105 protein-coding genes, 6 tRNA genes and 1 riboswitch (1 of these 112 running past the window's edge) are annotated in these 111,330 nt (G+C 65.4%); of the genes, 33 read left to right on the top strand and 78 right to left on the bottom strand.

The genetic code is table 11. The features are described 5' to 3' along the window. Positions 1-193, bottom strand: partial view of a hypothetical protein gene (locus tag Herbaro_RS08940; protein ID WP_275013467.1) — the 5' portion only. Its footprint begins 29 nt before the window's first position; the window shows 193 of its 222 coding nt (coding positions 1-193); its start codon is at positions 191-193; its stop codon lies beyond the left edge, outside the window. A gap of 169 nt (positions 194-362) precedes the next feature. Next, the gene (locus tag Herbaro_RS08935; RefSeq protein WP_275013466.1) at positions 363-1,412 is read right to left on the bottom strand and encodes an NAD(P)H-dependent flavin oxidoreductase; all 1,050 of its coding nucleotides are present in this window, start codon (positions 1,410-1,412) and stop codon (positions 363-365) included. Between the two features lie 269 nt (positions 1,413-1,681). On the opposite strand from Herbaro_RS08935, the gene Herbaro_RS08930 reads away from it, so the two are divergent. Further along, positions 1,682-2,245, top strand: a complete 564-nt coding sequence (locus Herbaro_RS08930) for a DUF2242 domain-containing protein (RefSeq protein WP_275013464.1) — start codon at positions 1,682-1,684, stop codon at positions 2,243-2,245. A 77-nt stretch (positions 2,246-2,322) separates the two neighbouring features. Here Herbaro_RS08930 and Herbaro_RS08925 read toward each other — a convergent pair whose 3' ends face one another. From Herbaro_RS08925 to plsX, 38 genes are all read right to left on the bottom strand, one after another. Next, positions 2,323-2,628 carry a hypothetical protein gene (locus tag Herbaro_RS08925; protein WP_275013463.1) on the bottom strand — a complete coding sequence of 102 codons (306 nt, stop codon included), beginning with the start codon at positions 2,626-2,628 and terminating at the stop codon, positions 2,323-2,325. Positions 2,629-2,817: 189 nt separating this feature from the next. Continuing rightward, positions 2,818-3,333, bottom strand: a complete 516-nt coding sequence (locus tag Herbaro_RS08920; RefSeq protein WP_275013462.1) for a 6,7-dimethyl-8-ribityllumazine synthase — start codon at positions 3,331-3,333, stop codon at positions 2,818-2,820. Between the two features lie 101 nt (positions 3,334-3,434). After that, positions 3,435-3,606, bottom strand: a riboswitch (FMN riboswitch). Between the two features lie 101 nt (positions 3,607-3,707). Further along, positions 3,708-5,360 carry a YbaL family putative K(+) efflux transporter gene (gene ybaL / locus Herbaro_RS08915; RefSeq protein WP_275013461.1) on the bottom strand — a complete coding sequence of 551 codons (1,653 nt, stop codon included), beginning with the start codon at positions 5,358-5,360 and terminating at the stop codon, positions 3,708-3,710. A 142-nt stretch (positions 5,361-5,502) separates the two neighbouring features. Continuing rightward, positions 5,503-6,381, bottom strand: a complete 879-nt coding sequence (htpX, locus tag Herbaro_RS08910; protein ID WP_275013460.1) for a protease HtpX — start codon at positions 6,379-6,381, stop codon at positions 5,503-5,505. A gap of 140 nt (positions 6,382-6,521) precedes the next feature. Then, complete coding sequence (locus Herbaro_RS08905; protein WP_275013459.1) at positions 6,522-7,169, bottom strand: hypothetical protein; 648 nt, start codon at positions 7,167-7,169, stop codon at positions 6,522-6,524. A 21-nt stretch (positions 7,170-7,190) separates the two neighbouring features. Beyond that, positions 7,191-8,153 carry a GGDEF domain-containing protein gene (locus Herbaro_RS08900; protein ID WP_275013458.1) on the bottom strand — a complete coding sequence of 321 codons (963 nt, stop codon included), beginning with the start codon at positions 8,151-8,153 and terminating at the stop codon, positions 7,191-7,193. Continuing rightward, positions 8,150-8,773 (bottom strand): chemotaxis protein CheC, encoded by a 624-nt coding sequence (locus tag Herbaro_RS08895; protein ID WP_275013457.1) that lies wholly within the window; start codon positions 8,771-8,773, stop codon positions 8,150-8,152. Before Herbaro_RS08895 ends, Herbaro_RS08900 begins: the two co-directional genes overlap by 4 nt. Continuing rightward, positions 8,770-9,153, bottom strand: a complete 384-nt coding sequence (locus Herbaro_RS08890) for a response regulator transcription factor (protein WP_275013456.1) — start codon at positions 9,151-9,153, stop codon at positions 8,770-8,772. The genes Herbaro_RS08895 and Herbaro_RS08890 overlap by 4 nt, the downstream gene beginning before the upstream one ends. A 285-nt stretch (positions 9,154-9,438) precedes the next feature. Next, complete coding sequence (locus Herbaro_RS08885; RefSeq protein WP_275013455.1) at positions 9,439-10,062, bottom strand: histidine phosphatase family protein; 624 nt, start codon at positions 10,060-10,062, stop codon at positions 9,439-9,441. A 3-nt stretch (positions 10,063-10,065) separates the two neighbouring features. Then, positions 10,066-10,911 carry an adenosylcobinamide-GDP ribazoletransferase gene (locus Herbaro_RS08880; protein WP_275013454.1) on the bottom strand — a complete coding sequence of 282 codons (846 nt, stop codon included), beginning with the start codon at positions 10,909-10,911 and terminating at the stop codon, positions 10,066-10,068. Further along, positions 10,904-11,938 (bottom strand): nicotinate-nucleotide--dimethylbenzimidazole phosphoribosyltransferase, encoded by a 1,035-nt coding sequence (gene cobT, locus Herbaro_RS08875; protein ID WP_275013453.1) that lies wholly within the window; start codon positions 11,936-11,938, stop codon positions 10,904-10,906. Before cobT ends, Herbaro_RS08880 begins: the two co-directional genes overlap by 8 nt. Positions 11,939-12,110: 172 nt before the next feature. After that, the gene (locus tag Herbaro_RS08870; protein ID WP_275013452.1) at positions 12,111-13,076 is read right to left on the bottom strand and encodes a chemotaxis protein; all 966 of its coding nucleotides are present in this window, start codon (positions 13,074-13,076) and stop codon (positions 12,111-12,113) included. A 300-nt stretch (positions 13,077-13,376) separates the two neighbouring features. Beyond that, positions 13,377-13,452, bottom strand: a tRNA-Gly gene (locus Herbaro_RS08865). Between the two features lie 53 nt (positions 13,453-13,505). Further along, positions 13,506-13,581: transfer RNA gene (locus Herbaro_RS08860), tRNA-Gly, on the bottom strand. Between the two features lie 10 nt (positions 13,582-13,591). Beyond that, a tRNA-Cys gene (locus Herbaro_RS08855) sits at positions 13,592-13,665 on the bottom strand. A gap of 163 nt (positions 13,666-13,828) precedes the next feature. Further along, positions 13,829-13,904 (bottom strand) — tRNA-Gly (locus Herbaro_RS08850). Between the two features lie 63 nt (positions 13,905-13,967). Continuing rightward, entirely contained in the window at positions 13,968-14,549 is a 582-nt protein-coding gene (pgsA, locus tag Herbaro_RS08845) for a CDP-diacylglycerol--glycerol-3-phosphate 3-phosphatidyltransferase (RefSeq protein ID WP_275013451.1), read from the bottom strand. A gap of 99 nt (positions 14,550-14,648) precedes the next feature. Then, positions 14,649-16,526, bottom strand: a complete 1,878-nt coding sequence (gene uvrC, locus Herbaro_RS08840; protein WP_275013450.1) for an excinuclease ABC subunit UvrC — start codon at positions 16,524-16,526, stop codon at positions 14,649-14,651. 25 nt (positions 16,527-16,551) lie between these two features. Next, the gene (gene nagZ / locus Herbaro_RS08835; RefSeq protein WP_275013449.1) at positions 16,552-17,580 is read right to left on the bottom strand and encodes a beta-N-acetylhexosaminidase; all 1,029 of its coding nucleotides are present in this window, start codon (positions 17,578-17,580) and stop codon (positions 16,552-16,554) included. Further along, the gene (gene acpS / locus Herbaro_RS08830; RefSeq protein ID WP_275013448.1) at positions 17,577-17,969 is read right to left on the bottom strand and encodes a holo-ACP synthase; all 393 of its coding nucleotides are present in this window, start codon (positions 17,967-17,969) and stop codon (positions 17,577-17,579) included. Before acpS ends, nagZ begins: the two co-directional genes overlap by 4 nt. A gap of 10 nt (positions 17,970-17,979) precedes the next feature. Then, positions 17,980-18,750, bottom strand: a complete 771-nt coding sequence (gene pdxJ / locus Herbaro_RS08825) for a pyridoxine 5'-phosphate synthase (RefSeq protein WP_275013447.1) — start codon at positions 18,748-18,750, stop codon at positions 17,980-17,982. Between the two features lie 82 nt (positions 18,751-18,832). Continuing rightward, complete coding sequence (gene recO, locus Herbaro_RS08820) at positions 18,833-19,681, bottom strand: DNA repair protein RecO (protein ID WP_275013446.1); 849 nt, start codon at positions 19,679-19,681, stop codon at positions 18,833-18,835. 86 nt (positions 19,682-19,767) lie between these two features. Continuing rightward, complete coding sequence (gene era / locus Herbaro_RS08815; protein WP_275013445.1) at positions 19,768-20,697, bottom strand: GTPase Era; 930 nt, start codon at positions 20,695-20,697, stop codon at positions 19,768-19,770. Then, on the bottom strand, positions 20,694-21,812 hold the full coding sequence (gene rnc / locus Herbaro_RS08810) for a ribonuclease III (RefSeq protein WP_275013444.1): 1,119 nt from the start codon (positions 21,810-21,812) through the stop codon (positions 20,694-20,696). Before rnc ends, era begins: the two co-directional genes overlap by 4 nt. 196 nt (positions 21,813-22,008) lie before the next feature. After that, positions 22,009-22,923, bottom strand: a complete 915-nt coding sequence (gene lepB / locus Herbaro_RS08805; protein WP_275013443.1) for a signal peptidase I — start codon at positions 22,921-22,923, stop codon at positions 22,009-22,011. A gap of 1 nt (position 22,924) precedes the next feature. Then, on the bottom strand, positions 22,925-24,718 hold the full coding sequence (gene lepA, locus Herbaro_RS08800) for a translation elongation factor 4 (RefSeq protein WP_275013442.1): 1,794 nt from the start codon (positions 24,716-24,718) through the stop codon (positions 22,925-22,927). Positions 24,719-24,940: 222 nt separating this feature from the next. Further along, a complete protein-coding gene (locus tag Herbaro_RS08795; protein WP_275013441.1) occupies positions 24,941-25,237 on the bottom strand; it encodes a glutaredoxin family protein in 297 nt (98 codons plus the stop codon). Positions 25,238-25,330: 93 nt separating this feature from the next. Beyond that, positions 25,331-26,812 (bottom strand): DegQ family serine endoprotease, encoded by a 1,482-nt coding sequence (locus Herbaro_RS08790; protein ID WP_275013440.1) that lies wholly within the window; start codon positions 26,810-26,812, stop codon positions 25,331-25,333. A gap of 20 nt (positions 26,813-26,832) precedes the next feature. Beyond that, complete coding sequence (locus tag Herbaro_RS08785; protein ID WP_275013439.1) at positions 26,833-27,861, bottom strand: MucB/RseB family sigma factor regulatory protein; 1,029 nt, start codon at positions 27,859-27,861, stop codon at positions 26,833-26,835. 1 nt (position 27,862) lies between these two features. Then, a complete protein-coding gene (locus Herbaro_RS08780; protein WP_275013438.1) occupies positions 27,863-28,549 on the bottom strand; it encodes a sigma-E factor negative regulatory protein in 687 nt (228 codons plus the stop codon). Between the two features lie 78 nt (positions 28,550-28,627). Further along, on the bottom strand, positions 28,628-29,230 hold the full coding sequence (rpoE, locus tag Herbaro_RS08775) for an RNA polymerase sigma factor RpoE (protein ID WP_275013437.1): 603 nt from the start codon (positions 29,228-29,230) through the stop codon (positions 28,628-28,630). A gap of 94 nt (positions 29,231-29,324) precedes the next feature. Next, positions 29,325-29,825 carry a protein YgfX gene (locus tag Herbaro_RS08770; protein WP_275013436.1) on the bottom strand — a complete coding sequence of 167 codons (501 nt, stop codon included), beginning with the start codon at positions 29,823-29,825 and terminating at the stop codon, positions 29,325-29,327. A 55-nt stretch (positions 29,826-29,880) separates the two neighbouring features. Then, positions 29,881-31,122: a beta-ketoacyl-ACP synthase II gene (gene fabF / locus Herbaro_RS08765; protein WP_275013435.1), complete on the bottom strand. Its 1,242-nt coding sequence runs from the start codon at positions 31,120-31,122 to the stop codon at positions 29,881-29,883. A gap of 33 nt (positions 31,123-31,155) precedes the next feature. After that, positions 31,156-31,395, bottom strand: a complete 240-nt coding sequence (acpP, locus tag Herbaro_RS08760) for an acyl carrier protein (protein ID WP_006463505.1) — start codon at positions 31,393-31,395, stop codon at positions 31,156-31,158. Between the two features lie 163 nt (positions 31,396-31,558). Further along, complete coding sequence (gene fabG, locus Herbaro_RS08755; RefSeq protein WP_275013434.1) at positions 31,559-32,311, bottom strand: 3-oxoacyl-ACP reductase FabG; 753 nt, start codon at positions 32,309-32,311, stop codon at positions 31,559-31,561. Next, complete coding sequence (gene fabD / locus Herbaro_RS08750; RefSeq protein WP_275013433.1) at positions 32,308-33,240, bottom strand: ACP S-malonyltransferase; 933 nt, start codon at positions 33,238-33,240, stop codon at positions 32,308-32,310. Before fabD ends, fabG begins: the two co-directional genes overlap by 4 nt. 86 nt (positions 33,241-33,326) lie before the next feature. After that, positions 33,327-34,313 carry a beta-ketoacyl-ACP synthase III gene (locus Herbaro_RS08745; protein ID WP_275013432.1) on the bottom strand — a complete coding sequence of 329 codons (987 nt, stop codon included), beginning with the start codon at positions 34,311-34,313 and terminating at the stop codon, positions 33,327-33,329. A gap of 28 nt (positions 34,314-34,341) precedes the next feature. Next, entirely contained in the window at positions 34,342-35,436 is a 1,095-nt protein-coding gene (gene plsX / locus Herbaro_RS08740) for a phosphate acyltransferase PlsX (RefSeq protein ID WP_275013431.1), read from the bottom strand. Between plsX and Herbaro_RS08735 the strand changes: the two genes are divergently transcribed. Next, on the top strand, positions 35,429-35,656 hold the full coding sequence (locus tag Herbaro_RS08735) for a hypothetical protein (protein ID WP_275013430.1): 228 nt from the start codon (positions 35,429-35,431) through the stop codon (positions 35,654-35,656). The two genes, plsX and Herbaro_RS08735, sit on opposite strands and share 8 nt — an antisense overlap. A 2-nt stretch (positions 35,657-35,658) precedes the next feature. On the opposite strand, the gene rpmF is transcribed toward Herbaro_RS08735, so the two are convergent. Together rpmF and Herbaro_RS08725 are read right to left on the bottom strand one after the other, a co-directional pair. Beyond that, a complete protein-coding gene (rpmF, locus tag Herbaro_RS08730) occupies positions 35,659-35,841 on the bottom strand; it encodes a 50S ribosomal protein L32 (RefSeq protein WP_006463510.1) in 183 nt (60 codons plus the stop codon). A gap of 102 nt (positions 35,842-35,943) precedes the next feature. Continuing rightward, a complete protein-coding gene (locus Herbaro_RS08725) occupies positions 35,944-36,441 on the bottom strand; it encodes a YceD family protein (RefSeq protein ID WP_275013429.1) in 498 nt (165 codons plus the stop codon). Between the two features lie 182 nt (positions 36,442-36,623). Here Herbaro_RS08725 and Herbaro_RS08720 point away from each other — a divergent pair, with 182 nt between their 5' ends. After that, complete coding sequence (locus Herbaro_RS08720; protein ID WP_275013428.1) at positions 36,624-37,256, top strand: Maf family nucleotide pyrophosphatase; 633 nt, start codon at positions 36,624-36,626, stop codon at positions 37,254-37,256. Positions 37,257-37,269: 13 nt separating this feature from the next. On the opposite strand, the gene Herbaro_RS08715 is transcribed toward Herbaro_RS08720, so the two are convergent. The 3 genes from Herbaro_RS08715 to Herbaro_RS08705 form a co-directional block, all read right to left on the bottom strand. Beyond that, entirely contained in the window at positions 37,270-37,476 is a 207-nt protein-coding gene (locus Herbaro_RS08715) for a DUF1289 domain-containing protein (RefSeq protein WP_275013427.1), read from the bottom strand. A gap of 261 nt (positions 37,477-37,737) precedes the next feature. Next, positions 37,738-37,902: a hypothetical protein gene (locus Herbaro_RS08710; protein WP_275013426.1), complete on the bottom strand. Its 165-nt coding sequence runs from the start codon at positions 37,900-37,902 to the stop codon at positions 37,738-37,740. Positions 37,903-37,978: 76 nt separating this feature from the next. Further along, a complete protein-coding gene (locus tag Herbaro_RS08705) occupies positions 37,979-39,175 on the bottom strand; it encodes an HPP family protein (RefSeq protein WP_275013425.1) in 1,197 nt (398 codons plus the stop codon). A 157-nt stretch (positions 39,176-39,332) separates the two neighbouring features. On the opposite strand from Herbaro_RS08705, the gene Herbaro_RS08700 reads away from it, so the two are divergent. Next, positions 39,333-39,758 (top strand): MarR family winged helix-turn-helix transcriptional regulator, encoded by a 426-nt coding sequence (locus Herbaro_RS08700; protein ID WP_275013424.1) that lies wholly within the window; start codon positions 39,333-39,335, stop codon positions 39,756-39,758. Positions 39,759-39,853: 95 nt separating this feature from the next. Then, entirely contained in the window at positions 39,854-40,882 is a 1,029-nt protein-coding gene (locus Herbaro_RS08695; RefSeq protein WP_275013423.1) for a LacI family DNA-binding transcriptional regulator, read from the top strand. An 85-nt stretch (positions 40,883-40,967) separates the two neighbouring features. Here Herbaro_RS08695 and Herbaro_RS08690 read toward each other — a convergent pair whose 3' ends face one another. After that, positions 40,968-42,695, bottom strand: a complete 1,728-nt coding sequence (locus Herbaro_RS08690) for a diguanylate cyclase (RefSeq protein WP_275013422.1) — start codon at positions 42,693-42,695, stop codon at positions 40,968-40,970. Between the two features lie 344 nt (positions 42,696-43,039). Beyond that, a tRNA-Ser gene (locus tag Herbaro_RS08685) sits at positions 43,040-43,129 on the bottom strand. A 307-nt stretch (positions 43,130-43,436) separates the two neighbouring features. On the opposite strand from Herbaro_RS08685, the gene Herbaro_RS08680 reads away from it, so the two are divergent. Further along, on the top strand, positions 43,437-45,317 hold the full coding sequence (locus Herbaro_RS08680) for a GGDEF domain-containing protein (protein WP_275013421.1): 1,881 nt from the start codon (positions 43,437-43,439) through the stop codon (positions 45,315-45,317). 99 nt (positions 45,318-45,416) lie between these two features. Here Herbaro_RS08680 and serS read toward each other — a convergent pair whose 3' ends face one another. Further along, positions 45,417-46,715 carry a serine--tRNA ligase gene (serS, locus tag Herbaro_RS08675; protein ID WP_275013420.1) on the bottom strand — a complete coding sequence of 433 codons (1,299 nt, stop codon included), beginning with the start codon at positions 46,713-46,715 and terminating at the stop codon, positions 45,417-45,419. 144 nt (positions 46,716-46,859) lie between these two features. Here serS and Herbaro_RS08670 point away from each other — a divergent pair, with 144 nt between their 5' ends. Then, positions 46,860-47,483 (top strand): anaphase-promoting protein, encoded by a 624-nt coding sequence (locus Herbaro_RS08670; protein ID WP_275013419.1) that lies wholly within the window; start codon positions 46,860-46,862, stop codon positions 47,481-47,483. Positions 47,484-47,537: 54 nt separating this feature from the next. On the opposite strand, the gene Herbaro_RS08665 is transcribed toward Herbaro_RS08670, so the two are convergent. Then, complete coding sequence (locus Herbaro_RS08665) at positions 47,538-48,830, bottom strand: replication-associated recombination protein A (RefSeq protein WP_275013418.1); 1,293 nt, start codon at positions 48,828-48,830, stop codon at positions 47,538-47,540. Positions 48,831-49,033: 203 nt separating this feature from the next. On the opposite strand from Herbaro_RS08665, the gene fdxA reads away from it, so the two are divergent. Further along, positions 49,034-49,372, top strand: a complete 339-nt coding sequence (fdxA, locus tag Herbaro_RS08660; RefSeq protein WP_275013417.1) for a ferredoxin FdxA — start codon at positions 49,034-49,036, stop codon at positions 49,370-49,372. A 63-nt stretch (positions 49,373-49,435) separates the two neighbouring features. Here fdxA and lolA read toward each other — a convergent pair whose 3' ends face one another. Together lolA and Herbaro_RS08650 are read right to left on the bottom strand one after the other, a co-directional pair. Further along, entirely contained in the window at positions 49,436-50,164 is a 729-nt protein-coding gene (gene lolA, locus Herbaro_RS08655) for an outer membrane lipoprotein chaperone LolA (RefSeq protein WP_275013416.1), read from the bottom strand. A gap of 79 nt (positions 50,165-50,243) precedes the next feature. Continuing rightward, positions 50,244-52,586: a DNA translocase FtsK gene (locus Herbaro_RS08650; protein ID WP_275013415.1), complete on the bottom strand. Its 2,343-nt coding sequence runs from the start codon at positions 52,584-52,586 to the stop codon at positions 50,244-50,246. Positions 52,587-52,905: 319 nt separating this feature from the next. Here Herbaro_RS08650 and trxB point away from each other — a divergent pair, with 319 nt between their 5' ends. The 3 genes from trxB (at position 52,906) to Herbaro_RS08635 (ending at position 55,028) form a co-directional block, all read left to right on the top strand. Continuing rightward, positions 52,906-53,859, top strand: a complete 954-nt coding sequence (trxB, locus tag Herbaro_RS08645; RefSeq protein ID WP_275013414.1) for a thioredoxin-disulfide reductase — start codon at positions 52,906-52,908, stop codon at positions 53,857-53,859. Between the two features lie 118 nt (positions 53,860-53,977). Next, complete coding sequence (locus tag Herbaro_RS08640; RefSeq protein WP_275013413.1) at positions 53,978-54,292, top strand: I78 family peptidase inhibitor; 315 nt, start codon at positions 53,978-53,980, stop codon at positions 54,290-54,292. A gap of 76 nt (positions 54,293-54,368) precedes the next feature. Continuing rightward, positions 54,369-55,028 (top strand): Smr/MutS family protein, encoded by a 660-nt coding sequence (locus tag Herbaro_RS08635; RefSeq protein ID WP_275013412.1) that lies wholly within the window; start codon positions 54,369-54,371, stop codon positions 55,026-55,028. Here the strand turns inward: Herbaro_RS08635 and Herbaro_RS08630 are convergent. After that, positions 55,020-55,832 carry an AraC family transcriptional regulator gene (locus Herbaro_RS08630; RefSeq protein ID WP_275013411.1) on the bottom strand — a complete coding sequence of 271 codons (813 nt, stop codon included), beginning with the start codon at positions 55,830-55,832 and terminating at the stop codon, positions 55,020-55,022. The two genes, Herbaro_RS08635 and Herbaro_RS08630, sit on opposite strands and share 9 nt — an antisense overlap. A gap of 121 nt (positions 55,833-55,953) precedes the next feature. Here Herbaro_RS08630 and Herbaro_RS08625 point away from each other — a divergent pair, with 121 nt between their 5' ends. Further along, positions 55,954-56,790, top strand: coding sequence for a TSUP family transporter (locus Herbaro_RS08625; RefSeq protein ID WP_275013409.1), 837 nt, complete (start codon positions 55,954-55,956; stop codon positions 56,788-56,790). A gap of 24 nt (positions 56,791-56,814) precedes the next feature. Here Herbaro_RS08625 and Herbaro_RS08620 read toward each other — a convergent pair whose 3' ends face one another. Continuing rightward, on the bottom strand, positions 56,815-58,089 hold the full coding sequence (locus Herbaro_RS08620; protein WP_275013408.1) for a PA0069 family radical SAM protein: 1,275 nt from the start codon (positions 58,087-58,089) through the stop codon (positions 56,815-56,817). Between the two features lie 224 nt (positions 58,090-58,313). Here Herbaro_RS08620 and Herbaro_RS08615 point away from each other — a divergent pair, with 224 nt between their 5' ends. Beyond that, a complete protein-coding gene (locus Herbaro_RS08615; protein WP_275013407.1) occupies positions 58,314-60,260 on the top strand; it encodes a sigma-54-dependent Fis family transcriptional regulator in 1,947 nt (648 codons plus the stop codon). A 14-nt stretch (positions 60,261-60,274) separates the two neighbouring features. On the opposite strand, the gene Herbaro_RS08610 is transcribed toward Herbaro_RS08615, so the two are convergent. The 4 genes from Herbaro_RS08610 to Herbaro_RS08595 all read right to left on the bottom strand — a co-directional run bounded on the left by Herbaro_RS08610 (position 60,275) and on the right by Herbaro_RS08595 (position 65,107). After that, positions 60,275-60,649 carry a DUF779 domain-containing protein gene (locus Herbaro_RS08610; RefSeq protein ID WP_275013406.1) on the bottom strand — a complete coding sequence of 125 codons (375 nt, stop codon included), beginning with the start codon at positions 60,647-60,649 and terminating at the stop codon, positions 60,275-60,277. A gap of 80 nt (positions 60,650-60,729) precedes the next feature. Next, positions 60,730-62,250, bottom strand: coding sequence for an aldehyde dehydrogenase (adh, locus tag Herbaro_RS08605; RefSeq protein ID WP_275013404.1), 1,521 nt, complete (start codon positions 62,248-62,250; stop codon positions 60,730-60,732). A gap of 322 nt (positions 62,251-62,572) precedes the next feature. Further along, positions 62,573-62,911, bottom strand: a complete 339-nt coding sequence (locus Herbaro_RS08600; protein WP_275013403.1) for a P-II family nitrogen regulator — start codon at positions 62,909-62,911, stop codon at positions 62,573-62,575. Positions 62,912-63,052: 141 nt separating this feature from the next. Next, complete coding sequence (locus tag Herbaro_RS08595; RefSeq protein WP_275013402.1) at positions 63,053-65,107, bottom strand: NAD(+) synthase; 2,055 nt, start codon at positions 65,105-65,107, stop codon at positions 63,053-63,055. Positions 65,108-65,270: 163 nt separating this feature from the next. On the opposite strand from Herbaro_RS08595, the gene Herbaro_RS08590 reads away from it, so the two are divergent. After that, positions 65,271-66,413, top strand: a complete 1,143-nt coding sequence (locus Herbaro_RS08590) for a GNAT family N-acetyltransferase (protein WP_275013401.1) — start codon at positions 65,271-65,273, stop codon at positions 66,411-66,413. 88 nt (positions 66,414-66,501) lie between these two features. Here Herbaro_RS08590 and Herbaro_RS08585 read toward each other — a convergent pair whose 3' ends face one another. Beyond that, positions 66,502-67,536 carry an extracellular solute-binding protein gene (locus tag Herbaro_RS08585; protein ID WP_275013400.1) on the bottom strand — a complete coding sequence of 345 codons (1,035 nt, stop codon included), beginning with the start codon at positions 67,534-67,536 and terminating at the stop codon, positions 66,502-66,504. Here Herbaro_RS08585 and Herbaro_RS08580 point away from each other — a divergent pair. Then, positions 67,535-67,714: a hypothetical protein gene (locus tag Herbaro_RS08580; RefSeq protein WP_275013399.1), complete on the top strand. Its 180-nt coding sequence runs from the start codon at positions 67,535-67,537 to the stop codon at positions 67,712-67,714. The genes Herbaro_RS08585 and Herbaro_RS08580 overlap by 2 nt on opposite strands. A gap of 133 nt (positions 67,715-67,847) precedes the next feature. Here Herbaro_RS08580 and Herbaro_RS08575 read toward each other — a convergent pair whose 3' ends face one another. Then, the gene (locus tag Herbaro_RS08575) at positions 67,848-69,305 is read right to left on the bottom strand and encodes a Ppx/GppA phosphatase family protein (protein WP_275013398.1); all 1,458 of its coding nucleotides are present in this window, start codon (positions 69,303-69,305) and stop codon (positions 67,848-67,850) included. Between the two features lie 267 nt (positions 69,306-69,572). Between Herbaro_RS08575 and Herbaro_RS08570 the strand changes: the two genes are divergently transcribed. After that, entirely contained in the window at positions 69,573-70,343 is a 771-nt protein-coding gene (locus tag Herbaro_RS08570; RefSeq protein WP_275013397.1) for an SAM-dependent methyltransferase, read from the top strand. A 328-nt stretch (positions 70,344-70,671) separates the two neighbouring features. On the opposite strand, the gene Herbaro_RS08565 is transcribed toward Herbaro_RS08570, so the two are convergent. From Herbaro_RS08565 to rluC, 4 genes are all read right to left on the bottom strand, one after another. Next, the gene (locus tag Herbaro_RS08565) at positions 70,672-71,712 is read right to left on the bottom strand and encodes a S49 family peptidase (protein ID WP_275013396.1); all 1,041 of its coding nucleotides are present in this window, start codon (positions 71,710-71,712) and stop codon (positions 70,672-70,674) included. 58 nt (positions 71,713-71,770) lie between these two features. After that, positions 71,771-72,145: a Rieske (2Fe-2S) protein gene (locus Herbaro_RS08560; RefSeq protein WP_275013395.1), complete on the bottom strand. Its 375-nt coding sequence runs from the start codon at positions 72,143-72,145 to the stop codon at positions 71,771-71,773. A gap of 47 nt (positions 72,146-72,192) precedes the next feature. Beyond that, the gene (locus tag Herbaro_RS08555) at positions 72,193-72,852 is read right to left on the bottom strand and encodes an HAD-IIIA family hydrolase (RefSeq protein WP_275013394.1); all 660 of its coding nucleotides are present in this window, start codon (positions 72,850-72,852) and stop codon (positions 72,193-72,195) included. 108 nt (positions 72,853-72,960) lie between these two features. Then, positions 72,961-74,028, bottom strand: coding sequence for a 23S rRNA pseudouridine(955/2504/2580) synthase RluC (gene rluC, locus Herbaro_RS08550; protein WP_275013393.1), 1,068 nt, complete (start codon positions 74,026-74,028; stop codon positions 72,961-72,963). Positions 74,029-74,855: 827 nt separating this feature from the next. Between rluC and Herbaro_RS08545 the strand changes: the two genes are divergently transcribed. The 4 genes from Herbaro_RS08545 to moeA all read left to right on the top strand — a co-directional run bounded on the left by Herbaro_RS08545 (position 74,856) and on the right by moeA (position 81,326). Next, entirely contained in the window at positions 74,856-77,894 is a 3,039-nt protein-coding gene (locus Herbaro_RS08545; protein ID WP_275013392.1) for an Rne/Rng family ribonuclease, read from the top strand. A 351-nt stretch (positions 77,895-78,245) separates the two neighbouring features. Next, entirely contained in the window at positions 78,246-79,364 is a 1,119-nt protein-coding gene (gene moaA / locus Herbaro_RS08540; RefSeq protein ID WP_275013391.1) for a GTP 3',8-cyclase MoaA, read from the top strand. Between the two features lie 46 nt (positions 79,365-79,410). After that, complete coding sequence (mobA, locus tag Herbaro_RS08535) at positions 79,411-80,025, top strand: molybdenum cofactor guanylyltransferase MobA (RefSeq protein WP_275013390.1); 615 nt, start codon at positions 79,411-79,413, stop codon at positions 80,023-80,025. Beyond that, complete coding sequence (gene moeA / locus Herbaro_RS08530) at positions 80,022-81,326, top strand: molybdopterin molybdotransferase MoeA (protein ID WP_275013389.1); 1,305 nt, start codon at positions 80,022-80,024, stop codon at positions 81,324-81,326. The genes mobA and moeA overlap by 4 nt, the downstream gene beginning before the upstream one ends. Before the next feature lie 187 nt (positions 81,327-81,513). Here moeA and rmuC read toward each other — a convergent pair whose 3' ends face one another. The 5 genes from rmuC to Herbaro_RS08505 form a co-directional block, all read right to left on the bottom strand. Continuing rightward, positions 81,514-82,989, bottom strand: a complete 1,476-nt coding sequence (gene rmuC, locus Herbaro_RS08525; protein ID WP_275013388.1) for a DNA recombination protein RmuC — start codon at positions 82,987-82,989, stop codon at positions 81,514-81,516. Between the two features lie 111 nt (positions 82,990-83,100). Continuing rightward, positions 83,101-83,502 (bottom strand): group II truncated hemoglobin, encoded by a 402-nt coding sequence (locus Herbaro_RS08520; RefSeq protein WP_275013387.1) that lies wholly within the window; start codon positions 83,500-83,502, stop codon positions 83,101-83,103. An 82-nt stretch (positions 83,503-83,584) separates the two neighbouring features. After that, entirely contained in the window at positions 83,585-86,080 is a 2,496-nt protein-coding gene (locus Herbaro_RS08515) for an ABC transporter permease (RefSeq protein ID WP_275013386.1), read from the bottom strand. A 99-nt stretch (positions 86,081-86,179) separates the two neighbouring features. Continuing rightward, positions 86,180-87,232, bottom strand: coding sequence for an NAD(P)-dependent alcohol dehydrogenase (locus Herbaro_RS08510; protein WP_275013385.1), 1,053 nt, complete (start codon positions 87,230-87,232; stop codon positions 86,180-86,182). Positions 87,233-87,472: 240 nt separating this feature from the next. Next, positions 87,473-87,823: a hypothetical protein gene (locus Herbaro_RS08505; protein ID WP_275013384.1), complete on the bottom strand. Its 351-nt coding sequence runs from the start codon at positions 87,821-87,823 to the stop codon at positions 87,473-87,475. Between the two features lie 183 nt (positions 87,824-88,006). On the opposite strand from Herbaro_RS08505, the gene Herbaro_RS08500 reads away from it, so the two are divergent. Both Herbaro_RS08500 and Herbaro_RS08495 read left to right on the top strand, forming a co-directional pair. Continuing rightward, positions 88,007-88,399 carry a lysozyme inhibitor LprI family protein gene (locus tag Herbaro_RS08500; RefSeq protein ID WP_275013383.1) on the top strand — a complete coding sequence of 131 codons (393 nt, stop codon included), beginning with the start codon at positions 88,007-88,009 and terminating at the stop codon, positions 88,397-88,399. A 115-nt stretch (positions 88,400-88,514) separates the two neighbouring features. Continuing rightward, positions 88,515-88,808: a PsiF family protein gene (locus Herbaro_RS08495; RefSeq protein WP_275013382.1), complete on the top strand. Its 294-nt coding sequence runs from the start codon at positions 88,515-88,517 to the stop codon at positions 88,806-88,808. Positions 88,809-88,879: 71 nt separating this feature from the next. Here the strand turns inward: Herbaro_RS08495 and Herbaro_RS08490 are convergent, their stop codons facing one another. Next, entirely contained in the window at positions 88,880-89,539 is a 660-nt protein-coding gene (locus Herbaro_RS08490) for a LysE family transporter (RefSeq protein ID WP_275013381.1), read from the bottom strand. A 149-nt stretch (positions 89,540-89,688) separates the two neighbouring features. Here Herbaro_RS08490 and Herbaro_RS08485 point away from each other — a divergent pair, with 149 nt between their 5' ends. The 3 genes from Herbaro_RS08485 (at position 89,689) to Herbaro_RS08475 (ending at position 90,592) form a co-directional block, all read left to right on the top strand. After that, on the top strand, positions 89,689-89,823 hold the full coding sequence (locus Herbaro_RS08485) for a DUF3096 domain-containing protein (protein WP_275013380.1): 135 nt from the start codon (positions 89,689-89,691) through the stop codon (positions 89,821-89,823). A 164-nt stretch (positions 89,824-89,987) separates the two neighbouring features. After that, positions 89,988-90,251, top strand: a complete 264-nt coding sequence (locus tag Herbaro_RS08480; RefSeq protein WP_275013379.1) for a hypothetical protein — start codon at positions 89,988-89,990, stop codon at positions 90,249-90,251. A gap of 59 nt (positions 90,252-90,310) precedes the next feature. Then, a complete protein-coding gene (locus Herbaro_RS08475; RefSeq protein ID WP_275013378.1) occupies positions 90,311-90,592 on the top strand; it encodes a hypothetical protein in 282 nt (93 codons plus the stop codon). 101 nt (positions 90,593-90,693) lie between these two features. Here the strand turns inward: Herbaro_RS08475 and tilS are convergent, their stop codons facing one another. The 4 genes from tilS to cysS all read right to left on the bottom strand — a co-directional run bounded on the left by tilS (position 90,694) and on the right by cysS (position 95,441). Next, complete coding sequence (tilS, locus tag Herbaro_RS08470) at positions 90,694-92,121, bottom strand: tRNA lysidine(34) synthetase TilS (protein WP_275013377.1); 1,428 nt, start codon at positions 92,119-92,121, stop codon at positions 90,694-90,696. A gap of 126 nt (positions 92,122-92,247) precedes the next feature. Next, positions 92,248-93,228 carry an acetyl-CoA carboxylase carboxyltransferase subunit alpha gene (locus tag Herbaro_RS08465; RefSeq protein ID WP_209603426.1) on the bottom strand — a complete coding sequence of 327 codons (981 nt, stop codon included), beginning with the start codon at positions 93,226-93,228 and terminating at the stop codon, positions 92,248-92,250. Between the two features lie 160 nt (positions 93,229-93,388). Then, positions 93,389-94,048 (bottom strand): DNA-3-methyladenine glycosylase family protein, encoded by a 660-nt coding sequence (locus Herbaro_RS08460; protein WP_275013376.1) that lies wholly within the window; start codon positions 94,046-94,048, stop codon positions 93,389-93,391. A gap of 1 nt (position 94,049) precedes the next feature. Beyond that, on the bottom strand, positions 94,050-95,441 hold the full coding sequence (gene cysS, locus Herbaro_RS08455; protein ID WP_275013375.1) for a cysteine--tRNA ligase: 1,392 nt from the start codon (positions 95,439-95,441) through the stop codon (positions 94,050-94,052). A gap of 271 nt (positions 95,442-95,712) precedes the next feature. Here cysS and Herbaro_RS08450 point away from each other — a divergent pair, with 271 nt between their 5' ends. The 5 genes from Herbaro_RS08450 (at position 95,713) to Herbaro_RS08430 (ending at position 100,328) form a co-directional block, all read left to right on the top strand. Then, the gene (locus Herbaro_RS08450; protein ID WP_446719314.1) at positions 95,713-97,119 is read left to right on the top strand and encodes a YybH family protein; all 1,407 of its coding nucleotides are present in this window, start codon (positions 95,713-95,715) and stop codon (positions 97,117-97,119) included. Positions 97,120-97,155: 36 nt separating this feature from the next. Further along, the gene (locus Herbaro_RS08445) at positions 97,156-98,373 is read left to right on the top strand and encodes a L,D-transpeptidase family protein (protein ID WP_275013992.1); all 1,218 of its coding nucleotides are present in this window, start codon (positions 97,156-97,158) and stop codon (positions 98,371-98,373) included. Continuing rightward, positions 98,370-98,945 (top strand): peptidylprolyl isomerase, encoded by a 576-nt coding sequence (locus Herbaro_RS08440; RefSeq protein WP_275013373.1) that lies wholly within the window; start codon positions 98,370-98,372, stop codon positions 98,943-98,945. The genes Herbaro_RS08445 and Herbaro_RS08440 overlap by 4 nt, the downstream gene beginning before the upstream one ends. An 89-nt stretch (positions 98,946-99,034) precedes the next feature. Then, positions 99,035-99,523, top strand: coding sequence for a peptidylprolyl isomerase (locus Herbaro_RS08435; RefSeq protein ID WP_275013372.1), 489 nt, complete (start codon positions 99,035-99,037; stop codon positions 99,521-99,523). A 19-nt stretch (positions 99,524-99,542) separates the two neighbouring features. Further along, complete coding sequence (locus Herbaro_RS08430) at positions 99,543-100,328, top strand: UDP-2,3-diacylglucosamine diphosphatase (protein WP_275013371.1); 786 nt, start codon at positions 99,543-99,545, stop codon at positions 100,326-100,328. Between the two features lie 603 nt (positions 100,329-100,931). Here the strand turns inward: Herbaro_RS08430 and cysE are convergent. The 3 genes from cysE to rnr all read right to left on the bottom strand — a co-directional run bounded on the left by cysE (position 100,932) and on the right by rnr (position 105,068). Continuing rightward, the gene (gene cysE / locus Herbaro_RS08425; protein WP_275013370.1) at positions 100,932-101,684 is read right to left on the bottom strand and encodes a serine O-acetyltransferase; all 753 of its coding nucleotides are present in this window, start codon (positions 101,682-101,684) and stop codon (positions 100,932-100,934) included. Positions 101,685-101,773: 89 nt separating this feature from the next. Further along, positions 101,774-102,511 (bottom strand): 23S rRNA (guanosine(2251)-2'-O)-methyltransferase RlmB, encoded by a 738-nt coding sequence (gene rlmB, locus Herbaro_RS08420; RefSeq protein ID WP_275013369.1) that lies wholly within the window; start codon positions 102,509-102,511, stop codon positions 101,774-101,776. A gap of 64 nt (positions 102,512-102,575) precedes the next feature. Next, positions 102,576-105,068, bottom strand: a complete 2,493-nt coding sequence (gene rnr / locus Herbaro_RS08415) for a ribonuclease R (protein ID WP_275013368.1) — start codon at positions 105,066-105,068, stop codon at positions 102,576-102,578. A gap of 235 nt (positions 105,069-105,303) precedes the next feature. Here rnr and Herbaro_RS08410 point away from each other — a divergent pair. After that, a tRNA-Leu gene (locus tag Herbaro_RS08410) sits at positions 105,304-105,388 on the top strand. 409 nt (positions 105,389-105,797) lie between these two features. Here the strand turns inward: Herbaro_RS08410 and Herbaro_RS08405 are convergent. Continuing rightward, positions 105,798-107,339 (bottom strand): methyl-accepting chemotaxis protein, encoded by a 1,542-nt coding sequence (locus Herbaro_RS08405; RefSeq protein WP_275013367.1) that lies wholly within the window; start codon positions 107,337-107,339, stop codon positions 105,798-105,800. Between the two features lie 236 nt (positions 107,340-107,575). Between Herbaro_RS08405 and Herbaro_RS08400 the strand changes: the two genes are divergently transcribed. Both Herbaro_RS08400 and Herbaro_RS08395 read left to right on the top strand, forming a co-directional pair. Beyond that, positions 107,576-108,049 carry a nuclear transport factor 2 family protein gene (locus Herbaro_RS08400; protein WP_275013366.1) on the top strand — a complete coding sequence of 158 codons (474 nt, stop codon included), beginning with the start codon at positions 107,576-107,578 and terminating at the stop codon, positions 108,047-108,049. 25 nt (positions 108,050-108,074) lie between these two features. Next, a complete protein-coding gene (locus Herbaro_RS08395; protein ID WP_275013365.1) occupies positions 108,075-109,589 on the top strand; it encodes a cryptochrome/photolyase family protein in 1,515 nt (504 codons plus the stop codon). 71 nt (positions 109,590-109,660) lie between these two features. On the opposite strand, the gene Herbaro_RS08390 is transcribed toward Herbaro_RS08395, so the two are convergent. Continuing rightward, positions 109,661-111,259, bottom strand: coding sequence for an MDR family MFS transporter (locus tag Herbaro_RS08390; protein ID WP_275013364.1), 1,599 nt, complete (start codon positions 111,257-111,259; stop codon positions 109,661-109,663). Between the last annotated feature and the right edge of the window lie 71 nt (positions 111,260-111,330).

The following is a 111,330-nucleotide window of genomic DNA, read 5'->3' as shown; positions in this document are numbered from 1 at the left end:
CGGCTACGCTGCGCAGATTGGTGATGGTGGCGTTGAGCTCGGCCAGCTCGGCCGCAGTGGGCGGCTGATCCATGCCGTTCTTGACCAGCGAGGCCTTGATGATGGTCGCAGCCATTTGCCAGGCCGCCTTATTGTGCGCATCCACCAGCTCCTTCTGGATGCGCTCCAATTCCACTTTCTGAGTTTTATCCATTGCTATCTTTAACTGGCAGTTGTCCGAATCCACGCGCTCCAGTGCGGACTCACGATAGGTCTGATGTGAGGACGATACCACCAATTCATTAAGTAATGCTTACACGAGGGCAATTTGACGCCAAATTTACGCATGCCATCGGCGCGGCGGATTCTCACCCAACGGTAACTCAGGCCCGATTGAAGCCGGCCGCCAGCTCGCGGGTCAATTCGGCCGCCGGGATTTCCTTGCAACCGTCCGGATTCTGGCCGGCCCACATCGAGGTGAAATCGTCGCGCCCGGCCGCCTCGGCCTTGGCCCGCAGCGGCGCGATGCCGGACGTCGCCAGCGGGAACGCCGGCGCCTTTGCACTGATCGGTCCCAGCTCGCGCATGGCGCGATTGACGATGCCGCGCGCGGGACGCCCGGTGAACAGGTTGGTCAGCGCGGTGTGGCGCGCGCGCTCGCTCTTGAGGGCGGCGCGATGCAAGGGCGTGGTGATCGCCTCCGGGCACAGCATGTAGGCCGTGCCGACCTGCACCCCGGCCGCGCCCAAGGCCATCGCGGCGGCCACGCCGTTGGCATCGACGATGCCGCCGGTGGCGATCACGGGCACATTGACAGCGCGCACGATCTGGGGCACCAGGCTGAACGTGCCGATCTGGGTAGTGAGATCGTCGGAGAGGAAAATGCCGCGGTGGCCGCCGGCCTCGGCGCCCTGCGCGATGACGGCGTCGACGCCGCGTTCGGCCAGCCAGACGGCTTCGGCCACGGTCGTGGCCGAAGCGATGATGCGCGAGCCCCAGCCGCGCACGCGCTGCATCAGCTCCGGCGCCGGCAGGCCGAAGTGGAAGCTGACCACCTTGGGCCGGAACTCGTCCAGCAGATCGGCCACCTCCGCGCTGAACGGCTGGCGGCCGGGACCGGCGCCGATCGAGGCGGCGTCGATGCCGAACTCTGCATAGTACGGCGCCAGCGCGGCGCGCCAGGCCTGCTCGGCCGCGGCATCGGGCTCGGGGTTGGTGTGGGCGAAGAAGTTGACGTTGTAGGGTTTATCGGTCGCGGCGCGCAGCTTGGCCAGCTCCTCCTTGAGCGCGGCCGGCGCCAGCATCGCGCAAGGCAGCGAGCCGAGCGCGCCGGCGTTGGAGACCGCAGCAGCCAGGCCATGCAGCTGGACGCCGGCCAGCGGCGCCTGGATCAATGGGATGTCGATGCCGAAAAGTGTCTGCAATGCGCTCATGTGCCTCATCCTGATTCGATATGGCAGCCGCTCAGGCGCGCCTGCCGCGTGAAAGATGCGGCTAGGATAGCAGGCCTTTGGCGCCTCGGCAGGCCGGCCGCACGCGGTACGCGAGGATGGCCGCCACGATGCCGGCACATGTCGCGACAATGGCCAGCGTTACCGCCGATTACGCCCCCGTTACCGATATTTACGCAACGTCCGGCCCAGCTGCGCGTCGAATCCCTTACAATTCAGCCCACCCGTTTTTGTCGCCGGAGATCCGTCGCATGTTCCGCCCGCGTTTTGCCTACCCGCTCTGCTCCATCGCCATGACGACGCTCGTCCTCGCGGCCTGCACCACCGGCAAGACGGCCTTCTACCACCAGGAAGAGTTCAACGACACCAGCGCCTTCTCGCGCAGCTTCCCCGGCAGCGAAAAGGCGGTCTGCGAGGCGGCCCGCCGGGCGCTGCTGGGCCAGGGCTACATCATCAACAAGACTACCGACAATTCGCTCGACGGCAACAAGAGCTTCCAGCCGGCCAGCGACAAGCACATGGAAATCGCCTTTCACGTCGTCTGCGCCTCCAATGGCAACGGCAAGAGCGCGACCATGTTCGTGAGCGCCACCCAGGACGGCTTCGCGCTGAAGAAGAGCAACGCCTCGGCCAGCCTGGGCGTGGGCGTGCTGGGTTCGGTCTCCATGCCGTTCGGCAGCAGCGACGATTCCATGGTGCGCGTGTCCAGCGAAACCATACGCTCGCCGGACTTCTACGACCGCTTCTTCGGCGCGGCCGAGCGCTACCTGCTGGTCGACATCGACGATGACGAGAAGGCTGCGGAAAAGAAATAGCGCCCCGCAGCGGAGGCGACTGCACAATAAAATGGCGGCCATGATGGCCGCCATTTTTCATTGCCTGCTACCGGGCATCAGCGATGCCGCCAGTGATGAGGCGGCGGCGGGCGATGCCAGTGGCGGTGGCCGCGGTAGTAGTCGCGCTCCACATACACCGGGGCCGGGTTGACATAGTAGACAGGCGCCGGGCGCACATACACAGGCGGCGGCGCATAGACCGGCGCAGGCTGGACGTACACCGGCTGCGGAGCCATGTAGGCGCCCGGCACGCCGATGTTCACGCCGACGGAAACATGGCCCGCCATCGCCGGTACGGCAGACAGGGCGGCCGCAGCTGCGATGGCAAACATGCCGGCAATCATGGGAATCGATTTTTTCACGATAGCTCCTCGTTGTTCTGGAATACGTATCGTGAATATATGTCGGCACTCAAAGTGCAACTAGAGAAAATGCGTAATGTTTGTAAGCAAATGCTTCACAAACATCAAGGAAATTTACCGGTATCAACCTGACGGCTGAGTCGGGGGGCGGCCTTGCGCCGCCCTCCCTCTACCTCGACATCCGGAAGATCAGGCCGCGTTCAGGGCCGGCTGCGCGGTTTCGCCCGCCCGTACTTGCCCCAGCTTGGCCACGGTCGTCGCGCAGGCATGCGCCGCCTCCCGGCCCTTGACCAGGAAATGCTCATGGAAGAAGGCCTGGTGCTCGCCATGCGAATGGAAGTGATGCGGCGTCAGCACGGCGGAGAATACCGGCACTTCGGTCTCCAGCTGGACCTGCATCAGCGCCGAGATCACCGACTGCGCGACGAAATCATGGCGGTAGATGCCGCCATCGACCACCAGGCCGCTGGCGACGATGCCGGCGTACTTGCCGGACTTGGCCAGCACCTTGGCATGCAGCGGGATTTCAAAGGCGCCGGGCAGCTCGAAGAAATCGATGCTGTCGACCGGCCAGCCCAGCTTGGCGATCTCGTCAGTGAAGGCGATACGGCACTGATCGACGATCTCCTTGTGCCAGCTGGCCTGGATGAAGGCGATACGCTTGCCGTGCGTGGAATGGACTGCGGAAAGATGCGTTTGAGACATGGGTTCAGGACTCCTGTTCGATGATTTAAACAGGGCGCGGGGATGCACGGCCGCACGCGCGCTACGCACGCAAGGACGGCGCAGCAACACGGTGTCGGACATCCCGTTCTCTTTCATCCGGACTATGACCGTCGGCCCCGGGATCTCACCAGGTCTGCTGACCCCGACCACCGCAACAACCGGCTGCCGGGCGCTCGCGGGCTACCTGCGCGCGCCGGGTGGCGCTGCGGGATTACCGCCGGTGGGGAGTTGCACCCCGCCCCGAGAACTTGTTGCCGCGCAGCGGAGAGGATCCCCGGCGCAACGGCAAGCGGGACTTTAACATGGCCGGAAAAATGCTGCAGGGCGCAAGATCAAACCGCCCCGCCGCACGCTCAAGCGCCCTGCCCGATCACTCCCAGCATGCCGCGCGCGATCTCGCGCTCGCCCATGATCACCTGGTGTGCGCCGTGCTTTTCGAGATGCTCGATCTCGGCATCCGAATGCGCGCGCGCCACGACCTGCAGGCCCGGGTTGGCTGCCCGGGCGTGCTCGATCAGTTGGCCGGCTTCGAAGACCTCCGGAATCGCCACCAGCAGCCAGCGCGCGCGCTCGATCGCAGCCGCCTTCAGCAGCTCGGTCTGGGCGCCGTTGCCGTAAAGGACAGGCACGCCCTCGGCGCGCAGCGCCTCGACGTTTTCAAGCAGCGCCTCGATCACCACGAAAGGCTTGCCCTCGGCACGCAATTGCTCACCGATGCCGCGCCCGACGCGGCCGTAGCCGACCAGCACCACGTGCGCGTCGAAATCGACCGCCTGCTGCGCCGCCTCGGCTGGCGCCTGCCCGCCCTCGCGCGCCTCGATGCGCGGCTTCAGGCGATCCAGCAACGAGAACAGCAGCGGATTGATCAGGATGGAGAGGATCGCGCCGCCCAGGATCAGGTCGCGCGCCACCGGCGAGAGCAGATCCAGCGAAATGCCCAGCGTGGCCAGGATGAAGGAGAACTCGCCGATCTGCGCCAGGCTGGCGGAGATGGTCAGCGCGGTCGACAGCGGATGACCGAAGACGCGCACGATCAGCAGCGCCGCCAGCGACTTGCCGACCACGATGATGAGCACGGTGGCCAGCACCAGCAACGGCTCGCGCACCAGCACCGAGGGATCGAACAGCATGCCCACCGAGACGAAAAACAGCACCGAGAAGGCATCGCGCAACGGCAGCGACTCCTCCGCGGCGCGATGGCTCAGCTCGGACTCGGACAGGATCATGCCCGCGAAGAAGGCGCCCAGCGCGAACGAGACGCCGAACACATAGGCCGATCCGAGCGCAAACCCCAGCGCGATGGCCAGCACCGCCAACCGGAACAGCTCGCGCGAGCCGGTGTCGGCGATGCGTTCCAGGATCCACGGAATCACGCGACGACCGACGATGAGCATCACCGCCACGAATGCCACCACCTTGCCCAGCGTCACGCCCAGGGTGATCAGCAGCGCATTGCCGCTCATCGCTTCGCCCTTGCCGCCCAGGATGCCGGAGAGCGCCGGGATCAGCACCAGCGCCAGCACCATGGCGATGTCTTCGACGATCAGCCAGCCGACCGCGATGCGGCCGCGCTTGGTTTCCACCAGGCGGCGCTCCTGCAAGGCGGTCAGCAGCACCACCGTACTGGCCACCGACAGCGCCAGCCCGAACAGGAAGCCCTCGCCCATCGGCCAGCCCAGCGCCCAACCCAGGCCCATGCCCAGCAAGGTGGCGATGGCGATCTGCGCCACCGCGCCGGGAATGGCGATGTTCTTCACCGACAGCAAATCCTTCAGCGAAAAATGCAGCCCCACCCCGAACATCAGCAGGATCACGCCGATCTCCGCCAGCTCCTGCGCCAGGTCGGCGTCGCCGACGAAGCCCGGCGTGAACGGGCCGATGGCGATGCCGGCGACCAGGTAGCCGATCAACGGCGGCATCTTGAAGCGATTGGCCAGGGTGCCGAAGATGAAGGCCAGGACGAGGCCGCCGACAATGGTCGCGATAAGGGGGGTGTGATGGGGCATCAGTCAGTGATCCTTTCGAGGTGGATGATGGTCTTGTAATGACTGCAAAGGAGAAGCACCGGCGACGACCATGAGACTAACATGGCCGAGGCCGGCACGCCGCCCGCGCATGGCGCGGCGCGGGTGGCGCTCGCACGGGAGATCAGCGGCGCGACTGCAGCGCGGCGATGCGCGACTCCAGCGGCGGATGGCTGGTGAACAGGCCCAGCCACGATTCGCGGCCGGCGATGCCGGAAGCCTGCAGGTTCTGCGGCAAGCCGTCGGATTGCATGCCGCCCAGGCGGCGCAGCGCCCCGATCATCGGCGCGCTGGAACCCATCAGCGAAGCCGCGCCGGCGTCGGCGCGGTATTCGCGCTGGCGCGAGAAGTACATGACGATGATGCTGGCCAGGATGCCGAATACGATCTCGCAAACGAACACGGTCACCATGTAGCCGATGCCGGGGCCGGAATTTTCCTCGTTGTTACGACGCAGGAAAGAGTCGACGAAGTAACCGACGATGCGCGCGAAGAACATCACGAAGGTGTTGACCACGCCCTGGATCAGCGTGAGCGTGACCATGTCGCCATTGGCGATGTGAGCCACTTCGTGCGCCAGCACCGCCTCCACCTCCTCCTTGGTCATGCCCTGCAACAGGCCGGTGGACACGGCCACCAGCGAATTGCTCTTGCTGGCGCCGGTGGCGAAGGCGTTGGCCGGACCGTCGTATACGGCCACCTCCGGCATCGGCAATTGGGCGCGGGTGGCCAGGCTTTGCACGGTGTTCACCAGCCACAGCTCGGTGGAGTTCTGAGGCTGTTCGATCACGCGCGCGCCGGTCGACCATTTGGCAATGGTCTTGGACATGAACAGAGAAATGAAGGAGCCGCCAAAGCCCATCAAGCCGCAGAACACCAGCAGCATGCCGAAGTTGAGGCCGTTGGCGGTGAGGTAGCGGTTGATGCCGAGCAGGCTGGCGGTGAAGCTGAGCACCAGCATCACCGCCAGATTGGTGACGAGGAACAGAATGATGCGTTTCATGATTTTTCCAATTGAGTGGTGATGCGCCGCGGCACCTCTGCCGATGCGGCGCGGTCTTGCGACAGCAAGCGATGGAATGCGCCAGGCGCCATGCGCGCGGGCCCAGGCGGCCCGGCGCATTCAGCGCAAGGAAGGCGGAATCAGGCTAACGGCGGCGGACGCAACTGGTCGCGCACGAAGGACGGCCAGCTCAACGGCGCCGCGAAGGCGTGCGGGAAGGATTGCCAGGGGATGTCCGGCGTGGCGATGCGCGCCGGGATGGTGTGGTCTTCGAGTTCAGCCTGCGCGGCTGGGACATCGACGTCGTCCTCGCCGCCGTCCTGCCCGGCGCCAGCGTCGGCGTCGGAAGTTGCGGCGAACCCGGCAACAAACCGGGCCGATGCTTCGGCCGTCGTCGCGGCCGCTGGAGACGATGCTTGCTGATATGGGCATGCCACCCGCGCATCGCCGCCCTGCCCTGCGCGCGCCGGCAGCTCGCCCACCGTCGCCGCCAGCAATTGCAGCGGGAGCAGGAAGGTCAGCAGCAGGAGCAGCAGTCGTCGCATCAGGTCGTGATCGGTTATCGGAAAGGAATCATTGCAGCGGATCAACAAGTCCGGCAGCCCGGCATTATACGCAAGGCCGATGGTGTCCCGCCCCACGCGGATCCGGCGCCGGCAAAAAAAGTTACTCACAGAAGCTGTGAACAAGTCTGTTGATAAGCTGTGACTGAGTATCGGACAGCCTTGGCCGGCAAGGGTTTCCAATAAATTGCCCGCGATTTGGACAATCCGGGGCGCGGTGAACAAGTGCCCGGACGGGCCCGCCCGTCACTCGGTGGCGACCACCTTGTTGCGCCCACCCAGTTTGGCGCGATACAGCGCTGCATCGGCCGTGGCCAGCAGGTTGCGGCCGTCGGCCTCCCCTTCCGGCGCGCGGGTGCAAACGCCCACGCTGATGGTCATGCAGCGGTTGACCAGCGATTTGTCGTGCGGTTCATCCAGCGCCCGCACGCTGTCGCGCAGCTGCTCGGCGAAATCGCGCGCGGCGTCATGCTCCATTCCGCCCAGCAGCATGATGAACTCCTCGCCGCCGTAGCGGGCGAATACGTCGGTGGGCGAGGCCAGCTGGTTGCGCAAGGTCTCGGCCACGCGTTTGAGGACGCGGTCGCCGGCGATGTGGCCGTAATGGTCGTTGTACTGCTTGAAGAAGTCGATGTCGATCATGAACAGCGACAGGTTGCTGCGATTGCGCCTGGCCTGCTGCAGCGCCAGCGTGTAATTCTCGTCGAAGAAACGGCGGTTGTTTACGCCGGTCAGCCCGTCGGTGACCACCTGGCGCTTGAGCGCTTCGGAATGCGACAGCAGGATCTTCTCGCGCTTGACCGAATTGCTGGAGTCGCTGATCTGGATCAGGCAAGAGCGGCTGCCGTCGGCCGCCAGGATCGGCGTCATCACCACCGATTGCACCATGCGCGCCGGCGCTTCGCCGTCGTTGGGCAGGTAGACGTGGTACAGCGGCAGCGGCGAGCGGTGCAAGGCGCTCGACAACACGGCCGGCAGGCCGTAGCTCACGGTATTGCTCAGCGCGCGCAGGAAACCCGGCGCCAGCTGCTGGTTGAACAGCGCGATGAAATTGGCGTTGAGCGCGCCCTCGGCCGGCACGTGGCTGTGCCTGACCATCCAGTCGTTCCAGAGCAGGATGTTGAAATCCTTGTCCAGCATCACCAATCCGAAATTCAGATGGTTGTAGACGTCGTCAGCGGCAAAGCGGCCTGGCACGAAGCTGCTCATGGGAGGCTGATGTTGTTCAGGTAGCGCTGGATGTGGGTGACCAGCTTGTTGAGCGACGTCGAACTGAGCAGGAAGATCAGATGGCCTTCGGTGTGATGCTTCTCGATCACCAGGTCGATGTGCAGCACCAGCACGTAGGTATCGTCGCTCTCGCTGCTGGCCAGGCGCGCGGAAATCTCCGGCGGCGAGGACACCACATAGTTCGGCAGCGAGCTGTTCAGGGTGATGCCCAGCATGTCCGCCATCGCCGACAGGCAGGCATTGAGGATGATGTTGCCCAGCTCGCACATGGCCTCCTGCTCGAACTCGGCGAGTTCGTCCAGGCTCATCTGCGAGCCCATCATGTCGCGCACGATTTCCAGCGCATGCTCCTCGGTGAAGAGCAGCACCGCTTCGGCATCGAAGGGGCCGTCGAAGATCTGGCTGACGGTGGCGAAACGGGCGTTGGACAAGGCCAGCACGCGCTCGTCGATCTCGCGCGTGCGCAGCACTTCCACCGACGGCACCGACAGGCGCACCTCGTCGCCGACGATCTCCGACAGGCTCAAGGCCGCGCGGCCGGCGCCGACGTTGAAGATCTCGGTCAGGGCATCCAGCTCGATGTCGTTGAGGATGGTCACGCGCCCCCCGTGAAATGCAGCAGGGCCTGGCTGATCGATTTCTCCGTCACCGGCTTGGCGACGAACACCGCGCCCAGGTGCTGGGCGCGCGATTGCACGGTTTCCTGGATGTTGGCCGAGAAGATCGCCACCCGCACTTCCGGATGCGATTGCAGGATGGCGGCGGCGGCGTCGGTGCCCAGCATCCCTGGCATGTTGATGTCCATGGTGCAGTAGTCGGGAGGTGACTGCTCGACCAGCTTCATGGCCTCTTCCCCGGTGCCCGCCTCCACCACCTTCCACTCCGGATGGGCGGCAAGAATGTGCGCCCGGATCACCATGCGGGATACCTTGCTGTCGTCGACGATCAGGATCGTCTTGGAAGAAGCGTCAATTGCCATTGTCAAACACCCCGCATTCAGTTGTCATTTTTTCCACATTCTACTATTTGCAATGAGACGTTTTATGACTCTTAGATCAAATAATAATTAAAAAAAACCAACATTCGTATGAGGGAATTCCTGATGTGGCTTGCCCTGCGGCATCAGGCCGGACCGCCGTCACCGCCGCGCGAGGGCGATTTCCCAAGACAAAAAAAGAGGCCCTGGGGCCTCTTTTTTTCTTGATGTCATCGGCGGCGCCGACTTGGCGGCAGGGCCCCTGCGGCGCGCCGGCCGCGCTTGCCCTCAGGCGGCAAGCGCCGGAACGCTCAGGATTTCCAGCGCCATCAGTTCGCCGAACCCGATGTCGCGCCGGTCGGCGGCGGCGCGCAATGCGATCGCCTCCAGCCCGGCCGCATCCGGCGTCGCGCCGGCGCCATGTTCGGCTTGCCAGGCGGCGCAGGCGCGCAGCATGCGGATGGAGCCGCCATGACAGACCACGATGCAGTGCGCATCGTCCCCGCGGCGCAACTCGTCGAACACCTCCCACACACGCTGCGCCACCTCCACCAGGGTCTCTCCGCCGCCGGGCGCATGGTGCGCAAGGTCCCGGTTCCAGGCCTCGACCTCGGCCCAGGCGATGTCGTCCCAGGCGCACAGCTCCCAGCTGCCGAAGTGCATCTCCTGCAAACCGGTATCGAGCGCGATGCTCTCCACGCCCAGCGCCTGCGCCAGCGCCAGCGCCAGGTCCGAGCAACGCTGCAGCGGACTGGAGCAGATCGCCAGGCCCGGTCGCAGCGGCAGCAACTGCGCGGTCAGCCGCTCGCAGCAAAGCGCCAGCGTCTCGGCGGCGACCGCCACGTCGCTGCTACCGTAGCAATAGGTCTTGTCGAGTAGGGGTTGCGGGTGGCGGATGAGGTGGAGATTCATCGATCAGTTTCCCAAAAAAGCGGGGGCTGCCGCCAATGCGCCCAGATAGAAAGCGACTTCGCTGAGCTGTTGCACGGAGCCCAGGCAGTCGCCGCTGTAACCGCCCAGGCGGCGCACGAACTTGCGCGCCAACCAGGCGGCGGCAAGCGTGGCAAAGGCGATGCCCAGCGCCACGCGCTGCCACGACATCATGCCCAGGCCAATGACGCCGGCCACCGGCGCTACGGCAAAGGCCGTCGCCAGCAGGAATTCGCCGGCGCCCATGTGCTGCGCCAACGGCTTGGCCTTGCCTTCCTCGCGTATGTAGTCCAGGCGCCAGATCAGGCAGGTGGCCAGCCAGCGCGACAAGGGATGGGCGATTCCCAGCGCGGCCAGCACGTGGAACGGCAGCATGGCGCCAAGCGCCCCCACCTTGGTCGCCAGCAGCATGCCGATGCCAATCGCGCCATAGGCGCCTATACGCGAGTCGCGCATGATCTCCAGCGCCCGTTCGCGATTGACGCCGCCGCCCAGGCCATCGCAGACATCGGCGAAACCGTCCTCATGGAAAGCGCCTGTGAGCCAGATGCCGGCCGCCGTCGAGAGCAGCACCGCCACCATCTGCGGCCAGAACTGGGCGGCCATCGCGTAGACCAGTGCCGCGACCCATGCCGCCACCCAGCCCACCAGAGGAAAATAGCGGGTCGAACGCTGCAGCCAGTCGGGATGAAAACCCACCCAGCGCGGAATCGGCAGGCGGGTGAAAAATTGCAGGGCGATGAAGAACAGCCGCAACTGGTGCAGCGCGCCGCGACTGGCCGGCGCCGGCGGAAATGCTTGCGGCGCTTGCCCTGGCGCCTGCTCAGCCATGCCTGCCACTCACGCTGGCTGACGAGAAGGTCGCCATGCTTTCCAGGAAATTGGTCGCCGCGCGCAGCAGCGGCAAGGCCAGCGCGCTGCCGGTCCCCTCGCCCAGGCGCAGGTCCAGTTGCATCAGCGGGCGCGCCTTGAGGTGCTCCAGCATGCGATGGTGCCCGGCCTCGTCCGAACAATGCGAGAACACGCAGTAGTCGAGCACCGCGGGCTGCAGTGCAGCGGCCACCAGCAGCGCCGAGGTGACGATGAAGCCGTCCACCAGCAAGACCTTGCGCAATTCAGCGCCGCGCAGCATGGCGCCGGCGATGAAGGCAATCTCGAAGCCGCCGACCGCCGCCAGGGTGGCCAATGGATCGCTCACCCCCGCGTGCAGGCGCAATGCGCGCTCCACGACCTCGCGCTTGCGCGCGATGCCCTGCTCGTCCAGCCCGGTTCCGGCGCCGACGCAATCGCGCGCGGCAATACCGGTAATGGCGGCCATCAGCGCGGCCGCGGCGGTGGTGTTGCCGATGCCCATTTCACCGAAACCGAGCACATCGCAATCCAGGGCGGCGGCAAACTGCATTCCGGCCTGCACCGCCTGCTCGCACTGCGCCGTGCTCATCGCCGCTTGCTCGCAGAAGTTGCGCGTGCCCGGCGCCACCTTGCGATCGACCAGGCCGGCGCGCTGGCCGAAGTCGTGGTTCACGCCGGTATCGACGATGTGCAGCGCGCAGCCGTTCTGCTGCGCAAAGACGTTGATCGCGGCCCCGCCCGCCAGGAAATTCTCGACCATCTGCCAGGTCACGCTTTGCGGATAGGCCGAAATGCCTTCGGCCGTCACGCCGTGGTCGCCGGCGCACACGACGATGGCCGGCCGGGCCACGACCGGCCGCTCGCTGCGCTGGATCAGGCCGATCTGGAGCGCCAGGCGCTCCAGCACACCCAGGCTGCCTGGCGGCTTGGTCTTGTCGTCGATGCGACGGCCCAGGCCGGCGGCCAGCACGGCATCGTGAATAGGAGAAATGGCGGGGATTTGCATGGAAATCTACTGGAGGCCGCTTCAATGCGGGACGATCGAAAGACCGACAGTATACGAGATCGCGCAGAGGCCGGGGAGGAACAGCAGGCAGCGATTTCAGCCGGTGCAATTGCCGATCCGAAATCAAAAACGCCGGGCTTGCACCCGGCGTTTGCGGTCCGGCAAGCGGCCCTCAGGCAGGTACGCCGCCCAGCACACCGAGAATGGAGGCGGACAGTTCATTCGCCTCGAACTTGGCCACGTAGGCGTCGCCGCCGACGCTGCGGACGTGATCCTCGTTGGCCTCGCCGGAGAGCGAGGAATGAATGATCACCGGGAGCTTCTTGAGGAAATCGTCGCTCTTGATGTTGCGCGTGAGCGTGAAGCCGTCCATTTCCGGCATTTCCAGGTCGGTCAGCACGAAGGCGATCTTGTCGGTAATCGGAACGCCCTCGTCACGGGCGCGGCGGGCGATGCTCTGGATCTTCTCCCAGGCGTCGCGGCCGGTGTTGTGCATCTCGAAGGGGATGTCCATGGCGCGCAGGCCCTGCTCGATCAGTGAGCGCGCGACCCTGGAGTCGTCGGCCGCGATGGCGATGGTGCCGGCCTTCATGCGTCCGGCCGCCTTGGTCATGGTGGCGGCCATCTCTTCCCGGTTGGAGGGCATGATCTCGTGCAGGATCTGCTCGACATCCAGCACCTGCGCCAGGCGGCTGCTGTCCTGATCGGAATCCAGGCGCGCAATGCTGGTGACGAAACGCCCGCCGGCCTTGGTCTCGGCGGAGAGCACCTGCTTCCACTCCAGCCGTACGATCTCGTCCACCGACTCCACCGCGAAGGCCTGCGTGCTGCGCGCGTATTCGGTGACCAGCAGGATATTGAGCGCGGTCTTGGGCTTGCAGCCGACTACCGCCGGCAGGTCGATCACGGAAATGATCTGCCCACGGATGTTGACCATGCCCAGCATCGGCGACTGCGTGCCGGCCGCCTTGGTGACCGGCGGCATGGGCACGATCTCGCGGATCTTGAACACGTTGATGCCGAATAATTCAGATCGCTCGCCATGCGGGTCCGATCCCAGGCGGAACAGCAGCAGCTCGAACTTGTTGGATGCCGTGAGATTGGTTCGTTCATCAATCTCTTTTTGGAAGCTGTCCATTGTTTCCCCCGAATCGAATGGATTGAACAGAAAAGTCTGTTCGTCCAATGTAGACGGGAAGCCTGGCAATAGCAATCAGGCAAGTCCCCGATGGCCGGGATCTCCGGCTTTCGTTGCTTTTGCTCAAAATACTTTGGCTTTATATCTCGGAGACGCCCCAGGTTTTATTCTCATCAAAACTCTCTAAACAATTTCCCGCCACGACGCGTCACGTGGACGGCGCCAGGCTGCATATCTGCCGAGAGGAACGGAGAAAAGACGAAAAAAAAGAGGAAGCCGTCAGGCTTCCTCTTTCTTATCTGGAGCGGGAGAAGAGTCTCGAACTCTCGACCTATACCTTGGCAAGGTATCGCTCTACCAACTGAGCTACTCCCGCATGGGACCTTACATCTACTGCATCGAGGAAGCCGGGGCTTCCTCGTTTGAAACTGGAGCGGGAGAAGAGTCTCGAACTCTCGACCTATACCTTGGCAAGGTATCGCTCTACCAACTGAGCTACTCCCGCGGGGAGTGTTTGGAGGCGGGGGTCGGGATCGAACCGGCGTAGACGGCTTTGCAGGCCGCTGCATAACCACTTTGCTACCCCGCCTTGGGGACACGCATACTACCTAAAATGCGCGTTGTTTGCAAACAACTTCTTGGCAAACATCTTTCGATTGATCCAACCTGGGTTGCACCACATCGCCGACGTGTGCGCGCCTCGTACAATAAAAAAAGGAAGCTTTGTTAGGCTTCCTTTTTTCCAAGTAACCTGGAGCGGGAGAAGAGTCTCGAACTCTCGACCTATACCTTGGCAAGGTATCGCTCTACCAACTGAGCTACTCCCGCATCGACAACAGAACGCTATTATAAGGCACCGTTGGAAATTGTCAACATCATTTCCGCAATCAATTACGAATTTTCCTGCACCTTCTTGATGAGCGGCATCGCCTTCTTCAGGTAGTAAAGCATCGACCACACCGTCAGCACTGCGGCGATGAACAACAGGATCGCGCCCCACAGCCGCGTATCGACCACGCCCAGCAGCGTGTCGTAGTAGAGCAGCATCGGAATGGCGATCATCTGCGCGGTGGTCTTGATCTTGCCCAGCGAACTCACCGCCACCGACTTCGACGCGCCGATCTGCGCCATCCATTCGCGCAGCGCCGAGATGGCGATCTCGCGGCCGATGATGATGAAGGCGATCACCGGATGCACGCGCCCCAGGTGCACCAGCACCAGCAAGGCGCCGGTGACCATCAGCTTGTCGGCGACCGGATCGAGGAAGGCGCCGAAGGCCGAGGTCTGGTTCCAGCGGCGCGCCAGGAAACCGTCGAACCAGTCGGTCGCCGCGGCGACGATGAAGACGACGGTGGAGGCGATGCCTTGTTCGAAGCGGTTCAGGCCGATTTCAGGGAGATAGAACACGCCGACCACCAGCGGGATCAGGGCTACCCGCAACCAGGTCAGCAAAATGGGGATATTGAAAGGCATACGTCTTGGTTGATTGAAGCGGCGTACACAAAAAAAATTCTAACGAATAGTAGCAGAGTCGCCCGGCCAAAGCGCGCCCGGTGCGGCCTGCGGCGATTTTCAGTGCAACTGGCGGTAGATTTCCTCGGCCAGCTGGCGCGAGATGCCGTCCACAGAGGCCAGCTCGTCGACGCTGGCGTCGGTCACCCCGCGCAGGCCGCCGAAGCGCACCAGCAGGCGCTGCCGCCGCTTGGCGCCGATGCCCTCGATCTCCTCCAGGCGCGAGCTCTGGCGCGCCTTGGCGCGCTTGGCGCGCATGCCGGTGATGGCGAACCGGTGGGCCTCGTCGCGGATCTGGGCGATCAGCATCAGCGCGGCCGACTCCTTGCCCAGTTCCCTGGGAGCGCGGCCGTCGGCGAACACCAGCGTCTCCAGCCCCACCTTGCGGCCCTCCCCCTTGGCCACGCCGACGATCAGGCTGATGTCCAGCCCCAGCTCGGTCAACACCTGGCGCGCCATTTCCACCTGTCCGCGGCCGCCGTCGATGAGCACGATGTCGGGCATCACGCCCTCGCCATTGGCGACCTTCTCATAGCGGCGCGTGAGCACCTGGCGCATGGCGGCGTAGTCGTCGCCGGGCGTGATGTCGTTGATGTTGTAGCGCCGGTATTCGCCGTTTTGCATCGCGTGGTGATGGAACACCACGCAGGACGCCTGCGTGGCCTCGCCTTGCGTGTGGCTGATGTCGAAGCATTCGGCGCGCAGGTTGTCCAGGTCCTCGCTTTCCAGTTCCAGCACGTCGGCCAGCGCACGCGTGCGCGCCTGCTGCGAGCCCTGCTCCGAGAGCAGCCGCGCCAGTGAAAGCTCGGCGCCCTTGGCGGCCATCTCCAGCCACTGGCGGCGCTGGCCCTGGGGCTGGAAGGTCAGCGCGATGCGATGGCCGCACTGCTCCATCAGCGCCACCATCAGCGCCGGATCGTCGAACTCGGTGCTGACGATCAGCGCGCCGGGAATGAATTTGTCGATGTAGTGCTGCGCCAGGAAAGCCTTCAGCACCTCGATCTCGATGCTGCCCTCGCTGCCCTCGTCCACCGCATTGAGCGCGCCGTCGACATGCGAAGGGAAATACGCGCGGTCGCCCAGGTGGCGCCCGCCGCGCACCATTGCGAGATTGACGCAGGCGCGCCCGCCCTGCACCACCACGGCGATGATGTCGATGTCGGCGTCGCTCACCGTCTCCATGCTTTGCTGGTGCAGCACGGACGACAGCGAGCCGATCTGGTCGCGCACCGCAGCCGCCTGCTCGAACTTGAGGTCGGCCGCGAAGGCGTGCATCTTCTGTTCGAGCGCGGCCATCACTTCGGTCTGGCGCCCGCGCAGGAATTTGGAGGCGTTCTCGACATCGATCGCGTAATCCTCGGTGCTCACCAGTTTCACGCAAGGGCCGCTGCAGCGGTGGATCTGGTGCAGCAGGCAGGGACGCGTGCGATTGGTGAAGACGGTGTCTTCGCAGGTGCGCAGCTGGAACACCTTCTGCAAGATCTGGATCGACTCCTTCACCGCGCCGGCGTTGGGGAACGGGCCGAAGTACTGGTTGCGCTTGTCGACCGCGCCACGGTAGTAGGCCATGCGCGGGAAGGCATGGCCGGTGATCTTCAGGTAGGGATAGGACTTGTCGTCGCGAAACAGGATGTTGAAGCGCGGACGCAGGGTCTTGATCAGGTTGTTTTCCAGCAGCAGCGCCTCGGCCTCGCTGCGCGTGACCGTGGTTTCCAGGCGCGCGATGCGCTCCACCATCATGGCGATGCGCGGACTGGTCAGGGTCTTTTGGAAATAGCTGGAGACGCGCTTCTTCAGGTCGCGCGCCTTGCCGACGTAGAGGACGTTATCTTCCGCGTCGAAATAGCGGTAGACGCCGGGCAGGTGCGGCAACCGCGCAACCGTCTCCAGCACGAGCTCGCGCGGATCGGGAAGCGGGGTGTCGTTCGGTTCGGACATGGCGGCGGCTGGAAAACGGAACGGATTACAGCGACTGCACCAGCGCGCGCGCTGCCAGGTAGCGCGGGTCGGCCTGCAGCGCATCCCAATCCAGGGCCGGCGCCGCCGGCACCAGCGCGGCGCGGCGCGCGGCCGAGGCGGCGTCGGCGCCGCCCTTGAGGCCGGCCAGGATCTGGTCGGCCTTGTCCGGCGAATTGCAGATCAGGGCGACGTCGCAGCCGGCGTCGAGCGCGGCCTGCGCCGCATCCAGCGCGCCGCCGGCGACGCTGGCGCCGTGCATGCTGAGGTCGTCGCTGAAGATCACGCCCTGGAAGGCGAAGCGTCCGCGCAGCATGTCCAGCCACTTCTTCGAGAAGCCGGCCGGCTTCTTGTCGACCTTGGGATAGATCACGTGCGCCGGCATCACCGCCGCCAGGCTCATGCCCAACCAGTCGTAAGGCATGGCGTCGTCGCCGAGGATGGCGTCGAGCTCGCGCTCGTCCACCGGGATGGCGACGTGCGAATCGGCCGCCACGAAGCCGTGACCGGGGAAATGCTTGCCGCAATTGGCCATGCCGGCCAGCGCCAGGCCATGGTTCAGGCTTTTGGCCAGCAACGTGACCACGCGCGGGTCGCGATGGAAGGCGCGGTCGCCGATCACGGTCGACTCGCCGTAGTCCAGGTCCAGCACCGGCGTAAACGAGAGATCAACGCCGCAGGCGCGCAGCTCGGCGGCCAGCACGAAGCCGGTGGCAGTAGCCAGCTTGGTGGCCTGCAGCACATCGTTGTCCCACAGCTGGCCCAGCTTGCCCATGGCCGGCAGGCGCGTGAAGCCGTCGCTGCGGAAGCGCTGTACCCGACCGCCCTCGTGGTCGACCGCGATCAGCACACCCGGGCGCGCGCGGCGGATGCCGGCGGTGAGCTCCTCCAGTTGGGCGCGGTTTTCGTAATTGCGCGCGAACAGGATGACCCCGCCGGTGAGCGGATGTTGGATGCGGGCGATATCGGCCGCATCCAGGCGGGTGCCCACCACGTCCAGCATGACCGGGCCAAGCGGCTTCACGGTGTGACTCATGTCTTCTCCACGATGACGAAGGCCACGGCGTACTCGGCCTCGTCGGTGATCGTGACCTGCGCCGACAGGCCCCGCTGCTCCATCCAGGCCTTCAGGCTACCGCTGCATACCGCCACCGGCTTGCCGCTGGGGTCGTTCAGCACCTGCATGGCGCGCCAGGTCATGGGCATGCGCATGCCCATGCCGATGGCCTTGGAGAAGGCTTCCTTGGCGGCGAAGCGGGTCGCCAGGAAACGCACCCCGCGCGCCTCCACCTTGGCCTTGCGGCGCAGGTATTTCTGCATTTCCTCGGGGCCCAGGATCTTGCCGGCGAAGCGGTCGCCGTAACGCGCCAGCGCGGCTTCCACGCGCGGGATCCTGAGGATGTCGGTGCCGATGCCGTAGATCATGCGTGCGGCCTCAGGCGCGGCCGATGGCGGCCAGGCGCGCCTTGACCATGATCGCCTTCATCTCGGAGACGGCATTGCGCCAGCCGGCGAATACCGCGTGGGCGACCACGGCGTGGCCGATGTTGAGCTCGGCGATCTGCGGAATGGCGGCGATCGCCTGCACATTGGTGTAGTGCAGGCCGTGTCCGGCGTTGACCTTCAGGCCCAGCTTGACGCCTTCCAGCACGCTGGCCTGGATGCGCTCGAGTTCTTCGCGCTGCTCCTTCTCGCTGGTGGCGTCGGCGTAGCGGCCGGTGTGCAGCTCGATGACCGGCGCGCCGGCTTCGGCCGCGGCGCGGATCTGCTGCAGGTCGGGGTCGATGAACAGCGACACGCGCACGCTCTCCTGCTGCAACTGGCGGATCGCCGCCTGCACGTCGGCGAAGTGGCCTGTCACATCCAGGCCGCCCTCGGTGGTCACCTCGGTGCGTTTTTCCGGCACCAGGCAGACGTCCTGCGGCTTGATGGCGCAAGCGAAATCGAGCATCTCGCGCGTCACCGCCGCTTCCAGGTTCATGCGCGTGCGCAGCAGCGGACGGATCGCCTTGACGTCGGCGTCGCGGATGTGGCGGCGGTCTTCGCGCAGGTGCAGCGTGATGACGTCGGCGCCCGCCTCCTCCGCTTCCAGCGCGGCCTTGACCGGGTCGGGATAGGAGGTGCCGCGCGCATTGCGCAGCGTGGCGACGTGGTCGATGTTGATGCCCAGTTCAATCGTCGGGCCGGCAGGATGCAGGAAACTCATGGCGACAGCAATCTTGTTGTTGGGTTCGTCGGGAAATCCGCGTCGGGCGCGGCGGGAAAACGATGCCGGCCGGGCCGGCGGATCAGAGCTGCATCAGATCGATCAGGATCTGACGCGTATTGAGCTGGGCGCCGCCGAGATGGTGGGCCAGCAGGTAGCGCATCAGGAATTTACTCTGCAGCTGGGTGGTCGGGTCGCTGTAGTCTTCGCGCTCCATGTCCAGCAGGGTCTTGCCGGAGACCTTGGGCGCCCGGTCCGACAGGCGCTCCGGACGCGTGCCGACCTCGGGATCGACCACATAGATGAGATCGGGCTGCACCGGCTTGCCGCTGGACGAACAGTGGCTCCAGTTGCCGGCCACGCCGGTCTGCCTGAGCAGGATGCGTTCGAACTGGCGCAGCACGATGGGCGCGTTCTCGCCATGGGCCAGCTTGTTGAGCGTGGACACGTAGTGATCGAACAGCGCCGGGTGCGCGTCCTCGCGGGCCAGCAGCTTGACCAGCAATTCATTGAGGTAGAAGCCGCACAGCAGCGCCGACTTTTCCAGCGGCAGCAAGCCGCCTACCCATTCGGCGCCAGTCAGCGTGCGCACTTCGGAGCGGCCGCTCCAGGACAGCGAAAGCGGCTGGAAGGTCTGCAGCGCGCCGCGCAGCGCCGAATGCGGACGCTTGGCCCCCTTGGCCACCAGCGCCACGCGGCCATGATCGCGCGAGAAGACGTCGACGATCAGGCTGGTTTCCTTGTAGGGATAACTGTGGAGGATGAAACCGGGCTGCGCCAGTACCTTGTGTTCCTTTTCCGGCACGGCGCGGCTGCGCGCGCGAACCGGCTTTTTGGCCTCGCTCCTGGCGGGCGCGGCGACCGTATCGGCCTTGGCCTCAAGCTGGGCCTGGTCGGTACTGAGCTGGGATTCGGAAAGCACGGTAGTCATGGATGTCCGTCCTCAATGCGTTGTGCCGCGGCAGCCTGGCGCGCGGCGAAATGCCGTCGAATATGTCGTGGTGGCGCCGGTCCGGCTCATTCGTAGCCGTACGCGCGCAGGCCGGCCTCGTTGTCGGCCCAACCGGATTTGACCTTGACCCAGATTTCCAGATAGACCGGGCCGCCGAACAGGCGCTCCATGTCCAGCCGCGCCTGGGTCGAAATTTCCTTCAGGCGCGCGCCCTTCTGCCCGATCACCATGGCCTTGTGCATGTCGCGCTCGACCAGGATGGCGGCGAAGACGCGCCGCAGGTTGCCTTCCTGCTCAAACTTCTCGATCAGCACGGTGCTGGTGTATGGCAGTTCTTCGCCGACGAAGCGGAACACCTTTTCGCGCACGATCTCGGAGGCGAGGAATTTCTCGCTGCGGTCGGTGATGTCGTCTTCGTCGAACATCGGCGGATTGTTCGGCAGCAGCTTGCGCACTTCCTCCTGCAGGCTGTCGAGCTGGAAGCGCTGCTTGGCCGACACCGGCACCACGGCGGCAAAGTCATGGTGCGAGGCGACTTCCTGCGCGAACGGCATCAGCGTGGTCTTGTCCTTGTTGCGGTCGGCCTTGTTCATCACCAGGATGCAAGGCACGTTGGCCGGCAGCAGATCCAGCACCTGCTTGTCGGCCGGGCCGAAGGTGCCGGCCTCGATCACGAACAGGATCACATCGGCCGCGGTCAGCGTGTTGGTGACCGTGCGGTTGAGCGTCTTGTTGAGCGCGTTGCTGTGGCGGGTCTGGAAGCCGGGGGTATCGACGTAGACGTACTGCGTGTTGCCGATGGTCTGGATGCCGGTAATCCGGTGACGCGTCGTCTGCGCCTTGCGCGAGGTGATGCTGACCTTGGCGCCGACCAGCACGTTCATCAGGGTGGACTTGCCGACGTTGGGACGCCCCACGATGGCGATGTAGCCGCAGCGATAATCATCGCCCGGCGCCTGTGCCGGCTGCTCGCCGGCCATTGGAGAATCTGTCATGCTGTTCTGGATTGCGAGGCGGCCGGAGCCGCCGATATGGATTCCGCCGCGACCGCGTCACCGCGCTCGCCGCCGTTCTTGCCCTCGCCGCGGGCGGCCGGGGAACGCCCCTGGCCATCCTTCTGCTCCCTGGGCTCTTTCACGGCTTTTTCCTGCTTGTCCGCTTGTTTGTCTGCCTGCTTCTCGACCTGCTTGTCGGACCTGGCCTCGGCCTTTTCCGCGCGCTCGGCCTTATCGACCAGGTCGGTCTTGTCGGCCTTGTCGGCCTTTTCCGCCTTGTCAGTCTTTTCCGCCTTGAGCGGCTTGACGTTGCCGGCCTCGGCGCGGTTGCCGCGGCCGACGCTTTCCTGCTCGGGCGCATCCGGCTGGATGGTGGCGATGCCGGCCAGCTTCAGCTGGGTGGTGCGCGCGCGCGGCTTGCGGCCGGCCGACGGCGTCTTCACCAACGCCAGCTGCACCGCCTCCAGCGCCAGCTTGGCGGCGGCCTGCTCGCCCGCGCGACGGCTGCCGCCGGTGCCGAACACCTGGATCTCCAGCTTGGGCACCAGGCATTCGATCTCGAACTCCTGGTTGTGGGCTGCGCCATGAGTGGCGATCACGTTGTATTGCGGCAGCGGGATCTTCTTGCCTTGCAAAAACTCCTGCAGCAAGGTCTTGGCGTCCTTGCCCAGCGTCTTGGGATCGACGTGCTCCAGCACCGGGATGTACAGCGCGCGGATCACCCCGCGCGCGGCGTCGAAACCGGAATCCAGGAAGATGGCGCCGAACAGCGCCTCCAGCGTGTCGGCCAGGATGGAGGGACGGCGAAAACCGCCCGACTTGAGTTCGCCCTCGCCCAGGCGCAGGAACTGCGAGAGCTCCAGCCGCTGGGCGATTTCATAGAGGGATTGCTGCTTGACCAGGTTGGCGCGCAGGCGCGACAGGTCGCCTTCGTCGATCTTTTCGTAGCGTTCGAACAGCAGGGATGCCACCACGCAGTTCAACACCGAATCGCCGAGGAATTCCAGCCGCTCGTTATGCAAGGCGCTATGGCTACGGTGCGTCAGGGCCTGCTGCAGCAAAGAAGCGTCCCTGAAGTTGTGGCCTAGCCGATGTTGCAAGAGTTGAGGATCCATTTTCTCATCCGTCATTCAGGACGCCGCCCCGGTGCGCGCCACCTGCAAACAACATGCGCGCAATCTCGGGCAAGCAGCCAGCCTGATCAGTCAGCGGGATCGGTTCAAAGCAAAGCTGAAAACTGCTCCGGTCTGCCTCCACAACGCAAAAATGCCAAATGGAAACTTCTTAACCAGGATGGGGGCGCCGTTGCTGTTACTGGAAGCCGCCGATCCGCTTCAAATTGCCAAGGTTCATCCAGACGAAGAATGCCTTGCCGACAATGTTCTGGTCCGGAACGAAGCCCCAGTAGCGGCTATCCAGGCTGTTGTCCCGGTTGTCGCCCATCATGAAGTATTCGCCCTGCGGCACCGTGCAGGCAAAGCCTTCGGCGTTGTAGGTGCACAGCTCGTGATGCGGGAAGGCATCGGGGTTGGGCACGAAGTTCGGAGCACGCTCATCGGTGAGGATCTTGTGCTCGACGCCGGTCAGGTTTTCCTGCCACTGCTTATAGTACGTCAGATTCTCGTCATCCAGATAATCCGGCAGCGCTTTATAAGAAATTTCTTCACCATTAACGGTTAAGCGCTTGTTTTTATAGACTATTTTATCACCAGGCACGCCAACAACACGCTTGATGTAGTCCACCGTCAGATCCTTGGGATACTTGAAGACCATGACGTCGCCGCGCTGCGGATTGTTCACTTCGACGATCTTCTTGTTGATGATCGGCAGGCGGATGCCGTAGGTGTACTTGTTCACCAGGATCAGGTCGCCCACCAGCAGCGTCGGCACCATCGAGCTCGATGGAATCTTGAACGGCTCGTAGAGGAAGGAGCGCAGGAAGAACACCAGCGCGATCACCGGGAAGAAGCTGCCCGAGTATTCGATCCAGGCCGGCTGCTTGGTCAGCTTGGCTTCGAGCTCGGCGCGCTTGCCGGGCATGCTGCCGTCACGCTCGATGCCTTCGGCCTTGTCGCGCGCGACGCGGGCGTCGAACTCCGCCAGCGCGGCGTCGGCGCGGGCGCGGCGCTGCTTGGAAAGAAAGAAGGTATCGGCAAACCAGACCACGCCGGTCACCAACATCAGGACGAACAGAATCAGTGCGAAGTTGCCCAACAATGCCTGCATGTTATTTCTCTTCCACTTGTAAGATTGCCAGGAACGCTTCCTGCGGGATTTCCACCGAACCGACCTGCTTCATGCGCTTCTTGCCGGCCTTCTGCTTCTCGAGCAGCTTTCGCTTGCGGGAGATGTCGCCGCCGTAGCACTTGGCCAGCACGTTCTTGCGCATCGCCTTGACGTTCTCGCGCGAGATGATGGTGGCGCCGATGGCGGCCTGGATCGCCACGTCGAACATCTGGCGCGGGATCAATTCGCGCATCTTGGCCGCCACCGCGCGACCGCGGAACTGGGCCGCGGCGCGGTGCACGATGATGGCCAGCGCGTCGACCTTCTCGCTGTTGATCAGCATGTCGACCTTGACCACGTCGGCGGCGCGGTATTCCTTGAACTCGTAGTCCATCGACGCATAGCCGCGCGAGGTGGATTTCAGGCGATCGAAGAAGTCCAGCACGATTTCGGCCATCGGCATTTCGTAGGTCAGCTGCACCTGCTTGCCGTGGTAGCTCATGTTGATCTGGACGCCGCGCTTCTGCGTGCACAGCGTGATGACCGAACCGACGTATTCCTGCGGCATGTACAGGTTGACCGTGACGATGGGTTCGCGCACTTCCTCGATCTTGGAGACTTCCGGCATCTTCGACGGGTTGTCCACCATCAGCAGGGTGCCGTCGCGCTGCTGAACCTCGTACACCACGGTCGGCGCGGTGGTGATCAGGTCCATGTCGAACTCGCGCTCCAGGCGCTCCTGCACGATTTCCATGTGCAGCAGACCGAGGAAACCGCAGCGGAAGCCGAAGCCCAGCGCCTGCGAGACTTCCGGCTCATACATCAGCGCGGCGTCGTTGAGCTTGAGTTTTTCCAGCGAGTCGCGCAGCGCGTCGTATTGGTTGGCTTCCACCGGGAACAGGCCGGCGAACACCTGCGGCTGCACTTCCTTGAAGCCGGGCAGCGGCGCCGGCGCCGGCTTGCCGGCCAGGGTCACGGTGTCGCCCACCTTGGCCGATTTCAGTTCCTTGATGCCGGCGATCACGAAGCCGACCTGGCCGGCGGTGAGCTCGTCGCGCGCCTGCGACTTGGGCGTGAACACGCCGATGCTTTCGGTCAAGTGCTGGGCGCCGGTGGCCATGAACAGGATCTTGTCCTTGGGGCGCAGGGTGCCGTTGACGATGCGCACCAGCATCACCACGCCGACGTAGTTGTCGAACCAGGAGTCGATGATCAGGGCCTGCAACGGCGCATCCGGATCGCCCTTGGGCGCCGGCACCTTGGCGACGATGGCCTCCAGCACGTCTTCCACGCCCAGGCCGGTCTTGGCCGAGCATGGCGTGGCGTCCGAGGCGTCGATGCCGATCACTTCCTCGATCTCGCTCTTGGCGTTGTCGGGGTCGGCCGACGGCAGGTCGATCTTGTTCAAGACCGGCACCACTTCCACGCCCAGGTCCAGCGCGGTATAGCAGTTGGCCACCGTCTGCGCTTCCACGCCTTGGGAGGCGTCCACCACCAACAGCGCGCCTTCGCAAGCGGACAGCGAACGGCTGACTTCATAGCTGAAGTCGACGTGCCCCGGGGTGTCGATCAGGTTGAGGTTGTAGGTCTGGCCATCCTTGGCCTTGTATTGCAAGGCCGCAGTCTGGGCCTTGATGGTGATGCCGCGCTCGCGTTCGATATCCATCGAATCCAGCACCTGGGCTTCCATCTCGCGGTTGGAGAGGCCCCCGCACAACTGGATGATGCGGTCGGCCAGCGTGGACTTGCCGTGGTCGATGTGGGCGATGATCGAGAAATTACGGATATTGTTCATTAACAGACAGGAAACGATGAAAAAAGGCGCTCATAGCGGGAGAAGCCCCGGCCGAGCGCCTTAGCTTTGCAGCAGCTTGTTCGACCCGACATTTTACCGGATTTCAGAGGGAGAAGCCCGCTTTTCCGGCGCTGCGACACCGCCGCGGCGCGCATTGCAGGCATCTTGCGCATGCCATCGATATTGACAAAAATGCAACTTCGCCTGCGACCGGCCCGCATCTCATCCGGATGATGCCCCCTCGCCCGACGTCGCCGCCAGGAATGCCGCCAATCTCCCGGCGTCGAGGTGATAGTGGCATAACCTGACCGCCGGCTCCCGGTTGCGAAATCCGAGCAACACCGGCACCAGTTCGTCGTACTGCTCGACCAGCGCCGGATCGGCGTCTACGTCCACCATCTCGATCGAGGCCGCGACCTCCCCGAGTGCGGCGCGCAGGGCGTCGCGCATGTCGTCGCACAGGTGGCAGTAGCTGCGCGAATAAATAATGAAGCGAAGCGTATCGCCGTCGTCGAGCATTTCAGACATCCTCACACCTGCCCATGAAAAAGGCTGCACCCCGCAGGGAGTGCAGCCTTGCACCAGACCATGCCGGCCGCCGATCCAACAGGATCAGTTACCGCCGCTGCCCGGGCGCAACGGCACGAACTGCGAGGAGTCGCCGCGGCGCACCAGCACCGCCGCGCGCTTCTTAGGATCGAGCTTGGCGACCAGCTGGGCGAATTGCTTGCCGTCCTTGACGTCCACTTCGTTGACCCGCTGGATCACATCGCCCTGGCGGATGCCGGCCGCGGCAGCCGCGCCGCTGGCGGCCTCGACCAGCACGCCATTGTCGACCTTGAGTTCCTTCTTCTGCGCATCCGACAGGTCGCTCACGACCAGGCCCAGCGAATTGGGCGTGTTGTCGGGCTTGGCCTTCTTGTCTTCGGCCTGCTTGGGCTTGTCGGCCTCCAGCTCCACCACGGTCACGGAGAGGTCGCGCGCGCTGCCCTTGCGCCAGACGGTGACGGTCGCCTTGGACCCCGGCTTGGTAGCGCCCACCATGCGCGGCAGGTCGCTCGGGCGCTCGATGGCCGCGCCGTTGTACTTCTGGATGATGTCGCCTGCTTCCAGGCCGGCCTTAGCGGCCGGGCCGTCAGGCTCGACCCGCTGCACCAGTGCGCCTTGCGCGCGCGCCAGGCCCAGCGATTCGGCCACATCCTTGGTGACTTCGCCGATCTGCACGCCGATGCGTCCGCGCGTCACGCGTCCGCTGGCCTTCAACTGGTCGGCCACGCGCAGCGCCTCGTCGATCGGCACCGCGAAGGAGATGCCCATGAAGCCGCCGGAACGGCTGTAGATCTGGGAGTTGATGCCGATCACCTCGCCCTTCAGGTTGATCAGCGGACCGCCCGAGTTGCCGGGGTTGACGGCGACATCGGTCTGGATCAGCGGCAGGTAGTCGCCGGTGTCGCGCGCCTTGGCCGAGACGATGCCGGCGGTCACGGTGTTTTCCAGGCCGAAGGGCGAGCCGATCGCCAGCACCCACTCGCCGGCGCGGATCTTATCGGAGTCGCCCATGGTCAGGCGCGGCAGGTTGCTGCCGTCGATCTTCAGCACGGCGACGTCGGTGCGGGTGTCGGAGCCGACGATCTTGGCCTTGAATTCGCGCTTGTCGGTCAGCGTCACGTAGACCTCGCTGGCGCCCTCCACCACGTGGGCATTGGTCAGGATGATGCCGTCGGCCGAGATGATGAAGCCCGAGCCCACGCCGCGCGGCACTTCTTCCTGCTGGCCCTGGCCGCCCTGCTTGCCGTTGCCGCGCGGGGTGCCCGGCTGCTGCTGGCGCGGAACCGGAATGCCGAAGAAGCGGCGGAAGAACTCCTGCATTTCAGGATCGTCCATGCCGCCCTGGCCCTGGGCATTCTGCCGCACGCGCTCGGTGGTGCGGATGTTGACCACGCCGGGACCGGTGCGGTCGACGATATCGGCAAAATCGGGCAATGCCGCCACCGCGGGAGAAACCACGGGAGGCGCGGCCAGCACGGCCGGCGCCACGGCAAAAACGGAGGCTGCCAGCAGGGAGCCGGCGATGGTGCTCTTCAGCGAAGTCATTGCGACACTCTCTTTTTTGATTACTTGGTTTTCAGCTCGATGGAATCGGAAACCTGCCGGATCGCGGCTGCCGGCACTTCACCCACGACCGTCAGCCAGTAATCCCCCTGGCGACGTCCGACGATGTTCATTGCTCCTTGCTGGACCGCACCCTCGTTGCGGTTCTGGCTGCCGGGTTCGATGAAGACGGAAATGGCGGCCAGGCCGTCGGAAAACACGATCTGCGACACCTCGCGCTCTGCGGGCCGGTTCTGCGCCGGCGCGGCGCCGGCAGGCGCGCTATCGGAGATCAGGCGGCGCACTTCCTGGATCTTGCGAAATCCCGGCGGCGGCGAAACGCTCCAGGACGACAGGTCGACCTGGCTCATGGCGGCCCGTTCGATCCGCCAGCCATGGGTATCCGCATAAGTGGGACGCACGCGCGAACGATCGATGGGGCCGATCTCGACCTGGGTGAAGGAAATCTGCTCGACCACTTCGCCGCGGCCGTCCAGGGTCTGGGCGCGCAGCAGCAGCCCGGTCTGCTTGTCGGCCCAGAAGCGGTAGCCGTAGCGCAGCTTGTCCTTGGGTTGCAGCACGATGGCCTGGCAGTCGCGCCCGGCCACCCGCTCCTGCGGCCCCATGCTCAGGTTGTAGTGGCTGGCCAGGTCTTCGGGACTGGCGCCGACAATGGAGGGAAAAACGTCGCGCGTGACGCGCTTTTCGATCAGCACGGTCTTGGCGTCCGGCATGTAGCACGCCACGTCGTCGTCGTTGCGAAGGTATTCGCGTGGCTTGCCGTCGAGCACCTCCAGCTTCTCCAGTTCGTTCTTGCCGGCCAGGATGTGCGTGATGCGCGACGTGCGCATCTGGTTGGCTTGCTGGTAGACGAACGTGCCGGAATAACTGAGCCGCTGGGCGGCGGACTGCAGTCTTTTCAACTGCGCCTGCGCGGCGGTGGATGATTCGGTGGAAGAAACGGCGGGCGCACCATCAGCCGCCTGGGCCGATGGTGCTTGAAACGCAAGAAGGAGGGAAAGCAGTCCGAGCAGATGCCCCGTTCGCCGCATATTATTTGTCTGCGTCAACAGAGAATGCGGCCGAACGCGCGTACTGCGCCGAGCTGTAGGAAGGCGAGAAGCGCTGGTGCGCGAACAGGTAGTCGTCGATGCGCGGATCGCGCTTGACCTCACCCTGCTGCGCCAGCGTGCTCAGTTGCGTGACGTTCTGCGCGCCGGAGGCGTCACCGCCCCTGGCCGAAACCGACGCGATCGCCGAGGGTACGGCCACTGGCGCCGAGGCAACCTGCGCCATCGGCGCGGCGATCTTGGCGTCCGCAGTCACGACCGCCTGCTGCGGCATGGCGACGAACACCGCAGCCACCGCAGCAGCCGCAGCAGCGGCTCCCGGCAACAGGAAGCGTCCCAGCAAGCGGGGACGCTGGGCGCGGTGATCGCCGTTGGCGGCGGCCGGCTGCACGACGGCGGCGGGACTTGCAGCCTCGACGGGCGCCTGGGGCGCCACGATAGTGGGCTCCGCGTCCAGCAAGGCGCTCATCCTGGCCGAGAATCCGGCGCTCAGCGGCGCCCCCATCTCTTCCGAGCGCAGCACGTCGCCGATCTGGTGATAGGTTTCCCAGGCTTCGCCGGCGTCCTTTGACGAACGCAGCGCCGCAAGGGCAATAGTGGTTTCTTCAGAGCCCAGCTCGCCATCGGCAAGCGCAGAGATCTGTTCCTTGGTTGTTACGTTGGTATCCATAAGCAGTCACCCGGCAAAAATCTTAGTTCCATACCCGCTTTGTTATTTTGCTTTTTTATCAACAACTTTGCAGCGATATCACCAGCGCTTGTCAGCAGCCGTGTCCAGCAAGGGACGCAGCTTTTCGGCAATTGCTTCCCGGGCGCGGAAAATACGGCTGCGCACGGTGCCGATGGGACAATCCATCGCCTCTGCAATTTCGTCGTAGCTCAACCCCTCGATCTCGCGCAACGTAATGGCAGTACGTAATTCTTCCGGCAAAGCTTCCATCGCTACGTTGACCGTTTGGGCAATCTGCTTGGTGGCCAACATCGACTCCGGAGTGTTGATGTCCCTCAGATGGTCTCCATCGTCAAAAGTTTCAGCTTCTTCAGCATCTGCTTCTGTCGATGTGGGAGCCCGCCTGCCCATGGTAACCAGATAGTTCTTGGCGGTATTGATGCCGATGCGATAAAGCCAGGTGTAAAAAGCCGAGTCGCCGCGGAATTGCGGCAGCGCGCGGTAGGCCTTGATAAAGGCTTCCTGCACCACGTCCTCGGCCTCGGCCTGGTCGCGCACGAGCCGCGACACCAGGCGCATCAGCTTGCGTTGATACTTGACTACCAATAGCTCGAACGCCTTCTTGTCGCCACGCTGGACGCGCTCAACAAGCTGCTGGTCTATTTCGCGTTCTGTCGTCAAACCGGGTTCCTTGTTTTTTTATCGCCGTGTTGTTCTGTCGTCATTGCCTCAGGGCAGATGCATCCGCCCCGGCAATTTTTCAAGCTCGCCGGGGTTATTTTTCGAGCATCCGGGCCTTGGCCGTATTGTGACTGATCAGCCAGCGGCACGCCACGGACAACGCCCGGAAAGTATCTTCTGAGACCGAATCCGAAAGAATCGGGATGGTGCGGGTCTGGCCGTTTTCGAGGCGCAGGCGCAGAAACAGCATGCCAGGCCAGATGGTGGTGCCGGCCAGCAATTGCGCCAGCCCGGCCTTCATGACCTGGGGCTTGCCGCGGAAAGCGCCGCTGGCGAGGTGCTCCACCACGCGGATCTGCCCGGTACCGGAAATATGCAGCCAGACGGTCTTGCGCTCACGCAAGACCAGGAAAAGCGCGACGGCCGCCGCTACGACGCAAACCGCCGCCAGGATGCCGCGCGCCAGCCAGGACAGCGGCCCCGGCATGAGCAGGCATGCGAAGACGCCGATCAGGGCCACGCACATGCATGCGAAACCCATGATCAGCAAAAGCAGGCGGGAAGGTTTGATATCCGCAGAGACTGCTATCGACATAAGATGCCATCAAGACGACAAACCCGGCCTCCACCTGGAGACCGGGTACCGCATTTTACATCTTGCCGATGACCAGGGTGCCGTTGGTGCCGCCGAAGCCGAAGGAGTTCTTCACGGCAATGTCGATCTTCATATCACGCGCCGCATTGGCGCAGTAATCGAGATCGCACTCGGGATCCTGGTTGAAGATGTTCATCGTCGGCGGCGACACCTGATGGTGCACTGCCAGCACGGTCAACACCGTCTCCAGGCCGCCGGCGCCGCCCAGCAAGTGGCCGGTCATCGACTTGGTCGAGTTGACCACCATCTTGTAGGCGTGATCGCCGAAGGCAGCCTTGATCGCGTCGGACTCGTTCTTGTCGCCCAGCGGGGTCGACGTGCCGTGCGCGTTCAGGTACTGGACCTCGTCGCCGTTGACGCCGGCATCGCGCAGCGCGTTAAGCACGCAGCGGCGCGGGCCGTCCAGGTTCGGCGCGGTCATGTGGTACGCATCGCCGCTCATGCCGAAGCCCAGCAGTTCCGCGTAGATCTTGGCGCCGCGGGCCTTGGCGTGCTCGTACTCTTCAAGCACCATCACGCCGGCGCCCTCGCCCAGCACGAAACCATCGCGATCCTTGTCCCACGGACGGGACGCAGTGGCGGGGTCGTCATTGCGCTGCGACAAGGCGCGCGCCGACGCGAAGCCGCCAATGCCCAGCGGCGATACGCTGGATTCGGCGCCGCCGGCCACCATCATGTCGGCATCGCCGTACATGATCATGCGCGCGGACGCGCCGATGCAATGCAGGCCGGTGGTGCAGGCGGTGACGATGGCCAGGTTCGGCCCCTTCAGGCCGAACTTGATCGACAGATTGCCGGAGATCATGTTGATGATCGAAGCCGGGATGAAGAACGGGCTGATGCGGCGCGGGCCGCGGTTGGTCAGTTCGGCATGCGTGTCTTCGATCAGCGGCAGGCCGCCGATGCCCGAACCGATCATGACGCCGATGCGCTCGGCATTCTCATCCGTTACCGTAATTCCACTGTCCTGGATGGCCTGGATACCGGCGGCCATCCCGTAGTGGATGAAGGTATCCATGTGACGCGCTTCCTTGGCGGGGATGTAATCCTCGATATTGAAGCCCTTGACCTCGCCGGCGAAATGCGTGGTGAAAGGGGATGCGTCGAACTTGGTGATGGTGGCGATGCCGGACTTGCCTTCCTTGATGGCGCTCCACGTATCGGCAATATTATTGCCGACAGGCGAAATGCATCCCAGGCCGGTAATGACTACACGACGTTCACGAGTGCGGCTCAAGCAATTCTCCTGAAACTATACTCAAAGCCCTTATCAGGCCTTGACTTGCGACTTTGCGTAATCGATCGCCTGTTGCACGGTGGTGATCTTCTCAGCTTGCTCGTCGGGGATTTCCATTTCGAACTCATCTTCCAGGGCCATCACCAGCTCGACGGTATCCAGCGAGTCGGCGCCCAGATCGTCAACGAACGACGATTCGTTCTTGATGTCGGCTTCGGCGACGCCCAGTTGCTCAGCGACGATCTTCTTAACGCGTTGTTCGATATCGGACATATTGTTCCTCCAGAGGATAGACAGGTTACAAAAGTGCGCGCATTTTAGCAGGTTTGCGCGCGGAAAATTTACTTTTAACCATTCTTGGCAAGATTGCGCCAAGTGCAGCATAACTTCAAACAAAATACGGCAAAAGGACTTAAATCAAGCCCTTGCCGCCTTGTTATCCCATGTACATGCCGCCATTGACATTGAGCGTGCTGCCAGTGATGTAGCCGGCCTGCGGCGAAGCCAGGAAGGCGACGGCGGCGGCGATCTCTTCGGCCGCGCCGAGACGGCCCAGCGGGATCTGCTGCAGGATGGCGGCGGATTGCTGCTCGTTGAGCGCCTTGGTCATGTCGGTGTCGATGAAGCCGGGCGCGACGCAGTTGACGGTGATGTTGCGGCTGCCGATCTCGCGCGCCAGGGCGCGGCTCATGCCGGCCACGCCGGCCTTGGCGGCGGCGTAGTTCATCTGGCCCGGGTTGCCGGCCTCGCCCACCACCGAGGTGATGTTGATGATGCGGCCGTGACGGGCCTTCATCATCCCGCGCAGCACGGCGCGCGACAGGCGGCCGACGGCGGTCAGGTTGGTCGCGATGACCGCGTCCCACTCTTCGTCCTTCATGCGCATGGCCAGCTGGTCCTGCGTGATGCCGGCGTTGTTGACCAGGATCGACAGCGAACCGAAGTCCTTCTGCACCAGGTCGACCACGTCGCCGCAGGCCTGGGCGTCATTGACGTTGAGCACGACGCCGCGACCGGCCTCCGGCTGCAGCGCGTTCAGGTATTCGGTAATGGCGGCGGCGCCCGCTTCCGAGGTGGCGGTGCCCACCACGCGGGCGCCCTGCTTCACCAGCTCGACGGCGATGGCGCGGCCGATGCCGCGCGATGCGCCGGTGACCAGCGCGACTTGTCCTTGCAGATTTGCACTCACTTGAGCAGCTCCAATACTTTGTCCAGGGATTCCTGATCGACGATGGCTTCGCCGATCAATTCGCCGTTGATACGCTTGGCCAGGCCGGTCAACACCTTGCCCGGACCGCATTCGAGCACGTGGGTGATGCCTTCGCCGCCCATCTTCTGCACCGTCTCGACCCAGCGCACGGCGCTGGCCGCCTGGCGCACCAAGGCGTCCTTGATGGCGGCCGGATCGCTGACCACGGCCACGTCGACGTTGTTGATCAGCGGAATCTGCGGCGCCGAGAACGCGACATTGGCCAGGTAAGCCTGCAGGCGATCCGAAGCAGGCTTGAGCAGCGAGGAATGGAACGGCGCCGACACCGGCAGCGGCAGCGCGCGCTTGGCGCCACGGGCCTTGGCGGCCTCGCAGGCGCGGGCGACGGCATCCTTGTGACCGGCGATCACCACCTGCGACGGCGCGTTGAAATTGACGGCCTCGACCACTTGCGCCTGCGCGGCTTCGGCGCAGGCGGCGCGCACATCATCGTCGGACAAGCCGATGATGGCGGCCATGCCGCCCTGCCCGACCGGCACGGCTTCCTGCATGGCCTGGGCGCGGAAGCGCACCAGCGGCACCGCATCCTTGAACTGGATCACGCCGGCGGCGACCAGGGCCGAGTATTCGCCCAGGCTGTGGCCGGCCACCAGCGCCGGCGCTTTGCCGCCCGCAGCGAGCCAGGCGCGATAGAACGCCACGGCAGCGGTCAGCATGACCGGCTGGGTATTGGTCGTCAGGTCCAGGTCTTCCTTGGGGCCTTCGGCAATCAGCTTGCCCAGGTCGAACTGCAGCGCGTCGGATGCTTCGGCGACGGTCTGGCGGACGACTTCATTGCCGGCGAAACCGTTGAGCATCCCGATGGCCTGCGAACCCTGGCCCGGGAAAACAAAAGCGAATTTTGTCATGCGTGGATTTGATTGAGGTTGGATAAAAAAATCGAAACGCCACCGGCGCGCCGCGCTGGCAGCCGCCGGCGACGCTCCAGCCTTGCTTACATGCGGGCCAGCACGGCGCCCCAGGTGAAGCCGCCGCCCACGCCTTCCATCAGGACGGTATGACCCGGCTTGACGCGACCGTCGCGCACGGCCTGGTCCAGCGCCAGGGGAATCGAGGCGGCCGAAGTGTTGCCGTGCTCGCCGACGGTGACCACCATCTTCTCCAGCGGCAGGCCCAGCTTCTTGGCCGTACCTTGCATGATGCGGATGTTGGCCTGGTGCGGCACCAGCCAATCGACCTCGGCGGCATCGACCCGGGCCGCTTCCAGCGCTTCGCGCGCGACCTTGTCCAGCACCGACACGGCCAGCTTGAACACCGCCGGGCCATCCATGTACAGGTAGGCGCTGCCCGCCACCGCGCCGTTGCTGACGCTGCCGGGCACACACAGGATATGACCGTGGCTGCCATCCGCGTGCAGCTTGCTGGCCAGCACGCCGGGCTCGCTGGAGGCGCTCATCACGATGGCGCCGGCGCCGTCGCCGAACAGCACACAGGTGGTGCGGTCCTTGAAATCGAGGATGCGGGAGAACACTTCCGTGCCGATCACCAGCACATTCTTGTGCGCCCCCGACTTGATGAAGCTGTCGGCCACCGACATCGCATAGACGAAGCCGCTGCAAACCGCCTGCACGTCCATCGCCGGCGAACCGTTGGTGATGCCGAGCTTGCGCTGCACCACGCAGGCGGTGCTGGGGAAGCCGCCCAGGTGATCCGGGGTCGAGGTCGCCAGGATGATCAGGTCGATGTCGTTGGGCTGCATGCCGGCCGCTTCCAGCGCGCGCTGCGAGGCCGACAGGGCCAGGTCGCTCGACAACTGCGTAGGCTCGGCATAGTGGCGCGCGGAAATGCCGCTGCGCGTGACGATCCATTCATCCGAGGTTTCCACGCCCTGCTCTGCCAGCTGTGCGGCCAGCTCGTGATTGGTGACGCGCTTGGTGGGCAGGTAGCTGCCCGTACCGACGATTCTGCTATAGGTGGTCATACCGTCTTTTGCTCTGTTGATTCGGTGATTACAGCGGGGCCGGCGCCGCCGGTTCCTCGGCAGCGACAGCAATGGCCGGCGCGGCAGCGCTTGCCTGTCCCTGGGGCATCAGCTCCGCCATGGTCGCGCCGATGCGCGCGAGCACATCGTACTTGGCGGCATCATACGCGCGGCGGATCGCCCATTCAAACGCATACACATCGGCGCCGCCGTGGCTCTTGAACACCAACCCCTTCAGCCCCAGCAAACTGGCGCCATTGTAGCGGGAAGGATTGAGCCGGCGCGACAGGGCCTTGATGGCGCCATAGGCGATCAGCGCGCCCAGCTTGTTGATGACCCCCTTCTTGAATTCCGAGGTCAGCACGCTCTTGACGAAACGCCCCAGCCCCTCGGAGGCCTTGAGCGTCACGTTGCCGACGAAGCCGTCACATACCACCAGGTCGGTGGTGCCCTCGAAGATGTCATTGCCTTCCACGTTGCCGTAGAAGTTGAGGATACCCTTCTCGTGGTCGGCGCGCAGCAGCCCGGCGGTCTCCTTGACCAGCTCATTGCCCTTGATGTCTTCCTCGCCCACGTTGAGCAGGCCGATGGTGGGCTTGGCCTTGCCCTCCATCACGGAAACCAGGGCCGAGCCCATCAATGCAAATTGATGTAAATGCTGGGGCTCGCAGTCGACGTTGGCGCCGAGGTCGAGCATGTAGGTGGGGCCGTCCTTCTGGTTGGGCAGGATGGTGCAGATGGCCGGACGATCAACGCCCGGCAGCGTCTTGAGGACGTAGCGCGACACCGCCATCAGCGCGCCGGTGTTGCCGGCCGAGACGGCGGCCTGCACCTGGCCGTCCTTGACCAGGTTGACCGCCACGCGCATGGAAGAGTCCTTCTTGCGGCGCAGGGCCACCTCGATCGGATCTTCCATCGTGACCACTTCGGTGGCGTTGCGGATCTGGACGCGGGCTTCGCCGGCCAGCTTGTACTTCTTCAGCAGCGGCTGCAGCACGCCTTCCTGGCCCACCAGGATCAGCTCCGCGTCGGGCTCGCGACGAAGAAAGGAGGCTGCGGCCGGGAGAGTGACTGACGGGCCGTGATCTCCACCCATGCAGTCGATTGAAATTTTGATGGTCATCGAATTGATTCAAAGCCTTGCCAGCCCACATTATGAGGCAGTTTGCACGCCATTGAAAATGACGCGATCAAATGCGGACGCCGTCGGCGCGCCGCCAAGCCGGCAAGGCAAACCCGCAGGCACGAACCTCGCGGGCATAAAAAAGCGGCGCAAAATGAACCTCCGGCAACGGAAGCTCATTGCGCCGCTTTTCTCCAAAAACAGCAAGCTCAATGAATGAGATTACTCGTCGTTCTTGGTCTTCAGCACCTTGCGACCACGGTAGAAACCGTTCGGGCTGATGTGGTGACGCAGGTGGGTTTCACCAGTCGTCGGCTCGACAGCCAGCGGGGGTGCAGTCAGAAAGTCGTGTGCACGGTGCATACCGCGCTTCGACGGGGTCTTTTTGTTCTGTTGAACGGCCATGATTACTCCTAAACCTTAAGATTGAAAATTTTAACACACCGGATCCAGGTTTCCGACAATCCCGTGTGCTGCTGCCCGGCGCTTGCCAGACATCCCCAAAAATTACTGCTTCAACTTCTTCAGTACCGCAAACGGGGAAGCCCGTTCAGCACCTTTGGCCTCAGCCGCCACACCATCTCCAGGACAAGCTTGATGCTTGGGCGCCACCGGCAATGCCAGCAGCGTTTCATCCTCGATCAGGTTGTTCACGTCGAAAGCCGCCGTACCGACGATGACATCGATCCCGTCATCATCGAGCAACTCCTCGATCGCGTCGGCCTGCGCCTCATCTTTTGCCAATACCAGCAGCGACTTCGAATCAATCTCGAAATTCAATGCCGTCAGGCAACGCTGACAGATCAGATTAACCGCACCCGACACTGCCAGACTAAGTTGAGCATGCCCCAGCTTGTCGATATCGCCGGACAGGATCCAGGAAATCGTGCCGGAACGGTCAACCGTCTCTTGCGCCAGACGACCTAATTCAGCAACCGGAATGTCGCCTTGGGCCTGCTGTTTCAGCCGGCAAAACTCGAACGCGTCGATCACAAATGCATTCATACCCAAAGCTGCAATCCGGAAAACCTGCGATAATAACAGAAAATTTCCTTACCAGTCAAAGCCTTAGCGCGCCTTCGCTGTTTTTTCGCCAAGCTGTCGCCGCGCCGCCTCTTTTTTTGCCTGTTTTTGGCAAGATTCTTGCCATCCAGGCCAGCCTCCGCCACCTCGATTCCGCCCTCGCCATGCCCCATAACGCCCCCATCGCCACCTCGCCGCGCCTGATCCTCGGCTCCAGCTCCGCCTATCGCAAGGAACTGCTGGGCCGGCTGGGACTGCCCTTCGAGAGCATGACGCCGGACATCGATGAGAGCCCAAGGCCGGGCGAGGCGCCCGATGCCACGGCCCTGCGCCTGGCGCGCGAAAAAGCCGCGGCAGTCGCGGCCCGCGCCGGCGCCGCCCTGGTCATCGGTTCCGACCAGGTGGCCACGCTGGATGGCGAGCAGATCGGCAAACCCGGCGACCATGCCAACGCCCTGAAGCAATTGCAAAAAATGCGCGGGCGCGAAGTGGTGTTCCATACGGCGCTGTGCCTGTGGGACGGCCGCCGCGCCGATGCTGCCCAGGCGGCGCAGGTCTGCAATGTGCAGACGCTGGTCCGCTTCCGCGACCTGCCCGATACGGAGCTGGACGCCTACCTGCGCATCGAACAGCCCTACGATTGCGCCGGCAGCGCCAAGAACGAAGGCCTGGGAATCGCCATCCTGGAAAGCATACGCAGCGACGACCCCACCGCCCTTACCGGCCTGCCGCTGATCGCGCTGACCGGGATGCTGCGTGCGGCCGGGGTCGGCTTCTTCGGACTGCCGGCGCGCTGAGGGCGCCGGCGCTTCAGTAGTTGCGGCGCGGATAACCCTGCGCCAGGATGCGCTGCCAAACCACCTCGCGCTCCTGCGCATTGAGGAACACCCATTGCGCCACCTCGTCCACGGTGCGGCCGCAACCGCGGCAGACATCGTCGAAGGTAGTGGAGCAGACGGCCACGCAAGGCGTATCGGGCCGCTCGGGCAAGGGCTGGGACGAAGGAGTCTGGGACATTGAGGATTCTGGACGAAAACAAGGCGCATCGAAGGATCCGATCGCCACAACCCGCATCTTACCAAGAAGCGCCGCCGCTATTCCTGCACGCGGACAAGGGATAAGCCCGCCCCAGGAACAAACAGGCAAAAAAAAGCCCGCGAACCAGTGGTTGCGGGCTTGAATCCAATTTCTTAAGGAGGAGATTGGAGGAGACAGGTGCAACTATAGCGATCGGCCCACGGCGAGTCTGCTTTATTGTGGCAATAGCAGATATTCACCTTATGCATAACTCTCGCCGGTAGCACCTCCCGAAGCCGATCCACCCCACAAAAATGCAACGGGCGGCGCCTCGGTCACCGGCTTGGGCGGATTGCCGCCCTTGCGCTCGCAGGCGGCCAGGGCCAACAGGACGGATACGGCAACAACCAGGACGGTCATCCTCATCACAGTCTCCTCGCATCGGCGCGCCCGCAGTCCGGGCCGCGCCACAGGCCGAGAATCACCCCGCCCGGGCGCCCTGTCAAGCAGCGCTGCGCAGGCCCGGCGCGCCGCGCGCGGCCGCCAGGTTCTTCTCGTACAGCGCCGCAATCATGTCGGACTGCGTCAGCATGCCGGCCAGCTTGCCGTCGACGTCCACCACCGGGATCTGATGCAAGCCATCGGCCATCTTCGGCACCAGCGCCAGCACCGGCGTATCCACACCGGCCGAAATCACCTCGCCGCTCATGATCTGGCCGACCACTTCCGGCTTCTCGGAGTGCGTGAACGGCACGCGATGCAACAACTTGCGCAGCTGCCCCGCCAGTCCGGTATGCACGTCGGCGCCGGCGTGCTCCAAAAAATCGCTGCGACTGACGATGCCGATCACATGCCGCGCCCGATCCAGCACCGGCAAGGCGCGCAGGCGGTGCGACTGCAGCAGGCGCCAGGCCTCGTCCAGGCTGGTGGCAAACTCCACCGCCACGACGTCGCGCGACATCGCCGCCTCGCAGCGCGTCTCGCCGAAGCGGCGATGGTAGGCGCGCATCTCGGTCTGCATGAAGATCTCTTCCAGGTCGTCGCGGCCGATGTCGATCACCTGGTTATAGTTCTTCAACACCTCGTCCAGGTCCTCATGCGAGAACCCCAACCGGGCAATCGGCAGCTCATCGCGGGTCTGGTGCGGATGCGCCGCCGCGCTCTGCTGCGCATGCGGATAGCGCCGCCCGGAGGCATTGTTGAAGAACAGCGCGGCGAGCAGCAGCAGCGCCGAATTGAGCAGCACCGGCGCCAGCACGAAGGCGTAGCCCATCTCATGCACCACCGGCCCACCCAGCACCGCCGTCAGCGCCACCGCGCCGCTGGGCGGATGAATGCAGCGCAACAGGAACATGCCGCCGATGGCCAGCGAGATGGCCACCGCCGCCGCCAGCGCCGGCTCCGGGATCAGCTTGACGCAGGTCACGCCGACCAGCGCCGACCAGAGGTTGCCGCCGATGATGGACCACGGTTGCGCCAGCGGGCTGGCCGGTACCGCGAACAGCAGCACCGCCGAGGCGCCCATGGGGGCGATCAGCCAGACGGTCCTGGCGTCATGCGGCAGGATGGCGTAACTGGCCAAGCCCACCAGCAGGATGCCGAACAGGCTGCCGACGCAAGAGCGCATGCGCTCGAAGCGGTCGACATTGCTTTTTGGCGGGATGAAACTTTTGAACCACAGCAAGATAGAATCGGGCATATCCGTTTTCCGCGACTTCCTCGACGTATTGAACCAGGGCCGGCGTCAGCGCAGCCAAACCGCAATTACATCACAAGATGATATACATGTCCCGCTCCAGGCGCCTCGCCTGCCCCGATGATGGCATCCAGATGATCCTCCGGGTCCCGCGCCAGCCATGAAACACACCTCCCGCCTGCAAAAGGACGACTTCGAGGCGCTCTCGGAATTTCGTTATCAGTTGCGCCGCTTCCTGCGCTTTTCCGAAGATGCCGCGCAAGGCGAAGGCATCACGCCGCTGCAATACCTGCTGATGCTGCACATCAAGGGCTTCCCCGGCCGCGACTGGGCCAGCATCAGCGAGCTGGCCGAACGCCTGCAGTCGCAGCACCACGGCGTGGTGGCGCTGGTCACGCGCTGCGTGAAGGCCGGGCTGGTCACGCGCGCGCCCGACGATCGCGACAAGCGCCTGGTCCAGGTGCGCCTGACCGAGCTGGGAGAACAGTACCTGCATCGCCTGGCCGAGCTGCATCGCAATGAATTGCAGTCGCTGTCGGGGGTATTCCAGGTCTCCCACATCTCGGCCTTCAACGACCGCGACTGAGCCAGCGCGGATGCGCCGGCCTGCGGTTTTCCGCAACTGCCGCCCGCGCCGCCTCCTGCTATGCTTGCCACCCAGGCCCGCCCACCACTTCGCCCATGAAAAGAAAACCCGAGACCAGCAGCCCCGCCGCCCAGGCGCGCGCCATCACCAAGGAAGACGTCGCCCGCGCCGCGGGGGTCTCGCACATCACGGTCTCGCGCGTGATCAACACCCCGGAAAAGGTCTCGCCCGACACCCGCGCCAAGGTCGAATCCTTCATCGCCAGCATGGGCTACATCCCCAACATGCTGGCCGGCGGCCTGGCCTCGCGCCGTACCCGCATCGTGGCCGCCATTGTGCCCACCATCAGCCACTCCATCTTTGCCGAGACGGTGCGCGGCCTGTCCGAGCAGTTGAGTTTGCAGGGCTACCAGTTGCTGCTGGGCCAGACCGGCTATTGCGAAGACACCGAGACCGCGCTGGTGGAAGCCTTCATCGGCCGTCGCGTCGACGGCCTGGTGCTGACCGGCGTGCAGCACACCGCCCGCACCCGGCAGCGTCTCAAGGCCGCCGGCATCCCCGTGGTCGAAACCTGGGACCTGACCAAGCGCCCGATCGACATGCTGGCCGGCTTCAACAACCATGACGCCGGCCGCGCCATGGGCGACTACCTGCACGGCCGCGGCTACCGCCACATGGCCTTCGTCGGCGGCGAGGATCCGCGCGGCATGGCGCGCTTCGCCGGCATGCGCGAAGCGCTGCTGGCGCACGGCGCGGCCGAGCCGGTGCACCTCAAGGTCCCCATGGGCTCCTTCCTGCACGCCGGGCGCGAATCGATAGGCCGGCTGCTGGATCGCCATCCGCAGGTCGATGCCGCCTTCTTCAGCAACGACGTCATCGCCGCCGGCGCCGCCATGGAATGCGCGCGACGCGGCGTGGCCGTGCCCGGACGCATTGCCCTGGCCGGTTTCGCCAACCTGGAAATCGCGCCGGAAGTACTGCCTGCGCTGACCACGGTGCAGATCAGCGCGCACCAGATCGGCCTGACCGCGGCCGACATGCTGCTCACCCGCTTCGCCGGTCACAGCGTCGAGCAGCCGGTGCGCGACCTGGGCTACTCCATCCTGGAGCGCGAGAGCACCTGATCCCGTCGCGCCATGAAAAAGGCCGGCATCATGCCGGCCCTTTTTTGCCACGCTCGCGAGCGTCGGCAGCACCCGCCGCACGACCTCAGGCGCTGACCTCGACCCGGTTGCGCCCCTGCTCCTTGGCCACGTACAGGGCGGTATCGGCCAGCTTGATCAACTGCTCCAGGCTGCGCCCGTCCACCAGCGTCGCCACGCCGAAACTGGCGTTGATGCGGACATGCTGGCCGCCGTCGATCTCGAAGTCTTTCTGCGCCAGCGAAAAGCGCAGCTTCTCCGCCACCGCCCGCGCCTGCTCCAGGTCGGATTCCGGCAGCAGCACGATGAACTCCTCGCCGCCGTAGCGCGCCAGCACATCGACCTTGCGCAGCAGCTGCGTCGCGGTCTGCGCCACGCCGCGCAGGATGGTGTCGCCCGAGAGATGGCCGTAGGTGTCGTTGATGCGCTTGAAGTGGTCGATGTCGAACAGCACCACCGAGAGCTCGCGGCCGTAGCGCTGCGCCACGCCCAGCTGCTGCTCGCCGTAGGAGAAGAAGGCGCGGCGGTTCAGCAGGCCGGTCAGGAAATCGGTATTGGACGAGGTCTGCAGCTGCGTGATCAGCGCCTCGCGCTCCTTGGCCAGGCTGTTGCGCTCCAGGATGCGCTCCTTGAGCACCCGCAAGGCGCGCATCATGCCGCCGATCTCGTCGTCGTATTTTCCCTTGGGGATTTCCTGGTCCAGCTTGCCGTCGACCAGGCCGACCACCAGGTCGGTGGCGTTCACCAGCGGGCGCACCACGCGTTTGCGGATCAGGTACATCAGCAACTGGAAGAACAGGCAGGCGATGATCGTCAGCCCGATCACCGAGGCCAGGAAATTACGGGCCTGCATGTTGCGCTGCTCGGCGCGCACCATCATGTCGTCGAGCAGGAGGTCGCGCAGGTCGAGGATGGATTTCATCTGCGGCACGTAGCGCGCCGCCAGCTCGGCCGGCGTGATGCCGTAGTCGCCCGATTTCAGGCCGACCTGCAGCAGGTAGTCGAGGAACTGGAAGCCGTTGTCGAAGTATTGTTTGTCCATGTCGTCCAGGGCGCGCGCGAATTCGGGCCGCGCGGCGTAGGACGCCAATTGCGCGCCGACCAGCGAGCGCAGCAGTTCGATGCGGCCATAGAGGCGGCCGATCTCGATCACTTCATCGGAATCCAGCTTGCGCTGGAGGATCAGGGGGGCGGTAAAGCGCGAGCCGATCTGGCCGGCGTATTCGCGCAGGCTGGCGGCGGCGCGCACGCCCGCCAGGCCGTCGCGCAGGTCGGGATCGGACTGGTCGACGATGTTGGCCAGCTCGGCCGTCACGCGCACCATCACCGGGATCATGTCGACCATGCCGTTCACGGCGGACACCACGTACAGGTGCGTGCGTTGCTCCTGGGCTTGCAGCCCGACGCGGTCGACCGCCGCGCGCGCCGGGCCCAGGGCCTGCTGCACCGTGCGCAGGCGCTCTGACATGGAGGATTTGCGCAGCGTGGGATCCTTGTCCAGCGCGCCGCGCAGCTTGGCGAGCGCGGCGTCGCTGGTGGCGCGGGCTTCTTTCAAGCGCAGGTAGAGTTGCTCCCGATCCTGCGGCCTGGCGCCCATGTAGGCGTTGGCCGGGCCGCGCTCGGCGGAGAGCTTTTCCATGGCGATCAGGCCGAGGCGAAAATTCCTCAGCGCCGGCACGCTGTTGGCGCCGTTCTGGTAAATGCTCCATTCGATCCATACCAGCGAAATCGCCAATGCCAGGAACAACATCAGCAATGCGATGGAAATCAGCCGGAACAGACGATTCAAGGACATTTAATGGGCCCGCTTCGAGGCTTACGATTTTTTATGAATATAACAAGACCGGCGTACCGGCGACACAAGATCGTGAGCGGGGATGAAAATAAACCACAGGCGAGTCCCGCTGCGCGGGAACCCGAATTGAATCGTCTCCGGACCTGGTGCGGCCGAGGCAGTCGACCTCGCCGCCCCCTCCCCTTGAGTAGGCGATGCCGCTGTTATTGATCGGCGCTGCCGGATCGCAGCCCCGGAACCGGCATGCTCGCGCATCCCGATGCAAAACCGGCGCAGAATAAAAATAAGGCCCTGAAAAATTCAGAGCCTTATCTGTTCCTGCGACTACTTTTTTTTAAGCCAACTGGCGGAGAGGGTGGGATTCGAACCCACGGTACGATTTAACGTACGCCTGATTTCGAGTCAGGTACATTCGACCACTCTGCCACCTCTCCGGTTAACTTCGGTCGTTCGCTGCGTGGTGCAGCAAAGTCGGCAACTATATCAGAAGATTTTTGGTAACGGAATACCCATCTGAAAAATAATTTCCGAAACTCATTTATCAGACCGGCAACCCCTATCATCCGCCCCGCCTCTTTTCCCGGCCACCGGGACAGCTGCTGATCCAAAACAAGGCAGGCTGTTCTTTTCATGCAAAAACGTCCGCGCGGTGCACTTTCATCATCATCTTGTCATAAATGACTTCTAGCATCCGTAAATTATTTTCCGTTCTTTGGAACAACTCATTTCGGACTTTGCCAGATGGCGCCCCTCTCCAACGCCCCCTTCCCGCTCGGCGCCGAAGCTGCCGAGCTGATCGCCCGCGCCGCCGGCAATCCGCAGCCCGGCGCATCCGATCCGATGTTGTCCTTGTTGCATGAAATCATCGCGCAGCGCAAATTGACGGCGCTGTTCCAGCCCATCGTGCGCATGCGCAATGGCGAGATCCTCGGTTATGAAGGCTTGATCCGCGGCCCCTCCAATACGCCGCTGCACTCTCCGCTGGCGCTGTTCAAGGTGGCGCGGGCGCACAACCTGTCGGTGCAGATGGAATACCTGTGCCGGCACATCGTGCTGGCGCGCTTCGCCCAGCTGGGCCTGCCGGGCAACCTGTTCCTCAACGTCACTCCCGGCGCGCTGATGCAGCCCGAGGCGATCCAGGGCGAGACGCTGCGCTACCTGGAGAAGCTGGGCGTGAACCCCCAGCGCATCATCATCGAACTCACCGAGAACGAGCCGACCTACGACTATGCCCTCTTGCGCAATGCCGCCATGCACTACCGCGACATGGGCTTCCAGATCGCCATCGACGACCTCGGCGAAGGCTTCTCCAGCCTGCGCCTGTGGTCCGAGCTGCAGCCGGAGTACGTGAAGATCGACATGCACTTCGTGCAGGGCATCAACCACGATCCGATGAAGCTGCAGTTCGTGCGCTCGATCCAGGAGATCGCCGAGAAGTCCGGCTCGATCGTGATCGCCGAGGGCATCGAGTCGCAGGCCGAGCTGCTGACCATCCGCGACCTCGGCATCGCCTGCGGCCAGGGCTATCACATCGCGCGCCCGCAGCCGGAGCCGCCGGTGTCGATCTCGGAAGACGTCACCAAGACCCTGCGCCGCGACAAGGTGCCGCTGGCGGCCAGCAAGTACGGTCCCGGCAAGCGCAACGCCACCGTCTTCAAGCTGCTGCGGGAGACCCAGTACGTCAGCCCGGACGTCTCCAACGACACGGTCTACGACATGTTCGTCAACGACCCGCAACTGCAGGCGCTGCCGGTGGTCAGCAACGGCCTGCCGATCGGCCTGATCAACCGCTACAGCATGGTCGAGCGCTTCGCCCGCCTGTACGGCCGCGAACTCTACGGCAAGAAATCCTGCGCCTTCTTCATGGATCCCAATCCCATCCTGACCGAACAGGAAACCAGCCTGCAGGACCTGTCGAACCTGCTGGTGCAGGCGGAGTCGCACCACCTGTCGAACGGCTTCATCATCACCGACCGCGGCCAGTACATGGGCCTGGGCACCGGCCACGACCTGCTGCGCGAGATCACGCAGATGCAGATCGACGCCGCGCGCCACGCCAACCCGCTGACGCAATTGCCGGGCAACGTGCCCATCAACGACCACATCGAATACCTGCTGCAAAGCGGCGTCGAGTTCTGCATCTGCTATTGCGACCTGGACCACTTCAAGCCCTTCAATGATGTCTATGGCTACCGCAAGGGCGACGACATGATCCAGCTGACCGGCCGCGTGCTGCAGCAGGGCTGCGACGCCAACCTGGACTTCATCGGCCACATCGGCGGCGACGACTTCCTGATCATGTTCCAGAGCGAAGACTGGGAGAAGCGCTGCCGCGCCATGTTGGACAACTTCGAGGCCGAGTCGCGCGCCTTCTACTACGACGAAGACCGCGAGCGCGGCGGCTATCACTCGGAAGACCGCCAGGGCAACCGGGTCCTGCATCCGCTGGTGTCGATCTCGCTGGGCGCGGTGAAGATCGAGCCCTCGCAATACTCCTCGCCGCACCAGATCGCCTCGGCCGCCACCAAGGCCAAGAAGCAGGCCAAAAAAATCCAGGGCAACAGCCTGTTCATCGAACGCCGTATCCCGGTGGCCTTCTCGTGGGCGCTCAAGGACGGTTAAGCTCGCCCTTCGGGAAAACGTTTTCAGCTGCGTTTTCCTGCGCCCAAAACAAAACGGCCGCCCTCCTCAGGGCGGCCGTTTTGCCGATGCCGTCGCCAATCAGGCCGGCGTCAATTTGGTGATGCCGCCCATGTAGGGCTGCAGCGCCGCCGGGATCTCCACGCTGCCGTCGGCCTGCTGGTAGTTCTCCAGCACCGCCACCAGGGTGCGTCCCACCGCCAGGCCGGAGCCGTTGAGGGTATGCAGCAGTTCCGGCTTGCCCTGGGCGTTGCGGAAGCGCGCCTGCATGCGGCGCGCCTGGAAGGCCTCGCAGTTCGATACCGACGAGATCTCGCGGTAGGTGTTCTGCGCCGGCAGCCAGACTTCGATGTCATAGGTCTTGGCCGCGCCGAAGCCCATGTCGCCGGTGCACAGCGTGATCACGCGGTACGGCAGGCCGAGCTGCTTCAGGATGGCCTCGGCGTGGCCCAGCATTTCGTCGAGCGCCTCGTAGGACTTCTCAGGATGCACGATCTGCACCATCTCGACCTTGTCGAACTGGTGCTGGCGGATCATGCCGCGGGTGTCGCGGCCGTAGGAGCCGGCTTCCGAACGGAAGCACGGCGAATGCGCGGTGAACTTCAGCGGCAGCGCGTCGGCCGCGACGATCTCGTCGCGCACGAAGTTGGTCAGCGGCACCTCGGCGGTCGGGATCAGGTACAGCGCGGCATTCTCGGCCTCGCCTTCCTGGCCGCCCTTCTTGACGGCGAACAGGTCTTCCTCGAACTTGGGCAACTGGCCGGTGCCGCGCAGGCTGTCGGCGTTGACGATGTAGGGCGTATAGCACTCGGTGTAGCCGTGCTCGCCGGTGTGGGTGTTCAGCATGAACTGCGCCAGCGCGCGGTGCAGGCGCGCCATGCCGCCCTTGAGCGCCGAGAAGCGCGAGCCGGTGAGCTTGGTCGCGGTATCGAAATCCAGGCCCAGCGGGTTGCCGACGTCGACGTGGTCCTTGACCTCGAAGTCGAAGCTGCGCGGCGCGCCGACCTTGCGCACTTCCACGTTGCCGGATTCGTCGTTGCCCACCGGCACCGACTCATGCGGCAGGTTGGGCACGGCCTGCAGGAAGGCGTTCATCTGCTGCTGCACTTCCTCCAGGCGCGTCGCCGAGGACTTGAGCTCGTCGCCGATGCCGTTGACTTCCGCCATCACCGCCGACGCATCCTCGCCCCGGCCCTTGAGCATGCCGATCTGCTTGGACAGGCTGTTGCGCTTGCCCTGCAGTTCTTCGGTGCGGGTCTGGATCTGCTTGCGTTCAGCCTCGAGCGCATTGAAGCCGGCCACATCGAGGACGAACTTGCGCGCCGCCAGGCGGGCCGCCACATTGTCGATGTCTTTACGGAGGAGTTGGATGTCGATCATGGGAAAGAAACGAGTTGAATTGATGCAGAAAACGCGATTGTACCAAGCCGCGCGCGCTTGACGGACCTTAGGCCGCGCTTTGGGCAACAAATTGCGCGCCGGACGGGTTACCATTCGGCCAGTTTCCAACCTACCGCCACAGCCATGTCCGACCAACAAGACGCCGACGATTCTCCCAAGACGCCCCTGCCATTGTCCATCCTCGGCCTGGTGGCCGCCTGCTGCATCGCGGTCTGGGCCGGCATGCACTACATGACCAATGAGGCCAGCCTGTTCTACGGCCTGCTGGCCGGCCTGTCTTTCGGCGCCACCTTCGCCTTCGGCCAGCAGATCAAGAACCGCTTCGTGCCGCCGAAAAAGCGCAAGACCGACTGGCGCGTGCAAGCCCCGGGCGCGGCCGAACTGAGCCCGGCCAAGCTGGCGGCCCAGGCCGCGCGCAAGCTCAGCGTGGAGTTCGACGCACTGGAAATCCGCACCACGGTGCGTGGCGCGAAGCGCGAAGGCATCGCCTGGAACGAGGTCGCCGACGTCACCATCCGCATCAGCGAAGGCCCCCTGCCGCAACCGGAATGGATCATCGCCGGCCAGGTGGATGGCGCCGTCAAGGGCGTGCTGGTGCCCAACGACGCCGAGGGACTCGACCTGCTGCAGGATGCGATGAAAGAGAGACTGCCCGGCTTCGACAACGACAAGACCTACCAGACCGTGATCGACGCCATGTCGGCCATGCAAGGCAGCTTCCACGTCTGGAGCAGGAAGCCCGCCTGAGCGGCGGACCTGCCCACGGCCGCGGCGCCCGCGCGCGGCCCTGTTCCCTTGTTCTTATTTCGAATTCTTGCGCGCCTCGCGGTCGAGCTCGCGCAGGTGCGCCAGCTTGTCGCCGATCTTGGCTTCCAGCCCGCGCGGCGCCGGCTGGTACCAGTTGGGTTCGCGCATGCCGTCCGGCAGGTAGGTCTCGCCGGCGGCGTAGGCTTCCGGCTCGTCATGGGCATAACGGTACAGCTTGCCGTAGCCCAGCTCCTTCATCAGCTTGGTCGGCGCGTTGCGCAGGTGCTCCGGCACGCCGCGCGACTTGTCCTTGGCAACGAAAGCGCGCGCCTGGTTGTAGGCCATGTAGCCGGCGTTGCTCTTGGCGGCCACCGCCAGGTAGATCACCGCCTGCGCCAGCGCCAGCTCGCCCTCGGGCGAGCCCAGCCGCTCATAGGTGTTGGCGGCGTCGTTGGCGATGGTCATGGCGCGGGGATCGGCCAGGCCGATGTCTTCCCAGGCCATGCGCACGATGCGGCGCGAGAGATAACGCGGATCGACGCCGCCGTCGAGCATGCGCGTCAACCAATACAGCGCGCCGTCCGGATTGGAGCCGCGCACCGACTTGTGCAGCGCCGAGATCTGGTCGTAGAAGGCGTCGCCGCCCTTGTCGAAGCGGCGCAGCGCATCGCCCTGGCATTCGGCCAGCACCTCGGGGGTGACCGTCTCCTGCCCCTTGGCCTGCGCCGAGCGCGCCACAATCTCCAGGTTGTTCAACAGCTTGCGGCCGTCGCCGTCGGCGCTGGCTACCAGCATCTCCCGCGCTTCCGGCTGGAATTGCAGGCCGTCCAGCTGATCCTGGCAGGCGCGGTCGATCATGGCGCCGAGGTCGTCGTCGGTCAGCGACTTCAACACATATACCGCCGCGCGCGAGAGCAGCGCGCCATTGACCTCGAAGGACGGGTTCTCCGTGGTGGCGCCGATGAAGGTGAACAGCCCGCTCTCCACGTGCGGCAGGAAGGCGTCCTGCTGGCTCTTGTTGAAGCGATGCACCTCATCCACGAACAGGATGGTGCGACGGCCCGAATTGGCGCGAATCAGCTGGGCGCGCTCGACCGCCTCGCGGATGTCCTTGACGCCCGAGAGCACCGCCGACAGCGCGATGAACTCGGCATTGAAGGAGTCCGCCATCAGGCGCGCCAGGGTGGTCTTGCCCACGCCCGGCGGCCCCCACAGGATCATCGAATGCGGCTCGCCGGACTCGAAGGCCACGCGCAGCGGCTTGCCCGGCCCCAGCACGTGCTGCTGGCCGATGACGTCGTCGAAGGATTGCGGCCGCATGCGTTCGGCCAGGGGAATCAGGTTCATTTCTCGATCGGTCGGTGCCGGCGGCCGCGATGGATGCGCGGTATCCGCCAAAGGCCGTAGTCTAACGCAGAGCGTCGCCGGATGACGCGCCCGTCACGCGATGGTCACCGGCCGGTCACAGCCGATGGACGGCAACGCGGTAAAATACGCGCCGCCGCGGCATCCTTGCCGGGCAGCCCTCCTCCACTGCGCGTTTGATTGCCATGCCCTTTGTTGTCACCGATTCCTGCATCCAGTGCAAATACACCGACTGCGTCAGCGTCTGCCCGATGGATTGCTTCGTTGAAGGTCCGAACTTCCTGGCCATCGATCCCGACGGCTGCATCGACTGCTCGATGTGCGTGCCCGAATGCCCGGCCGGCGCCATCTACAACGCCACCGACCTGCCGGCTGCCATGGCGCATTTCGAAGACCTGAACGCGAAGCTGGCCAGGCACCCCGGCTGGAAGCCCATCACCCAGGCCAAGGCGCCCATGCCTGACCATGAGAAGTGGAAGGACGTGCCGCACAAGCTGCCGCTGCTGCAGATGCCGGAAGAATAAGCCCCTGCCAATGACAAAGCCCCGCAAGCGCGAGCCTGCGGGGCTTTGTCATTGGCGGCCGGATCAGTTGCTGAACACGTCCGCGCCCTTGGGAATGGTGAAGCTGAAGCTGTTGACCTTCAGCGGCGGGTTCTTCTCGAAGCTGTCGAAGCTCAGCACCGAGACCTGGCCGAAGGAGTCATGCAATTCCATCGCCACCGGCGTGCCGTTCTTCAGGCCGATGCCGATGCTGTCGAAGGTCGTATCCTTACTCTTGGGCACGGCTTCCAGCCATTCCAGGCCGTCCTTGGCGCCGGCTTCCTTCAGGTTGAAATTCTTTTCCAGGTCGTTGCTGCCGAACAGGATCGCGGCCGGCGACGAGCCCAGCGCGTTGCCCAGCTTCTTGGTGGTGACCTGGTTCAGGTCCTTGTCGTAGATGAACAGCTTCTCGCCGTCGGCCTGGATCACCTGCTCATAGGGCTTCTGGTAGGTCCAGATGAATTTGCCCGGACGCGAGAACACGAAGCTGCCGCTGGAGGTGTTGACCACCTTGGCGTTGCCGTTCTCGTTGCGCACCAGGCGCTGGGTGAACGCGCCCTTGGCCGATTGGGTGCTGGCGACGAACTGCTTGAACTGGTCGAGCGCGGCGGCCTGCGCGCGGCCCGGGGTCAGCGCGGCGATGGCGATGGCGCCGGCCACGGCCAGCGCCGACAGGCCTGCCGCCACCAGCATGCGGCGCACGTCGAGCGCGCGTGTGCGGGCTTGCTGCGCTTGCGCACTGCGGCGCGAAAAAGGAGTCCTGGAATTGTCCATGTTGTTGTATCCGTTCTGAAGGTTGCGCCACGCCGGCGCGGGAGTTCGGCAAGAGTGCCGAGGCGCCGGTCCGCGTGGCTTATTCCGGCTCGCCGCCGGCGGCGCCGGCCGGCACCAGGATCTCGCGGTTGCCGTTGGATTGCATCGTCGACACCAGGCCGCTCTGCTCCATCTGTTCCAACAGGCGCGCGGCGCGGTTGTAGCCGATGCGCAGATGGCGCTGCACCAGCGAGATCGAGGCGCGGCGGTTCTTGAGCACCACGGCCACGGCCTGGTCGTACAGCTCGTCGCCCTCGCCGCCGCCGGTTGCCGCTCCGGCGCCGCCGCCACTGCCGTCGGCGTCCTCGAGCACGCCTCCCTCTAGGATGCCCTCGATGTAATTCGGTTCCCCCTGGGTCTTGAGGTGCTCCACCACGCGGTGCACTTCATCGTCCGAGACGAAGGCGCCGTGCACGCGCATCGGCAGCCCGGTGCCGGGCGGCATGTAGAGCATGTCGCCCATGCCCAGCAAGGCTTCGGCGCCCATCTGGTCGAGGATGGTGCGCGAGTCGATCTTGGAAGACACCTGGAAGGCGATGCGGGTCGGCACGTTGGCCTTGATCAGGCCGGTGATCACGTCCACCGACGGCCGCTGCGTGGCCAGGATCAGGTGAATGCCGGCCGCGCGCGCCTTCTGCGCGATGCGGGCGATCAGCTCTTCGACCTTCTTGCCGACCACCATCATCAGGTCGGCCAGTTCGTCGATGATGATGACGATGGTTTCCAGCTGCTCCAGCGGCTCCGGCGCGTCCGGCGTCAGGCTGAACGGGTTGGGGATCTTCTCGCCGCGCTTCTCGGCGTCGGCGATCTTCTGGTTGTAGCCGGCCAGATTGCGCACGCCCAGCTTGGACATCTTCTTGTAGCGGCGCTCCATCTCTTCCACCGCCCAGTTCAGCGCGTGGCCGGCCTGCCGCATGTCGGTCACCACCGGCGCCAGCAGGTGCGGGATGCCCTCATAGATCGAGAGCTCCAGCATCTTGGGATCGATCAGGATCAGGCGCACCTGGCGCGGGGTCGACTTGTACAGCAGCGAGAGGATGGTGGCGTTGATGCCCACCGACTTGCCCGAGCCGGTGGTGCCGGCCACCAGCAAGTGGGGCATCTTGGCCAGGTCGGCCACCACCGGATTGCCGGCGATGTCCTTGCCCAGCGCCACGGTCAGGCTGGAGTGGCTGTCGCCGTACACCTTGGAGCCGACGATCTCGGTCAGGCGCACGATCTGGCGCTTGGGATTGGGCAGCTCCAGGCCCATGTAGTTCTTGCCCTGGATGACTTCCACCACGCGGATCGAAGTCAGCGACAGCGAGCGTGCCAGGTCGCGCGCCAGGTTGACGATCTGGCTGCCCTTGACGCCGGTGGCCGGTTCGATCTCGTAGCGGGTGATCACCGGGCCGGGATAGGCCGCCACCACCTTCACTTCCACGCCGAAGTCTGAGAGCTTCTTCTCGATCAGGCGGCTGGTGAATTCCAGCGTCTCGACCGACACCGTCTGCTGCGCCGGCGGCGCGTCGTCCAGCAGCGACAGCGGCGGCAGGTCGGTATTGGCGTCGTCGAACAGGCTGGTCTGGCGCTCCTTCTGCACGCGGTCGGATTTCTGCACCTCGACGATCTGCGGTTCGATGCGGATCGGCGGCGCCTCGACGATCTTGGCGCGCTCCTGCACCACGGTCTCCTCGCGCTTGACCGCAGCTTCGGCGCCGGCCTTGCGGTCGGCGCGGGCGGCGAAGAAGTTGCGCACCCACAGCAGGCCGTCCTCGATGGCGCCGCCGATGCGTTCGACCGCAGCCAGCCACGACACATGGAAGAACAGCGAGAAGCCCAGCCCGAACAGGAGCAGCAGCAGCAAGGTGGAACCGGTGAAGCCGAAGGTCGGCTGGACGGCCTTGCCGATCATCTCGCCCAGCACGCCGCCGGAAGAATGCGGCAGCTTGGCCACCAGGCGATGCATGCGGGTGAATTCGATGCCCAGGCTGCCGGTCAGCATGAAGACGAAGCCGACGGCGCGGATGATGGACTCCTGGCGATGCTCGGGCTCGGCCGGCTGCTCGACCAGGAAGCGCTCGGACAGGCGGCGGTAGCCGTTCCATACCGCGCGGCCCAGCAGCACGCACCACCACCAGGCGGACATGCCGAAGATGTACAGCAGCAAGTCGGCCATCCAGGCGCCCACGCGCCCGCCCCAGTTGGCCACGCGCGGCACCGAGCTGGCCACCGACCAGCCCGGGTCAGTCTTGGAATAGGTCACGAGAATCAAGGCCAGGTAGACCAGGAGCGCGGTCAGGGCCAGCCAGCGCGCTTCGGAAATCAGCCGCACCAGGCGGTTGGGCATCGGCGGCGCCGGCGCCTTGGTGTTGCGGATGTGGGCTTGACTCGTCTTCGACATAACTTCCGTACTAAAAAAACGTAGCCGCCATTGTAACGGCATTGCATTGGCGCTTTGGCATTTTGCGGGTCGGCAACATCGAATATGCCGCCGCCCGCCTTGTCTTCCGGACAAGCCCGCGGCACTGCCGGGCTATTGGATGGATAGCGTAATTCCATCGGCCCGAGAGGGGGCCTTCGTCTATAATCTTACCCGTTTTGCAGCGCAGAAATATGAAGGCGCGGATGCGCCCGAGCGCCCCCTGCGGCCGCCACGAATTGAAATCCCGGGACTTGCCTCAAGCTATGCGGAAGTCCCCCAAACACACGAAGAGTATCCTATGAGCACGCCCAAACACGCCAAGGTCCTGATTCTCGGTTCCGGCCCCGCCGGCTACAGCGCCGCGGTCTACGCCGCCCGCGCCAACCTGAACCCGGTGCTGATCACCGGCGTCGAGCAAGGCGGCCAGCTGATGACCACCACCGACGTCGAGAACTGGCCGGGCGATCCGCTGGGCGTGCAAGGCCCGGAACTGATGCAGCGCCTGCTGCAGCACGCCGAGCGTTTCAAGACCGAGATCATCTTCGACCACATCCACACCACCAAGCTGTCGGAGCGCCCGTTCCGCCTGATCGGCGACAGCGGCGAATACACCGCCGACGCCCTGATCATCGCCACCGGCGCCTCGGCCCAGTACCTGGGCCTGCCGTCGGAACAGGCCTTCATGGGCCGCGGCGTGTCGGCCTGCGCCACCTGCGACGGCTTCTTCTATCGCGGCCGCGAAGTGGCCGTGGTGGGCGGCGGCAACACCGCCGTCGAGGAAGCCCTGTATCTCTCCAACATCGCCAGCAAGGTCACGATCATCCACCGCCGCGACAAGTTCCGCGCCGAGCCGATCCTGATCGACCGCCTGCTGCACAAGGTCACCGAGGGCAAGATCGCCATCCAGTGGCACAACACCCTGGATGAGGTGATCGGCGACGACAGCGGCGTGACCGGCATCCGGATCAAGTCGACCCAGGACGGCGCCATCACCGAGATCCCGGTGCACGGCCTGTTCATCGCCATCGGCCACAAGCCCAACACCAGCATCTTCGAGGGCCAGCTGAACATGCAGAACGGCTACCTCAAGACCCGCGCCGGGACCGAAGGTTTCGCCACCGCCACCAGCATCGACGGCGTGTTCGCCGCCGGCGACGTGCAGGATCACATCTATCGGCAGGCCATCACCAGCGCCGGCACCGGCTGCATGGCCGCGCTCGACGCCCAGCGTTACCTGGAAGGCCTGGAATAAAAATTTGTGCGCTGCGAGAACTCGCGGCGCGATGTTTCATCAAAAAGCCGGTGGCGAGACAATCGCCGCCGGCTTTTTTGTTGCAGGTTCGTCAACGACAATTATCCAAGGAAGAACCGTGCCCCGCTCCCGCACCACCACCAATGTGCTGCTTTGCCTGCTCGCCCTGGGCGGCGTGCTGGCCGCATGCAGCGCCGCCCGCGAACCGGGCCAGGCCGGCGCCGCGCCCGGCGACTGCGACGCCTCCCGGGTCGACCACCTGATCGGCGAAAACGTCAGCGGCTACATCGAGCGCCTGGCCATGCGGGAGTCCGGCGCCCAGGACGTGCGGGTGCTCAAGCCCGACTCCATCGCCACCATGGACTTCAACGCCAGGCGGCTGAACATCCACACCGATCCCGGCAAGGTCATCATCAAGCTGAGCTGCGGCTGAGCTGCAGCTGAACTGCAAACGCGTCTTGCCCGGCTTCTGATAAAGTAAGCGGCTGGGGAGTTAATGCAGGCGCATCATGGCAACGATCAAGGATTTTTCCGCACTCAAGGGGCTGCGCAAGGATTTGCAGGCGCAGGAAAAGGCGCGCGCCGAAGCCGAGGCTGAACGCCTGCGCAACGAAGCGCGGCAACGGGCCGAGGCCGACATCTTCCGCAGCAGCATCGGCCAGGTCGCGCCGCTGCGCGCCAAGGCCATCGACAAGGCCCTCCACCTCCCCGAACAGCCCCTGCCCATCGCCCGCCACCACCTGGCCGACGAGCAGGCCGCGCTGCTGGAATCGCTGTCCGACGAATTCACCGTCGACACGCTCATGGACAGCGACGAGAACCTCAGCTTCGCCCGTCCCGGCGTCGGTCCCGACGTGCTCTCCAAACTGCGCCGCGGCAACTGGGTGATCCAGGCCCAGCTCGACTTGCACGGCTACCGGCGCGACCAGGCGCGCGAGGCGCTGGGCGAGTTCCTGCGCCAATCGCGCAAGCGCGGCATCCGCTGCGTGCGCGTGATCCACGGCAAGGGACTGGGTTCGGTCAACAAGGAGCCGGTGCTCAAGCACAAGGTGCGCAACTGGCTGGCGCAAAAGGATGAGGTGATGGCCTTCTGCCAGGCGCGCGCGGCCGACGGCGGCGCCGGCGCGCTGGTGGTGCTGCTCAAGTCCAGCGAACGCGCCTCAGGCTGAGGCCGGCGTCCCCAGGCCCTTGCCCGAGCGGCTGCCGGCATGCGCCGATGGCGGATAGCCGGCCAGTTTCCTGAACATCGTCGAAAACGCCGCCGGACGCTCGTAGCCGAAATCCAGCGCGATGCGCGTCACCGCCTCCCCCGCCGCCAGGCGCGATACCGCCAGCACCACGCAGGCGCGCTGGCGCCATTCCTGGAATCCCATCCCCGTCTGCTCGCGAAAACGCCGCCCGAAGGTGCGTTCGCTCATGTGCAGCCGGCGCGCCCAGTCGCCCGGGCGCGACTGTATTCCCGGCGCCAGCATGAAGCCGCGGCACAGTTCGGCCAGCGCTGCGTCGCGCGGCAACGGGATATGCATGGGCAGTTCGCGCGCGCGGCCGATCTCGTGCAGCAGCAGGCGCATCAGCGTGCCGTCGCGACCGTCCTCGGGATAATGCTGGTTCATCTGCGCCGACTCGATCAGCAGCTGGCGCAGCAAGGGGCTCACCTCCAGCACCTGGCAGGCGTCCCCCGCGCGCGGCGACGCATGCGGCTCGATGTAGGCGCTGCGCGTGGTCACGCCCAGCAGCATCCTGCTGCGATGGACCTTGCCGGCCGGGATCCATACCGCGTGCTGTTGCGGCACCACCCAGGCGCCGTCCCCGGTGGCCACCTGCATCAGGCCGCTGGCGCCGTACAGCAGCTGCGCGCGCCGGTGGCTGTGCCAGGGCAGCAGCGTGCCGTCGGCGTACGCGGCGCCGGCGGCGACCACGGCGCGCGGCACGGCGTCGATGCGATCGATGGGCAATGGGATCCGGTCTGTCATCTGTTCGGTGAAATCGAGGAGCTTGGCGGAAATTCGAACATTATTGTCCCGACATCGAAAGCCAGTCAAACCGGTGCGGCCTATCGTGCCCCCATCCGCCCGCCATCACGAGCACGCCGCCATGAACTTCTACCTCGCCCTCGCCGCCTTCGGCCTGCTGTCCGGCTGCGCCATTTCGCTGCTGCGCACCGGCAGCGGCACGGTGGTGGTGCCGCTGATGTATTGCAGCCTGACGGCGCTGTATCCCGCAGGCAGCGCCCTGCACCGCATGGCCATGCACGTCGCGGTCGGCACCTCGGCCTGCGTGCTGGCCATCACCGCCGCCGCAGCCTGCCGGCCTTATCTGAGCGCGCGACGGATCTCCCTGCGCAAGTGCTGGCCGCTGTGCCTGTATGCCGCCACCGGCGCGCTGGCCGGCGCGCTGGCGGCGCTCGCCTGCTCGCCGTTCCGGCTGCGGCTGCTGTACGTGCTGTACCTGTCGGCGCTGATTGCCGATTGCGCGCTGCGCTTCGATCGCATGGAGAAAACCGGCCCCGCGCATGGCATCCTGCCGCCCTCCGTGCCGCGCCGCCTGCCGCTCTTGCTCAATGCCTGCGCGGTGCTGGCCGCGGGCTCGCTGTCGGCCGGCGCCGGTGTGGGCGGCGGCGCCATGACCGTGCCGCTGATGCGGCGCGGCGGCCATGACGCCGAGTGCGCCTCGGCGTTGTCCCAACTGCTGGCGGCCAGCGCGGCGCTGGCGGCCTGCGCGGTCTACCTCGCCGCCGCCGGCCTGCGCGGCGCGGAAGCGGGCGCATGGCATGTCGGCCACGTCGACCTCAGCGCGGCCGCCTTGCTGGCCGTTGCCGCGCTGGCCGGCATGCGCCTGGCGAGGCCCCTGGCCGGGAGCATGCCGGAGCGCATGCGCGTCGGCGCCTACATGGGCCTGTTGCTGCTGGTCCTGTTCAAGATGACCGTTTGAGCTGCTCTTGGGCTCGTTCCAGCCTCAGAACAGGTCCAGCTGCCCCGCGTTGCGCTGCCGCTGCTCGCGCGGCGCCGGCGCCAGCAGCGGCCGCCGGAACTGGCTGGCGTCGAGCGTGGCGAAGGCGCGGTTGCGGTGGCTGATGCCCAGGCGCTGGCTGGCCTTCTCGAAGCGCTGCTGCAGCAGGTCGGCCCAGACGCCGGCGCCGCGCATGCGGGTGGCGAAATCGGCGTCGTAGTCCTTGCCGCCGCGCATGTCCTGGATGCGGTTCATCACGCGCGCGGCGCGCTCGGGGAAATGCGCCTGCAGCCACTGCCGGAACAGCGGGCTGACCTCCCATGGCAGGCGCAACACGATGTAGCCGGCCTGCCCCGCGCCGGCGTCGATCGCCGCCTCCATCACGCGTTCGAGATCGGGCTCGGTGACAAAGGGAATCACCGGTGCAATCGACACGCTGACCGGGATGCCGGCCTCGGCCAGCGTCCTGATGACGCGCAGGCGGCGCGCCGGGCTGGCCGCGCGCGGCTCCAGCGTGCGTGCGACGGCCGGGTCGAGCGTGGTGATGGTGACGGCGGCGATGGCCTGGCGCTTCGCCGCCATTGCCGCCAGCAGGTCGATGTCGCGCTCGATCAGCGCGGACTTGGTGATCAAGGCTACCGGGTTGCCGCAGTCGTGCAGGATCTGCAGCACGCGGCGCGTAATCCGCAGCTCGCGCTCGATGGGCTGGTAGGCGTCGGTGTTGATGCCCACCGTGATCGTGTCCGGTTCATAGGACGGCTTGGCCAGCTCGCGCAGCAGCAGTTCCGGGGCATTGGTCTTGGCCACCAGGCGGCTTTCGAAATCCAGCCCCGGCGACAGGCCGAGATAGCTGTGCGAAGGCCGCGCGAAGCAGTAGACGCAGCCGTGCTCGCAGCCCCGGTAGGGATTGAGCGAGACCGAGAACGGCAGGTCCGGCGAGCGGTTGCGGCTGAGGATGGACTTGGCGGTTTCCTCGGTGACGATGGTCTTGAGCCTGGCAGGCTCTTCCGCTTCCGGCGCCGCGGCGTCCTCGCCTTCGGACGGCGCGGACGGCGCGAACCGCAGCGCCTGCCAGCCGTCGTCGAACTCCTCGCGGCTGACCGAATCGTAGCGTCCGCGCAGGTTGGTGACGGCGCCGCGGCCCTTGAGGGGGGCCTGCTGGCGATGGATGTAGGTCTCGGTCGTGAGCGTGGCGTCGTCGTCCGAAGGCGGCTTGGGCTGCTTGGGGAAAGGCGCGGCGATGCCTTCTGGAAACCTGGGGAAACGCGATGAGCTGGACATGGCGGAGTGGATGATTACTGTATATATAAACAGTATTTTGCCCGCCCCAGCCGGCGCCTGCAAACCCTGTTTCAATTTTCCCTTGCCGCCCTGCCAACATCGCGCGCGACCATGCCGGTAGCGTGCGGATTAATCGGTTATGCTTGGACGCACAGTACCGAATACAAAAAATCGGACAGGGGGAACAAAGAACCGTCGGGTTCCTACGTTCCAAGGAGACAACGATGCAATACCGGGAAAACCGGCCAGGCGGCGCCGGCGCGGCGCTGTCCCATGGCCCCGTGGTGCAGGCGGCGGCCGACGGCGCGCTCGACCTGCACGTCATCGAACGTTCGCACCAGCGCAGCTCCTCCTACGGCCTCACGCGCGCCCAGCGCCCCGACCTGTCCACGCTCTCGCGCGCGGACCTGGCGCTGGCGCTGCAATCGAGCCAGGCGCTCTCCAGCCATGCCAAGCCGGTCATGGAGACGCTCTACGACCAGATCCGCAATACCCACAGCATGGTGATCCTGTCGGACGCCGAGGGCACCATCGTCCACACGCTGGGCGACAGCGACTTCCTGGCCAAGGCCGACCGCGTGGCGCTGGGCGCAGGCGGCCGCTGGTCGGAACAGCTGCGCGGCACCAACGCCATCGGCACGGCGCTGTTCGAGCAGAAGCCCACCATCGTGCACGCGCAGGAGCACTACCTCGACGCCAACCGCTTCCTGACCTGTTCGGCCGCGCCCATCTTCGACCATCGCGGCCAGGTGCTGGGCGTGCTAGACGTCTCGGGCGAATGCGGCGGCTTCCACAAGCACACCCTGGCGCTGGTGCGCATGTCGGCGCAGATGATCGAGAACCAGCTGCTGGCCGGCAGCTTCCCCGATTGCATCACCCTGCACTTCCACAGCCGCCCGGAATTCGTCGGCACGCTGGTCGAGGGCATCGCTACCTTCGCGCCGGGCGGGCGCTTCCTGGCGGCCAACCGCAGCGCGCTGTTCCAGCTCGGCCTGCCGCTGGCGGCGCTGCAGTCGCATACCTTCGGCTCGCTGTTCGGCGCGCCGGTCTCGGCGCTGTTCGAGCACTACCGCAAGGCCGCGCCAGGCCTGATGGCGCTCCATCTGCACAGCGGCATCCAGATCCATGCGCGCGCCGAGATGCGGCTGCGCGAGCAGCATTTCCAGAACGCGCGCGACGCCGTAGCCGCCGCGCCGCCCACTCCGCTCCCGGCGACGCCACGCGCGGCGCCCGGCGGCGACGCCCTGCAGGCGCTCGATACCGGAGACGACGCCATGCGCGCCGTCATCGCCAAGCTGCGCAAGGTGATCGGCCGCGACATTCCCATCCTCATCACCGGCGAGACCGGCACCGGCAAGGAGTGGCTGGCCCAGGCCATTCACCGTGACGGCGCGCATGGCGCGGGCGCACCGTTTGTCGCGCTCAATTGTTCGGCGATCCCTGAAAACCTGATCGAGGCCGAGCTGTTCGGCTATGAGGATGGCGCCTTCACCGGCGCGCGGCGCAAGGGCGCGCAGGGCAAGATCGCGCAGGCCCAGGGCGGCACGCTGTTTCTGGATGAGATCGGCGACATGCCGCTGGCGCTGCAGGGCCGCTTGCTGCGCGTGCTGCAGGAGCGCGCGGTGACGCCCTTGGGCAGTGGCCGCGTGATCCCGGTGGATTTCTCGCTGGTGTGCGCCACCAACCAGCCGCTGCGCGAGATGGCCGCGCGCCACGCCTTCCGCGAAGACCTCTACTACCGCATCAACGGCCTGCAAGTGAAATTGCCGGCGCTGCGCGAACGCAGCGACCTGGCCCGCCTGGCCGCGCTGATGCTGGCGCGCGAAGGCGGCCCCGGGGCGCCGCCGTTCGACCTGCCGGCCAGCCAGTTGCTGCTGGCGCATCCGTGGCCGGGCAACCTGCGCCAGCTGGCCAACCTGGTGCGCACCGCGCTGGCCATGGCCGCGGGCGAAGACAGCATCGGCCTGCGCCACCTGCCCGACGATTTCCTGGAAGAAGCCGGCGCCCCGCCCGCGCCCCTGGATGCCGCGCCCGCCGTCTCATTGCAGGACAGCGAATGGAGCGCCATCGAACACGCGTTGCGCGCGCACGGCGGCAACGTCAGCGCCGCCGCCCGCGCGCTGGGCGTGTCGCGCAACACCATCTACCGCAGGCTGCGGCTGCGCGCCTGAACCCGGCCACCGCCTCAGTGCGGCGCCGTCTGCGGCAGCGCCTCGTACTCGTCGTCGGAGAACAACCGCGAGCGCGTCAGGAAGCGCTTGCCGCTGCCGTTCTCCAGCGAGAACATGCCGCCGTTGCCGTTGACCACGTCGATGATCAGTTGGGTGTGCTTCCAATACTCGAACTGGTCGGCGCCCATGTAGAACGGCACGCCGTCGATCTCACCCAAATGCACGTCGGTGTCGCCCAGCTGGAATTCGCCGGCCTGGTAGCACATCGGCGCGCTGCCGTCGCAACAGCCGCCCGACTGGAAAAAGATCAGGTCGCCGTGGCGGCCCTTCAACTGGCGCAGCAGCGCCAGCGTCGCCTCGGTGGCGACCACCCGTTGCGGTGCATTCATTGCCGTCTCCCTTCGCCCTTTTTGCCCGTCAACTGAAAAACGGCGCCGGCCGCCATCGTGGCCGGCGCCGCCGTAACGGATCAGAAGAACCCGAGCGCCTTGGGGCTGTAGCTCACCAGCAGGTTCTTGGTTTGCTGGTAGTGGTCGAGCATCATCTTGTGATTCTCGCGGCCGATGCCGGATTGCTTGTAGCCACCGAACGCGGCATGCGCCGGGTACAGGTGGTAGCAGTTGGTCCACACGCGGCCGGCCTGGATCTCGCGCCCCATGCGGAAGGCGCGCGTGCCGTCGCGCGTCCACAGCCCGGCGCCCAGGCCGTACAACGTGTCGTTGGCGATGGCCAGCGCCTCTTCCTCGTCCTTGAAGGTGGTGACCGAGACCACCGGGCCGAAGATCTCTTCCTGGAAGATGCGCATCTTGTTGTTGCCCTCGAAGACCGTGGGCTTGACGTAATAGCCGCCGCCCAGGTCGCCGCCCAGCTCCTCGCGGCCGCCGCCGGCCAGCACCTTGGCGCCCTCCTGCTTGCCGATGTCGATATACGAGAGGATCTTCTCCAGTTGCTCCTGCGAGGCCTGGGCGCCGATCATGGTGCCCTTGTCGAGCGGGTTGCCCTGCCTGATGGCGGCCACGCGCTTCAAGGCGCGCTCGATGAAGCGCTCGTAGATCGATTCCTGCACCAGCACGCGCGAGGGGCAGGTGCAGACCTCGCCCTGGTTCAACGCGAACATGGCGAATCCTTCCAGCGCCTTGTCGAAGAATTCGTCGTCTTTCTCCATCACATCGGCGAAGAAGATGTTGGGCGACTTGCCGCCCAACTCCAGCGTCACCGGGATCAGGTTCTGCGAGGCGTACTGCATGATCAGGCGGCCGGTGGTGGTCTCGCCGGTGAAGGCGATCTTGGCGATGCGCTTGTTGGAGGCCAGCGGCTTGCCTGCTTCCACGCCGAAGCCCTGCACCACGTTGAGCACGCCCGGCGGCACCAGGTCGGCGATCAGCTCCAGCAGCACCATGATCGATGCCGGGGTCTGCTCGGCCGGCTTCAGCACCACGCAGTTGCCGGCGGCCAGCGCCGGCGCCAGCTTCCACACCGCCATCAGGATCGGGAAGTTCCACGGGATGATCTGGCCGACCACGCCCAGCGGTTCGTGGAAGTGGTAGGCGTAGGTGTCGTTGTCGATGGCCGAGATGCCGCCTTCCTGGGTACGGATGGCGGCGGCGAAGTAACGGAAATGGTCGATCGCCAGGGGGATGTCGGCGGCCATGGTTTCACGGATGGGCTTGCCGTTGTCCAGTGTCTCGGCGGTGGCCAGCAGCTCCAGGTTGGCCTCCATGCGATCGGCGATCTTGAGCAGCATGTTGGCGCGATCGGTGGGCGAGGTCTTGCCCCAGGCCTTCTTGGCGGCGTGGGCGGCGTCCAGCGCCAGTTCGATGTCTTCGGCCGAGGAGCGCGCCACTTCGCAGAAGGCGCGGCCGATCACCGGGCTGATGTTCTCGAAGTATTCGCCCTTGACCGGCGGCACGAATTTGCCGCCGATGAAATTGTCGTAGCGTTGCTTGAAGGGATCCTTCACGCCGAGCTTGCTGATGTCTGCCAGATTCATTGTCGCCTCCGATAATTATGGAAATGAACACCCGGCCGTCATGTCCTGGCCGGCCGGGGATCCCTGCAGATGGGGGCAAGCGCCGTGCCAGTGCGCCGGCATCGGCCGGCCGCCCGCGCAGCCGCGCCGTACGGGCTTGCGCGCCGGCGGTGGGCGCGCGCGGCTGCGCCAGGTTGTCACTGCCTGTGTCAATCTGGAACAGGCGAGAGTGACAGCGAGACGGCGAGGCAGCGAGGCGCGGATGGAAGCGACGGATGAATGGCACAGGCAAGAAAAAACCGGCCAGCGGCCGGTTCGGTGAAGCGATGGGATGCGGTGTCGATCAGACCGCGTCGGCGCCGGTTTCGCCGGTGCGGATGCGGATCACCTGCTCGACTTCCTGCACGAAGATCTTGCCGTCGCCGATCTTGCCGGTGCGCGCGGCCTTGATGATGGCGTCCACCGCCTGCTCCACCACCTTGTCGTCCACCACCACCTCGATCTTCACCTTGGGCAGGAAATCAACCACATATTCGGCGCCGCGGTAGAGCTCGGTGTGCCCCTTCTGGCGGCCGAAGCCCTTGACCTCGGTGACCGTCAGGCCGGTGACGCCGACTTCCGCCAGGGACTCCCGAACCTCATCCAGCTTGAACGGTTTGATGACTGCGGTCACTTGTTTCATGGCAATTCCTCTCTTGATATGTCGTGAAAATGTCGACTGTTATGTTAACTAAAAATCCAATGGCGCTTGCTTGATTTTTCCGTTCCCGCCTATTGTCGGCCAGGCGCCGCGCGCTTTCAAGCGCCGGCGAGTGCGGTGCGATCAGGCCTCCGAATCCGGGACGCGCTCCAGCCCCTGCATCCAGACCGTGGCTTCCGAATCGCTGGGCGCGCGCCAGTCGCCGCGCGGCGAGAGCGAGCCGCCGGAGCCGACCTTGGGCGCGTTGGGCACGCAGGAGCGCTTGAACTGGCTGGTCTTGAAGAAGCGGTACAGGAAGATGCCTAGGTTCTTCTTGATCTGGGCCAGGGTGTATTCGTTATGGGCGCCGTGCAGGCCGTCGGGCCAATGCCCGGCCTCGCGGTCGCGCCAGGCGCTGTGCGCGAGGAAGGCCACCTTGGCCGGCGTGAAGCCGTAGCGCAGGATGTAGTAAAGGTTGAAGTCCTGCAGCTCGTAGGGACCGATGAAGTCCTGCGTGCGCTGTCCCGGCTCGCCGGCCGACTTGCCCGGCACCAGTTCCGGGCTGATCTCGGTTTCCAGGATCTGCATCAGCACTTCCGGATGCGTCAGCTCCAGCGACGCCGACTCGGCCACCCAGCGCACCAGGTGGGTGATCAGGGTCTTGGGCACGCTGGCGTTGACGTTGTAGTGCGACATGTGGTCGCCCACGCCGTAGGTGCACCAGCCCAGCGCCAGCTCGGAGAGGTCGCCGGTGCCGATGACGATGGCGCCGTTATGGTTGGCCAGGCGGAACAGGTGGTTGGTGCGCTCGCCGGCCTGCACGTTCTCGAAGGTAATGTCGTAGACCGGCTCGCCGTTGGCGTAGGGATGGCCCAGGTCCTTGAGCATCTGTTCGCAGCTGGGACGGATGTCGATCTCCTGCGCCGCGCAGCCGACCTGCTCCATCAGCTTGTGCGCCTGCGCCAGCGTGCGGCTGCTGGTGGCGAAGCCGGGCATGGTGTAGGCCAGGATGTTGGCGCGCGGCAGGCCCAGCTTGTCCATCGCCTTGGCGCAGACCAGGAGCGCATGGGTAGAATCGAGACCGCCTGAGACGCCGATCACCACCTTCTTGATGCCGCTGGAAGAGAGCCGCTGCACCAGCGCCTGCACCTGGATGTTGTAGACCTCGCGGCAGCGCAGCTCGCGCTGCTCGGCATTGGCCGGCACGTAGGGGAAGCGGGCTACGGCGCGCTTGAGCGGCAGCGCGCGGGCGGCCGGCACTTCCACGTCGAAGGCCACCACCTCGAACTTGCGCACCTCGTCGGCATGGCGCCGCACCGACTGGCCGAAGCTGGTCTGGTGGAAGCGCTCGCGCGAGAGACGTTCGAGGTCGACGTCGGCATAGATCACGTGGCCACCCTCGGCGAAGCGCTCGGACTCTGCCAGCAGTTCGCCGTTCTCGCAGATCAGCGCCTGGCCGTCCCAGGCCACGTCGGTAGTGGACTCGCCGTTACCGGCCGAGGAATACAGGTAGGCCGCCATGCAGCGCGCCGATTGCTGCGACACCAGCTGATGGCGGTAACCGGACTTGCCGACCACCACGTTGGAGGCCGACAGGTTCACCAGCACCGTGGCGCCGGCCAGCGCGGCGAAGGACGACGGCGGGATCGGCACCCAAACGTCTTCGCAGATCTCGATGTGGAAACGGAAATCGGAGATATTGGCGATGTCGAACAGCAGGCTGCCGAACGGCACGTCCTGGCCCAGGAGGCGCACGCGGCGCGTGATGGCGCAATCGGCGCCGCTGAACTGGCGCGCTTCGTAGAATTCGCTGTAGTTGGGCAGGTAGGTCTTGGGCACCACGCCCTGGATGCGGCCGCCGGCCACCACCACCGCGCAATTGAACAGCTGGTGCTCCACCTTCAGCGGCAAGCCCACCAGCAAGGCCGCGGGCAAGCGCGCCGAGGCGTCGACAATCGCCTGCAGCGCCTCCAGCGAGGCGTCCAGCAAGGCGCGCTGCTGGAACAGGTCTTCGCAGCTGTAGGCCGACAAACCCAGTTCGGGGAAGGACACCAGCACCGCGCCCTGGGCCACGGCCTGCTCGGCCAGTTCGATGGTGCGCTGCGCGTTGTAACCGGGGTCGGCCACCTTGCAGTCGGGCACGGCCACCGCGACGCGGGCGAAACCGTGGCTGTAGAGATTGAAGAATTCGCTTTGCATGAAGTGCTTTCCGCTGCGTGCTTTTTGCCGCGTCCTCGCATCCCGGCCGGGCCGCCGGCGACGCATTTTTTTCATTTTGCGTAGAATGCCTGTTCGATGCCGGCCAACCGGCTTGGCGCCGCAGGCAGCAACTGAAGAAACAGGTCACGCTACTCACTGTTCAATGGATTATCGCACGCGAATCGTTTCTTCTCTGGCCGAGATCGGCCAGCCGGGCTGGGACGGCCTGGTGGCCGCCCAGGACGAGGCCAATCCCTTCCTTTCCTATGCTTTCCTGCATGCCTTGCACGAGAGCGGCTCGGCCTGCGCCGACACCGGCTGGGAGCCGCACTACCTGAGCATCTGGCAAGGCGAGCGGCTGGCGGCGGCCATGCCGCTTTATCGGAAATTCCACTCCTACGGCGAATACGTGTTCGACTGGGCCTGGGCCGAGGCCTACCAGCGCCATGGCGTGGACTACTATCCCAAGCTGCTCTCGGCCATCCCGTTCACGCCGGTGCGCGGCGGCCGCCTGCTGGCGATCGACGAGAAAGCCCGCGCGGCCTTGCTGGCCGCGCTGCTGGCCTTGCAGCAGGAGCCGGGCGTCTCTTCCACCCACATCCTCTATCCGCCGCCGCCGCAGGCCAAAGCGCTGGCCGGGGCCGGCTTCCTGCTGCGCAGCGGCGTGCAGTTCCACTGGCACAACGAGGGCTACGCCAGCTTCGCCGAGTTCGTCGATACGCTGGACCGCAAGAAGCGCAAGAATATCCTGGCCGAGCGGCGCAAGGTGTCCGAACAGGGCGTGCGCTTCGTGCAGCTGCGCGGTGCCGAGATCGAAGAGGCGCACTGGCGCTTCTTCAACCGCTGCTACCGGCACACTTATTCGGATCACTACTCCACGCCCTACCTCAACCTGGATTTCTTCCTGCGCATCGGCCGGAGCATGCCGCAGAACCTGCTGCTCACCATCGCCCTGCGCGACGGCCATGCCATCGCCAGCTCGCTCACCGTGCACGACCGCGACACGCTGTACGGCCGCTACTGGGGCGCGCTGGAGCACGTCCCCTGCCTGCACTTCGAGACTGCCTACTACCAGCCGCTGGAGTTTTGCATCGCCGAGAAGATTTCCTGGTTCGAGGGCGGCGCCCAGGGCGAGCACAAGATGGCGCGCGGCTTCATGCCGCAGAAGACCTGGTCGGCGCACTGGCTGGCGCACCCCGGCTTCTACGACGCGGTGGAACACTTCCTGCAGCGCGAGGAAGGCGGCATCGACGGTTACCTGTCCGAACTCAACGAGCGCAATCCCTTCCGCGATCCGCCGCGCTGAGCGAGCTCCCAATGACAACGGCCGGCATCCGCATGCAGCGAATGCCGGCCGTTTTTTTCCCGGCAAGCTCAGGCGCCTGCAGTGCGCATCACCTGTAACCGACGCGGTCCAGCATCTGCAGCACCTTCTGCTGGTTTGCGCCGACCGCGCCGACGTTGATCACCTCGGCCTTGAACGGGCCCATCTTCAGCAGCGCCGGGTTGTCGGTCTTCACGCCGGCCACCGCCGGCCATTCATTGTTGCCTTCGGCAAAGTAGCGCTGCGCCTTGTCGCCGGCCAGGTACTCCAGGAACTGCACCGCCTCGGCCTTGTGCGGCGCATGCCTGGCTACGCCGGCGCCGGCGATGTTGACGTGCGCGCCATAGCTCTTCTGGTTGGGCCAGGCGATGCCGACCTTTTCCATCAGCGCCACGTCTTCCGGCTTGGTGGAGCGCAGCAGGCGCGCCACGTAATAGGAGTTGGAAATCGCCACGCCGCATTCGCCCGAACCGACCGCCTTGATCTGGTCGGTGTCGCCGCCAACCGGCTGACGCGCCTGGTTGGCGACCATGCCCTTCAGCACTTCCTCGGTCCTGGCGGCGCCGTTGTGCTCCAGCAGCGCGCCGAACAGCGAGACGTTATAGGGGTGCGAGCCGCTGCGTGTGCATAGCTTGCCCTTGTTCTTCGGGTCGGCCAGCGACTCGTAGGTGTCGACGTCTTCCGGCTTCACGCTGGCCTTGTTGTAGACGATCACGCGGGCGCGGGTCGAGAAGCCGAACCACTGGGCGCCGTCGCTGCCCTCCTTGCTGTGCAGCTGGGCCGGGATGCGCTCTTCCAGCAACTTCGACTTGACCGGCTGGAACAGGCCGTCGCTCTGCGCCTTCCACAGGCGCGCCGCGTCCACCAGCAGGATCACGTCGGCCGGGCTGGCGGCGCCTTCGCTCTTCAGGCGCGCCAGGATGCCGGCGTCGTCGCCGTCGATGCGGTTGATCTTGATGCCGGTGGCCTTGGTGAAGTCGGCATAGAGGGCTTCGTCAGTCTGATAGTGGCGCGCCGAGTAGAGGTTGAGCACCTTCTCCTGGGCGACGGAAGACAGCGCGGTGCCGGCCAGCAGGGCGCCGACCACGAGTTGACGAGGGAACATGGACCATCCTTTTCCAAAAATTGATGAACCGCCGCGCAATGATGGCGGCTTCTTTTTTTGGCGCGGGCGGCGGTCCGGAAATACGGCTGGTCCGACCGGGACGGCGGCAGGACGAAGCATCCTGCGCGTTCGCGATGGCGGCATCGTGCGATGCCTTGTTGTTGGTATGCGGTTTTGACGTGCTTGCAAAACCGGATGCGACTATAGCACAGATAAGAAACGTTACCATTTGAGAATATTCTCAAATAGAAAAAGCCCCGGCCGGCATCCGGCGGGGCTTTCCTCGGCGGCGGGCGCGCAGGGCGCTCAGATCAACTCAGCACCTTGACGCCGAAATCGACGCCGATGCCGGCCCACCACTCCTGCTCCTTCTGGAACCAGAAGTCGATGCTGGGATGTTCCTTGATGTAGTCGCGGCGGATTTCCAGGTCGATCTTGCTCTTGAGCTTGACCTTGACTTTATCCAGGTCGAGCGCGATGTGCGAGTGCATGAACATCACCGCCAGCCGCAGCGCCAATACGGCCTTGGCGAAATCGACGTCGGCCAGCATTTCGCTGATCTTCTTGAGGTTGCCCTTCTGTCCCAGGATCAGCGTGCTCATCAGCTTCTGTTCGCGGGTGGTGAAGCCCGGCAGGTCGGCGTTGGCGATCATGTAGGCCGAATGCTTGTGGTAGCCGGTGGGCGACACCACCAGGCCGGTCTCGTGCAGCAAGGCGGCCCAATACAGGTAGCGCGCATAGGAATCGGTAGCCGGCTTGAGCACCTGGAAGAAGCCCAGCGCGGTGTCGGCCACGCTGTGCGCGCGTGCGGCGTCGACATGGAAGCGGCGCCCGAAGTCCTCCACCGACAGCTCGCGGCGGTCGGCCTGGGTGGCGCGCAGTTGCAGGTCCCACATCACGCCCATGCGCAGCCCGGCCTCGACCGGGGTCACGACCTCGATGCCGAACTCCTGCATGAAGCCGATCAGCACCGCCAGGCCGCCCATGATGACGCCGGCGCGGTCGGGCTTCATGCCGTCCAGCTCGATGCGGCTGACATGGCCGAAATCGATCAGGCGCTGCATCAGGTCTTCCAGGCTGGAGAGCGTGATGCGGCCGTCGCCCATGGCGTTGCGGCCGATAGTGTCGGCGATGGCGCGCATGGTGCCGGAGGAGCCGTAGACGTTGACGCTGTCGCTGAAGCTGAACAGGTGCACCGCGTCCTCGACGTGCGAACGGGCGGAAATGATGGCGCGTTCGAAGGCGGCGGCAGTGATGGCGCCGTCGGGGAAGAAGGCCAGGCTCTGGTTGACGGTGCCGATGCCGAAGGACTCGACATGGCGGATATGCCCGCCCAGGCCCCGCACGACCTCGGTAGAGCCGCCGCCGATGTCGATCACCATGCGCTCTTCCTGCGGCGCGGCCAGCACGCCGGCCACGCCCATGTAGATCAGGCGCCCTTCTTCCTCGCCGGAAATGATTTCGACCGGATAGCCGATGGCGCGCTCCAGCTCGGGCAGCAGCTCGGAAGCGTTCTTCGCCACGCGCAGCGTGTTGGTCGCCACCACGCGCACGGCGTTGAGCGAGTAGTCGCGCAGGATGGCGCGAAAGCGGGTCAGCGAATCGATCGCGGTCTTGCAGGCCTGCTCGGTGAGGTGGCCGTTCTTGTCGAGGCCGGCGGCGAGGCGAATGGGGTCGCGCGCGCTCTTGATCACGCGAATGCCGCCATCCTCATATTTGCCGATATGCAGGCGAAAGCTGTTGGAACCGAGATCTACTGCAGCAAACATTCATTTCCTTCCGAAATCGCATCCCGTGCAAAAGGCCGGGACCCGAAAATGCCTAAACAATTTTAATCCGCCGCATGTGGCCGTCCGGACAAGATAATCGGCTTCCATGACAGTTTAATGACACCTTGCGCGCCGGGCCGCCCGCGGCAGCGCGCCGCGCCTCGCGCCATCGCCCGCCAGGCCGCTTGCAGCCTGTAGAATGGCGGCATGCCGCCGGCCTGCCGCGGCGAAAATATTATTTTATACAATTTATCCATTTCACTTCTCATGCCGGGCATTCTTTATCTGATTCCCAACACTCTCGGCCCGACCGAGGTTCCCGCAGCCGACGCCGGCGATGCGCCGCATCCGCTGGACGCCATCATCCCGCGCGAGGTGCAGGCCATTGCCGCCCGCCTGGATTATTTCGTCGCCGAGAACGCCAAGACCACGCGCGCCTTCCTCAAACTGCTCGCCAGCCGCCAGCCGCTGGCCAGGCCGATCCAGGAAATCGCCATTGCCGAGCTCAACGTCAACACCGAAGCCTCCGCCCTGCCCGCGCTGCTGGCGCCGCTGCTGGCCGGACGCGACGGCGGCCTGATCTCGGAAGCCGGCGTGCCGGCAGTGGCCGATCCCGGCGCCAACCTGGTGCGCCTGGCGCATCAGCACGGCATCCAGGTGCGCCCGCTGGTGGGACCGTCGTCGCTGCTGCTGGCGGTCATGGCCAGCGGCCTGAACGGCCAGAGCTTCGCCTTCAACGGTTACCTGCCCACCGACGCCGATGCGCGCGGCAAGCGCATCAGGCAGCTGGAGGATCGCTCGCGCAAGGAGAAGCAGACCCAGTTGCTGATCGAAACGCCGTACCGCAACACCGCGATGCTGGAAGCGCTGGCCAGCCATTGCCAGCCCGGCACGCTGGTGTGCGTGGCGACCGACCTGAGCCTGCCTTCCGAATCGCTGCGCACGCAGACGGCGGCGCAATGGAAGACGGCGCTGGCGGCCGGCAAGGGGCCTGATTTTCACAAGAAACCGACGGTGTTCCTGCTGCTGGCGGAGTGATCCGCCGGCTGAGGGAGCGCGACGAATGACGCTGGGTCCCCGCCTTCGCCGGGACGACGGGAGGTGGGATAGCCAGAACGTATGGCGATTGACGCTATCGTCTCACTGTCGTTCCTGCGAAAGCAGGAACCCAGCGTCGTGCAACGGCCGTCGCAACATGACCAACGTCGCTGGGTCCCTGCTTTCGCGGGGACGACGGGGAATGGAATAACTCGAACGCGCGGAGGCGCAAGCCGCCCCTGACCGGCCGTTCAGCCAACGCGGTGACGCCAAGAAAAAAAGGCCGGCTGCACGCGCAGCCGGCCCTCTTTGTTGAATCCCCGCAAGCTCAGCGCAGCTGCGGCAGCGCCGACGACATCATGGTCTTGGCCACCCCCGCGCCAAAGGCCACGCCGAATTTCTTCAGCACGCGCTCGGACAGGTTTTCGGTCTGCGTATAGTCGACCACGTCCTCGGCCTTGACCACGTCGCGCGCCACGCTGTCGACCGTGCCGTAGCCATCGGCCAGGCCCAGCTCGACCGCCTTGGAACCGGTCCACACCAGGCCGGAGAAGGTCTCGGGGGTTTCCTTCAGGCGCGTGCCGCGACCCTGGCGCACCACTTCGATGAACTGCTGGTGGATCTCTTCCAGCATGGCCTGCGCGTACTCGCGCTGCTTCGCGCTTTGCGGGCTGAAGGGGTCGAGGAAGCTCTTGTTCTCGCCTGCGGTCAGCAGCCGGCGCTCCACGCCCAGCTTGTCCATCAGGCCGGTGAAGCCGAACCCGTCCATCAGCACGCCAACCGAGCCGATCAGGCTGGCCTTGTTGACGTAGATGCGGTCGGCCGCAGCGGCGATGTAGTAGCCGCCCGAGGCGCAGACTTCCTCCACCACCACGTAGATCGGCTTCTTGGGATACTCCTTGCGCAGGCGGGTGATCTCGTCGTTGATCATGCCGGCCTGCACCGGGCTGCCGCCGGGGCTGTTGATCTTGAGGATCACGCCGACCGAATCGGCGGCGGCGAAGGCCTTGTCCAGCGCCGGGATCACCACGCCGGCCGAGCCCTGCCCTTCGGATTCGATGGTGCTGCGGATCTCGACCAGCGCGGTATGGGTGCCCAGCGGTTCGCTCTCGGTCTTGCCGTAGGTGAGCGCCAGCCAGGCGCCGAACACGATCACGACCAGGATCGCGATGCGGAAGAAGATGCCCCAGCGACGGCGCGCGCGCTGTTCCTTGACGGCGAACAGCGCCAGCTTTTCCAGCACGTCGCGCTCCCAGCCGGGCTTCTTTTCCTCGCGCGCGGCCTTGGGCGAAGGTGCCGCGCCGCCCGGCTCGGAGGTCGCCGGGACTTGCGGTTTGGATTCCGGCTGATCGAATTCGTTATTGCTCATATGCTCACTCAAAGCGGCGCGGCAGCCGGCGGCGGCCTGCGCTCATTTCCCCAAAAGCTCATGCCTCGACGGGCTTGACGATGTCGTCCGGCCGCCAATAGATATGACCCTCACGTTCCACCGTCATGATCTTACGCAAATGCGCGCCGGTACAAGGACCGCCCTCGCATTTTCCCGTATCGGGCGAATAAACCGCGCCATGTGTTGCGCACATGAGATACAGGCCGCTGGACTCAAAGAACTCGCCCTCGCTCCAGTCCAGCTCCACCGGCACGTGCGCGCAGCGGTTCAGGTAGCCGTACACGGCGCCGCCGTAGCGCACCACGAAGCCGGTCGCGTCGTCGCCGCGCACCATCACCGGAAAACGCTTGCCCAGCCCGCCCTCCTCGATCTCCGAGGAGGCACAGATGAGGATGTCGGTCAGGCTGTTCATGGCGGCGGCGTTGAAAGGAAGGATGAAGGAGGATGCGCGTGCGGCGCTCAGGCGTTATCGCTGAGCCACTGGTGCAGCGAACGGATCGACGTGGCCGAATACAGCGGCCGGAGCTCGTGCAGCTGCGGCGCCGGATGCGCGCCGAACTCCACCGCCACGCCCTTGGCGCCGGCATTGATGGCCATCTGCAGGTCGTGGGTAGTGTCGCCGATCATCACGGTGCGGTGCATGTCCTGCCCCAGCTCGCGGGTCAGCTCCTGCAGCATGGCGGGGTGCGGCTTGGAGAAGGTCTCGTCGGCGCAGCGGGTGGCGTCGAACACCGACAGCAGGCCGGTGCTGTTCATCGCCCGATTCAGTCCCACGCGGCTCTTGCCGGTCGCCACCGCCAGGAAATAGCCCTGCTGCGACAGGTCGGCCAGCATCTCGGGCACGCCGTCGAACAGCGAAAGGTCCTTGTCCTGGCCCAGGTAGTGGTGGCGATAGCGCTCGACGATGCGCGGATAGTACTTGGGATCGACATCCGGAATGGCGGCCTGCATGGCGTCCTGCAGCCCCAGGCCGATCACGTAGGAAGCGGCGCTCTTGTCCGGGATCGGCAGGCCGAGGTCGCGCGCCGCCGCCTGGATGCAGCGCACGATGGTCGAGGTGCTGTCCATCAGCGTGCCGTCCCAGTCGAAGACGATCAGGTCGAATTGCTTTCTTGCCATGTTTTCTTTTCGCTTTCGTCGATCGCCGGCGCTGCCGCCGGCGAACTTGCGTATCTGTTAATTCCCGGCAGAAAGTATCACATCCCGGCACGCTGCGGGCGAGGCACTTTACTCTTCGCCGTCGCCGGCAATGCCTTGCGGCAACGCCTCGTCGTCGCCGTCCTCGCGCAGGCTGCGCAGGAAGTTTTCGCATTCCTGCGGCAAGGCCGCCTTCAGCGTCACCGTCTCGCCGCTCTCGGGGTGGGTGAAGCTGATGCGCCAGGCGTGCAGGAACATGCGCTTGAAGGCGATGCGACGGCCATCCGCCTTCTGCAATGCCTTGTTCAGCGGGAAGTCGCCGTACTTGTCGTCGCCGACGATGGGAAAGCCGCTGGATGACAGGTGCACCCGGATCTGATGCGTGCGGCCGGTCTTGAGTTCAGCCTCCAGCAGGGCGAATTCGCCGAAGCGGCGCAGCAGCGAGAACACCGTGTGCGACGCCTGCCCGTCGGCTTGCACGCGCACGCGCCGTTCGCCGTCCGCCGTGCTGTACTTGAACAGCGGCAACTTGATGTGCTGGCGCGCGTTCTTCCAGTCGCCCTGCACCAGGGTCAGGTAGCGCTTGTCGGTCACGCCGTCGCGCATCTGGTCGTGCAGGTTGGTCAGCGCCGAACGCTTCTTGGCGATCAGCAGCACGCCGGAAGTATCGCGGTCCAGGCGGTGCACCAGTTCCAGGAACTTGGCCTGCGGCCGCGCCGCGCGCAATTGCTCGATGACGCCATAGCTCACGCCGGAGCCGCCATGCACGGCCACGCCGGCCGGCTTGTCGATCACCAGCATGTGGCTGTCCTCGAACAGGATGCGGAACTCGGCGCCGGGGACGACGCTCTCCTGCCTCTCCGCAACTCGTATTGGCGGCACGCGCACCATGTCGCCCTCGACCAGCCGGTAGGTCTGGTCGATGCGGCCCTTGTTGACGCGCACCTCGCCCGAGCGCAGGACCCGGTAGATGTGGCTCTTGGGGACGCCCTTGCAGATGCGCAGGAGAAAATTGTCGATACGCTGCCCCGCTTCCTCTTCGGAAATGGTCAGCAATTGCACCTGGGGAAGGTTCTGCGAGGCTACTGCACTCCGGGAAGCCGGCGCTGTTTTGGCCGTTTCAGAAGCCTCCCTAGAAAATCTCGCTAAGTCCTTCATTTTGAATATATAATCGATCGACGCCGGTCAAAAAACCGCGTCAGTAGAATAAAAAGGAACATTCTACACAAGAGGAGACTTCGTCAGCCTCGCTCCTTTGCAAAATTGACGAAGGGGGCCCCGAAAATCACGGCGCGCGGCATGGCAGACGCAAAAAAATGCACTGCAACGGCTCGATCAACCTGGTCAAGCAGCCGTCAATGCCGTTGTCCTGATTGACGTCAGGCCTCGAAAAACGAGTACGCACCTTCCCTGCGCGAATCTGGTTTGCACCGCAGTTGCCGACGGATAACGCACTTTGAAGTTGAACAGAATTGTTTGGATCATCAGGATAAAAGTCTGGCAAGACTCGCATCCGGTGTCCCGGTTTCCGAACCGCAGCGCACAGCCCCCAGGCGAAAAGCAGCGCAGGAGACGGCAGGCCCACACGGCCTTCCCCGCCCTCCCGCAGCGCATCGCACCGGGCCATGCCGCGGCCGCAGCCGGTGCATCGCGAAGCTTGCCGGTTGATGCATTGAACCCGATCGCCGTCGCCAACCCTATTAACATGTTTCGTTTGGCTTCACAGACCAGCTTACCGTCCGCAGCAGCCTGCGCGACCGCCTATGGCGGAGCGCGCGGCGCGGATACGGCGCTGCCCGGCGTTCCGGTCCACCGCATCCGCGCCCCGTTGTGCTTGAGTGCTTTATAAGTAAGCTGCACTCCACACAGTAAGGCAATTCCCTTCCCCAATCACTTCGTTCTCGCGTACATCCCTGTACCTTTTGGCGCCGCTTCCGCAACCGGATCGCGCCATTTGAAGGATCTTCGGATCCCGGAGTGAAAACATGAAACGTATGTTGTTCAACGCCACGCAGCAGGAAGAACTGCGCGTAGCGATCGTTGACGGTCAGAAGCTGATCGACATCGACATCGAAACGACCGGACGCGAGCAGCGCAAGTCCAACATCTACAAGGGCGTCATCACCCGCATCGAGCCCTCGCTGGAAGCCTGCTTCGTCAACTACGGCGAAGAACGCCACGGCTTCCTGCCGTTCAAGGAAGTGGCCCGCACCTACTTCAAGGAAGGCGTCGACGTCCGCAACGCCACCATCAAGGAAGCGCTGCGCGAAGGCCAGGAAATCATCGTTCAGGTCGAGAAGGAAGAGCGCGGCAACAAGGGCGCGGCCCTGACCTCGTTCATCTCCCTGGCCGGCCGCTACCTGGTGCTGATGCCCAACAATCCGCGCGGCGGCGGCGTGTCGCGCCGGGTCGAAGGCGAAGACCGCCAGGAACTGCGCGAAACCATGGACAAGCTGGACCTGCCCACCGGCATGTCCGTCATCGCCCGCACCGCAGGCATCGGCCGCAACGTCGACGAGCTGCAGTGGGACCTGAACTACCTGATGCAACTGTGGCGCGCCATCGAAGGCGCCGGCCAGTCGGCATCGGGCGCCTTCCTGATCTACCAGGAATCCTCGCTGGTCATCCGCGCCATCCGCGACTACTTCCAGCCCGACATCGGCGAAATCCTGATCGACACCGACGACATCCACGACCAGGCCCAGCAGTTCATGGCCCACGTGATGCCGGACATGGTCCACCGCGTCAAGCGCTACCGCGACGACGTGCCGCTGTTCTCGCGCTTCCAGATCGAACACCAGATCGAAACCGCCTACTCGCGCACCGTGCCGCTGCCTTCCGGCGGCGCCATCGTGATCGACCACACCGAAGCCCTGGTCTCGGTGGACGTCAACTCGGCGCGCGCCACCCGCGGCAGCGACATCGAGACCACCGCGTTCTACACCAACTGCGAAGCGGCCGACGAAGTGGCCCGCCAGTTGCGCCTGCGCGACCTGGGCGGCCTGATCGTGATCGACTTCATCGACATGGAGAACAGCAAGAACCAGCGCGAAGTCGAAGGCCGCCTCAAGGACGCCCTGCACCACGACCGCGCCCGCGTCCAGATGGGCAAGATCTCGCGCTTCGGCCTGATGGAACTGTCGCGCCAGCGCCTGCGTCCGTCGCTGTCCGAAGGCAGCCACGTGACCTGCCCGCGCTGCAACGGCACCGGCCACATCCGCGATACCGAATCCTCCGCCCTGCAGGTGCTGCGCATCATCCAGGAAGAGGCGATGAAGGAAAACTCGGCCGCCATCCATGTGCAGGCGCCGGTGGACGTCGCCGCCTTCCTGTTGAACGAGAAGCGCGGTGAAATCCTGAAGATCGAAACGCGCCATCGCGTCACGGTCATCATGATCCCCAACAAGCACCTGGAAACCCCGCACTACAAGATGGAACGGATCAAGCACGACGATCCGCGCCTGGACGACGCCCAAGCCAGCTACGCCATGGCCGAGCAGGCCGACACCGACATCGGCTACAACAAGCGCCAGAAGGAAGACCTCAAGCCGCGCCAGGAAGCCGTGGTCAAGGGCATCACGCCCGACCAGCCGGCGCCGATCGTCGAGCGCAAGGTCGCCGAACCGGTCGCCCCTGTGCCGCCGCCGACCCTGGCGCCGGAATCGGGCCTGCTGGGCAAGATCTTCAGCTTCTTCCGCAAGAAGCCGGTGGTGGTGGAACCCGCTCCGGCCCCGGTCGAAGCCAAGACCCCCGCCAAGCGCGAAGGCGACCGCAACGGCCGCGACCGCAACGGCCGCAGCCGCAACCGCAATGATCGCGGCGGCGAGCGCAACCAGCGCGGCCGCGACGGCGCGCCGGCGACTCCCGAACTGAAGGCCGGCGAAGCCGTGGAAGGCAAGCAGCCACGTGCGCCGCGTCCGCCGCGCGAGCCCAAGGAACTGCGCGAACCGCGCGAGGGCCGCGAGCCGCGTGAACCGCGCGAACCACGCGACGGCCTGGAAAACAAGGAAGCCCGCCGCAACGAGCCGCGTGAAGCCCGCGAACCGCGCGAAGGCCGTGAGCAGCGCGAACCGCGCCCGCCGCGCGAGCCACGCGCACCGCGCGGCGAACGCAAGGAAGCCAAGGCTGAGGAAGGCCTGCCGCTGGACGCCGCCCTGGCTGCCGGCGCTGCGACCGCCGGCGTGGCAGTGGCCGCCGGTGCGGTGGCCATCGCCAACGATGAGCAAGCCGCCCAGGTCGAAGGCGCGCAACTGGAAGCCGGCGAAGGCGCCGACGCTGCCGATGGCGGCGCCGAACCGCGTCGTCGTCGCCGTCGCGGCGGCCGCAACCGCCATCGCCGCGAACGCGACGAAAACGGCAACGTGATCGAAAACGCCGACGCTGAAGGCGGCGAAACCGCCGACGACGCCGAAGGCATCGAAGCCGCCCCGGCGCAAGTGGCGCAAGCCGCTGTGGCGCAAGCTTCCTTCGCCGCCTCCCCGGTGCCGCAGGACAGCGACGAAGCGCCGGTCGCAGCCCCGGTTGAAACCGCCGCCACCGTCGAAAGCGGCGTGAACTCGGTGGAAGCCGTGGCAGCCGCCGCTGCCGAAGCGACCGAAGCCGTCTTCGTGCGCAATGAGGCCGAGGAAACCGCCGCGCCTGCGGCAGCCGCCCCGGCGCCGTCGATCGATGCCGGCTTCGCCCCGGCCCCGGTGTTCGAACCGGTGCAAGCGCCGGCAGCTGTGCCCGCCCCGTCGGAAGCGCCGGTGCAGGTCGCCGTCGAGGCAGCGCCCGAGCCGGTTGCCGTTGCCGCAGCGCCGGCTCCGATCCAGTCCCTGGCCGCCGGCGACGGCGCACAATGGGATGCGCTGAACCAGATGCTGTCGCAAGCAGGTCTCAGCCTGGCCACCACCGACCCGGCCAAGCTGCGCGCAGCGCAGGATGCCGCCGCCAGCATCGTGCCGGCGCCGCGTGTTCCGCGCGAGCGCAAGCCGCTGCCGCCGCAGTCGACCGATCCACTGGTCCAGGTCGAAACGCGCCGCTGATCAGTTGATCCGCACGCAATGAAAAAGGGAGCTTCGGCTCCCTTTTTCTTTATCGCGGGATCCCGGCGATCCGCTTGCAATCGTCCCGCTCGTCCGCATCTGCATCGAACGGCCGGCAGGAAGCGGCGCTGCCTGCGCGGGCGGTCACAGTTGGACGGCGACAAGCCGGGTACAGTCGCCCCCGGGCCGGGCAATAAGCGGCACATGGGGCACACCTGCCGCTTCAAACGCCCATGCGGCGCGGCCCGGCGGCCGACTCATGCGCGCCGGCCATAGCGAATATGCACAATTGTGCATCTATCCGCCCATGCCAGCCGTGCTATCGTTACACATCTGCAGCAGCCAGCCCGTATGAACAAGCGCGTCATCCCCATCGTTGATTATCGGCAAGCCATGTCCCTGGGCGCGGCGGCCGGCTATCTGCCCGTGCCGACCACGCCGACCGGCCTGCTGGGCGACGCGTTGGGACGTCCGCTGCACGACCTGCGCATCTCCGTCACCGACCGTTGCAACTTCCGCTGCGTCTACTGCATGCCCAAGGATGTGTTCGACAAGGAGTATCAGTTCCTGCCGCACTCCGCCCTGCTCACCTTCGAGGAAATCACCCGCGTGGCGCGCCAGTTCGTCGCGCATGGCGTGCGCAAGATCCGCCTGACCGGCGGCGAGCCGCTGCTGCGCAAGAACGTCGAGCGCCTGGTCGGCATGCTGGCCGCGCTGCGCACGCCCGATGGCGAGGAGGTCGACCTGACCTTGACCACCAACGGCACGCTGCTCAGGCAAAAGGCGCAGGCGCTGAAAGACGCCGGCCTCAAGCGCGTCACCGTATCGCTGGACTCGCTGGACGACGAAAGCTTTCGCCGCATGAACGACGTCGACTTCCCGGTCGCGCGCGTGCTGGACGGAATCGAAGCCGCGCATGCCGCCGGGCTGGGTCCGATCAAGATCAACATGGTGGTCAAGAAGGGCTTGAACGACCACGAGATCCTGCCGATGGCGCGCCACTTCAAGGGCTCGCCCTACATCCTGCGCTTCATCGAATACATGGACGTGGGCAGTTCCAACGGCTGGCGCATGGACGAGGTGGTGCCCTCCAACGAGGTGGTACGCCGCATCGCCGCCGAGCTGCCGCTGGTGGAGGCCGACGCCAACTATGCCGGCGAGACCGCCGAACGCTGGCGCTATGCCGACGGCAGCGGCGAGATCGGCGTGATCTCCAGCGTCACCCACGCCTTCTGCGGCGATTGCTCGCGCGCGCGGCTGTCCACCGAAGGCCAGGTCTATACCTGCCTGTTCGGCAGCCAGGGCCACGACCTGCGCGGCATCGTGCGCAACGGCGGCTCGGATGCCGAGCTGGCCGGCGCCATCGCCCAGCTGTGGAGCCATCGCGGCGACCGCTATTCCGAACTGCGCGGCAACCCGGGTGAAGCGGCCGCGCCGCGCAAGGTCGAGATGTCGTATATCGGCGGCTAGGCCGCCGGCCGCGTTTTTCCGTTCCCTTTCCTGTTCCCGGGTCTCCATGCCAGCCGCCCCCGCCATCGCCGCCAGCCACATCACCGGCCTCGTCCTGGCCGGCGGCCGCGGCACGCGCATGGGCGGCGTCGACAAGGGGCTGGAGATCCTGCATGGCAAGCCGCTGGCGCAGCACGTGCTGGAACGGCTGGCGCCGCAGGTGTGCACGCTGGCCATCAACGCCAATCGCTCCCAGCTTCGCTACGCCGCCTTCGGCTATCCGATCTGGCACGATCTCTCCCCCGACTACCCCGGACCGCTGGCTGGCCTGCAAGCCGGCCTCGCGCATTGCGTCACGCCCTTCCTGGCGACCGCGCCCTGCGATGCGCCGCTGATCCCCTACGACCTGGTGGCGCGGCTGGCCGATGAAATGATCGCCTCCCGCGCCGACGCCGCCTTCGCCGTCACCGGCGCCCGGGACAAGCGGCAGCGCCATCCGGTATGCTCGCTGCTGCGCACATCGACGCACGCCTCGCTCGATGCCTACCTCGCCGCCGGCGAACGCAAGATGGACCTCTGGTTCGCCACCCTGGACTGCGTGGAGGTCGATTTCGACGACGAGCATGCCTTCCGCAACATCAATACCGGGCTGGAACTGCAGCAGCTCGAACAAGAACAATGACACAGACCGACCAGCAAGCCCCGCCATCCCTGAACGATATCGTCAGCTGCATCAGCGGCTACGATCCCGGCGCCATGACGGTGACGCAAGCGCAAGGGGTCATCAAGGATTTCATCGCACCCATCGCGGCGATCGAAAAGGTCGCCATCCGCAGCGCTCTCTCGCGCGTGCTGGCGCAGGACATCGTCTCGCGCATCGACGTGCCGGCGCATGACAACTCGGCCATGGACGGCTATGCGTTGCGCGGCGCGGACGTCGCCCACGGCGCCGAGGTGCGGCTGGCGATCGTCGGCGCGGTGCATGCCGGCGCCAGCTTCGCCGGCCAGGTGGGGCCCGGGCAATGCGTGCGCATCATGACCGGCGCGCCCATGCCGGCCGGCTGCGACACCGTGATCCCGCAGGAACTGACCGTCGATGCCGGCGAACACGCCGTCATCCTGCCGGCCGGCCGCGTGCGTCCCGGCGACAACCGCCGCCTGCGCGGCGAGGACCTGGCGCTGGGCAGCGTGGCGCTGCCGCGCGGGCGCCGCCTGCGCCCCTCCGACCTGGGCCTGCTGGCGTCGCTGGGCATTCCCGAAGTGGCGGTGCGACGTCGCCTGCGCGTGGCGTTCTTCTCCACCGGCGACGAACTGCGCTCGGTGGGCGAGCCGCTCGATCCCGGCTGCGTCTACGACTCCAACCGTTACACCCTGCACGGCATGCTCACCCGCCTGGGCTGCGACGTCATCGACATGGGTGTGGTCGGCGACGACCCGGCGGCGCTGGAAGCGGCCTTTCGCAGCGCCTGCGAGGAAGCCGACGCAGTGATCACCTCGGGCGGCGTCTCGGTCGGCGCGGCCGACTACACCAAGCAGATCATGGCCGGCCTGGGCGAGATGATGTTCTGGAAGATCGCCATGCGCCCCGGCCGGCCGCTGGCCTTCGGCCGCATCGCCTCCCGGGGCCGCCAGGCCTTCCTGTTCGGCCTGCCGGGCAATCCGGTGGCGGTGACGGTGAGCTTCTCCTTCTTCGTGCGCGACGCCCTGCTGCGCCTGGCCGGCGCCGAGGCCCAGCCGCTGCCGCGCCTGCGCGTGAAGAGCGCCGCGCCGATCCGCAAGAAGGCCGGCCGCACCGAATACCAGCGCGCCATCCTGGCGCCCGGCGAGGATGGCGTATGGACGGTGCGCCTGACGGGCACGCAAGGCTCGGGCATCCTGCGCTCGATGTCGGACGCCAACTGCATCATCGAGCTGGAACATGACCGTGGGGATGTCGCGGCGGGAGAGGACGTGTCGATCGTGGTGTTTGACGGCTTGATCTGACGGCGGCCGGGATCAGACGTATTCCGGCGTTGGATGGTATGCGACGAACGACACTGGGTCCCGGCCTTCGCCGGGACCCAGTGTCGTTCAATGGCCGTCATGGTGCAACGGAAGTCACTGCCTCCCTGCTTTCGTTGGAAAGACGGATTAAGGGGATACGACGAAGGTCTTGACGACCGAAACGACCTCAGATGCCGTCGGCATCGTCGCCCAGGTCCAGCTCGGCCGTCCCCAGCAATTTCTGCGCGCTCTCCGAAGGCAAGGCCTCCACCGACTTCAGCTTGCGCGTCATCTGGCGCGTGCGCGTCTCGGCCTGGTCGATGTTCCTGGCGGCGCGCTCCAGCGCCTGCTTGGTGGAGGCCAGCACGTCGCCGAACTTGCCGAACTCGGTCTTCACCGCGCCCAGCACCTGCCATACCTCCGAAGAACGCTTCTCCAGCGCCAGCGTGCGGAAGCCCATCTGCAGGCTGTTCAGCAACGCTGACAGCGTCGACGGGCCGGCGATGGTGACCCGGTGCGTGCGCTGCAGGTCGTCCGACAGACCGGGACGGCGCATCACTTCCGCATACAGGCCTTCGGTCGGCAGGAACAGGATGGCGAAGTCGGTGGTCAGCGGGGGCGACAGGTATTTCTCGGCGATGGTCTTGGCCTCGCCGCGCACCGCGCGCTCCAGCTCGCGGCCGGCGCCGGCGACGCCGTCGGCATCGGCGCGCTCGGCCGCGTCCACCAGGCGCTCGTATTGCTCCTTGGGGAACTTGGCGTCGATCGGCATCCACACCGGCGTCGCATCGTCCTTGGCGCCCGGCAAGCGGATGGCGAACTCCACACGCTCGCCGCTGCCCGGCACGGTCTCGACGTTCTTGGCGTACTGCTCGGGGGTGAGCATCTGCTCCAGCAGGATCTCCAGCTGCACTTCGCCCCAGGTGCCGCGCGTCTTGACGTTGGTCAGCACGCGCTTCAAGTCGCCCACGCCGGTGGCCAGCTGCTGCATCTCGCCCAGGCCCTGGTGCACCTTGTCCAGGCGGTCCGAGACCAGCTTGAAGGATTCGCCCAGGCGCTGCTCCAGCGTGGCGTGCAGCTTCTCGTCGACGGTCTTGCGCATCTCTTCCAGCTTTTGCGCGTTGTCGTTCTGCAGGTCCTTGATCTTGGCTTCCAGCGTGGCGCGCACTTCACCCATGCGCTGGGCGTTGGATTCGGTCAGCGCCGACAGCTGCTGGTTGAGCGTGTCGCCGAAGCGCTTGAGCGAGGCCGACTGCTCCTCGCGGTTGACCTGCGCCTGCAGCGTGATCGACTGGCGCATGCCGTCCAACTGCTGGGCGTTGGTCTCGTTGAGCTTCACCAGTTGCTGGGCAAAGCCGTCGATCTGGTTGTTCTGCAGCGTAGCCACGCTCGACATCTGGGTCGCCAGCGTCTGCTGCAGCTGGGCGAAGTTGCCGCCCAGCTCCTGGCGCGTGCCCTGCGCGCTGGCCTGGACCTGGCTGCGCAGCTCGCGCTCGATGCGCTCGCCGGTGTCTTGCTGGTGGCGCTGCAGGTCTTGCTTCAACTGCTGCAGTGCGATTGCCGCCGTGCCGTCGTCCTTGCGGCCGGAGCGCAGCAGGGCCGCGATTTGCAGTGCGATGCCGATCGCAACCAGGATGGCGATTGTCAGTTCGAATGATGTCATGGGAACAAAAGAAACGCGGCCCGCCCGGTATGCCGGACAGGCCTGGAAAAAGATACAAAAGATACGCCATGGTGCGCGATTGGCGCGCGCGGCGCAAGCCTGGGCCGGTTGTTATTCCGGCTTGTTGCGCATCCAGTCGGCGGTTTGGTAGAGCGCCGCCAGCAGCCGCTTCATCAGTTCATCAGCCAAGCCCACGTCCTGCATCGCCCAGGTCATGCAGCGCAGCCACTGGTCGCGCTCCGAGATGCCGATGGGAAACGGCAGGTGGCGCGCGCGCAGGCGCGGATGGCCGAACTGCTCGATGTACAGGTTGGGGCCGCCGGTCCAGCCGGAGAGGAACATGTAGGTCTTCTCGCGCGAGCCGTCCAGCGAAGGCGGGTGCAGTGCGCGGATGCCGGCGAACTCCGGCTCCAGGTCCATCAGGTCGTAGAAGCGGTCGACCATCTCGCGCAGTTTTTCGGCGCCGCCGATGAGGTCGAAAGTGGTCGGCTGGTTGGGGTCTTCGATTTGCATAAGGACGCCATGATACCGCAGCCGCAAGGCCGCCGCCGGCCGCCGGCGACGGCTATTCCAAACCGGTTTGACCTGGGTCGGATCAGGCCTCCCGCAGCGTCTGCAGCGGCGGACGCCCCAGCACCTGGCGCAGCCCGGCCCAGCCGCCGATGGCCGAACAGGCCGCGCCCAGGGCCATGCCGGCGACCCACACCAGCGGACTCAGGGTCCAGTCGAAATTGAACACGTAGTGCGCCAGCGCCCAGCCGATGGCGGCCGCGCCGCTGGCCGCCAGCAGGCCTGCCACCGAACCCACCAGCAGCACCTCGATGCGCTGCGCGCGCGACAGCTCGGCGCGCGTGGCGCCCAGCGCGCGCAGCAGGCCGGCCTCGCGCACCCGCTCGTCCTGGGAGCCGGCCAGCGCCGCGTACAGCACCAGCACGCCCGAGCACAGCGTGAACAGGAACAGGAACTCCACCGCCGAGATCACCTGCCCCACCACGTCCTGGATCTGGCGCAGCACGCTGCCGATGTCGACCACGGTCAGGTTGGGGAAGTCGCGCGCCAGCGTGTTGCCCAAGCCTTCCTGCGGCGGCGCCAGGTGGACCGCGGTGATCCAGCTCTGCGGCGTATCGCGCATCGCCTTGGGGTTGATGATCACGAAGAAGTTGACCCGCAGCGAGCCCCACTCCAGCTTGCGCAGGCTGGTCACCGGCGCCTCCACCAGCTGGCCGGCGATGTCGAACTGCAGGCGGTCGCCCAGCTTGATGCCCAGCGTTTGCGCCAGGCCGCGCTCGACCGAGGCTTCCGGGGCGCTGTCGTCGTACCAGCGGCCGGCGACGATGCCGTTGCCGGGCGGGATCTCGGCCATGGTGGAGAGATTGAATTCGCGGTCCACCAGGCGCTTGGCGCGGTCTTCCTGGTAGTCGGCGGCGCTGATCTGGCGGCCGTTGATCTGCACCAGGCGGCCGCGGATCATCGGATACAGCTCGGGCCCGGCCACGCCGCCGCGCGCCAGTTCCTGCGCCACCGCGGCGCGCTGGTCGGGTTGGATGTTGATGATGAAGCGGTTGGGCGCGTCGGCCGGCGTGGCCTGGCGCCAGGCGCCGACCAGGTCGCCGCGGATCACGGTCAGCAGCAGCAGCGCCATCAGCCCCAGGCCCAGCGCCACCACCTGCATCACGGCGGCCGCCGGACGGCGCTGCAAGCCGTCGATAGCGAAGCGCCAGCTCTGGCTGTCGAGCAGGCCGCGCAGCGAACGCAGCCCGCGCAGGCACAGCCAGGCCACCAGCGCGAACAGCCCGAAACCGCCGAGGAAGCCGGCGATGGTCAGCAGGCCCAGCTTCAGGTCGCCCGCCTGCCACAGCAAGAGGCCGGAAAACACCAGCGTGCCCAGAAGATAGGTCAGCACCGCCAGCGCCTGCGGCGCGCCCTGCTCGCGCCGGATCACGCGGTTGTGCGGCACGTTGCGCAGCTGCAGGATGGGCGGCAGCGCGAAGCCCAGCAGCAGCAGCAACCCGGTGGCCACGCCTTGTAGCGCGGGCTGCCAGCCGGCCGGCGGCAATGCGGTCGGCATGAAGCTGCCCAGCCACTGCAGCAAGGCGAAGTGCGCCGCGTAACCCAGCGCCACGCCGATCACGCTGGCGGCCGCGCCGACCAGCACGAATTCGATCAGGTAGAGCGCGGTGACCTGGTTTTGCGTCAGGCCGAAACAGCGCAGCATGGCGCAGGCATCCAGGTGCCGCATCATGAAGCGGCGCGCCGCCATGGCCACCGCCAGCGCCGCCAGCATGGCCGACAACAGGCCCACCAGTGACAGGAACTGCTCGGCGCGGTCCAGTGTGGCGCGCATTTCCGGGCGGCCGCTCTCCAGCGACTCGATGCGCACGGCGCGCATCTTCTTCTCATCGATCTGCCGCTCGACCTGTTGCTGGAAGGTCTTGACCTGCTCCGGCGCGCCGGCGATCAGCAGCCGATAGGTCACGCGCGAGCCGACCTGCACAAGGTGCGTGGCGGCCAGGTCGCCTTCGCCCAGCATGACGCGCGGCGCAAAGTTGACGAAGGCGCTGCCGCGGTCGGGCTCGACCGAGATGACGCGGGCGATGCGCAGCTCGGCGTCGCCCAGCTTGAGCTGGTCGCCCACACGCAGATCCAGCGCCGACAGGATCTGCGGATCCACCCACACCGTGCCGGGCTGCGGGATGCCCGGGGCCGCGCTCTCGCCGCCGCCCTCCTGGAGCTTCAGCTGGCCGCGCAGCGGATAGCCGGGCGTGACCGACTTGATCGACGCCAGCACCGAGCGCGCGGCGTCGCCCTCGCCGGCTTGCGCCATGCTGGGGAACACCACCGTCTGCGCCTGTTGCAGGCCGCTGTCCCGGGCCTGCCGCAGCCATTGCTCGGGCATCGGCTGGTCGGCCGCGACCAGCAGGTCGGCGCCCAGCAACTGATGGGCATCGCGCGCCATGCCGGCGCGCATGCGGTCGACGAAGAAGCTGACCGAAGACAGCGCCGCCACCGCCACGATCAGGGCGATCAGCAGGAAGCGGAGTTCGCCGGTGCGCCAGTCGCGCCGGGTCATGCGCAATGCGTGTCGGAACATGCGTGGCCAGTCTGGAAATGGTTGGAATGCGCTACAGGATAAAGCAAAAGGCGGCCGGCCTCCCGCGGGAAGGCCGGCCGCCCCTCATGCCGACGCCGCTCAGGCCGCCAGCGAGGACATGTCGATCACGAATCGGTACTTCACGTCGCTCTTGAGCATGCGCTCGTAGGCTTGGTTGATGTCCTGGATCTTGATGATCTCGATGTCGGAGTGAATGCCGTGCTCGGCGCAGAAGTCCAGCATCTCCTGCGTCTCCTGGATGCCGCCGATCAGCGAGCCGGCCAGGTGGCGGCGCTTGAAGATGAAGTTGGCCACCGACGGCGACGGGTGCGGATGCTCGGGCAGGCCCACCAGCGTCATGGTGCCTTCGCGCTTCAGGAGCACCATGAAGGCGTCCAGGTCGTGCTGGGCGGCGACGGTGTTCAGGATGAAGTCGAAGCTGTTGACGTGCGCGGCCATCTGCGCGGCGTCCTTGGACACCACCACTTCATCGGCCCCCAGGCGCAGCGCGTCTTCCTTCTTGTCGGGCGAGGTGGTGAACAGCACCACATGCGCGCCCATCGCATGCGCCAGCTTCACGCCCATGTGACCCAGGCCGCCCAGGCCGACGATGCCGACCTTCTGGCCGGGGCCGACCTTCCAGTGGCGCAGCGGCGACCAGGTAGTGATGCCGGCGCACAGCAGCGGCGCGGCGCCGGCCGGGTCCAGCTTGTCGGACACCGACAGCACGAACTTCTCGCTGACCACGATGTTGCTGGAATAGCCGCCGTAGGTATAGCCGCCGCTGGCCTTGTCGGGCGCGCTGTAGGTGCCGGTGAAGCCGTTCTCGCAGTATTGCTCCAGGCCCTCGTCGCAGCTCGGGCAGGTCTGGCAGGAATCCACCATACAGCCCACGCCGGCGATCTGGCCGACCTTGAACCTGGTGACATGGGCGCCGACCTTGGTGATGCGGCCGACGATCTCGTGGCCGGGCACCACCGGGAACACGGTGCCCTTCCACTCGTCGCGCGCCATGTGCAGGTCGGAGTGGCAGACGCCGCAGAACAGGATGTCCATCTGCACGTCGTGCGCGCCGACTTCGCGGCGCTCGAAGCTGAACGGCGCCAATGGGGAAGAGGCATTTTGTGCGGCGTAACCTTGCGATTTCAGCATGGGAAGATCCTTTCGGGAACAGAGGGGAAAGTGGTGGCCCGTCATCCGGCGTGCGTGACGGGCCGGCCGGTATTCTCGGTCGTCAGCGGCGCGGCCGGCGCGGCATTGCACCCAGCCAGGCGGCATGCGCCGCTGAAAATCCCGGCTATGTTAAACCGATGGAAGCGATCCTGCAGGCGGCCTGGGACGAAATGCAGGATCAGGCAAATCGGCGCGCCCGAAATGCAGGATCAGGCAAAATCAGCGCAGCCAGAGCGCGCCCAGGCCCAGCGCCAGCAGCACGCCCAGGGCCGCCAGCGCGCGCACGCGGGTGCGCAGCTTGTCCATTGCGGCCACCAGTTGGGCGTTCTGCTCGGCCAGCGCATTGATCAGCTGGCTGGCTTCCAGCTGCTCCTCTTCCAGCTGGCGCACGCGCAGCGCCAGCTGCGCGGCATCGCCCGGCTCCGGCGCCACGGTGTGCGCCGGAGCGTCTCCCTTGGCGCGGCGCGTGCGCGACCACAGCTCGCGCGCGCCCTTCACCACGCCGGGGGTGGCCTGCACCACGTCGCCCCACGGTATCAATTTGATGGCGGACAACCAGCTCAGTCCCATATGCACGGCTCCTTTCAGATACGGCTTGTTGCAAATGGCCGAGAACCTCGGCCCTGCGCATTCTTCTAAGACAATCGAAAAGCCATTTTATCCCGCTGGCGCGGCGGCGCATGCAAGATGCCTCTCCCCTTGCGCAACATCGGCCGCAGCGGCCGCGCCGGCCTCTTCCGGAGCCTCCTCCCCATGAAAGCAACGATACGTCTCGCCCTGCTGCTGTCGCTGTGCGGCGCCGCCGCCGGCGCCTTCGCCGCGGATTGCAACAAGGCCGTCACCCAGGCCGAGATGAACGGCTGCGCCGCCCAGGATCTCAACGACGCCGACGCCGAGCTGAACCAGACTTATATCGCCTATCGCGCCAAGCTGCGCCCGGCGCAGCAGAACCAGATCCGCGACGTGCAGTTGGCCTGGATCAAGTACCGCGACCTGTCGTGCCGCTTCGAGAGTTCCAGCGTGGCCGGCGGCTCGGCGGCCGGCATGGCGCTGCAGACCTGCCTGGCCGACAAGACGCGCCAGCGCGCCCGGGAGCTCAAGATGCTGTCGGGCTGCCCGGAAGGCGAGCTGGCCTGTCCGCGCTGAGACGGCATTGCCCGCTAGGCAGGCACGGCCTTTCATGCTGTAATGCGCTCGTCCGCGGAGCCGGGCGTCGCGCCTCGCCTCTGCCGGCATCTCGAATCCACCCTGGGAGAAACCGATGAAAAAACTGCTGATCGCCATCACCTCTTTCGCACTGGCCACCCCGCTGCTGCTGGCCACGCCCGCCATGGCGCAGAATACGCAGCAGAACAAGATGAGCGCCTGTAACAAGGACGCCGGCGACAAGAAGGGCGACGAGCGCAAGGCCTTCATGAAGGAGTGCCTGTCCAACAAGCCCGCCAAGCCGGCCACCCAGCAGGACAAGATGAAGCAGTGCAACGCCGACGCCACCGGCAAGAAGGGCGATGAGCGCAAGGCCTTCATGTCTTCCTGCCTGAAGAAGGACAAGTAAGCCTCGCCGCTTCCCGCAATGAAAAACAAAAAGCCCCGGCATGCCGGGGCTTTTTGTTTCAGCCGCGCGCTTCAGTGCGCGCTGCGCTTGAAGAAGAACAGGCCGGCGCCCACCAGCATCAGCACGCCGCCGAAGAAACGGTTCTGCGCCTTGATCGCCTTCTGGTTGCGGAAGAATCGCTGCAGGCGGCTGGCCGCGAACGCATAACCATGCATCACCACCAGGTCCACCGCCACCATGGTCACCGCCAGCACCAGCAGTTGCAGCCACAGCGGACGATCGTGGTCGATGAACTGCGGCAGCACCGCGACCATGAAGACGATGCCCTTGGGATTGGTGGCATTAGTGAGGAAACCGGTCATGCAGCGCTGCCACCAGGCCTGGCCGCGCGCGGCGGCGGCATCGGCATTGGCGGCATCGATCGCCGCGCCCTCCGCCGGCGCGGCCACGGGCGCGCGCCATTGCGAGAAGCCGAGGTAGATCAGGTAGAGCGCGCCGGCCACCTTGATGATGTTGAAGGCCGTCTCGGAAGCCACCAGCAGCGAGCCGACGCCGGCGCCGGCGATGATCAGGATCACCACCAGCGCGATCTCCAGCCCGAGGATGGTGGCGCTGGTGCGGCGCACGCCGTAGTTCAGGCCATGGCTCATCGAGAGCACCGCGCCCGATCCGGGCGAGATGGCGATCACGCACGCGGCGACGAAGAATGCGAACCAGGTTTGATAGGCCATGGGGAATCTCGGCAATGCTGTTGGGAAAGTCCGCCATTATAAAGAAGCCCGGGACTTCCTGTTTGCCTACATCAGGCTCAGACAGTGGCACCAGAACTTCGCCTGCGGCCCGGCATCAGAGCGGTATCAAACCCGACAGGAGACGCAGCATGGACATCCACCTCGCCTTCGGCCCGCTGGCCGCGCTGATCGCCGGCATCCTGATCCTGGCCGTGCCGCGGCTGCTCAACTACATCGTGGCGCTGTACCTGATCGTGATCGGGCTGGTCGGCCTGTTCGGATGACGCGGGATGACGCGGCAACGATTGCTTACAACTCCGCGATGAAATGAAACACTTTGATGTCGTCCGGCGGTCCGGCGGTTCGTTATTGGTAGCAAGGCGCAGCGAAAAGCGAAGAACGCAAATCAAGCGCCGAGCGTAACCTCTACTTTCCAAAGGAAATTGCCATGAAGACCCAAGCCGCCAAATCCGTGATCGTCGCCTCCCTGCTGACCGCCCTGGCACTGCCGGTGTTCGCGCAGAACGCAGCCGCGCCGGCCGCAACGCCTGCGGCTCCCGCCGCTGCCGCGACCGACGCCGCGCCCAAGGCAAAGACCTCGCATGCCAAGCACAAGGCGGAGAAGAAGACCGACAAGAAGGCTGAAAAGAAAACCGAAAAGAAGGACGGCGCCGACGCCAAGCCGGCAACCGACGCCGCCAAGACCAAGTAATACCGCACACACCGCACACGCATCACCGAACGCATCGCCAAACCTGAAAGGACTGCATCATGAAAACCAAAGCCATCATCGTCGCCTCCCTGCTGTCCGCCCTGACCCTGCCGGTGTTCGCCCAGACCGGCGCGCCGACCGCGGCGCCCGCCGGCACCGCGCCGGCCTCGGCCCAGGGCACCAACCCGGGCCCCGGCCCGGCCACCAAGGCTGAGGCAGCCACCAAGGCCGAAGCCCACAAGGTGAAGAAGGCGACCAAGAAGACCGCCAAGAAAGCCAAGGCCAAGGTCGACAACGCCACCGGCGCCAACAAGCCGGCCGACGACGGCGCCAAGAAGTAAGCAGCAACGCAGGAGCAATACCGGAGCGCGCCGCGCTCCACCCATGTCAGGGATGACTGGGATGCCGCATCCTCGCCCCAGGGCGTCGGTGCGGCATTTTTTCATGCATCGGAATCGGGATGGCCGGCTTGCCAGCGGATGGCGATGCGCTCGCCGGCGACGGAAAAATGCGCGCAGTCCATGCCGATGCCGGCGGCGAAGATCAACGCCTCGCCGGCGAACAGCAGCGGCAAGTAGGGTCGTTCCCAGGCCGGCACGTCGGCGCTCTGGAAGTGCTGCTTCAAGCTGCGCGCAGGGCGGTTGGCGGCCAGCTTGACACGCTCGCCGCCGTTGCGGCCCTGGATTGTCAGCGTTTGCGCCGCCAGCCAGGCGGCATCGAAACCGGGACGCGCGTCGTCGCCGACGATGCGCTCGAAATGCAGCGCGCCGTAGTAACTCGCCACCCGCAACTGCGCCTCGCCGCTCCACTTCAATCGCGTCACGTCGTCCTCCTCCGGCGGCGTGCGGCGCGGCGACAGGAACACCCGTTCGCGGTAGCGATGCACTTCGCCGTCAGGATGCGAGACGCACAGCTGCGCCTCGACATCGGCTTGCATCAACTGCTCCCTCATCTCATGCATCCATGCCGCCGACGGCATGCGCATGCCGCGCGCGGCGAACCAGTGGCGCATCAGGTTGAAGAAGCGTTGTTCGCTCAGCGCGCGCAGCGCCGGCATGAGCAGATGATCGTCTTGACCGCAATGCCGCAGGTCCTGCTGCGCCACTTCGCGCAGCAGCTCCTGCGCGCCCTGCGCATGGCCGGCGGCGCGCGCCAGCCGTTGCTGGTAGCCGGGAAAGGATTGCCCCAGCGCCGGCATCACCAGGTGGCGCAGCGCGTTGCGCGCGTAGCGGGTGTCGGCGTTGGATTCGTCGTCGATGTGCGCGATGCCGCGCTGCGCCGCGTACGCCTCCAGCTGCGCGCGCGTAACGGCCAGCAGCGGGCGCGCGATCAGCGTGCGGTCGTCGCCCAGCAGCGCGGGCGCGGTGTTGCTGGCCTCCATGCCCGACATGCCGGCCAGCCCGCTGCCGCGCAAGAGCTGCAGCAGCACGGTCTCGGCCTGGTCGTCGAGATGGTGGGCGGTCAGGAGGACGCTTGCGCCATGCGCGCGGCACATGCGGCCCAGCGCCGCGTAGCGCGCCAGGCGCGCGGCTTCTTCGACGCCGCTGTCGGCCAGGTTTTCCAGGCGCACGCGCTCGGCATGGAAGTCCACCCCGAGTTGGCGGCAGCGCGCTTCGCAATGCGCCTGCCAGGCGTCGGCATGCGGACTCAAGCCATGGTGTACATGCAAGGCCACCAGCGCCAGGCCATGGATGCGCGCATGCGCGGCCGCCAGCTCCAGCAGCACCGAGGAATCGAGCCCGCCGCTGTAGGCCAGCGCCAGCTTGCCGGGGCCGATTGCCGCCAGCGCCGTATCGAGCGCCTGCCGCAAGGCCTGCGCGGATTTCTCGAAAGCTTGCGGCGAACCGGTGTTGGAAGAATGGTCGGACATGGAATCAGCTAGGGTGGCCGCCGGCGATGGCGCTATCCAGAAACGACAAACGCCAGCGACGGTCATCGCTGGCGCTTGGACTTGTCCGGCCGCGCTTGCGGCGGCGGCCGGCAAAGGCGGAACGGCTTACTCGGCCGAGTTCAATTCCTTGAACTTGCCGTAGGCCATCAGCTTCTCGTGGCGGGCCGCCAGCAGTTCCTTGGTCTTCACACCCTGGAACTGGCGCAGCGTGTCCGACAGCGCGCGCTTCAACAATCCGGCCATCTGCTTGGGATCGCGGTGGGCGCCGCCCAGCGGTTCGTTGACGATCTTGTCGATCAGGCCGATCGCCTTGAGGCGATGTGCGGTCAGGCCCAGCGCTTCGGCGGCGTCGGCCGCGCGGTCGGCGGTCTTCCAGAGGATGGAGGCGCAGCCTTCCGGCGAGATCACCGAGTAGGTCGCGTATTGCAGCATCAGCACCGAGTCGCCCACGGCGATGGCCAGCGCGCCGCCGGAACCGCCTTCGCCGATGATGGTGGCGATCAGCGGCACCTTCAGTTCGGCCATCACATAGAGGTTGTGGCCGATCGCTTCGGACTGGCCGCGCTCTTCGGCATCGATGCCGGGGAATGCGCCCGGGGTGTCGACGAAGGTAAAGATCGGCAAATTGAATTTTTCGGCGACCTTCATCAGGCGCATCGCCTTGCGATAGCCTTCGGGCTTGGGCATGCCGAAGTTGCGCATGGCGCGCTCCTTGGTGTCGCGCCCCTTCTGGTGGCCGATCACCATGCACGCCTGTCCGTTGAAACGGGCCAGGCCGCCGACGATGGACTGGTCGTCCGCGAAGGTGCGGTCGCCGTGCAATTCGTGGAAGTCGGTGAAGCACTCGCGCACATAGTCCATGGTGTACGGACGTTGCGGGTGGCGGGCGATCTGCGAAACCTGCCAAGGAGTGAGCTTGGCGTAGATATCCTTGGTCAGCTGCTGGCTCTTCTTGACCAGGCGTTCGATCTCTTCGGAGATGTCGACTGCCGAGTCGTCCTGCACAAAACGCAACTCTTCGATCTTGGCGTCCAGCTCGGCGATGGCCTGCTCGAAGCCCAGAAAAGTCGTTGTCGATTTACTCATCGTGTTCCTTTTTCAACAAGTCCGCGCGCGCAATGCCCGGCTCGATGCGGGATGGGGACTGCATCATTGCTGCGCTGTCGGTTTGCCTTCAATCTTGCGAGGAGCGGAGTATACACCAGTGACCTGTCCGGCCCCCATTCTCCGCCCTCGTTCCCCGGTATCAATCGTCCGACGGCAGCGGATCGAGGCTGCGCCAGAGATACCACGTGGCAACTGTGCGCCACGGTTCCCAGTTCGCGGCGACTTCGCGCGCATCGCTGCGCGAGACGGGCTCGCCCGAGAAGTAACTCACGCTGATGCCCTTGAGCAATCCGGGGTCGTCCAGCGGCAGCACATTCGGGCGCAGCAGATTAAATATCAAAAACATCTCGGCTGTCCAGCGGCCGATGCCGCGGATCTGGATCATTTCGGCGATGACTTCCTCGTCCTCCATCACGGCCCATTTGTCCGGATGCACGGTCTTGGCCTTGAAATGGTTGGCCAGGTCGAGGATGTATTCGGCCTTGCGCTTGGACAAGCCGCAGGCGGCCAGCCCTTCCGGGCCGGTGCGGATCACCTGGGCCGGCGTGCACTTGGGGCAGCTTTCCAGGAAACGTTGCCACACGGCATTGGCCGCCTTGGTCGAGATTTGCTGGCCGATCACCGAGCGCGCCAGCGTGGTGAAGGCGTCGCCGCGCACGCTCAGTTGCAGGTCGCCGATCTGCGGGATGATCTTGCGCATGATGCGGTCGCGCTTCATCAGCTCGGCCTTGGCTTCTTCCCAGTAGGCCGGCACGATCAGCGTGGGATCGGACGGACTTGTTTTTTTGAGGGTATTCAACTCAAGCTCTCCGCCATTCGGTCAGCCCGCCCGGTTTGTCTTCCAGAACGATGCCGGCCGCGGTGAGTTCTGCGCGAATGCGATCCGACTCGGCAAAGTTCTTGCCCTGCTTGGCCGCCTTGCGGGCGGCGATCAGTTCTTCTATCTGGTTTTCGTCGAGCCCGCCTGCGGCGCCGGCGCGGCCCTTGAGGAACTCGGCCGGCTCGCGCTCCAGCAGGCCCAGCACGCCGGCCAGCGCCTTGAGCTGGCGCGCCAGCTGCGGCGAACGGCTGCGGTTGACCTCGTTGGCCAGCTCGAACAGCACCGACATCGCCACCGGCGTGTTGAAGTCGTCGTTGAGGGCCTCGGCCAGGCGCAGCGCGTGCGGCTCGCCGGCGTCGAGCCCGCCGGCCTGCGGCGGGGTATCCTTCAGCGCGGTGTACAGGCGCGTCAGGGCGCCGCGCGCGTCGTCCAGGTGAGCGTCGGAGTAATTGAGCGGACTGCGGTAGTGGGCGCGCAGGATGAAGAAGCGCACCACCTCCGGATCGTAGTTCTTCAGCACATCGCGGATGGTGAAGAAGTTGCCCAGCGACTTCGACATCTTCTCGTTGTCGATGCGCACGAAGCCGTTATGCATCCAGTAATTCACGAAGGTGTGCCGGTGCGCGCCTTCGGACTGGGCGATCTCGTTTTCATGATGGGGGAACTGCAGGTCCTGGCCGCCGCCATGGATGTCGAAGTGGTCTCCCAGCAGGTCGCTGGACATGGCCGAGCATTCGATATGCCAGCCGGGGCGGCCACAGCCCCAGTGCGAATCCCATTTCGCGTCGTCCGGCTCGCCCGGCTTGGCGGCCTTCCACAGCACGAAGTCCAGCGGGTCGCGCTTGCCGGTATTGACGTCCACGCGCTCGCCGGCGCGCAGGTCGTCGAGCGACTTGCCGGAGAGCTTGCCGTAGCCGGGGAAGTCGCGCACGGAGTAATTGACGTCGCCGTCGACGGCCTTGTAGGCCAGGCCGTTCCGCTCCAGCTTGCCGATCAGCTCCAGCATCTGCGGCACGTACTGCGTGGCGCGCGGCTCGTGGTCGGGACGCTGCACACCCAGGGCGTCGGCGTCCTCGTTCATGGCGCCGATGAAGCGCTCGGTCAGTTGGCCGATGGACTCGCCGTTCTCCTGGGCGCGCCGGATGATCTTGTCGTCGATGTCGGTGATGTTGCGCACATAGGTGACGTCGTAGCCGGACGCGCGCAGCCAGCGCTGCACCATGTCGAACACCACCATCACGCGCGCGTGACCGATATGGCAATAGTCGTACACGGTCATGCCGCACACGTACAGGCGCACCTTGCCAGGTTCGATCGGGGAAAAGGTCTGCTTATCACGCGCCAGCGTGTTGTAAATCTTGAGCTCGCTCATGGGATGGGAATTCTTGGGTCGGCTGCACTGGGACAGTGCCGCGGTCATGCGTTGCGTTCAGGGCCGGCGCCGGGAAGAGTGCTTCCGGATGGGCGCCATTCCCCTGGGATCATTGTTCTGTCAGTAGCTGCAACATGAACGCGACACGGTAGCCAAACCTCTTTTTGTGGTGCTTGTTTGATATAAAATGCCTGCTTTCGTCGAGTATAGCATTGATAAAACCATGCCCCCAGAATCACAAGAACAGACATCCATTCATGGTTTGCGCGGTTTGATCAATAGAACTGCCCACAAGACTGCATTGCTGTCGAGCCTGGTGGCGGCGCTCTTCGTTGTCCCCGCCGCGCCCGCCTGCGCCAGCGAAATGTCCGACATCAACAAGCTGATGCGGGCCGGCCAGTACGCCGAGGCGCTCAACAAGACCGATGCCATACTCGCCAAGCATCCGCGCGACGCGCAACTGCGCTTCACGAAAGGCCTGATCTTAGCAGAACAAAATCGTTCTGCCGAGGCTATCGCGGTGTTCTCCAAGCTGACCGAAGACTTCCCCGACCTGCCCGAGCCATACAACAACCTGGCCGTGCTGTACGCCTCCGAAGGCCAGTACGACCGCGCCCGCGCATCGCTGGACATGGCCATGCGCACCAACCCGACCTACGCCACCGCGCTGGAGAACCTGGGCGACGTGTACGCCAAGCTGGCCAGCCAGGCGTATGACAAGGCGCTGCAGATCGACCCCGCCAACAATGTGCCGCAACCCAAGCTGACCCTGCTGCGCTCGCTCAACGGCAACGCCACCGGCGGCACCGTGCCGCGCCTGGCCAGCGCCGCCCCGGGCCAGGCCGCGCAAGCGCAGCGCGACGCCAAGGCCAAGGCCGACGCGGCCGCGGCGGAACAACAGGAGCGCACCAAGGCGCTGGCCGCCGAGAAGGCCTCCCAGCAGGCTGCCGCCGACAAGGCCGCCGCCGAGAAGGCGACCATCGCCAAGGCCTCGGCCGACAAGGCTGCGGCGGATAAGGCTGCCGCCGACAAGGCCGCTGCGGACAAGGCGGCCCAGGAAAAGGCTGCGGCTGACAAGGCGGCCGCGGACAAAGCAGCCGCCGCCGAACAGAAGCAAAGGGAATTGCTGGCGCAGAAGGAAAAGGACAAGGCCGAGCGCCTGGAGAAGGACAAGGCCGACAAGGCCGCCCGCGCCGAAAAGGAAAAGGAAAAAGAGAAGGAGAAGGAAAAGGCTGCCCAGGCCGAGAAGCTGGCCGCCGCCGAGAAGGCCGCGCAAGCCAAGGCCGCCGCGGAAAAAGCCAAGGCCGACAAGGCCAAGGCCGACGCCGCCTCCGACCAGGACAAGAACGCCGTGCTGACCGCCCTGACCACCTGGGCCCGCGACTGGAGCGAGAAGGACGTGCGCGGCTACCTGGCCCACTATGCCAGCGACTTCGAGACGCCCAAGGGCGCCAGCCGCAAGGAATGGGCCGAGGAGCGCCGCGCCCGCATCGAGGACAAGGGTCGCATCAGCGTGAAGGTCAGCAACGCCCAGGTCGTCATCAAGGGCAACATCGCCACCGTGCACTACCGCCAGATATATAATTCCAACCGGCTGACGGTGGACAGCCGCAAGACACTGGTCTTCGTCAAGCAGGGCAACCGGTGGCTGATCAAACAGGAACGTTCGGGAGGGTAATTGGTGGATCGCGTTTTGCAAGGGCGTCCGGCGCGCATGCTGGGACGCATGCTGATGTTGTGCCTGGCGGGCCTGCCCACGGCGGGCAGCGTCGCCTCCTCTTCTTCCATTCCGCCGCAGAGCGCCGGCCCGACGGTCCCGCAGGCCAAGCCGGATCCCGAAGCGCTGCTGATCGACATCTACAAGGATCTCGGCGCCAACCGCCTGCGCGAAGCCCAGGTCAAGGCCGACGCCCTGGTGGCGGCCTACCCCACCTTCCGCCTCGGGCACCTGGTGCGCGGCGACCTGCTGATGATGCACGCGCGCCCTGTGCGCAACTTCGGCGCCATGTCCGACGGCCCGCAGGACAAGCTCAAGGAGCTGCGCGACGAAGCCATGGTGCGCATCCGCTCGCTGCAGGAAAAGCCGGATCCCAGGCTCATTCCCAAGGCCGTCCTGCAGGTCGGCGACGACCAGAAGAACATCCTGGTGGTCGACACCTCGCGCTCGCGCATGTACGTCTACGAGAACCAGGGCGGCGAGCTCAGGTACCAGAACGACTACTACATCTCGCAAGGCCGCTTCGGCGCCAACAAGGCCAAGGAAGGCGACCAGCGCACCCCCATCGGCGTGTACTACGTCAACAGCCGCATCCCCGGCCCGAAGCTGCCCGATTTCTACGGCACCGGCGCGCTGCCGCTGTCCTATCCGAACGAATGGGACAAGCGCAACGGCCGCAGCGGCTACGGCATCTGGCTGCACGGCACGCCCTCCGACAACTTCAGCCGCCCGCCGCTGTCTTCCGACGGCTGCGTGGTGCTGGCCAATCCCGACCTGCAGAACCTCTACTCGACCGCCGAGGTCGGCAAGACGGTGGTCGTGATCAGCCAGCATGTGCAGTTCGTCGACAAGGGCGAATGGAACAGGCAGCGCGACGCCGCCAGCGCCATGCTGGAGCAGTGGCAGCAGTCGCTGGAGAGCACCGACAGCGACAAGACGCTGTCCTACTATTCCAATGAATTCCGCTCGGCCCAGGGCGAAAGCCTGTCGACCTGGTTCTCGCGCCAGCAGAAGAGCATGAACGGCGCCCGCTTCACCAGTGTCAAACTGCGCGATGTCAGCCTGTTCCGCTATCCCGGCGGCCCCGAGGACATGATCGTCAGCACTTTCACCCAGGAAAGCGCCGTCGGCAAGAGCAAGAACGCGATCCGCAAACGCCAGTATTGGGTCAAGGAAGGTTCGCAATGGAAAATCATTTACGAAGGCAATGCATGACCATCTCCCGCCGTAAGCTGCTGCACACCGCGGCAGCCGCCGCACTCTCCCTCTCCGCCGGCTTCGCCGCCCCGGCCTTCGCCGCCGACGCGCCGCGCGTGCTGATCAAGACCAGCATGGGCGACATCGTGCTGGAGCTCAATCCCGAAAAGGCGCCGGTCTCGGTCGACAACTTCCTCAAGTACGTCAAGAAGGGCCAGTACAACGGCACCATCTTCCACCGCGTGATCAACGGCTTCATGATCCAGGGCGGCGGCTACGACCAGAACATGCGTGAAAAGCCGACCGACGCCCCGATCCAGAACGAGGCCAGGAACGGTTTGAAGAACGAGGTTTATACTGTCGCCATGGCGCGCACCATGGCCCCGCACTCGGCGACCGCGCAATTCTTCATCAACGTCGCCAACAACCGCTTCCTGGACGCTCCAGGCCAGGACGGCTGGGGTTACGCGGTGTTCGGCAAGGTGGTCCAAGGCGCTGACGTGGTCGACAAGATCAAGCAGGTGCGCACCGGCGCCGGCGACGTCCCGGCCACCCCGGTCGTGATCGAATCGGCAACGCTGACCAAGTAAGCGTCGCGCCCGGCCCCGCATCAAGGCAGGCTCGCCGCCGCGCGAGCCGCCTGTTTTTTATTACCTATTCATCAAGCAAAGGATTCAACATGGCTGTTCTGCTCACCACCAACCACGGCAACATCAAGATCGAACTGGACGCGGAAAAAGCGCCGAAGACCGTTGAAAACTTCCTGGCTTACGTGAACGCCGGCCACTACGACGGCACCATCTTCCACCGCGTGATCGACGGCTTCATGGTCCAGGGCGGCGGTTTCGAACCGGGCATGAAGCAGAAGGAAACCCGCGACCCGATCGAGAACGAAGCCAAGAACGGCCTCAAGAACGAACCCTACACCCTGGCCATGGCCCGCACCGCCGCCCCGCACTCGGCATCGGCGCAGTTCTTCATCAACGTCAAGAACAACAGCTTCCTCGACTTCCCGGGCCAGGACGGCTGGGGCTACTGCGTGTTCGGCAAGGTCGTCGAAGGCACTGAAGTGGTCGACAAGATCAAGGGCGTCAAGACCACCCGCGCCGGCATGTTCGCCGACGTGCCGGCCGAAGACGTCGTGATCGAGAAGGCGGAAGTGGTCTGAGCCGGCTGCCACCGCGACCATGACTGACTTCCAGTTCATGCAAAAAGCGCAACCGACGGTTGCGCTTTTTGTTTCCGACCTCCACTTGCAGGCCTCGCTGCCCCGCACCACCGCGGCCTTTCTCGCGTTCCTGCAAACCCATGCGCGCCAGACGCAGCAGCTCTACCTGCTGGGCGACATCTTCGAATACTGGGCCGGCGACGACGACCTCGCCACGCCCTACAACCGGCAGATCGCCGACGCCATCAAGGCCGTGCAGGAGCATGGCGTGCGCATCTTCTGGATCGCCGGCAACCGCGACTTCCTGGTCGGCCAGGACTTCGCCGACGCCGCCGGCCTGACGCTGCTGGACGATCCGCAGGTGCTCACACTGGCCGGCCGCGGCATCGCGCTGGCCCACGGCGACGCCCAGTGCACCGACGACACGGCTTACATGGCCTTCCGCGCCCAGGTGCGCCAACCGGCCTACCAGCAACAGTTCCTGGCCATGCCGCTGGCCCAGCGCAAAGCCATCATCGAAGGCATCCGCAAGAACAGCCAGGACGCCAACCAGAACAAGTCCTACGAGATCATGGACGTCAACGCCGGCGCCATCGACCAGCTGTTCGCCCAGACCGCGACCGACACCCTGATCCACGGCCACACGCACCGCCCCGCCCTGCATCGCCTGGACGACGGCCGGCGCCTGCGCTATGTCCTGCCGGACTGGGAATACGACGTGGATGCGCCGCGCGGGGGATGGATCAGCCTGACCGAAGACGGCGCGCTGCATCGCTACGATGCGGCGGGTTCCGAGATCGCTTGATCGATGATGCGCACCTCGCCGCGAGCGAGGCGCGATGAAAGTCGCTGGGCGGGTACCCCAAAGGGGCTGGCACTTAGGGGCCGTTTTCTTTGCTCACTTTCTTTGACGGGCCAAAGAAAGTGAGCGGCTGCCGGGCCGCCCCCGGCGCTCCGTTTCGACCGGAGAAAGACCGGCGTCAAGCCGGTACATCCGCATGCAGCAAGACCAGACTACTCAAACAACAACTGCATCTACGCTCACTTCGATACGCCGCAAAGCGGCCATTCAACCTAAACGGAATTCAAAGAGGCACAACGAACGACACTGGGTCCCGGCCTGCGCCGGGACGACAGGCAGTCGAGCTACTCGAACGCACGCAGGCGCAAGCCGCCGCCCAGTCGTTCCTGCGAAAGCAGGAACCCAGCGCCGTTCAGCGGCCGCCGATGCGCAACCAACGTCACTGGATCCCCGCTTTCGCGGGGACGACACTGAGGAGGTAACCAGCCCCTCTCCCTGCTCAAGATCCTCTTACCTGTCGTTCCTGCGAAAGCAGGAACCCAGCGTCGTTGAACTCCACCGCCTCACCGCCGACGCTGCGGGAACCGCAACAGCTTCAAAAAGCCCTCAATCCACCAGCCGGTTCAATTGCGCCGCGTCGAACTTGCTCAGCTCCTCGAAGCGTCGACACCCTATCCCCGCCTCGTTGAGCGCTGCCAGCATCGCTTCCATCTGCAACTCCTGCGCCGCGACCTGGTTGATCAGACCGTGCAGCGCCTGCGACAGCGGGTCGTCGCCGTTGGGCACCACGCCATAGGCGGCGAACATCCGCGCCGCGGCCTGGCCGCGCGCGTCCTGGACAGCGCTGCGCTCGACGATGCGGGCCGGATTGCCCACCGCCGTCGCACCGGCCGGCACCGGCTTGGTCACCACCGCGTTGGAGCCGACCTTGGCGCCGTCGCCCACGGTAAAGCCGCCCAGCACCTTGGCGCCGGCGCCGACGATCACGCCGCGCCCCAGCGTCGGGTGGCGCTTGGCGCCCTTGGCCAGCGAGGTGCCGCCCAGGGTCACGCCCTGGTAGATGGTGCAGCCTTCGCCGATCACCGCGGTCTCGCCGATCACCACGCCGAAGCCGTGGTCGATGAAAACGCGGCGGCCGATGGTGGCGCCCGGGTGGATCTCGATGCCGGTCAGGCCGCGCGCGACGTGCGAGATGAAGCGGCCCAGCCACTTCATGTCGGCGTTCCAGCAAGCCTTGGCCCAGCGATGCATCACCACCGCGTGCAAGCCCGGATAACAGGTCAGCACCTCCCAGCTGTTGCGCGCGGCGGGATCGCGCTCGCGGATGCTGGCGATGTCTTCTCGGAGTCGGCTGAACATGGTGGTTTTCCTGGAACGGATGAAACGGAGCGGCAAAAAAAATCGCCGGACGCAATGTCCGGCGATGTCGTCATGCGAGATGACCGGACTTACTTCGCAATGCGCTGGCGTCGCGCCTCGTACAGACACACGCCCGAAGCCACCGACACGTTCAGGCTCTCGACCGAGCCGAACATCGGGATGTTGACCAGGACGTCGCAGGTCTCGCGCGTCAGGCGGCGCATGCCCTCGCCTTCCGAGCCCATCACCAGCGCGGTGGGGCCGGTGAAGTCGCCTTCGTACAGGCCCTTCTCGGCGTCGTCGGTGGTGCCGATGATCCACACGCCGCGCTCCTTCAGGTCGCGCATGGTGCGCGCCAGGTTGGTGACGGTGATGTAGGGCACGGTGTCGGAAGCGCCGCTGGAGACCTTCATGGCGGTGGCGTTGAGGCCCACCGCACGGTCCTTGGGAGCGATCACGGCGTGCGCGCCGGCGCCGTCGGCCACGCGCAGGCAGGCGCCCAGGTTGTGCGGGTCGGTGATGCCGTCGAGGATCAGCAGCAGCGGCGGACCTTCCACCGCGTCCAGCAGCTCGTCCAGCGTGCGCGCCAGCGACAGCGTCGCGGCCTTGGCCACCACGCCCTGGTGGCGGCGCGTGCCGACCATCGCCGAAAGACGCTGGTCGTCGGCCTGGATGATGCGCACGTTGGCTTCCTTGGCCACATGCAGCAGATCCAGCATGCGGCGGTCGCGCCGGTCGGCGTCCACATAGATCTCATCCACCGAGGCTGCCTCGTGGCGGATGCGGGACGTCACGGCATGGAAGCCGAAAATCATTTTGCTCTTCATAAATCCTGTGTGTTTCTACTTGCTGTGAATACGTAAATCTGCGTGAACCTGCCGCGGCACTCCATCAGCGCTTCTTCTTGCCGCCCTTGTTGAAACCCTTGGCCGGCGCGCGTTTGCGGTCGGCCTCGCCGGGGCGTCCGCGGGCGGCGCCGGCGCTATTGCCGCCGCCGGCATTGCCTTTGGCCTTGGCCGGCTTGGCAGCGGCCGCCTTGCCCTTGGGCGCAGGTTGTTGCTTGGCGCCGGCCGGCTTGCCGCGCGCGGCGCTTTCGGCGCGCTTGGCTTCGTTCTTGATCAGCGTGCGGATGCCCGGCTCGTTGACCAGCGACAGGTCGATCTTGCGCGCATCCAGGTCGACGCGGCTGACCTGCACGGTGACGCGGTCGGTCAGCTGGTAGCGGATGCCGGTGCGCTCGCCGCGCAGTTCGTGGCGCGCCTCGTCGTACTGGAAGTAGTCCGCGCCCAGCTCGGTGACGTGCACCAGGCCTTCGATGTAGAGCGCGTCGAGCTGCACGAAGATGCCGAAGGTGGCCACGCCGGAGATGGTTCCGGTGAATTCCTCGCCCAGCTTGTCGCGGATGAAGTAGCACTTGAGCCATGCCTCGACGTCGCGCGAGGCCTCGTCCGCGCGGCGCTCATTGGCCGAACAGTGCAGGCCCAGCGCTTCCCAGATGCCCTGGCTGCCTTCGTTGCGCGCCTTGCCCGGCGCCTTGCCGGCGGCCTTGTCGGCGGCGCGCTGCTGTTGCTGCATCTTGCGCGCAGCCGGCGAGATCGAGGTGTTCAGCGCGCTGCTGTCGATGCCCTTGGGCTCGTAGCGCTTGCCCTGCAGCACCGCCTTGATGGCGCGGTGCGTAAGCAGGTCGGGATAGCGGCGGATCGGGCTGGTGAAGTGCGCGTAGGACTCGTAGGACAGGCCGAAGTGGCCGATGTTGTCCGGGCTGTAGACCGCCTGCTGCATCGAGCGCAGCAGCATGGTCTGCACCAGCAGCGCATCCGGGCGCGCCTTGATCTTGGGCATCAGCTCGGCGTAGTCGGAAGCGCTGGGATTGTCGCCGCCGCCCAGGGTGAGCCCGGTCTGCTTCAGGAAGTTGCGCAGCTGGGTCAGCTTTTCCTTGGTCGGCCCGGCGTGTATGCGATAGAGCGCAGGATGGTCGTGGCGCTTCAACAGGTCGGCGGCGCAGACGTTGGCCGCCAGCATGCACTCCTCGATCAGGCGGTGCGCGTCGTTGCGGGTGCGCGGCAGGATCTTCTCGATCTTGCCGGCGGCGTTGCAGACGATGTAGGTCTCGGTGGTCTCGAAGTCGATCGCGCCGCGCGCCTGGCGCGCGGTCAGCAAGGCCTGGAACACTTCGTAGAGGTGCGTGAGGTGCGGCACCAGGCCGATGCGGCGCGCCGCTTCAGGCCCCTTGGTGTTGCCCAGGATGGAGGCGACTTCGGTGTAGGTCAGGCGCGCGGCGGAGTGGATCACGGCCGGGTAGAACTGGTAGGCCTTGATCTCGCCCTTGGCGGTGATCACGGCGTCGCACACCAGCGTCAGGCGATCGACATCCGGGTTGAGCGAGCACAGTCCGTTGGAGAGTTTCTCCGGCAGCATCGGGATCACCCGGCGCGGGAAGTAGACCGAGGTGCTGCGTTCCAGCGCATCGGCGTCCAGCGCGTCGTTGGGCTTGACGTAGTGGCTGACGTCGGCGATCGCCACGATCAGGCGGTAGCCCTTGGCGCGGCCGATCTTGACCGGTTCGCAGTAGACCGCGTCGTCGAAGTCGCGCGCGTCTTCGCCGTCGATGGTGACCAGCGGCACGTCGCGCAGGTCGACGCGATCCTTGAGGTCGGCCGCGCGCACTTCGCCGGGCAGCTTGGCCGACAGCTTCTTGGCGGCGTCCGAGAATTCATGCGGCACGCCGTACTTGCGCACGGCGATCTCGATTTCCATGCCGGGGTCGTCGATGTCGCCCAGGATCTCGACGATCTTGCCCACCGGCTGGGTGTAGCGCGAGGGATGCTCGGTCAGCTCGACGCTCACCACCTGCCCCGCCTTGGCCTTGCCCGGCGGGCCGGCCAGCAGCACGTCGTGGCCGATGCGCTTGTCTTCCGGCGCCACCACCCAGACGCCGTTCTCGTTGAGCAGGCGGCCGATGACGTGCGAGTTGGCGCGATCCATCACTTCCACGATGGTGCCTTCCGGACGTCCGCGGCGGTCGGTGCCGACGATGCGCGCCTGGACGCGGTCGCCGTGCATCACCTTCTGCATTTCCTTCTCGGGCAGGAACAGGTCGTCGCTGCCGTCATCGGGCAGCAGGAAGCCGAAACCGTCGCGATGGCTCGACACCCGCCCTTCGATGAAGTTGGGCGAATGGGTCAGCTTGTAGTTGCCGGCGCGGTCGGGCTTGATCTGGCCGTCGCGTTCCATGGCATTGAGCCGGCGGGTCAGGCCATCCATCTCTTCAGGCTTGACGCCCAGAGCGGCGGCCAGGCTGGGCGCGCTTTGCGCCGTGGGCGAAGTGCGCAGGATGCCGAGAATCTCTTCCCGGCTGGGAATGGAATAGGGAAATTGGCTCAAAAGTATCGTTCGCGCAATTGTTATTGATGGAACCGGCGCGATGGCCCCGGTCCGGCTGGATAGCCCTTAGTGTAACGGAGTTGCCGCCATTTACCTAACCGCAATGCCGGGCGGCGGCGAGCGCTCGCGGCGAAAATTTTTTGCCGGCCTGTCCAAAAGCATCTTGACATGCCCTCAAGACCATATATAATCACGTTCTTTCGCGATATCGGCAAGTTGGATATCTCGATAGCAGGCCCACGTGGCGGAATTGGTAGACGCGCATGGTTCAGGTCCATGTGCCGCGAGGTGTGGGGGTTCGAGTCCCTCCGTGGGCACCAAAACATAAAAGGTCGGTTGATGAAAATCAACCGGCCTTTTGCGTTTTGGGGCACGCGAGCAAAGCGCCTGCGCGCTTTGCGGGTGGGACGAGAAAGCCGGGCCTTGCAAGGCCCGGCGGGGTCGCGGCACGTGACCGAGTCCCTCCGTGGGCACCAAAACATAAAAGGTCGGTTGATGAAAATCAACCGGCCTTTTGCGTTTTGGGGCACGCGAGCAAAGCGCCTGCGCGCTTTGCGGGTGGGACGAGAAAGCCGGGCCTTGCAAGGCCCGGCGGGGTCGCGGCACGTGACCGAGTCCCTCCGTGGGCACCAAAACATAAAAGGTCGGTTGATGAAAATCAACCGGCCTTTTGCGTTTTGGGGCGCCGTCTTTCCCATGACATGCCCACGCATGCCATGGGATACGACCTTACCCCTGCAACCTGAACACGCTCACCGTCTGCGTCAGCGTGGTCGCCTGGTCCTGCATGGCGCGCGCTGCTGCGGCGGCCTGCTCCACCAGCGCGGCGTTCTGCTGGGTCGCCTCGTCCATCAGGGTGATGGCCTGGTTGACCTGCTCGATGCCGTCGCTCTGCTCCTGGCTGGCCGAGCTGATCTCGCCGACGATGTCGGTCACGCGGCGTACGCTGGCCACCACTTCGTCCATGGTCGCGCCAGCCTGCTCCACCAGCTTACTGCCGGCGTCGACCTTGGCCACCGAGTCGTCGATGAGCTGCTTGATCTCCTTGGCGGCTGAGGCCGAGCGCTGCGCCAGCGAGCGCACTTCGGAGGCCACCACGGCAAAGCCGCGTCCCTGCTCGCCGGCGCGCGCCGCTTCCACCGCGGCGTTCAAGGCCAGGATGTTGGTCTGGAAGGCGATGCCGTCGATCACGCCGATGATGTCGACGATCTTGCGCGAGGATTCGTTGATCGATCCCATGGTGTCGACCACCTGCGACACCACCGCGCCGCCCTGCACCGCCACGTCGGATGCCGACACCGCCAGCTGGTTGGCCTGGCGCGCATTGTCGGCGTTCTGCTTCACGGTCGAGGTCAGCTCTTCCATGGCCGAGGCGGTTTCCTCCAGCGAGCTGGCCTGCTGCTCGGTGCGGTTGGAGAGGTCGAGGTTGCCGTGCGCAATCTCGGCCGAAGCGGTGGAGATGGTGTCGGTGCCCTGGCGCACCTGGCCGACGATGCGCACCAGGTTGTCATTCATGTCCCTCAGGGCGCCCATGAGCTGGCCGGTCTCGTCGCCGGACTTCACCTCGATGCGGCTGTCGAGCTGACCATTGGCCACCCGCCCGGCAACGACCACCGCCTCGCGCAGCGGCCGCGTGATGGAGCGCGTGATGGCCAGCGCCAGCACGACGCCGGCCAGGATCGCCACCGTGCCCAGCACCAGCATCATGTTGCGCGCGGCGCGGAACAGGCCGTCCACCTCGGCCGTGAGCGCCTTGATCTGCTCGCTCTGCATCCCGGCCAGCTTCTCGATGGCGGCCAGGTAGACCTGGCTGTGCGGCAGCAACTGCTCGTCCACCACCTTCTTGGCGGCGTCCTCGTTGCCGACATCCTTTTCCTTGAAGACCGCGCCGTTGTCCGCAATCACAACCTTGCGGCGCTCGTTGATCTCGTTCAACTGCGCCTTGCCGGCGTCGTCGGTGATCAGCGCCGTCATCTGCTTGACGTACTCGTTGTTCTTGCTGATGGTGGAAACGATCTGGTCCTTGTAGTACTTCTGCTGCACCGGATCAGGGTTCTTGGCTGCGGCCACGATGCGCCCGACGTTGAGTTCGATGGACTTGTAGAACTCGTTGACCAGCCGCTCCTTGACCAGCGCCTCGTTGACCATCACATCGTTGAGCTTGCCCACCCCTTGCAGGCGCCACACGCCGATGGCGGTGATGAGTCCCATCAGGACCAGAATCGCCGCGAAACCCAGCCCCAGCCGGGTGCCTATCTTCATGTTCTTCATGTTTCCAATCCCCTATATCCCCAAAGGCGCAGCCGGATAGCGCCGCGCCGCCTCTTCTGACGCGTCCCGGATAGGGACTCATCATTAACGGACGCTGCGTATCGCCACTTGAGCCTTCTCAAGGAAAATGCACGGAAGATTCCTGACGACAACATCATTGCCTGACGGACAATATCGGCTCGACATGAACGCCGGCGGCCACCGCCGGTCGAAACCTCTCCCAACAGGAGAACGCGATGAGCATTCCCAACCAGGCTTCCGATCAGGCATCGCCCCTACCGATCCACGCCGAGCACGTCAGCGCGCTGGTTCGCTTCTTTGAAACGCTCACGCGCGACAACGCTGCCCAGGTCGCCGCCATCTACGCCACCGACGCGCGCTTCAAGGATCCCTTCAACGAGGTGCAAGGGCTCGACGCCATCCAGCACCTGTTCGCGCACATGTTCAACCAAGTGAAAAATCCTCGCTTCAAGATCACGGCCGCCGTGCAGCAGCGCGAACAGGTGTTCCTGACCTGGGATTTCTTCTTCCGCATGCCGCCCTTCGCCTCATCCGAGCAATGCATACGCGGCGCCACGCATTTCCATCTGGCCGAGGACGGCCGCGTCATCTATCATCGCGACTATTGGGACGCCGCCGAAGAGCTGTACGAAAAGCTGCCGCTGGTCGGCCTCTTCATGCGCGGCCTGAAACGCTTCGCCCGCCAATAAGAATCCAGCAACATAACCCCTACCGATGCCGCCTGCCCATTTCGAGAAATCCCTGGTCTGGTTCCGCCGCGACCTGCGCGACACCGATCACGCCGCCCTGTATTACGCCCTCTCGCGCAGCAAGCAGGTCTATTGCGCCTTTGTCCTCGATACCGACATCCTCGACGCCCTCAGGCGCGACGGCGTGCGCCGGGATCGCCGCGTCGACTTCATCCTGGAGAGCCTGGCCGAGCTCGACCGCTCGCTGCGCGCCGGCGGCGGCGGCCTGATCGTGCTGCACGACAGCGCCGCGCGCGCCATCCCGCAGCTGGCCGCGCGCCTGGGCGCGCAGGCCGTGTTCGCCAACACCGATTACGAACCCGACGCCGTGGCGCGCGACCAGGGCGTGGCCGACGCCTTGCAGCGCGACGATATCCTGTTCTTCAGCAGCAAGGACCAGGTAATCTTCGAGAAGGACGAAGTGCTGTCGCTGGCAGGCAAGCCCTTCTCGGTCTTCACGCCCTACAAGAACGCCTGGATGGCGCGGCTGGCCAAGGCCGACGGCGATTTCTTCCTCAAGGCCTATCCGGTCGAGAAATACCGCGAGGCGCTGGCGCCGCCGCCGGACGACATGTCGCGCGAGATGCCCTCGCTTGCGCAACTGGGCTTCGAGCCCAGCAACCTGCGCGAGCTGAAGATCCCCACCGGCATGTCCGGCGCCGATGCACTGTTCGATGACTTCCTCACCCGCATCGGCGCCTACGGCACGGCGCGCGACTATCCGGCCGTGAAGGGGCCCTCCTACCTGTCGGTGCACCTGCGCTTCGGCACCGTTTCGATCCGCACGCTGGCGCGCGCGGCCCTGCAGGCCATGCACTCCGGCCACGGCGGCGCGGGCGCGGCGACCTGGCTGTCGGAGCTGACCTGGCGCGATTTCTACTTCATGATCCTGCATCACCATCCGCGCGTGGCCGGCCAGGCCTTCAAGCCGGAATACGACGCCATCGCCTGGGAAGACGACGCGCAGGCGCAGGACGATTTCGCCGCCTGGTGCGAGGGCCGCACCGGTTATCCGCTGGTGGACGCGGCCATGCTGCAGATCAACCAGACCGGCTACATGCACAACCGCCTGCGCATGGTGGTGGCCAGCTTCCTGACCAAGGACCTGGGCATCGACTGGCGCCGCGGCGAACGCTACTTCGCCATCCACCTGAACGACTTCGACCTGTCGGCCAACAACGGCGGCTGGCAATGGGCCTCGTCGTCGGGCTGCGACGCCCAGCCCTACTTCCGCATCTTCAACCCGGTCACGCAGTCGGAGAAATTCGATCCCGACGGCAAGTTCATCCGGCGCTACCTGCCGCAGCTGGCGAAGCTTTCCGACAAGCGCATCCACGCGCCGTGGACCGCCACGCCCGACGAGCTGCGCCAGGCCGACGTGACGCTGGACGGCAACTATCCGCGCCCCATCATCGACCACGCGCAGGCGCGGGCGCGCACGCTGGAGCGTTACGCGGTGGTGAAAAAGGCGGACAGGAACGCCGGGCCGGACGACGACTGAAAACGCGCGGCGCAAAAAAAAGCCGGACCGCTGCAACGCGGTCCGGCTTTTTCATTTCAGGCGCCGCGCCTTTATTCGGACATCACCGGCTCTACCTTGGCGTTGTCCTGGAACTTGATCGGCGGCACCCGGCGCACCATCCACAGCCCGACCAGCGAGGCCACGATGGCGATCGCGATGCCCATGTGGATGGCGCCCACCAGCGCGTCGCGCGCGGCGTCGAGCAGCAGCGAACCGTTGTGGCCGGCCTGCATCAGCTGGGCCAGCAGCACCGACTGGATGTCGTGGTTGACCAGCACTTCCGGATCGCTGAAATCCTTGAGCCATTGCGCCGCGTGGTCGCCCTCCAGCGCCTTCTGCACGCCGGCGCCGTACATCTGGCTCACCAGCGTGCCGGTGATGGCCGTGCCCAGCATGCCGCCGATCATGCGCAGCGACTGCAGCAAGGCGGTGGCGATGCCCAGATGCTCGCGGCTGGCGGCCTGCTGCGCGAACACGGTCAGGTTGGGCAGCACCAGCCCGAGGCCGAAGCCGCCGGCCAGCATGGCGGCCAGCATGAAGCCGCCGCCGGTGCCGCGATCGCACAGCACCACACCCAGGCAGGACGCCGCGATCAGCACGAAGCCCACCGTCATCATCATGTTGGGATTGGGAATGCGCGTGATGACGCGACCATTGACGATGCTGGCCACGGTGATGCAGGCCACCAGCGGCGTGATCAGCAGGCCGGCCTCGCGCGGCGACATGCCGAAGCCGCCCTGGAACAGCAGCGGCGCATACATCAGCAGCGAGAACATGGCGAAGCCCGCCAGGATCGACAGCAGGAACAGGCTGGACAAGGCGCGGTCGCGCATCATCTCGAACGGCAGGATCGGCTGCTCAGCCTTCTGCTCCCACTTCCACAGCGCATAAAACGCCGCCGCGCTCAACGCCAGCAGGCCCGCCATGCCGGCCGTCAGGCCGCGCTTGGGCAGCATCTCCACCAGCAATTGCAGGCTGCCCAGCGACAAGGAGATCAGCAGCGCGCCAGGCCAGTCCAGCTTCATCTTTCCCTTGTGCTGGATGTGGCGGATGTGCGGCACGAAACGCCAGGTGAAAAACAGCGAAATCACCCCGATGGGCAGGTTGCAGTAGAACACCCAGCGCCAGCCCAGGCCCTGGGTCAGGAAGCCGCCCAGCGAAGGGCCGACCGCGGTGGCGATGCCGAACGAGGCCGACAGGATGATCTGCCAGCGCAGGCGCACGCGCGGATCCGGGAACAGGTCGGCGATGGAGGCGAAGCAGGTGCCCACCAGCATGCCGCCGCCGATGCCCTGCAGCCCGCGCGCGATGACCAGGAACAGCATGCTGTCGGCCATGCCGCACAGCGCCGAGGCGCCGACGAAGACGATGATGGAGGCGATCACGAACGGCTTGCGTCCGAAGTAATCGCCCAGGCGGCCGAAGATGGGCACCGTGATGACCGAGGTCAGCAGGTAGGAAGTGGCGACCCAGGCGTAGAGTTCGAAGCCCTTGAGCTCGGCCACGATGGTGGGCAGCGCGGTGCCGACAATGGTCTGGTCCAGCGCCACCAGCATGATGACGAAGCAGATGCCGAGGGTGGCCAGCAGGGATTCGCGAAAAGGCAGAACTTGGCCGCTGGAATGGGCGGCCTCGGTATGGAGGGCCATGTTGCTTGACTGACAATCCTGAAGGAGACGCCGGTGCGCCGAAGCGTCATTTTACCAACGCAGCGCACTTG

It is taken from the genome of Herbaspirillum sp. WKF16 (genome assembly GCF_028993615.1).
Taxonomy (GTDB): Bacteria; Pseudomonadota; Gammaproteobacteria; order Burkholderiales; family Burkholderiaceae_D; genus Herbaspirillum.
This window is presented reverse-complemented; position numbering and strand designations above follow the sequence as displayed.

Coding starts and splice junctions, on each gene's coding strand:
- Herbaro_RS08935 (WP_275013466.1), bottom strand. CDS start 1,412: ATGAGCGCATTGCAGACACTTTTCGGCATCGACATCCCATTGATCCAG.
- Herbaro_RS08930 (WP_275013464.1), top strand. CDS start 1,682: ATGTTCCGCCCGCGTTTTGCCTACCCGCTCTGCTCCATCGCCATGACG.
- Herbaro_RS08920 (WP_275013462.1), bottom strand. CDS start 3,333: ATGTCTCAAACGCATCTTTCCGCAGTCCATTCCACGCACGGCAAGCGT.
- ybaL (WP_275013461.1), bottom strand. CDS start 5,360: ATGCCCCATCACACCCCCCTTATCGCGACCATTGTCGGCGGCCTCGTC.
- htpX (WP_275013460.1), bottom strand. CDS start 6,381: ATGAAACGCATCATTCTGTTCCTCGTCACCAATCTGGCGGTGATGCTG.
- Herbaro_RS08900 (WP_275013458.1), bottom strand. CDS start 8,153: ATGAGCAGCTTCGTGCCAGGCCGCTTTGCCGCTGACGACGTCTACAAC.
- Herbaro_RS08890 (WP_275013456.1), bottom strand. CDS start 9,153: ATGGCAATTGACGCTTCTTCCAAGACGATCCTGATCGTCGACGACAGC.
- Herbaro_RS08885 (WP_275013455.1), bottom strand. CDS start 10,062: ATGAATCTCCACCTCATCCGCCACCCGCAACCCCTACTCGACAAGACC.
- Herbaro_RS08880 (WP_275013454.1), bottom strand. CDS start 10,911: ATGGCTGAGCAGGCGCCAGGGCAAGCGCCGCAAGCATTTCCGCCGGCG.
- cobT (WP_275013453.1), bottom strand. CDS start 11,938: ATGCAAATCCCCGCCATTTCTCCTATTCACGATGCCGTGCTGGCCGCC.
- Herbaro_RS08870 (WP_275013452.1), bottom strand. CDS start 13,076: ATGGACAGCTTCCAAAAAGAGATTGATGAACGAACCAATCTCACGGCA.
- pgsA (WP_275013451.1), bottom strand. CDS start 14,549: ATGCCTTTCAATATCCCCATTTTGCTGACCTGGTTGCGGGTAGCCCTG.
- uvrC (WP_275013450.1), bottom strand. CDS start 16,526: ATGTCCGAACCGAACGACACCCCGCTTCCCGATCCGCGCGAGCTCGTG.
- nagZ (WP_275013449.1), bottom strand. CDS start 17,580: ATGAGTCACACCGTGAAGCCGCTTGGCCCGGTCATGCTGGACGTGGTG.
- acpS (WP_275013448.1), bottom strand. CDS start 17,969: ATGATCTACGGCATCGGCACCGACATCCTCAGGATCCCGCGCGTGGAA.
- pdxJ (WP_275013447.1), bottom strand. CDS start 18,750: ATGAGTTTCCTGCATCCTGCCGGCCCGACGATTGAACTGGGCATCAAC.
- recO (WP_275013446.1), bottom strand. CDS start 19,681: ATGACTACCGTGCTTTCCGAATCCCAGCTCAGTACCGACCAGGCCCAG.
- era (WP_275013445.1), bottom strand. CDS start 20,697: ATGACAGATTCTCCAATGGCCGGCGAGCAGCCGGCACAGGCGCCGGGC.
- rnc (WP_275013444.1), bottom strand. CDS start 21,812: ATGGATCCTCAACTCTTGCAACATCGGCTAGGCCACAACTTCAGGGAC.
- lepB (WP_275013443.1), bottom strand. CDS start 22,923: ATGCAGGCATTGTTGGGCAACTTCGCACTGATTCTGTTCGTCCTGATG.
- lepA (WP_275013442.1), bottom strand. CDS start 24,718: ATGAACAATATCCGTAATTTCTCGATCATCGCCCACATCGACCACGGC.
- Herbaro_RS08795 (WP_275013441.1), bottom strand. CDS start 25,237: ATGCTCGACGACGGCGATACGCTTCGCTTCATTATTTATTCGCGCAGC.
- Herbaro_RS08790 (WP_275013440.1), bottom strand. CDS start 26,812: ATGACTTCGCTGAAGAGCACCATCGCCGGCTCCCTGCTGGCAGCCTCC.
- Herbaro_RS08785 (WP_275013439.1), bottom strand. CDS start 27,861: ATGCGGCGAACGGGGCATCTGCTCGGACTGCTTTCCCTCCTTCTTGCG.
- Herbaro_RS08780 (WP_275013438.1), bottom strand. CDS start 28,549: ATGGATACCAACGTAACAACCAAGGAACAGATCTCTGCGCTTGCCGAT.
- Herbaro_RS08770 (WP_275013436.1), bottom strand. CDS start 29,825: ATGTCGATAGCAGTCTCTGCGGATATCAAACCTTCCCGCCTGCTTTTG.
- acpP (WP_006463505.1), bottom strand. CDS start 31,395: ATGTCCGATATCGAACAACGCGTTAAGAAGATCGTCGCTGAGCAACTG.
- fabD (WP_275013433.1), bottom strand. CDS start 33,240: ATGACAAAATTCGCTTTTGTTTTCCCGGGCCAGGGTTCGCAGGCCATC.
- Herbaro_RS08745 (WP_275013432.1), bottom strand. CDS start 34,313: ATGACCACCTATAGCAGAATCGTCGGTACGGGCAGCTACCTGCCCACC.
- Herbaro_RS08735 (WP_275013430.1), top strand. CDS start 35,429: ATGGTCATCGAATTGATTCAAAGCCTTGCCAGCCCACATTATGAGGCA.
- plsX (WP_275013431.1), bottom strand. CDS start 35,436: ATGACCATCAAAATTTCAATCGACTGCATGGGTGGAGATCACGGCCCG.
- rpmF (WP_006463510.1), bottom strand. CDS start 35,841: ATGGCCGTTCAACAGAACAAAAAGACCCCGTCGAAGCGCGGTATGCAC.
- Herbaro_RS08725 (WP_275013429.1), bottom strand. CDS start 36,441: ATGAATGCATTTGTGATCGACGCGTTCGAGTTTTGCCGGCTGAAACAG.
- Herbaro_RS08720 (WP_275013428.1), top strand. CDS start 36,624: ATGCCCCATAACGCCCCCATCGCCACCTCGCCGCGCCTGATCCTCGGC.
- Herbaro_RS08715 (WP_275013427.1), bottom strand. CDS start 37,476: ATGTCCCAGACTCCTTCGTCCCAGCCCTTGCCCGAGCGGCCCGATACG.
- Herbaro_RS08710 (WP_275013426.1), bottom strand. CDS start 37,902: ATGAGGATGACCGTCCTGGTTGTTGCCGTATCCGTCCTGTTGGCCCTG.
- Herbaro_RS08705 (WP_275013425.1), bottom strand. CDS start 39,175: ATGCCCGATTCTATCTTGCTGTGGTTCAAAAGTTTCATCCCGCCAAAA.
- Herbaro_RS08700 (WP_275013424.1), top strand. CDS start 39,333: ATGAAACACACCTCCCGCCTGCAAAAGGACGACTTCGAGGCGCTCTCG.
- Herbaro_RS08695 (WP_275013423.1), top strand. CDS start 39,854: ATGAAAAGAAAACCCGAGACCAGCAGCCCCGCCGCCCAGGCGCGCGCC.
- Herbaro_RS08690 (WP_275013422.1), bottom strand. CDS start 42,695: ATGTCCTTGAATCGTCTGTTCCGGCTGATTTCCATCGCATTGCTGATG.
- Herbaro_RS08680 (WP_275013421.1), top strand. CDS start 43,437: ATGGCGCCCCTCTCCAACGCCCCCTTCCCGCTCGGCGCCGAAGCTGCC.
- serS (WP_275013420.1), bottom strand. CDS start 46,715: ATGATCGACATCCAACTCCTCCGTAAAGACATCGACAATGTGGCGGCC.
- Herbaro_RS08670 (WP_275013419.1), top strand. CDS start 46,860: ATGTCCGACCAACAAGACGCCGACGATTCTCCCAAGACGCCCCTGCCA.
- Herbaro_RS08665 (WP_275013418.1), bottom strand. CDS start 48,830: ATGAACCTGATTCCCCTGGCCGAACGCATGCGGCCGCAATCCTTCGAC.
- fdxA (WP_275013417.1), top strand. CDS start 49,034: ATGCCCTTTGTTGTCACCGATTCCTGCATCCAGTGCAAATACACCGAC.
- lolA (WP_275013416.1), bottom strand. CDS start 50,164: ATGGACAATTCCAGGACTCCTTTTTCGCGCCGCAGTGCGCAAGCGCAG.
- Herbaro_RS08650 (WP_275013415.1), bottom strand. CDS start 52,586: ATGTCGAAGACGAGTCAAGCCCACATCCGCAACACCAAGGCGCCGGCG.
- trxB (WP_275013414.1), top strand. CDS start 52,906: ATGAGCACGCCCAAACACGCCAAGGTCCTGATTCTCGGTTCCGGCCCC.
- Herbaro_RS08635 (WP_275013412.1), top strand. CDS start 54,369: ATGGCAACGATCAAGGATTTTTCCGCACTCAAGGGGCTGCGCAAGGAT.
- Herbaro_RS08630 (WP_275013411.1), bottom strand. CDS start 55,832: ATGACAGACCGGATCCCATTGCCCATCGATCGCATCGACGCCGTGCCG.
- Herbaro_RS08625 (WP_275013409.1), top strand. CDS start 55,954: ATGAACTTCTACCTCGCCCTCGCCGCCTTCGGCCTGCTGTCCGGCTGC.
- Herbaro_RS08620 (WP_275013408.1), bottom strand. CDS start 58,089: ATGTCCAGCTCATCGCGTTTCCCCAGGTTTCCAGAAGGCATCGCCGCG.
- Herbaro_RS08615 (WP_275013407.1), top strand. CDS start 58,314: ATGCAATACCGGGAAAACCGGCCAGGCGGCGCCGGCGCGGCGCTGTCC.
- Herbaro_RS08610 (WP_275013406.1), bottom strand. CDS start 60,649: ATGAATGCACCGCAACGGGTGGTCGCCACCGAGGCGACGCTGGCGCTG.
- adh (WP_275013404.1), bottom strand. CDS start 62,250: ATGAATCTGGCAGACATCAGCAAGCTCGGCGTGAAGGATCCCTTCAAG.
- Herbaro_RS08600 (WP_275013403.1), bottom strand. CDS start 62,911: ATGAAACAAGTGACCGCAGTCATCAAACCGTTCAAGCTGGATGAGGTT.
- Herbaro_RS08595 (WP_275013402.1), bottom strand. CDS start 65,107: ATGCAAAGCGAATTCTTCAATCTCTACAGCCACGGTTTCGCCCGCGTC.
- Herbaro_RS08590 (WP_275013401.1), top strand. CDS start 65,271: ATGGATTATCGCACGCGAATCGTTTCTTCTCTGGCCGAGATCGGCCAG.
- Herbaro_RS08580 (WP_275013399.1), top strand. CDS start 67,535: ATGGACCATCCTTTTCCAAAAATTGATGAACCGCCGCGCAATGATGGC.
- Herbaro_RS08585 (WP_275013400.1), bottom strand. CDS start 67,536: ATGTTCCCTCGTCAACTCGTGGTCGGCGCCCTGCTGGCCGGCACCGCG.
- Herbaro_RS08575 (WP_275013398.1), bottom strand. CDS start 69,305: ATGTTTGCTGCAGTAGATCTCGGTTCCAACAGCTTTCGCCTGCATATC.
- Herbaro_RS08570 (WP_275013397.1), top strand. CDS start 69,573: ATGCCGGGCATTCTTTATCTGATTCCCAACACTCTCGGCCCGACCGAG.
- Herbaro_RS08565 (WP_275013396.1), bottom strand. CDS start 71,712: ATGAGCAATAACGAATTCGATCAGCCGGAATCCAAACCGCAAGTCCCG.
- Herbaro_RS08560 (WP_275013395.1), bottom strand. CDS start 72,145: ATGAACAGCCTGACCGACATCCTCATCTGTGCCTCCTCGGAGATCGAG.
- Herbaro_RS08555 (WP_275013394.1), bottom strand. CDS start 72,852: ATGGCAAGAAAGCAATTCGACCTGATCGTCTTCGACTGGGACGGCACG.
- rluC (WP_275013393.1), bottom strand. CDS start 74,028: ATGAAGGACTTAGCGAGATTTTCTAGGGAGGCTTCTGAAACGGCCAAA.
- Herbaro_RS08545 (WP_275013392.1), top strand. CDS start 74,856: ATGAAACGTATGTTGTTCAACGCCACGCAGCAGGAAGAACTGCGCGTA.
- moaA (WP_275013391.1), top strand. CDS start 78,246: ATGAACAAGCGCGTCATCCCCATCGTTGATTATCGGCAAGCCATGTCC.
- mobA (WP_275013390.1), top strand. CDS start 79,411: ATGCCAGCCGCCCCCGCCATCGCCGCCAGCCACATCACCGGCCTCGTC.
- moeA (WP_275013389.1), top strand. CDS start 80,022: ATGACACAGACCGACCAGCAAGCCCCGCCATCCCTGAACGATATCGTC.
- rmuC (WP_275013388.1), bottom strand. CDS start 82,989: ATGACATCATTCGAACTGACAATCGCCATCCTGGTTGCGATCGGCATC.
- Herbaro_RS08520 (WP_275013387.1), bottom strand. CDS start 83,502: ATGCAAATCGAAGACCCCAACCAGCCGACCACTTTCGACCTCATCGGC.
- Herbaro_RS08515 (WP_275013386.1), bottom strand. CDS start 86,080: ATGTTCCGACACGCATTGCGCATGACCCGGCGCGACTGGCGCACCGGC.
- Herbaro_RS08510 (WP_275013385.1), bottom strand. CDS start 87,232: ATGCTGAAATCGCAAGGTTACGCCGCACAAAATGCCTCTTCCCCATTG.
- Herbaro_RS08505 (WP_275013384.1), bottom strand. CDS start 87,823: ATGGGACTGAGCTGGTTGTCCGCCATCAAATTGATACCGTGGGGCGAC.
- Herbaro_RS08500 (WP_275013383.1), top strand. CDS start 88,007: ATGAAAGCAACGATACGTCTCGCCCTGCTGCTGTCGCTGTGCGGCGCC.
- Herbaro_RS08495 (WP_275013382.1), top strand. CDS start 88,515: ATGAAAAAACTGCTGATCGCCATCACCTCTTTCGCACTGGCCACCCCG.
- Herbaro_RS08490 (WP_275013381.1), bottom strand. CDS start 89,539: ATGGCCTATCAAACCTGGTTCGCATTCTTCGTCGCCGCGTGCGTGATC.
- Herbaro_RS08485 (WP_275013380.1), top strand. CDS start 89,689: ATGGACATCCACCTCGCCTTCGGCCCGCTGGCCGCGCTGATCGCCGGC.
- Herbaro_RS08480 (WP_275013379.1), top strand. CDS start 89,988: ATGAAGACCCAAGCCGCCAAATCCGTGATCGTCGCCTCCCTGCTGACC.
- Herbaro_RS08475 (WP_275013378.1), top strand. CDS start 90,311: ATGAAAACCAAAGCCATCATCGTCGCCTCCCTGCTGTCCGCCCTGACC.
- tilS (WP_275013377.1), bottom strand. CDS start 92,121: ATGTCCGACCATTCTTCCAACACCGGTTCGCCGCAAGCTTTCGAGAAA.
- Herbaro_RS08465 (WP_209603426.1), bottom strand. CDS start 93,228: ATGAGTAAATCGACAACGACTTTTCTGGGCTTCGAGCAGGCCATCGCC.
- cysS (WP_275013375.1), bottom strand. CDS start 95,441: ATGAGCGAGCTCAAGATTTACAACACGCTGGCGCGTGATAAGCAGACC.
- Herbaro_RS08445 (WP_275013992.1), top strand. CDS start 97,156: ATGCTGGGACGCATGCTGATGTTGTGCCTGGCGGGCCTGCCCACGGCG.
- Herbaro_RS08440 (WP_275013373.1), top strand. CDS start 98,370: ATGACCATCTCCCGCCGTAAGCTGCTGCACACCGCGGCAGCCGCCGCA.
- Herbaro_RS08435 (WP_275013372.1), top strand. CDS start 99,035: ATGGCTGTTCTGCTCACCACCAACCACGGCAACATCAAGATCGAACTG.
- Herbaro_RS08430 (WP_275013371.1), top strand. CDS start 99,543: ATGACTGACTTCCAGTTCATGCAAAAAGCGCAACCGACGGTTGCGCTT.
- cysE (WP_275013370.1), bottom strand. CDS start 101,684: ATGTTCAGCCGACTCCGAGAAGACATCGCCAGCATCCGCGAGCGCGAT.
- rlmB (WP_275013369.1), bottom strand. CDS start 102,511: ATGAAGAGCAAAATGATTTTCGGCTTCCATGCCGTGACGTCCCGCATC.
- Herbaro_RS08405 (WP_275013367.1), bottom strand. CDS start 107,339: ATGAAGAACATGAAGATAGGCACCCGGCTGGGGCTGGGTTTCGCGGCG.
- Herbaro_RS08400 (WP_275013366.1), top strand. CDS start 107,576: ATGAGCATTCCCAACCAGGCTTCCGATCAGGCATCGCCCCTACCGATC.
- Herbaro_RS08395 (WP_275013365.1), top strand. CDS start 108,075: ATGCCGCCTGCCCATTTCGAGAAATCCCTGGTCTGGTTCCGCCGCGAC.
- Herbaro_RS08390 (WP_275013364.1), bottom strand. CDS start 111,259: ATGGCCCTCCATACCGAGGCCGCCCATTCCAGCGGCCAAGTTCTGCCT.